The sequence below is a fragment of the Delftia sp. WY8 genome, assembly GCF_018437695.1.
GTDB lineage: Bacteria > Pseudomonadota > Gammaproteobacteria > Burkholderiales > Burkholderiaceae_C > Comamonas > Comamonas tsuruhatensis.
On record NZ_CP049795.1, the window covers coordinates 112,665 to 227,311 of the forward strand.

At 66.2% G+C, this 114,647-nt stretch carries 96 protein-coding genes and 1 pseudogene (1 of these 97 only partly in view); 54 read left to right on the plus strand and 43 right to left on the minus strand.

Annotation, left to right across the window (positions count from 1 at the left end; all coding sequences use genetic code 11):
• The first annotated feature begins 404 nt into the window (after positions 1-404).
• The 3 genes from G4D77_RS00470 (at position 405) to G4D77_RS00480 (ending at position 4,381) form a co-directional block, all read left to right on the plus strand.
• The gene (locus G4D77_RS00470) at positions 405-2,294 is read left to right on the plus strand and encodes a DUF1800 domain-containing protein (protein ID WP_154834359.1); all 1,890 of its coding nucleotides are present in this window, start codon (positions 405-407) and stop codon (positions 2,292-2,294) included.
• A gap of 55 nt (positions 2,295-2,349) precedes the next feature.
• Positions 2,350-3,798, plus strand: a complete 1,449-nt coding sequence (locus G4D77_RS00475) for a DUF1501 domain-containing protein (protein WP_126312249.1) — start codon at positions 2,350-2,352, stop codon at positions 3,796-3,798.
• Positions 3,799-3,934: 136 nt separating this feature from the next.
• Positions 3,935-4,381: an SEL1-like repeat protein gene (locus G4D77_RS00480; RefSeq protein WP_154834360.1), complete on the plus strand. Its 447-nt coding sequence runs from the start codon at positions 3,935-3,937 to the stop codon at positions 4,379-4,381.
• 149 nt (positions 4,382-4,530) lie between these two features.
• On the opposite strand, the gene G4D77_RS00485 is transcribed toward G4D77_RS00480, so the two are convergent.
• The 4 genes from G4D77_RS00485 to G4D77_RS00500 all read right to left on the minus strand — a co-directional run bounded on the left by G4D77_RS00485 (position 4,531) and on the right by G4D77_RS00500 (position 10,137).
• Positions 4,531-6,294, minus strand: a complete 1,764-nt coding sequence (locus G4D77_RS00485) for a DEAD/DEAH box helicase (protein ID WP_154836365.1) — start codon at positions 6,292-6,294, stop codon at positions 4,531-4,533.
• 505 nt (positions 6,295-6,799) lie between these two features.
• Positions 6,800-8,380 carry an esterase-like activity of phytase family protein gene (locus G4D77_RS00490; protein WP_154834361.1) on the minus strand — a complete coding sequence of 527 codons (1,581 nt, stop codon included), beginning with the start codon at positions 8,378-8,380 and terminating at the stop codon, positions 6,800-6,802.
• A gap of 122 nt (positions 8,381-8,502) precedes the next feature.
• Positions 8,503-9,603: a porin gene (locus tag G4D77_RS00495; RefSeq protein ID WP_154836366.1), complete on the minus strand. Its 1,101-nt coding sequence runs from the start codon at positions 9,601-9,603 to the stop codon at positions 8,503-8,505.
• 273 nt (positions 9,604-9,876) lie between these two features.
• The gene (locus G4D77_RS00500) at positions 9,877-10,137 is read right to left on the minus strand and encodes a hypothetical protein (RefSeq protein WP_154834362.1); all 261 of its coding nucleotides are present in this window, start codon (positions 10,135-10,137) and stop codon (positions 9,877-9,879) included.
• Positions 10,138-10,199: 62 nt separating this feature from the next.
• On the opposite strand from G4D77_RS00500, the gene G4D77_RS00505 reads away from it, so the two are divergent.
• A complete protein-coding gene (locus G4D77_RS00505; protein WP_213757840.1) occupies positions 10,200-12,692 on the plus strand; it encodes a hybrid sensor histidine kinase/response regulator in 2,493 nt (830 codons plus the stop codon).
• Positions 12,693-12,746: 54 nt separating this feature from the next.
• Here G4D77_RS00505 and G4D77_RS00510 read toward each other — a convergent pair whose 3' ends face one another.
• From G4D77_RS00510 to G4D77_RS00530, 5 genes are all read right to left on the minus strand, one after another.
• A complete protein-coding gene (locus G4D77_RS00510; RefSeq protein ID WP_213757841.1) occupies positions 12,747-13,703 on the minus strand; it encodes a LysR family transcriptional regulator in 957 nt (318 codons plus the stop codon).
• Between the two features lie 167 nt (positions 13,704-13,870).
• Positions 13,871-15,034, minus strand: a complete 1,164-nt coding sequence (locus G4D77_RS00515; protein ID WP_012205503.1) for an acyl-CoA dehydrogenase family protein — start codon at positions 15,032-15,034, stop codon at positions 13,871-13,873.
• A 57-nt stretch (positions 15,035-15,091) separates the two neighbouring features.
• On the minus strand, positions 15,092-15,487 hold the full coding sequence (locus G4D77_RS00520; protein ID WP_012205502.1) for a cupin domain-containing protein: 396 nt from the start codon (positions 15,485-15,487) through the stop codon (positions 15,092-15,094).
• The gene (locus G4D77_RS00525) at positions 15,472-16,767 is read right to left on the minus strand and encodes a CaiB/BaiF CoA transferase family protein (RefSeq protein ID WP_154834363.1); all 1,296 of its coding nucleotides are present in this window, start codon (positions 16,765-16,767) and stop codon (positions 15,472-15,474) included. Before G4D77_RS00525 ends, G4D77_RS00520 begins: the two co-directional genes overlap by 16 nt.
• A gap of 11 nt (positions 16,768-16,778) precedes the next feature.
• On the minus strand, positions 16,779-17,762 hold the full coding sequence (locus G4D77_RS00530; RefSeq protein ID WP_016454640.1) for a Bug family tripartite tricarboxylate transporter substrate binding protein: 984 nt from the start codon (positions 17,760-17,762) through the stop codon (positions 16,779-16,781).
• A 221-nt stretch (positions 17,763-17,983) separates the two neighbouring features.
• Between G4D77_RS00530 and G4D77_RS00535 the strand changes: the two genes are divergently transcribed.
• Positions 17,984-18,436: an SRPBCC family protein gene (locus G4D77_RS00535; protein WP_012205499.1), complete on the plus strand. Its 453-nt coding sequence runs from the start codon at positions 17,984-17,986 to the stop codon at positions 18,434-18,436.
• Between the two features lie 100 nt (positions 18,437-18,536).
• Positions 18,537-18,872, plus strand: a complete 336-nt coding sequence (locus G4D77_RS00540) for a cupin domain-containing protein (protein WP_016445980.1) — start codon at positions 18,537-18,539, stop codon at positions 18,870-18,872.
• Between the two features lie 11 nt (positions 18,873-18,883).
• On the opposite strand, the gene G4D77_RS00545 is transcribed toward G4D77_RS00540, so the two are convergent.
• On the minus strand, positions 18,884-19,681 hold the full coding sequence (locus tag G4D77_RS00545; RefSeq protein WP_370690607.1) for a hypothetical protein: 798 nt from the start codon (positions 19,679-19,681) through the stop codon (positions 18,884-18,886).
• Between the two features lie 112 nt (positions 19,682-19,793).
• A complete protein-coding gene (locus G4D77_RS00550; protein WP_154834364.1) occupies positions 19,794-21,323 on the minus strand; it encodes an aminotransferase-like domain-containing protein in 1,530 nt (509 codons plus the stop codon).
• A 126-nt stretch (positions 21,324-21,449) separates the two neighbouring features.
• Between G4D77_RS00550 and G4D77_RS00555 the strand changes: the two genes are divergently transcribed.
• Positions 21,450-22,085: a LysE family translocator gene (locus G4D77_RS00555; protein ID WP_047219015.1), complete on the plus strand. Its 636-nt coding sequence runs from the start codon at positions 21,450-21,452 to the stop codon at positions 22,083-22,085.
• Between the two features lie 14 nt (positions 22,086-22,099).
• On the opposite strand, the gene mnmH is transcribed toward G4D77_RS00555, so the two are convergent.
• From mnmH to G4D77_RS00570, 3 genes are all read right to left on the minus strand, one after another.
• Positions 22,100-23,185: a tRNA 2-selenouridine(34) synthase MnmH gene (gene mnmH, locus G4D77_RS00560; RefSeq protein ID WP_193726140.1), complete on the minus strand. Its 1,086-nt coding sequence runs from the start codon at positions 23,183-23,185 to the stop codon at positions 22,100-22,102.
• Positions 23,186-23,411: 226 nt separating this feature from the next.
• A complete protein-coding gene (locus G4D77_RS00565; protein WP_154834366.1) occupies positions 23,412-24,530 on the minus strand; it encodes a serine hydrolase domain-containing protein in 1,119 nt (372 codons plus the stop codon).
• A gap of 47 nt (positions 24,531-24,577) precedes the next feature.
• On the minus strand, positions 24,578-25,285 hold the full coding sequence (locus tag G4D77_RS00570) for a retropepsin-like aspartic protease family protein (RefSeq protein ID WP_016445974.1): 708 nt from the start codon (positions 25,283-25,285) through the stop codon (positions 24,578-24,580).
• 17 nt (positions 25,286-25,302) lie between these two features.
• On the opposite strand from G4D77_RS00570, the gene G4D77_RS00575 reads away from it, so the two are divergent.
• Positions 25,303-26,070, plus strand: a complete 768-nt coding sequence (locus tag G4D77_RS00575) for a DsbA family protein (protein WP_016445973.1) — start codon at positions 25,303-25,305, stop codon at positions 26,068-26,070.
• A 66-nt stretch (positions 26,071-26,136) separates the two neighbouring features.
• On the opposite strand, the gene icd is transcribed toward G4D77_RS00575, so the two are convergent.
• Positions 26,137-27,399, minus strand: coding sequence for an NADP-dependent isocitrate dehydrogenase (icd, locus tag G4D77_RS00580; RefSeq protein WP_012205489.1), 1,263 nt, complete (start codon positions 27,397-27,399; stop codon positions 26,137-26,139).
• A gap of 209 nt (positions 27,400-27,608) precedes the next feature.
• On the opposite strand from icd, the gene G4D77_RS00585 reads away from it, so the two are divergent.
• The 7 genes from G4D77_RS00585 to G4D77_RS00615 all read left to right on the plus strand — a co-directional run bounded on the left by G4D77_RS00585 (position 27,609) and on the right by G4D77_RS00615 (position 34,026).
• A complete protein-coding gene (locus tag G4D77_RS00585; protein WP_016445972.1) occupies positions 27,609-27,830 on the plus strand; it encodes a hypothetical protein in 222 nt (73 codons plus the stop codon).
• Between the two features lie 215 nt (positions 27,831-28,045).
• Entirely contained in the window at positions 28,046-28,495 is a 450-nt protein-coding gene (locus G4D77_RS00590) for a DUF192 domain-containing protein (protein ID WP_126312310.1), read from the plus strand.
• 9 nt (positions 28,496-28,504) lie between these two features.
• Complete coding sequence (locus G4D77_RS00595; protein ID WP_154834368.1) at positions 28,505-28,876, plus strand: DUF2946 family protein; 372 nt, start codon at positions 28,505-28,507, stop codon at positions 28,874-28,876.
• A 98-nt stretch (positions 28,877-28,974) separates the two neighbouring features.
• The gene (locus tag G4D77_RS00600) at positions 28,975-31,182 is read left to right on the plus strand and encodes a TonB-dependent receptor (RefSeq protein ID WP_154836367.1); all 2,208 of its coding nucleotides are present in this window, start codon (positions 28,975-28,977) and stop codon (positions 31,180-31,182) included.
• A 14-nt stretch (positions 31,183-31,196) separates the two neighbouring features.
• The gene (locus G4D77_RS00605) at positions 31,197-32,729 is read left to right on the plus strand and encodes a PepSY domain-containing protein (RefSeq protein ID WP_154834369.1); all 1,533 of its coding nucleotides are present in this window, start codon (positions 31,197-31,199) and stop codon (positions 32,727-32,729) included.
• A 23-nt stretch (positions 32,730-32,752) separates the two neighbouring features.
• On the plus strand, positions 32,753-33,244 hold the full coding sequence (locus tag G4D77_RS00610; protein WP_016445968.1) for a MarR family winged helix-turn-helix transcriptional regulator: 492 nt from the start codon (positions 32,753-32,755) through the stop codon (positions 33,242-33,244).
• Entirely contained in the window at positions 33,241-34,026 is a 786-nt protein-coding gene (locus tag G4D77_RS00615; RefSeq protein WP_213757842.1) for a DNA alkylation repair protein, read from the plus strand. Before G4D77_RS00610 ends, G4D77_RS00615 begins: the two co-directional genes overlap by 4 nt.
• Here the strand turns inward: G4D77_RS00615 and fur are convergent.
• The 6 genes from fur to G4D77_RS00645 form a co-directional block, all read right to left on the minus strand.
• A complete protein-coding gene (fur, locus tag G4D77_RS00620; protein WP_154834371.1) occupies positions 34,013-34,462 on the minus strand; it encodes a ferric iron uptake transcriptional regulator in 450 nt (149 codons plus the stop codon). The genes G4D77_RS00615 and fur overlap by 14 nt on opposite strands.
• Positions 34,463-34,479: 17 nt before the next feature.
• Positions 34,480-35,040 carry a gamma carbonic anhydrase family protein gene (locus G4D77_RS00625; RefSeq protein WP_016445965.1) on the minus strand — a complete coding sequence of 187 codons (561 nt, stop codon included), beginning with the start codon at positions 35,038-35,040 and terminating at the stop codon, positions 34,480-34,482.
• Entirely contained in the window at positions 35,037-35,186 is a 150-nt protein-coding gene (gene ykgO, locus G4D77_RS00630; protein WP_013802515.1) for a type B 50S ribosomal protein L36, read from the minus strand. The genes G4D77_RS00625 and ykgO overlap by 4 nt, the downstream gene beginning before the upstream one ends.
• A 44-nt stretch (positions 35,187-35,230) precedes the next feature.
• On the minus strand, positions 35,231-36,121 hold the full coding sequence (folE2, locus tag G4D77_RS00635) for a GTP cyclohydrolase FolE2 (RefSeq protein WP_016445964.1): 891 nt from the start codon (positions 36,119-36,121) through the stop codon (positions 35,231-35,233).
• Positions 36,122-36,216: 95 nt separating this feature from the next.
• The gene (gene zigA, locus G4D77_RS00640; RefSeq protein WP_016445963.1) at positions 36,217-37,437 is read right to left on the minus strand and encodes a zinc metallochaperone GTPase ZigA; all 1,221 of its coding nucleotides are present in this window, start codon (positions 37,435-37,437) and stop codon (positions 36,217-36,219) included.
• Positions 37,438-37,503: 66 nt separating this feature from the next.
• Positions 37,504-37,947, minus strand: a complete 444-nt coding sequence (locus tag G4D77_RS00645; RefSeq protein ID WP_017405058.1) for a Fur family transcriptional regulator — start codon at positions 37,945-37,947, stop codon at positions 37,504-37,506.
• Between the two features lie 315 nt (positions 37,948-38,262).
• On the opposite strand from G4D77_RS00645, the gene G4D77_RS00650 reads away from it, so the two are divergent.
• Together G4D77_RS00650 and rbp are read left to right on the plus strand one after the other, a co-directional pair.
• Positions 38,263-38,472 (plus strand): hypothetical protein, encoded by a 210-nt coding sequence (locus tag G4D77_RS00650; RefSeq protein WP_016445961.1) that lies wholly within the window; start codon positions 38,263-38,265, stop codon positions 38,470-38,472.
• A gap of 111 nt (positions 38,473-38,583) precedes the next feature.
• On the plus strand, positions 38,584-38,931 hold the full coding sequence (gene rbp, locus G4D77_RS00655) for an RNA-binding regulator (protein ID WP_016445960.1): 348 nt from the start codon (positions 38,584-38,586) through the stop codon (positions 38,929-38,931).
• A 155-nt stretch (positions 38,932-39,086) separates the two neighbouring features.
• Here rbp and G4D77_RS00660 read toward each other — a convergent pair whose 3' ends face one another.
• Positions 39,087-41,321 carry an NADP-dependent isocitrate dehydrogenase gene (locus G4D77_RS00660; RefSeq protein WP_154834372.1) on the minus strand — a complete coding sequence of 745 codons (2,235 nt, stop codon included), beginning with the start codon at positions 41,319-41,321 and terminating at the stop codon, positions 39,087-39,089.
• A 110-nt stretch (positions 41,322-41,431) separates the two neighbouring features.
• Between G4D77_RS00660 and G4D77_RS00665 the strand changes: the two genes are divergently transcribed.
• The 8 genes from G4D77_RS00665 (at position 41,432) to G4D77_RS00700 (ending at position 50,581) form a co-directional block, all read left to right on the plus strand.
• Entirely contained in the window at positions 41,432-41,944 is a 513-nt protein-coding gene (locus G4D77_RS00665) for a hypothetical protein (protein WP_154834373.1), read from the plus strand.
• A gap of 21 nt (positions 41,945-41,965) precedes the next feature.
• Entirely contained in the window at positions 41,966-43,375 is a 1,410-nt protein-coding gene (locus tag G4D77_RS00670) for a GntP family permease (protein ID WP_016454628.1), read from the plus strand.
• Positions 43,376-43,682: 307 nt separating this feature from the next.
• On the plus strand, positions 43,683-44,720 hold the full coding sequence (locus tag G4D77_RS00675; protein ID WP_012205469.1) for an aliphatic amidase: 1,038 nt from the start codon (positions 43,683-43,685) through the stop codon (positions 44,718-44,720).
• A gap of 72 nt (positions 44,721-44,792) precedes the next feature.
• On the plus strand, positions 44,793-45,650 hold the full coding sequence (locus G4D77_RS00680; RefSeq protein WP_133073739.1) for a CbbQ/NirQ/NorQ/GpvN family protein: 858 nt from the start codon (positions 44,793-44,795) through the stop codon (positions 45,648-45,650).
• 12 nt (positions 45,651-45,662) lie between these two features.
• A complete protein-coding gene (locus G4D77_RS00685) occupies positions 45,663-47,399 on the plus strand; it encodes a nitric oxide reductase activation protein NorD (RefSeq protein WP_154834374.1) in 1,737 nt (578 codons plus the stop codon).
• An 80-nt stretch (positions 47,400-47,479) separates the two neighbouring features.
• Entirely contained in the window at positions 47,480-48,628 is a 1,149-nt protein-coding gene (locus G4D77_RS00690; RefSeq protein WP_016445955.1) for a transporter substrate-binding domain-containing protein, read from the plus strand.
• A 2-nt stretch (positions 48,629-48,630) separates the two neighbouring features.
• Positions 48,631-49,320, plus strand: coding sequence for an ANTAR domain-containing response regulator (locus G4D77_RS00695; RefSeq protein ID WP_154834375.1), 690 nt, complete (start codon positions 48,631-48,633; stop codon positions 49,318-49,320).
• 232 nt (positions 49,321-49,552) lie between these two features.
• Positions 49,553-50,581, plus strand: coding sequence for a hypothetical protein (locus G4D77_RS00700; protein ID WP_154834376.1), 1,029 nt, complete (start codon positions 49,553-49,555; stop codon positions 50,579-50,581).
• An 864-nt stretch (positions 50,582-51,445) separates the two neighbouring features.
• On the opposite strand, the gene G4D77_RS30965 is transcribed toward G4D77_RS00700, so the two are convergent.
• The 4 genes from G4D77_RS30965 to G4D77_RS00720 form a co-directional block, all read right to left on the minus strand.
• Positions 51,446-52,483: a collagen-like protein gene (locus G4D77_RS30965; RefSeq protein ID WP_213757843.1), complete on the minus strand. Its 1,038-nt coding sequence runs from the start codon at positions 52,481-52,483 to the stop codon at positions 51,446-51,448.
• A 27-nt stretch (positions 52,484-52,510) separates the two neighbouring features.
• Entirely contained in the window at positions 52,511-53,152 is a 642-nt protein-coding gene (locus G4D77_RS00710; protein WP_227740751.1) for an IPTL-CTERM sorting domain-containing protein, read from the minus strand.
• A gap of 522 nt (positions 53,153-53,674) precedes the next feature.
• Entirely contained in the window at positions 53,675-54,814 is a 1,140-nt protein-coding gene (locus G4D77_RS00715) for an SH2 domain-containing protein (protein WP_227740752.1), read from the minus strand.
• A gap of 199 nt (positions 54,815-55,013) precedes the next feature.
• Entirely contained in the window at positions 55,014-55,358 is a 345-nt protein-coding gene (locus G4D77_RS00720; RefSeq protein WP_154834379.1) for a hypothetical protein, read from the minus strand.
• Positions 55,359-55,546: 188 nt separating this feature from the next.
• On the opposite strand from G4D77_RS00720, the pseudogene G4D77_RS31065 reads away from it, so the two are divergent.
• Positions 55,547-55,957 (plus strand): annotated as a pseudogene (locus tag G4D77_RS31065) (hypothetical protein); the annotation flags it as partial.
• 207 nt (positions 55,958-56,164) lie between these two features.
• A complete protein-coding gene (locus tag G4D77_RS00725; RefSeq protein WP_227741038.1) occupies positions 56,165-57,481 on the plus strand; it encodes an IPTL-CTERM sorting domain-containing protein in 1,317 nt (438 codons plus the stop codon).
• A gap of 60 nt (positions 57,482-57,541) precedes the next feature.
• Here the strand turns inward: G4D77_RS00725 and G4D77_RS00730 are convergent, their stop codons facing one another.
• Positions 57,542-57,820 (minus strand): hypothetical protein, encoded by a 279-nt coding sequence (locus G4D77_RS00730; protein ID WP_016445950.1) that lies wholly within the window; start codon positions 57,818-57,820, stop codon positions 57,542-57,544.
• A 130-nt stretch (positions 57,821-57,950) separates the two neighbouring features.
• Here G4D77_RS00730 and G4D77_RS00735 point away from each other — a divergent pair, with 130 nt between their 5' ends.
• Entirely contained in the window at positions 57,951-58,478 is a 528-nt protein-coding gene (locus G4D77_RS00735; protein WP_154834381.1) for a hypothetical protein, read from the plus strand.
• Positions 58,479-58,520: 42 nt separating this feature from the next.
• On the opposite strand, the gene G4D77_RS00740 is transcribed toward G4D77_RS00735, so the two are convergent.
• The 3 genes from G4D77_RS00740 to G4D77_RS00750 form a co-directional block, all read right to left on the minus strand.
• Positions 58,521-59,936, minus strand: a complete 1,416-nt coding sequence (locus G4D77_RS00740) for an HD domain-containing phosphohydrolase (RefSeq protein ID WP_227740753.1) — start codon at positions 59,934-59,936, stop codon at positions 58,521-58,523.
• A 97-nt stretch (positions 59,937-60,033) separates the two neighbouring features.
• Positions 60,034-60,201: a hypothetical protein gene (locus G4D77_RS00745; protein WP_156493777.1), complete on the minus strand. Its 168-nt coding sequence runs from the start codon at positions 60,199-60,201 to the stop codon at positions 60,034-60,036.
• A 335-nt stretch (positions 60,202-60,536) separates the two neighbouring features.
• A complete protein-coding gene (locus G4D77_RS00750) occupies positions 60,537-60,767 on the minus strand; it encodes a hypothetical protein (protein ID WP_193726253.1) in 231 nt (76 codons plus the stop codon).
• On the opposite strand from G4D77_RS00750, the gene dusA reads away from it, so the two are divergent.
• From dusA to rsxB, 3 genes are all read left to right on the plus strand, one after another.
• The gene (dusA, locus tag G4D77_RS00755) at positions 60,757-61,734 is read left to right on the plus strand and encodes a tRNA dihydrouridine(20/20a) synthase DusA (RefSeq protein ID WP_250134248.1); all 978 of its coding nucleotides are present in this window, start codon (positions 60,757-60,759) and stop codon (positions 61,732-61,734) included. The genes G4D77_RS00750 and dusA overlap by 11 nt on opposite strands.
• Positions 61,735-61,901: 167 nt before the next feature.
• A complete protein-coding gene (locus G4D77_RS00760; RefSeq protein ID WP_016445947.1) occupies positions 61,902-63,275 on the plus strand; it encodes a polyhydroxyalkanoate depolymerase in 1,374 nt (457 codons plus the stop codon).
• Between the two features lie 23 nt (positions 63,276-63,298).
• Positions 63,299-64,015: an electron transport complex subunit RsxB gene (gene rsxB, locus G4D77_RS00765; protein ID WP_154834383.1), complete on the plus strand. Its 717-nt coding sequence runs from the start codon at positions 63,299-63,301 to the stop codon at positions 64,013-64,015.
• A gap of 36 nt (positions 64,016-64,051) precedes the next feature.
• Here rsxB and G4D77_RS00770 read toward each other — a convergent pair whose 3' ends face one another.
• Complete coding sequence (locus tag G4D77_RS00770; protein WP_034363912.1) at positions 64,052-65,590, minus strand: methyl-accepting chemotaxis protein; 1,539 nt, start codon at positions 65,588-65,590, stop codon at positions 64,052-64,054.
• A gap of 188 nt (positions 65,591-65,778) precedes the next feature.
• Between G4D77_RS00770 and dapC the strand changes: the two genes are divergently transcribed.
• The 15 genes from dapC (at position 65,779) to G4D77_RS00845 (ending at position 84,069) form a co-directional block, all read left to right on the plus strand.
• A complete protein-coding gene (gene dapC, locus G4D77_RS00775) occupies positions 65,779-66,984 on the plus strand; it encodes a succinyldiaminopimelate transaminase (protein WP_133073999.1) in 1,206 nt (401 codons plus the stop codon).
• A gap of 51 nt (positions 66,985-67,035) precedes the next feature.
• On the plus strand, positions 67,036-67,860 hold the full coding sequence (gene dapD / locus G4D77_RS00780) for a 2,3,4,5-tetrahydropyridine-2,6-dicarboxylate N-succinyltransferase (protein WP_012205450.1): 825 nt from the start codon (positions 67,036-67,038) through the stop codon (positions 67,858-67,860).
• A 180-nt stretch (positions 67,861-68,040) separates the two neighbouring features.
• Positions 68,041-69,210 carry a PilT/PilU family type 4a pilus ATPase gene (locus tag G4D77_RS00785; protein ID WP_016445943.1) on the plus strand — a complete coding sequence of 390 codons (1,170 nt, stop codon included), beginning with the start codon at positions 68,041-68,043 and terminating at the stop codon, positions 69,208-69,210.
• 85 nt (positions 69,211-69,295) lie between these two features.
• Entirely contained in the window at positions 69,296-70,456 is a 1,161-nt protein-coding gene (dapE, locus tag G4D77_RS00790) for a succinyl-diaminopimelate desuccinylase (RefSeq protein ID WP_016445942.1), read from the plus strand.
• Positions 70,457-70,478: 22 nt separating this feature from the next.
• The gene (gene prmB, locus G4D77_RS00795; protein ID WP_016453486.1) at positions 70,479-71,456 is read left to right on the plus strand and encodes a 50S ribosomal protein L3 N(5)-glutamine methyltransferase; all 978 of its coding nucleotides are present in this window, start codon (positions 70,479-70,481) and stop codon (positions 71,454-71,456) included.
• A gap of 1 nt (position 71,457) precedes the next feature.
• Positions 71,458-72,465: a LysR family transcriptional regulator gene (locus G4D77_RS00800; RefSeq protein WP_154834384.1), complete on the plus strand. Its 1,008-nt coding sequence runs from the start codon at positions 71,458-71,460 to the stop codon at positions 72,463-72,465.
• A gap of 180 nt (positions 72,466-72,645) precedes the next feature.
• Positions 72,646-74,238 (plus strand): class I adenylate-forming enzyme family protein, encoded by a 1,593-nt coding sequence (locus G4D77_RS00805; protein ID WP_016453488.1) that lies wholly within the window; start codon positions 72,646-72,648, stop codon positions 74,236-74,238.
• Position 74,239: 1 nt separating this feature from the next.
• A complete protein-coding gene (locus G4D77_RS00810) occupies positions 74,240-75,463 on the plus strand; it encodes an acyl-CoA dehydrogenase family protein (RefSeq protein WP_016453489.1) in 1,224 nt (407 codons plus the stop codon).
• Positions 75,464-75,528: 65 nt separating this feature from the next.
• Positions 75,529-76,539 (plus strand): tripartite tricarboxylate transporter substrate binding protein, encoded by a 1,011-nt coding sequence (locus G4D77_RS00815; protein ID WP_213757844.1) that lies wholly within the window; start codon positions 75,529-75,531, stop codon positions 76,537-76,539.
• Between the two features lie 94 nt (positions 76,540-76,633).
• Positions 76,634-78,706 (plus strand): ABC-F family ATP-binding cassette domain-containing protein, encoded by a 2,073-nt coding sequence (locus G4D77_RS00820; RefSeq protein ID WP_016445936.1) that lies wholly within the window; start codon positions 76,634-76,636, stop codon positions 78,704-78,706.
• 258 nt (positions 78,707-78,964) lie between these two features.
• Positions 78,965-79,894, plus strand: a complete 930-nt coding sequence (locus G4D77_RS00825; protein WP_227740754.1) for a MurR/RpiR family transcriptional regulator — start codon at positions 78,965-78,967, stop codon at positions 79,892-79,894.
• Entirely contained in the window at positions 79,891-80,928 is a 1,038-nt protein-coding gene (locus tag G4D77_RS00830) for an amino acid ABC transporter substrate-binding protein (RefSeq protein ID WP_154834385.1), read from the plus strand. Before G4D77_RS00825 ends, G4D77_RS00830 begins: the two co-directional genes overlap by 4 nt.
• 56 nt (positions 80,929-80,984) lie before the next feature.
• Entirely contained in the window at positions 80,985-81,998 is a 1,014-nt protein-coding gene (locus tag G4D77_RS00835) for an amino acid ABC transporter permease (RefSeq protein ID WP_227740755.1), read from the plus strand.
• Between the two features lie 17 nt (positions 81,999-82,015).
• Complete coding sequence (locus G4D77_RS00840) at positions 82,016-83,098, plus strand: amino acid ABC transporter permease (RefSeq protein ID WP_046238316.1); 1,083 nt, start codon at positions 82,016-82,018, stop codon at positions 83,096-83,098.
• Positions 83,095-84,069 (plus strand): isoaspartyl peptidase/L-asparaginase family protein, encoded by a 975-nt coding sequence (locus G4D77_RS00845; RefSeq protein WP_154834387.1) that lies wholly within the window; start codon positions 83,095-83,097, stop codon positions 84,067-84,069. The genes G4D77_RS00840 and G4D77_RS00845 overlap by 4 nt, the downstream gene beginning before the upstream one ends.
• A gap of 712 nt (positions 84,070-84,781) precedes the next feature.
• On the opposite strand, the gene phbB is transcribed toward G4D77_RS00845, so the two are convergent.
• From phbB to G4D77_RS00860, 3 genes are all read right to left on the minus strand, one after another.
• Positions 84,782-85,519, minus strand: a complete 738-nt coding sequence (gene phbB, locus G4D77_RS00850; protein ID WP_154834388.1) for an acetoacetyl-CoA reductase — start codon at positions 85,517-85,519, stop codon at positions 84,782-84,784.
• A gap of 212 nt (positions 85,520-85,731) precedes the next feature.
• The gene (locus G4D77_RS00855; protein WP_016445928.1) at positions 85,732-86,913 is read right to left on the minus strand and encodes an acetyl-CoA C-acetyltransferase; all 1,182 of its coding nucleotides are present in this window, start codon (positions 86,911-86,913) and stop codon (positions 85,732-85,734) included.
• 123 nt (positions 86,914-87,036) lie between these two features.
• Positions 87,037-88,926, minus strand: a complete 1,890-nt coding sequence (locus G4D77_RS00860) for a PHA/PHB synthase family protein (protein WP_154834389.1) — start codon at positions 88,924-88,926, stop codon at positions 87,037-87,039.
• 144 nt (positions 88,927-89,070) lie between these two features.
• Here G4D77_RS00860 and G4D77_RS00865 point away from each other — a divergent pair, with 144 nt between their 5' ends.
• Positions 89,071-89,415 carry a hypothetical protein gene (locus tag G4D77_RS00865; protein WP_074922300.1) on the plus strand — a complete coding sequence of 115 codons (345 nt, stop codon included), beginning with the start codon at positions 89,071-89,073 and terminating at the stop codon, positions 89,413-89,415.
• Here the strand turns inward: G4D77_RS00865 and G4D77_RS00870 are convergent.
• Both G4D77_RS00870 and maiA read right to left on the minus strand, forming a co-directional pair.
• Positions 89,335-90,228 carry a purine nucleoside phosphorylase YfiH/LACC1 family protein gene (locus G4D77_RS00870; protein ID WP_154834390.1) on the minus strand — a complete coding sequence of 298 codons (894 nt, stop codon included), beginning with the start codon at positions 90,226-90,228 and terminating at the stop codon, positions 89,335-89,337. The two genes, G4D77_RS00865 and G4D77_RS00870, sit on opposite strands and share 81 nt — an antisense overlap.
• Complete coding sequence (gene maiA / locus G4D77_RS00875) at positions 90,225-90,890, minus strand: maleylacetoacetate isomerase (RefSeq protein WP_016445924.1); 666 nt, start codon at positions 90,888-90,890, stop codon at positions 90,225-90,227. Before maiA ends, G4D77_RS00870 begins: the two co-directional genes overlap by 4 nt.
• An 87-nt stretch (positions 90,891-90,977) precedes the next feature.
• Here maiA and G4D77_RS00880 point away from each other — a divergent pair, with 87 nt between their 5' ends.
• The 3 genes from G4D77_RS00880 to G4D77_RS00890 all read left to right on the plus strand — a co-directional run bounded on the left by G4D77_RS00880 (position 90,978) and on the right by G4D77_RS00890 (position 95,442).
• Complete coding sequence (locus tag G4D77_RS00880) at positions 90,978-91,673, plus strand: fumarylacetoacetate hydrolase family protein (protein ID WP_016445923.1); 696 nt, start codon at positions 90,978-90,980, stop codon at positions 91,671-91,673.
• A gap of 147 nt (positions 91,674-91,820) precedes the next feature.
• Complete coding sequence (locus G4D77_RS00885; protein ID WP_016453500.1) at positions 91,821-92,384, plus strand: NUDIX hydrolase; 564 nt, start codon at positions 91,821-91,823, stop codon at positions 92,382-92,384.
• A 247-nt stretch (positions 92,385-92,631) separates the two neighbouring features.
• Complete coding sequence (locus G4D77_RS00890; RefSeq protein WP_154834391.1) at positions 92,632-95,442, plus strand: chemotaxis protein CheW; 2,811 nt, start codon at positions 92,632-92,634, stop codon at positions 95,440-95,442.
• A gap of 19 nt (positions 95,443-95,461) precedes the next feature.
• On the opposite strand, the gene G4D77_RS00895 is transcribed toward G4D77_RS00890, so the two are convergent.
• The 5 genes from G4D77_RS00895 to G4D77_RS00915 form a co-directional block, all read right to left on the minus strand.
• Positions 95,462-96,469 (minus strand): patatin-like phospholipase family protein, encoded by a 1,008-nt coding sequence (locus G4D77_RS00895; protein ID WP_016445920.1) that lies wholly within the window; start codon positions 96,467-96,469, stop codon positions 95,462-95,464.
• Entirely contained in the window at positions 96,469-98,604 is a 2,136-nt protein-coding gene (gene ligA, locus G4D77_RS00900) for an NAD-dependent DNA ligase LigA (RefSeq protein WP_154834392.1), read from the minus strand. Before ligA ends, G4D77_RS00895 begins: the two co-directional genes overlap by 1 nt.
• 47 nt (positions 98,605-98,651) lie before the next feature.
• A complete protein-coding gene (locus G4D77_RS00905; protein ID WP_016445918.1) occupies positions 98,652-99,992 on the minus strand; it encodes a cell division protein ZipA C-terminal FtsZ-binding domain-containing protein in 1,341 nt (446 codons plus the stop codon).
• A gap of 57 nt (positions 99,993-100,049) precedes the next feature.
• A complete protein-coding gene (gene smc, locus G4D77_RS00910) occupies positions 100,050-103,577 on the minus strand; it encodes a chromosome segregation protein SMC (RefSeq protein WP_074922310.1) in 3,528 nt (1,175 codons plus the stop codon).
• A gap of 133 nt (positions 103,578-103,710) precedes the next feature.
• Complete coding sequence (locus G4D77_RS00915; protein ID WP_227740756.1) at positions 103,711-106,917, minus strand: bifunctional diguanylate cyclase/phosphodiesterase; 3,207 nt, start codon at positions 106,915-106,917, stop codon at positions 103,711-103,713.
• 656 nt (positions 106,918-107,573) lie between these two features.
• On the opposite strand from G4D77_RS00915, the gene prpF reads away from it, so the two are divergent.
• Complete coding sequence (gene prpF, locus G4D77_RS00920; RefSeq protein ID WP_043791372.1) at positions 107,574-108,785, plus strand: 2-methylaconitate cis-trans isomerase PrpF; 1,212 nt, start codon at positions 107,574-107,576, stop codon at positions 108,783-108,785.
• A gap of 34 nt (positions 108,786-108,819) precedes the next feature.
• Here the strand turns inward: prpF and G4D77_RS00925 are convergent, their stop codons facing one another.
• The gene (locus G4D77_RS00925) at positions 108,820-109,752 is read right to left on the minus strand and encodes a pyridoxal-phosphate dependent enzyme (RefSeq protein ID WP_026062287.1); all 933 of its coding nucleotides are present in this window, start codon (positions 109,750-109,752) and stop codon (positions 108,820-108,822) included.
• A 67-nt stretch (positions 109,753-109,819) separates the two neighbouring features.
• Here G4D77_RS00925 and G4D77_RS00930 point away from each other — a divergent pair, with 67 nt between their 5' ends.
• Together G4D77_RS00930 and G4D77_RS00935 are read left to right on the plus strand one after the other, a co-directional pair.
• On the plus strand, positions 109,820-110,752 hold the full coding sequence (locus G4D77_RS00930; RefSeq protein WP_154834394.1) for a LysR family transcriptional regulator: 933 nt from the start codon (positions 109,820-109,822) through the stop codon (positions 110,750-110,752).
• Between the two features lie 166 nt (positions 110,753-110,918).
• Positions 110,919-111,776 (plus strand): hypothetical protein, encoded by an 858-nt coding sequence (locus G4D77_RS00935; RefSeq protein WP_154834395.1) that lies wholly within the window; start codon positions 110,919-110,921, stop codon positions 111,774-111,776.
• A 10-nt stretch (positions 111,777-111,786) separates the two neighbouring features.
• Here the strand turns inward: G4D77_RS00935 and prpR are convergent, their stop codons facing one another.
• A complete protein-coding gene (prpR, locus tag G4D77_RS00940; RefSeq protein ID WP_154834396.1) occupies positions 111,787-113,787 on the minus strand; it encodes a propionate catabolism operon regulatory protein PrpR in 2,001 nt (666 codons plus the stop codon).
• 219 nt (positions 113,788-114,006) lie between these two features.
• Between prpR and G4D77_RS00945 the strand changes: the two genes are divergently transcribed.
• Positions 114,007-114,647 carry the 5' portion of a tripartite tricarboxylate transporter substrate binding protein gene (locus G4D77_RS00945; protein WP_017405022.1) on the plus strand. The gene runs 370 nt beyond the window's last position, so 641 of the gene's 1,011 nt are visible here — the first part of the coding sequence; it begins with the start codon at positions 114,007-114,009; its stop codon lies off the right edge, out of view.

A 114,647-nucleotide genomic window follows, 5' to 3' on the forward strand; every position in this document is an offset into this window, starting at 1 on the left:
CAGGACGCCTTCATGCGAACACCAGGCGACAGATACCGCTCGGCAACGCGGCACTGTGCAGATGCAACGCACTCAGGTGTACGGCCCCAAGACGTCAAGCAGCATTCTTCAGCCTGAAGCAGGAGAAAGCCCTATGACAATCCGCCCGCATGGTTGCACCCGCACAACGCTGCGCATCCCCTCAGAACACCGGCAGGCGAGCGGCCCACATCGGGCTTTGCCCAGGCTCCACAGCGTCAACCCTGCATACAGCCCCCTGCAGCCCCTGCGCCGTATAACGTCTTGACACGCTTTTGGGCTGCAAGGTGGCTGCGCACCTCCGAAATCCTTGGAACACTCTGCGCCACGCGCCGAAGAGCGAGGCAGTTCGTTGCCACGCCCCGGCCTCTGCCTGAAAGCCCACAATGCACCCCACACCACAGGCTGCAGCCTCCACGCTGCAGCCGCCCGACCGCGCGCCCGCGGATTCCTTGCCTGCCTGCGCAGAGCCCGGCCACCTCGGCCACGAACCGAAGAGCTCCCTGATTCCTCCCGCCCTGGCCTCCTCCCTTGCGGCCGCGCTGCTGGTGGCCTGCGGGGGCGGTGGGGGCGATTCAGCCCCCGGCACCGGCACTGGCGGCACGGGCGCCGGCCCTGGTGGCGGAACCGGTACGGGCACCACGGCCACCCCCACCAGCGATGAAGAAGCCGCACGTTTTCTGCTGCAGGCGCAGTTCTCGGCCACCGACGAGGAGATCGCAGCGCTGCGCGCCAAGGGCTACGGCCCCTGGCTGGCCGAGCAGTTCGCGCTGCCCGTGGACACCACGGGCACGGCCTGGCTGATGCAGCGCGGCTACGGCGTGGCAGAGGCCGGCACGCGCTACGACAACGTCTCGTATCCCTCCGACTTCATGCTCTGGAGCCAGCTTTTCACGGAGCGCGACGCCGTGCGCAAGCGTGTGGCATTGGCGCTGTCGGAGATCATGGTGGTCTCCACCACGGGGCTGGAGCAGCCCTGGAGCATCTTCCTGGCCTCCGGCTACTGGGATCTGCTGAACCAGCATGCCTTCGGCAACTTCCGCACGCTGCTGGAGGCCGTCACGCTCAGCCCGGCCATGGGCATCTACCTGAGCACGCGCGGCAACCAGAAGGAAGACGCCCGCAGCGGCCGCCAGCCCGACGAGAACTACGCCCGCGAGGTGATGCAGCTGTTCACCATCGGCCTCTACCGCCTCAACCCCGACGGCACCGAGCAGCGCGACGGCAACGGCAATCGCATCGATACCTATTCGGCAGCCGATGTGAGCAACCTCGCGCGCGTCTTCACCGGCTACGACTACGACACCAGCAAGAACCAGCCCACCAACCTGAGCGGCAGCACGGTGACGGGGCTGCAGCAGGCGCTGCTGCCCATGGCCTTCAACGCCGCGCGCCATTCCACTCTGGCCGCCACTTTCCTGGGCACCACCGTGGCTGCGGGCACGTCGGGGCCAGCGGCGCTGAAGGCAGCGCTGGACACGCTGTTCAACCACCCCAACGTGGGGCCCTTCATCGGGCGCCAGCTGATCCAGCGCCTGGTCACCAGCAACCCCAGCCCCGCCTATGTGGGGCGCGTGGCCGCCGCCTTCGCCGACAACGGCAGCGGCACGCGGGGCGACCTGCGCGCCGTGATTGCCACAGTGCTGCTGGACCCGGAGGCGCGCGGCGCGGCAGGGCTTGCCAGCCCCCAGTACGGCCGCCTGCGCGAGCCCATGGTGCGCTTCGTGCAGTGGGGCCGCACCTTCGGGCTGCGGTCGGCACGCGGCACCTGGAAGATCGACAACCTGAGCGACCCGGCCACCCGCCTGGGCCAGAGCCCGCTGCGCTCGGGCTCGGTGTTCAACTTCTTCCGCCCGGGCTACGTGCCGCCCTCCACGCCCCTGGCCACGACGGGCCAGGTGGCGCCGGAGTTCCAGATCGTCACCGAGACCAGCGTGAGCGGCTACCTGAACTTCATGCAGAACGTGATCCGCTTCGGCTACTACGTGAACGCGCCAGACCTGCCCCAGGGCGGCAGCAGCGCAGCCAACGGCTTCGATATCACCTGCAGCTACGCCAACCTGCTGCCCCTGGTGGCCGACGCCGCCGCGCTGGTGCGCAAGGTGGCGCTGCTGCTGTCGGCAGGGCAGGTATCGGCCGCCACGCAGGCGCGCATCGTGGCAGCGCTCAATGCCACGCCGGTGACGGCCACCAGCAACACCGCCACCCAGCTCAACCGCGTGGCAGCCGCCGTGCTGCTGGTGATGGCCAGCCCCGAATATCTGGTGCAGAAGTGACCGAACAAGCGACCGAACAAGTGACCGAACGTCTGCAAAGCAAAGCGACATCTCCATGAATTTCATCGACCCCGCCCGCCACACGCGCCGCGCATTCCTGCGCCGCAGCACGCAACTGGCCGCCGCCGGTACCGCCCTGCCCTTCGCCCTGAATCTTGCCGCGCTGGGCGAGGCCGCCGCCTTCGAGGCAAGCGACTACAAGGCGCTGGTCTGCGTCTTCCTCTATGGCGGCTGCGACTACGCCAACACCGTCGTGCCCTACGACAGCACCCGCTACGGGCAGTACTCCGCCATCCGCGGCGGCAACAGCGATGGCACGGCCGGTGGCATTGCCCTGGCCCGCGCCGCGCTGGGCAATACGCTGCTGCAGCCCCGCACGGCGCTGGCCGGTGGCATGCAGTACGCGCTGCACCCATCCATGACGGGCCTGGCCGGCCTCTTCAACGCGGGCCGCGCTGCGGTGCAACTGAACGTCGGCCCGCTGCTGGTGCCGCTCACGCGGGCCCAATATGCCACCGGCGACCGGCGCAGCTACCCGCTGCCGCCCAAGCTTTTCTCGCACAACGACCAGCAGTCGGTGTGGCAGTCGCAGGGCGCAGAAGGCTCCACCCTGGGCTGGGGCGGCAACCTGGGCGACCTGGCGCTGTCGTCCAACGCCACGTCGCTCTTCACCTGTATCTCGGCCACGGGCAACGCCGTGTTTCTCTCGGGCGACCAGGCGCTGCAGTACCAGATCAGCCCGGGCGGCGCCGTGCCCATCAACGCCGTCAAGGGCACCAGCGTCTATGGATCGACCGCCGTGCGCGGCCTGTTGAGCGAGCTGGTGCAGACGGCCGGCAGCCACGCGATGGAGGCCGAGTACGCCCGCGTCACGCAGCGCTCCATCAGTGCCGAGGGGCAGATCTCTTCAGCCCTCTCCAGCGCCAGCCTGTCCACCGCCTTCCCTGCCAACAACCCGCTGGCCGACCAGCTCAAGGTGGTGGCCCGGCTCATCGCCGGACGCAACGCGCTGGGCACGCGCCGGCAGGTGTTCTTCGTCTCGCTGGGCGGGTTCGACCTGCACGACAACCTGATCGCCAACCAGCCGCAGCTGCTCGACAAGGTGAGCAGCGCCATGACGGCCTTCTACAACGCCACGGCCGAACTCGGCGTGGCCGACAAGGTCACGGCCTTCACCGCGTCGGACTTCGGCCGCACGCTGACGTCCAACGGCGACGGCTCGGACCATGGCTGGGGCGGCCACCACTTCGTGGTGGGCGGTGCGGTGCGTGGCGCGTCCTTCTATGGCGCGCCGCCGCCCATCAGCGTGGGAAACGGCAGCGGCAGCGAAGACCAGTGGCATGTCGGCCAGGGGCGCCTGTTGCCCAGCACTGCCGTGGACCAGTACGCCGCCACCCTGGCGCGCTGGTTCGGCGTGGCGAATACCGAGCTGGCGGGGGTGCTGCCGCACATCGGCAACTTCGGCGGCTCGGCGTATCCCATCGATCTGGGGTTCATGGGCTGAAGCCGTGCGCGCCGGGCCTGCACGGCCGATTCGAGTCAGCCTCTGGGTGGCCCTGAGGGCGCCTTTGACAATTCCGAATTTTCAGGGACCGGGATTGCGAAGACGATGGGGCCACTCAGTTCAAGTGGAGACAAAAATGCGATTCGAATTCCGCCCAATTGCCACACCAATTGCCACGCTGGCCCGGCATGCACGGCACGGCTTGTTCATCGCAGCGGCCCTGTCCGGCGCGCTGGCGCAGGCGGCACCGCTGCCGTTGGACATGGCCACGACTTCCGAGCAGCGGTTTCAACTGGCCCTGGAGGCGCAGACTGCGGGTGACTACGCCTCCATGCTCGCGTTGCTGCGCCAGGCGGCCCGGGATGGCGAGCCACAAGCCCAGGAAACACTGGCATGGATTCTTCTGGCAGGCCCAACCCTGTATGGCACCGCGGTGAAAGCGGATCGCTGCGAAGCAGTGCACTGGCTGCGGCAAGCCGTGGCAAAAGGGAATCAAACGGCCAAAAGCCAGTTGGATTTCCTGAACCGCCTGCGCAATGCGCCGAGTGGCAAGATGGCGTGCACATTCGAGTGGGAAGGGTGATAGGCACAACATCCTTTTCGGATCGCAGCGCCATCTTCAAGAATGCGCTGCGGGTGCAACGCTACTGGGACCACGCCTGGAGCCCTGACCACCGCACCACGGACTTGTGCCCGTCCTCGCCCTGCCCTCAACCCGCATTCACCCCGCCCTCACCCAGCATTCACCAGCGCCTTCGCAAACGCCCCTTCACCCGCCACAGTCAATACCAGTTTTTGTGTCGCCCGCGTCGCAGCCACATAGAACAGTTTGGCCTCGTCCGCCGCATCTTCGCCTTCGCGCGGCATCTGCCCCACTCCTGCAACGGCCACGACTGGGAACTCCAATCCCTTGCTGGCGTGCATTGTCATCACTTTGATGGTGTCGGCCAGTGGATCGAAGTCACCTGACCGATGACGCACGCGATGCGGAAGTTTTCGGCGGCCAAGTGCCATGGCGCACTGGTTCATGGAGTCGTGATCGCGGCACAGGATGGCCATGTCACCCCAGGCGTGGCCTTCCTGATGCGCCGCAGCCAGCAGCTCGGCGATCTTGGCGGGTTCATCCCGCAAGCTCGGCAGGCGCACGATCAGCGGCTCCTGCCCTTCGCGGCCGCAGCTGATGGGCTGCACCAGCGGCACACCGTCCTCATCCTGGGCATTGGGTTGCAGGAACTCGGCGGCGACGCGGTTGGCGATTTGCAGAATCTGCCTGGTGTTGCGGTAGTTGATCTTGAGAATGGTCGTGCGCCCCGAGGCCTGGATTCCCACGCTCTTGAAGCTGAAGCCACGCGCCTTGCTCTTGCCATAGATGTTCTGGGCGCTGTCGTACAGGATCAACAGGCTGTTGGTCTCGGGGTCCACCATCTGGGTGACGAGCTTGAGCCATTCAGGCTGAAAGTCGTGCCCCTCGTCGACCATCACGGCCTGGTATTGCCCGGACGGAATCTGTTGCCGATCCACGCCGCGAATCACAAACTCCACCATCTGATCAAACATGCCTGGGCCCTGAGCGGGTAGCGTCTGGCCATAGGCCACCAACTGCTGGCGGCACCACTTGTGGAAGTTGCGGGCATGCACCCGGTCGGCCAGGCCCTTGGCCGCAAACCAGGCATTGAGCTTCACGGCCAAGGGCTCGTTGTAGCAGAGCACGAGGATGGGCTTGGTCGAAGCGGTCTTGGCCAGGTGTTCCGCACGATAGCCAAGAATCATGGTCTTGCCTGAGCCGGCAACTCCGTGGATCACGCGATGCCCATCGCCCAGGCTGCGCGCGAGTTGCTCCTGCTGCAAGTCCATGACGCGCATGATGTCCGGCAGCTCGTCCGCGTCTTCCGGCAGAAGGCTGCCTTGCACCGGAACACGCACCTGCGGGAACATGATCCACCGCGTGCGCTCAAGCTGCGGCACCGACATGGCTTTGCCGAAAGCGTGGGGGAACATGTTCCACAGGCGCTGCTGAAAAGCCTCCGCATCAACGGATTCCAGCATCTCATCCTTGCAGATGACCAGATGCGCATCAATCGTCTGGTCCAGTGCAGACTCTTCAAACTGCTTGCGCGTGATGTTGGTGAACACCACGCCGCTGCCCCAGGGAAATGCCAGCTTTCCCTGATGAGGGCCTTCGCCGTGAATGAGTTGCTGATCCCGCTCCAGTGCATTGACCACTTGAATGGCGCAGTGTCGCGCCTGAGCTGCCGGATTGATGACGACCTTGGGCCTTCCATCCACGATGAGCGTCCAGGCCTGTTTGGTCGCCTCTTGAACCGTCTCGAGCCGCCAATCCTTGGTCTCAAGAATCAAAATGCCCCTGCGTGGATGAATGACGACAAAGTCAGGATGCGTCTGCTTGGGGCCGATGGGCACGTCATACCAGAGCATGTAATCGTCTTCGAGCTTTTGCTCCAACCGCTCGGCCAGGCGTCGCTCGCCAGGCGTCATGCGCCCAACGCACGCCCCCATCGCAGGAATCAGTACCGCCACTTTCTTCTCCTCCACAGAGCGGCTGAGGATACCGCACGCACTATCTCTTCAGGAATTCGATGACTGGCCAATCCCAAGCCATCGAAAATCCGGAATTGAATTCTGGACGGCTCTCTGTTGAATTTCCTCGACTCACGCGGAAACCAGCATGGAATTTGAAGGCGCTTCTGAAATGGCCAAGCAGATGGGGATTTGATTGTGGAAGTGATCGGCTCGGACGTATGCCTGCCATCTACGCACTCGACGACTACCGCTTTGGGCAATGCCGTAAGACTGCTGGAGGTCGAAAGGTCCCGCCATTGCGGCAACCCCGCACTTTCGCCGCAACGGCGGCGCTGCTCCGTGCAGATGCCATAGGAGGCGACATCAGCGTTGCGGGCCGTCGCAGCGCCTTCGCGCTGGACGAACCGCCCTGGATCGCAGTGGCCCCGTTGTCTTGCCTATGCCATGCAGTCGCAGTCGTTCAGGGAGCGCCGTATTCGCTCAGTTTCTTGCTGAACTTAAAGGTCCACAGTCGCTGCGTGCGGTCGTTGACGTCATTGGTGGTGAAGCGAAGGCTCGCCGCGCCCTTGGCGCATTGGCCGTCCTTCACGATCTTGCCTTCGGCGTCCACCATGCATTTGGTGACGTTCGAGCCTTCGATTTCCTTGCCCCTGGCGTCCAGCACGGCCAGCGAAACACCGAAGTCGGTGTCGTTGGTCAGCGCCAGCGTGTAGTCATCGACCAGCGCCAGGCCTTCGGCCTTCTCGGCCACCCAGCCGGTGGCGTTCAGGTTGAAGAGCCGGGTCTTCTTGAGCGTCACGACCTTGGAATAGTCCGAGCCATTGACCGGCTTGCCGGTCAGGCTGCTCTTTTCCAGGTCGGAGCCCAGCGCGGTGATATCGGTGGCGTTGGCCGGAAACTCGATCAGAACCAGGTCGTTGAAGACTTTCTTGTCCTTGCCCGTGCCTTGCTCGATGGCGATGAATTTCCCCTTGCCCAGTGAGACCACATCACCCAGCTTGGCATTGCCGGTCTTGCCTTGGTTGTACCAGCGGCTGTCCACGGGCAAGGCAAACAGGCGGGTTTTCTCGGTGGTCGGGTCAAATTCCACCCAGCGCACAAAGCGAGCGTAGTCGCGCACGTTCTCCGACTTGCCTGTGGCGTCGGCAACGGCAGCGGTGGTGTAGTCGGCCTTGCCGTCGTCCAGGGGGCTTTGCAGGAAACCGTGCAGCTTGCCGCTGGCCACATCAATGCTCAGCCCCTCCATGCCACGGTTGGCGCGACGCTTGGCGAGAATGGCCGGCAGATCGGCCGCGCCGGTGCCGGGCCCGTATTTCTTCTGGATGATGCCGGTCGCCGGGTCGATCTTCACGATGAAGGGTCCGTATTCGTCGGACACCCACAGCGCATTGCGTGCGGCATCCACCACCACGGATTCTGTGTCCAGGCCGAATTCGCTGTAGCCCTTGGCCTTGCCGGGATAGGTGAAGGAGTCGTCCAGGACTTGCTCGCCCGTGTTGCCTGTGATGCCCCGTGGCTGCACGCGGCCGTTGGCGTTCTGTGTGGCGCTGAATCTGAGCGGCAGGGTGGAGACGAGCCTGGCTCCGTCCTTTCCGAGGGCGATCACGCCGATGGACGGAGTGAAGTTGGGCGAAGGAAACACCGTGGAACCGGCAAAGCCCGCGGGATTGGAGCCGTCGGTGATCTGCGTGACCGGGCCGGTGGTCGCGTTCGGGCCGCGATCGGTGATGGCGTAGAACTCCAGCGTGCCGTCGGCACGCCTGCCCTTCAAGGCCAGGCCCGAACCGTAGGCTGGCAGAAAGCCCTTGGGAAAATCGGCCTTGGTGGCGGGGTGTTGGCCTTCGTAGGGGAAATAGAACCTGTCGTCGAACTGGACTTCCTGGCGCGTGACGGTGGCGCGGATGCTGCCGACGCCGGTGGTCTGCGCCACCGTCTCGGAGCCAGCGACCTGGAGCGGGCGGGTGTCGGCGCAGGCGCTCAGCAAGGCAGCCGCGGCGGCGATCACTGCCACCAGGCAGGGAGAAGAATTGGGGGGTCGCATAGCGAGTAGGTCTTGAGAAGAAGAGGCAAGCCTGATAGGTAGATAGGCAGATCGGCAGGCCCTGCGTGGCAAGGGCCTGCCCAAGCTTGAAGGCTTCGTTTCTGGAAAAGGCGCTGCGCCGCTCAGAACGAGTGGCTGATGCCCAGATCCACACCGGTCGAGCCGGCGTTGGCCACACCCGCAGGGCCGCCAATCAGGCCGACGCTGGCGCCGTTCTTGTTGTTCACACGCGCCAGACCTGCGTACAGAGAGGTGCGCTTGGAGAAGTCGTAGACATATCCGATCGAATACTTGTCGGCCTTGCCGCCGCTGCGCGTGAGGGCAGAGGCGTTGCCGCTGAACTTGGCGCTGGCGTACTTGACGCGCAAGCTGCCTGGCCCCATGGGGATGGTCGCGCCCAGGTAGAAGCCGTCCACCTTCCCGGAGGTTGCGCCGTTGACGGGCTCCCACTTCAGGCTGTTGTATCCGCCATTGAGCAGGAAACTGCCGAAGTTGTACGAGGCGCCCAGCACCAGGTCTTCCAGATCGCTGGTTGCGGCGATGGCGCTGGGTGAAGCCACGGCTGCGGTGCCGTCGATCCGGCCGTAGCCGATACCCACGTTCAGCGGGCCAGAGCGATAGCCCAGGTTGCCGCCTATGTACCTGCGGGCCTTGCTTGCGCCAGAGCCGGAGGCGTTCTCGTCGCCAAAGGAAACCGAGAACTGGCCATAGATACCGCCCAGGTCGCTCGGCAGGAAGTAGCCCACGGCGTTGCTGATGCGCGTGCGGTCGACCACGCCGCTTTGGCTGGCGGCGTTATAGGCAGTCTGGCGGATCGTCTGGAACAGATTGGCCTGCACACCGGTGGTGGTGTCGGGGCCCGCGAAAGCGGTGAAGATGTTGTAGCTGGGGGTGTAGTCGCGACCCAGCCGGATTTCACCCCAGGAATTGTTGCTCAGCCCGATCGTGGAGCGGCGCTCGAAGCCAAGGGAGCCGCTGCTGCCGCCAGAGCCGACATCGGGGTTGAGGCCGCCTTCAAGCCAGAGCTGAGCTCGGTTGCCGCCGCCGAGGTCCTCCGTGCCGCGCAAGCCAAGCAAGCTGGTCTTGCCTTGGCTGGAGTTCAGTGCATTGAGCCTGTTGCTGCCGGACTTGGCAACGGTGACACCGACGTCCACCACACCAAAAATGGTGACGGAAGATTGTGCCAGGGCCAAGCTGGAAGAAGAGGCGAAGAATGTGCCCATCGCGAGTCCCAGAATACGCGAGCACGTTTTTTGATTTTTCATTGGCGAGATACGAACTGAACTTATTAATGAGAATGACGGTGGCCTCCTGCCACCGCTGCGGGAACTCTAGGCAACACATAAGTATTCTTCGTGACAGCTGTGCCGTGTGACATGAAAGTCACAGCAGCGGCGGTGCCTGCGGCACGTTTCCTGCAGGGAAGCCCTCTCGCCGCCACCCTTCAGCCATGGCCTGCACGACGGGGCAGATCATTCATTGCCGATTTGTTTGATTCATATTCGAGAAATTGGCGGAAATATGCATCCTTTTGCCATTTTCCCAATAAGGTTCTCGACTTCCATATTTTCAATGGCACATTTCGAGCGTTCGTCGACCGATTCATCGGTCATTGGGGACCCAAATTCAGACCATTGCACGGCCAGTTCAACCCCATAGTCCCTGGGAGGGCGAAGTCCCACAAGAATTGCCGCACCGAGGACTGCAGCCTCAACATCGGTCGCACCAGCAGTCACAGCTATGATCCCCAGCAGCATCGCCGTCCCCGCCAGCGGCGAGCTGTCCCCTCTCCTCCACCCAACGCCCCGCCCCATCCCCCATGATCCAAGAGTCCGAAGAGATTGCCCTGCTTCGCGAGGAAAACGCCAGGCTGCGGGCGCAGCTGGCGATTGCCACGGCGGGCCATGCCAGCGCCGTACAGGGCGCGGGCGCCAGCGATCAGGACCCTTTCGATGCGCAGGTCGCGGACCAGAAGACGCTGTTCTCGGATTTCATCGAGCATCTGCCGATAGGCCTGTGCCTGGTGGGCAAGGGTGGCAAGGTGCTGATGTCCAACCCGGCCTACCGCCATTTCCTGCCGGACACCCCCATCCCTTCGCTGCTGTCGGCCGAGGAAGACCGCGGGCGCTGGCGCAGTTGGGACAAGGACGGCAAGCCCGTTCCCCGCGACCAGTTTGTGGCCGCCCGCGCGTTCCGCGGTGAGCTGGTGGTGCCGGGCGTTGACTGTGTCTATGACACGCCCCAGGGGCTCGAGGTATGGACGCGCGTGTTCGGGGTGCCGCTGCGCAATGCGGACAAGGAAGTCGTGGCCACGGCCATCGCCATTTTGGACATCGATGCGGAACGACGCGCGCTGGACATGTTGCGCCAGAGCGAGGAGCGGCTGGATGCACTGGTGCGCTCCTCCTCGGAAGTGCGCTACTCCATCAGTGCGGACTGGAGCGAGCTGCACCAGCTGGCAGGCGGCGGGTTCATCCCCGACACGCAGGCGTCCAACACGAACTGGCTAGAAGACTACATCCCCCCGGAGGACCGCGACCTGGTGCGCGCGGAGATCGCGCGGGCCATCCGCACGAAGACCGACTATGTGATCGAGCACCGGGTGAACCGGGTCGATGGCAGCGTGGGCTGGGCGTTCTCGCGCGCCGTGCCGCTGTTCGATGCCGCAGGCGCCATCACCGGCTGGCTGGGAGCGGCCTCCGACATCACCGAGCGCAAGCAGGCCCAGGCCGCGCTGGAGCGCTTGAATGCCACGCTGGAGGAACAGGTGGCAGAGCGCACGGCCGACCGCAACGCGCTGTGGCAGCTGTCTTCCGACATCATGATGCGCTGCACGTTCGAGGGCATCATCACTGCGGTCAACCCGGCCTGGACCGAGGTATTGGGCTGGCGTGAAGACGAGCTGCTGGGCACCACGCTTTTTCATCTCATCCATCCGGAAGATCTGGCGCGCACCATCCAGGACACGCAGGAGCTGGCCACAGGCATGGCGCATGCCCGGTTTGACAACCGGTATCGCCATCGGGACGGGAGCTACCGCTGGATCTCCTGGTCCACCCGTTCGGCGGCAGGCCGCATCAATGCGGTGGGCCGCGACATCACCTCCGAAATGGCCAAGGCCGAAGCGCTGGCCAAGGTGCAGGAGCAACTGCGCCAGTCGCAGAAGATGGAGGCGGTGGGCCAGTTGACGGGTGGCCTTGCGCACGACTTCAACAACCTGCTGGCGGCCGTCATGGGCAATCTGGAACTGCTGCAGCGGATGCTGGCGCGCGGCCAGGTGGACAACCTCACGCGCTTCATCCATGGAGCGCAGGGGGCGGTGCGGCGCGCCGCCACGCTCACGCAGCGGCTGCTTGCGTTCTCGCGCCGGCAGATCCTGGACTCCAAGCCCACCGATATGGCCGCGCTCCTTGCCGATTGGGAGGACCTGCTGCGCAGGACCGTGGGCGCCAGCGTGGACATCGACATCGTGCCGGCTGCCCATCTGTGGCATGCGCAAATCGATGGAACGCAGCTGGAGAACGCCATCCTGAACCTGTGCATCAACGCCCGCGATGCCATGCCCGAAGGCGGCCGGCTGACCATCAGGACAGCCAATATCGAGCTTGAAGAGGCGGCAGCCCGGGAGTGGGATCTTCCGCCGGGCGGCTATGTGTCGCTATGCGTCACCGATACGGGCACCGGCATGTCGGAGCAGACCATTGCACGCGCCTTCGAGCCGTTCTACACCACCAAGCCGGTGGGCCATGGAACAGGGTTGGGGCTGTCGATGATCTACGGCTTTGCGCGGCAATCGGGAGGAGCGGTCAGGATCTTCTCCCGGCCGGGCCAGGGCACCACGGTCTGCCTGTATCTGCCCAGATGCGACGCCGCGCCCGTTGCAGAACGCGCGGTCGATGCGGCACGGCAGGTGGTGGTTCCTGCCCAAAGGACCTTGCTGGTCGTGGATGACGAAGCCCCGATCCGCCATCTCATCGACGAGGCGCTTGTCGACCTGGGCTACACGGTGCTTGCCGTGGCCGATGCAGCCGCCGCGCTGCAGGTACTGCGTGCCGGAACCCGGGTGGACATGCTGATCACGGACATGAGGCTGCGCGGCGGAATGAACGGCAAGCAGCTAGCCGACGAGGCACGCCTGGCCCGTTCCGACCTGCCGGTGCTCTTCATCACCGGGTTCACCGAGGCATCGCCCCTCAGCCAGGAAAACCTGCACCCCGGGACGCAGCTTCTGACCAAGCCGTTCACATTGGAGGCGCTGGCGCTCAAGGTGGCGGAGATTCTGGGCAGTACCGACGCTGTGCCATTGGACTGAGTTGCGCGGCTGGCGCTGGAGCTGGCGCAATGGGGGCCTGTAGATTCCGGGCGCCTATCCCTGCGCTGAAACCCTGCGGCTTCCCTCTGCCATCACCCTCACCCTCTCAATAAACGCCTGCAGCAACGCCGCAGGCTGGTCCGCCCGCCAGGCCATGACGGCGGGCGTCATGGCCTGCTGCGGCCCGCGCAGCGGCACGAACACCACGCCGTTCATTCCCACGCGCTGCATGCAGCTGGGCACCAGGGCCACGCCCTGCTCTGCCGAGACCAGGGCCATGACGGTGAGCCACTGGCGCGCGGCGTGGCGGGTATGGGGGTGGATGCCGGCCTGCTGCAGGCAGGCGATGACGTTGTCGTAGTTGGCCGGGGCCACTTCGCGGGCGAACATGACGAAGGTGTCGCGGGCCAGTTCGCGCAGGTCGATGTCGGGCTGCTGCGCCAGCGCATGCGTGGCGGGCAGGCAGCAGACAAAGGGTTCCTCGCCGATCGACAGGGTCTGCAGGCCGTCGGGCGGGGTGGCTATGTTGAGAAAGCCGCAGTCGATCTGGCCGCTGGCAATGGCCTGCAGTTGCTCGCGCGTGGACATTTCGTGCAGGCAGACTTCGACCAGGGGGCGTTCTGCGCGGAAGGCGCGGCAGAAGTCGGGCACCTGGCGGTAGACCATGGAGCCGGTGATGCCCACGTCCAGCCGGCCCTGCATGCCTTCGGCCACGCCGCGCACCACGTCGGCCGCATGCTGCAGCTGGGCGAGCACCTTGCGTGCCTCGACCAGGAAGGCCTCGCCCGCAGGGGTGAGGCGCACGTTCTTGGCGTCGCGGTCCATGAGGCTGGCGCCCAGGTCCTGCTCCAGGGTCTTGAGCGCCATGCTCAGCGGCGGCTGGGTGATGCACAGGCGCTGGGCCGCGCGGCCGAAGTGGCGTTCCTCGGCCAGGGCGACGAAATAGCGCAGCAGGTGGGTCTTCATGAGAGGCGGCGGATGGGGAGCAAGCGAGATGGCATCTTGCACCATGGCTACCTCTGAAATACAGATTGATAAATCATGGGACTTCAGATGGTTCGCAGCCACAAAACCCGCGCACCTCAACTTTGAGACACCGAGGAAGGGCCGCCCCGCACCGAGGGTGTCGTCCCCCTCCGCGCAGCGAGAAGGGGGAAGGCGCGAAGCGACTCAGGGGGTCAATACGATTTAGGCAAGCCCAATACCTTTTCGGCGATGAAGCACATGATCAATTGGGGGCTGACGGGCGCCAGGCGGGGGATCCAGGATTCGCGCATGTAGCGCTCCACGTGGTATTCCTTGGCGTAGCCCATGCCGCCGTGCGTGAAGATGGCGGTTTCGCAGGCCTTGGCGCAGGCTTCGGCTGCCAGGTACTTGGCGGCGTTGGCCTCGGCGCCGCAGGGCAGGCCCCTGTCGTAGAGGAAGGCGGCCTTTTGCACCATGAGGTGGGCCGCCTCAAGCCCCATCCAGGCCTGGGCCAGCGGGTGCTGTATGCCCTGGTTCTGGCCGATGGGGCGGTCGAAGACCACGCGCTCCTTGGCGTACTGGGTGGCGCGCGCCAGGGCAGCGCGGCCCAGGCCCACGGCCTCGGCGGCGATGAGGATGCGCTCGGGGTTGAGGCCGTGCAGGATGTACGAAAAGCCCTTGCCCTCTTCGCCGATGCGGTCCTCGGCGGGGATGCGCAGGCCGTCGATGAACAGCTGGTTGGTGTCCACGCATTTGCGGCCCAGCTTGTCGATCTCGCGCACTTCGATGCGTTCGCGGTCCAGGTCGGTGTAGAACAGGCTCAGGCCTTCCGTGCCCTTGCACTCTTCCACGGGCTTGGTGCGTACCAGCAGCAGGATCTTGTTGGCGACCTGGGCGGTGGAGATGAAGACTTTCTGGCCATGGACCACGTAGACGTCGCCATCGCGCACGGCGCGGGTCTGCAGCTTGAGGGTGTTGAGGCCCGCATTGGGCTCGGTGACGCCGAAGCAGGCCTTGTCCGTGCCCGCGATCAGCGGGGGCAGCCAGCGGCGCTTTTGCTCGTCCGTGCCGAAGACGACGACGGGGTGCAGGCCGAAGATGTTCATGTGCACGGCCGAGGCGCCCGACAGGCCCGCGCCCGTGGCCGAGATGGTGTGCATCATGAGCGCTGCCTCGCTGATGCCCAGGCCTGCGCCGCCGAACTCTTCAGGCATGGCAATGCCCAGCCAGCCCGCGTCGGCCAGGGCCTTGTGGAAGTCGTGCGGGAAGCCGCCTTCATGGTCCTTGCGCAGCCAGTAGTCGGCATCGAAGGGTGCGCAGGCGCGCTCGACGGCGTCGCGTATCTGTTCCTGTTCTTCGTTCCACAGAAAGTCCATGGTGTGTTCTCCGTTGCTTGTAGCTGTTCGCTTGTTGTGTCTGTGGGGTGACGGCGCTCAGGCTGCCGGCCGGCGCACGCGCTCCGGGTTCTCGCCGTACGGCGGGCTGTAGAAGACCAGCAGGCGCACGGGCTCGGCGCTGGTCACGCGGAAGATGTGCATGCAGTCCTCGGGGAAGAAGCAGGTGTCGCCGGGCTGCATGGCAAAGCGTTCCTTGCCGTCCGGGGTGTCGATTTCCACTTCGGCCGTTCCGGCCAGCAGGTAGCAGGCCTGCTCCATGCCGGGGTGGGCATGGGGCAGCGCACCGCCGCCCTGCTCCAGCGTGCCCAGCACCAGCTCCATGTGGCGCGCGCCCACGTTGGCGGCACTGACCAGGCGCCGGTTGACGGTGCCGTGGTGGTTGGCGGGGCTGTAGCCGGGCACGTCTTGTTCACGGATCAGGTAGCGGGGCATGGGCGGTTTCCTTCTGTTTGTGTTTGTGCTTGTGTTTGTGGTGGGGCGTCTTGCAGCGCGGCAGCCTGGCTGCAGGCGCGGCTGGCCTGCAGGGCGGCCAGTTCGGCCTCGGTCAGGCCCGCGTCGCGCAGCACCTGCAGGGTGTGTTCGCCCAGGCGCGGCGCGGGGGCGGCGCGTTCTGCGGGCGGCGTGGCGCTCCAGCGCGTGGGGCTGGCCGTGGTGCGCAGCCGGCCTTCGCTGGGGTGGTCTATCTCGTGCACGAATCCGGTGGCCTGGTGCTGGGGGTCGGCGATCAGGTCCTCGGGCGAGGCCATGGGCATGTTGGGCACGTCGGCCGCGTCCAGTAGCGTGCGCCATTCGGCGGTGGTGCGCCCTGCCATCAGCCGCGAGACTTCGGCATAGACGGCATCGATGTGCAGCGCGCGCTGGCTGTGGGTGGCGAAGATGGGCTCGGCCATGCGCTCGGGCTGGCCTATGGCGTTGAAGAAGCTGTGCCAGTGCTTGTCGTTGTAGATGAGAACGCACAGGTGGCCGTCGCTGGTGCGATAGGGCCTGCGGTGGGCCGTGAGCAGGCGCGCATAGCCGGGGCCGCCCAGCTGCGGCTCGAACGACAGGCCCGCCATGTGGTCGCCCAGGATGAACTGGCTCATGGCCTCGAACATGGGCACGACCACGGCCTGGCCCTTGCCGGTCTTCTCGCGCGCATAGAGGGCGGCAGTGACGGCGTAGACCGCGTGCAGACCGGTGACGCGGTCGCCCAGGGTCATGGGGGCATAGGCCGGCTCGCCGCCGCCGTATTGCTGCGCCAGCCAGGGCACGCCGGTGGCGCCCTGGATGAGGTCGTCATAGGCGGGCCGGGCCGCGTAGGGGCCGCGCTGGTCGAAGCCGCAGCAGCTCACGTGGATGATGCGCGGGTTGCGCGCCGCCACGTCCTCGTAGGCCAGGCCCAGGCGCGCTATGGCCTGGGGCCGCACGTTGCTGACCAGCACGTCGCAGCCTTCGGCCAGGCGCAGCAGGGCCTCGCGCGCGGCGCCCTGCTTGAGGTCCAGCACCACGGAGCGCTTGCCCTGGTTGGCCTGCAGGAAGATGTGGCCCATGGCGGGGTTGCGCATGGGGCCGACGTGACGCATGTTGTCGCCCTCGGGCGATTCGACCTTGATCACCTCGGCCCCCAGGCCCGCAAGGATCTGGGTGGCAAAGGGGCCCATGACCACCGAGGTCATGTCCAGCACCTTCACCCCTGCAAGAGGGCCTTGCTGCCCTTGCTGCGCTTGTTCCATGCGGCTCTCCTTCACTGCGCCTCGATGCCCGCCTGCTTGACCAGTTGCCCCCAGCGGGCCATCTGGTCCTTCACATAGGTGGCGAACTCGGCAGGCGTGGCCGTGGGCCAGACCTCGAAGCCGACCTGGGCCAATTGCTCCTGCACGGCCTTGTCCTTGAGGATGGCCTGCAGCTCGGTGTTCAGCCGCTCGGTGATCTCGACCGGCATCCCGGCCGGGCCGAAGATGCCGTTCCACGACGTGATGTCGAAGCCCGGCAGCGTCTTGCCGATGGCCGGCACATTGGGCAGCAGGGTGGAACCCTTGGCCGCCGTCACGGCCAGGGTGCGAACGCGGTCGGTCTTGATCGTGCCCCAGGCCGAGCCCAGGTCGGCCACGTAGACCTGGATCTGGTTGCCCATGAGGTCGGTCAACGCCTGCGGGCTGGACTTGTAGGGCACCGAGGTGATCTGGGCGTGCGTGACGTACTTGAAGGTTTCCGAGGCCACCAGCGAGGTGCTGTTGGGCGTGCCGTAGGACAGGCGGTCGGGATTCGCCTTGGCGTAGTCGATCAGTTCCTGCACGGTCTTGGCAGGAACGGAGGGGTGGACCAGCAGCGCAAACGGCAGCTCGCCCACGCGCGCCACGGGCGTGAAATCCTTGACCGGGTCGTACTTCAGGCCCTTGACCAGCCAGGGGTTGGCCGAGTGCGAGGTGTTGGTGGTCATGAACAGCGTGTAGCCGTCCGGCTTGGCCTTGGCCACATGGTTGGCGGCGATCTGGGCATTGGCGCCGGCCTTGTTGTCCACGATCACGGGCTGCTTGAGCCGCTCGCCCAGCCGGGTAGCCACCACGCGCGCCACGGCATCGGTTCCACTGCCGGCCGCGAACGGCACGACCAGGGTGATGGGGTTGGAGGGATAGCTGCCCTGGGCCTGCGCAGCGGGCGCTGCAACGACGGCCATGGCACTGAGAGCGCCAAGGGCCAGGGCCCTGCGCAACGGGGAATGCTTCATTTGCTTGTCTCCTGTTTCCTATGGAAAGCGGCGCTGTGTATCCAGCGCTCGCCGCCATGGTGCGGGCGTCAATGATTCAAGTCCAATTCTTTAAAACCAAGCAAGGATTCGATTTATGAATCATTGAATCCTGCATCAGGCTCCATGTGCCGCCTCTTGCGCAAGGACTGCATCGGTGCGAGGCTGGCAGCCCTGCACGACACCACGCCAAGGAGTTCCGCATGTCACACACCGTCCACACCATCCGGCTGCACCGCGTCCTCAAGGCGCCGCCGCAGCGCGTGTACCAGGCCTTCACCACGGCCGCTGCCCTTGCAAAATGGCTGCCGCCCCACGGCTACATCTGCGAGGTGCCCGAGTTCGACGCCCGGGTCGGCGGGCGCTACCGCATGGCCTTCGTCAATCTGTCCACGGGCGGGCGCAGCGGCTTCGGCGGGGAGTTCCTGGACCTGGAGCCTGGCCGGCTGGTACGCCATACCGACCGCTTCGACGACCCGCAACTGCCCGGCGAGATGATCACCACCATCACGCTGCGCGAGGTGTTCTGCGGCACTGAAATGGATGTGACCCAGGAAGGCGTGCCCGCCGTCATTCCCGCCGAGGCCTGCCACCTGGGCTGGCAGGAGTCGCTGCAGTTGCTGACCCTGCTGGTGGAGGCCAGCGTGCCGGGCTGAGACCCTGCACAAGCCCCTGCTGTCACACAGCTGCGGTTGATGGATTGCGGTGCTTCGGAGGACAATGGCATTATTGCCCGCCAACGCCTGGAGGTCCGCCATGGCCACCCCCTTTGCACTGACCGCTCAAGCCATCGATGTCCTGCCGTTTGGTGCGCGGCTGGCGGGTGCCCGGACCTGTGCCCTGTTCAAGTCCCAGGACATGGAGGTCATCCGCGTGGTGCTGCGCGCCAGCCAGTCGCTGCCGCCGCACAAGGTGCCTGGCAGCGTCAGCCTGCATTGCCTGGAAGGCGAGCTGGAGGTGATGCTCGGCGAAAGCCGCCAGTCCCTGCAGGCCGGCCAGCTGATGCACCTGCCGGCCAACATGGCACATGCGGTACGCGCCATCGAAGACACCTCCGCTCTGGTCACCATCGTTCTGTGTGACGAGTCCTGACGCCTGCCGCCTCAGCGCACGGGCAGGAACTGCATGAAGGGTCCCGCCACCAGTCCCTGCCCGTAGCCGATGAAGGAGCGCCTGTAGCGCTCGGTGGTGTAGTTGGCGATCAGGTCCAGCCGGCCGATGATCTTGCCCATCTCGCGCTCGAAGCTCAGGTTGCGCGCGTCGTCGCCCAGGTGGTTGGACAGCAGCAGCGGCCCGCCTGCGGCATTGCGCCGTGAGTTGAGTATCCAGTTGGCCACTTCCACGTTGCGCGCAGCGTTGTAGATCAGCTGCGGGTCCAGCCCATGGACCAGGGTGAAGCTGGTGCGCCCGCCGTGGGCCGTGATGATGGTGTCGGCCAGCGCATGGACGAAGGCGGCCACGCGGTCGCCCTTGAAGTCGGGCTGCAGCGCCAGCGAGAGCGCGGCCACGTCCTGGGCGCCGCGCAGGTCGGCCCAGGGCTGGCGCTCGGTGATGGCGATGCGCACGTAGGCGGATGCGGCCTCGCGGCTTTCGGCGGTTTTCTTCCACTCGGCGGGGTTGCGCAGGTACAGCTTGTCCATGATGCGCATCAGGCTGTCCAGGTTCTCCTTCATGGCCAGTGTGGCCATGCGGTTGCTGTCGGACTGCACGATTTCGCTGGGCTCGAACGAGGCGCCCTCCACCTTGCCGCGCGGCGCGGGCGTGTCGGCGCAGCCCGCCGTCAGCAGCAGCGCCAGCACGGGCGCCAGGCGGCGCGCCGCACCGCCTCCCGGTCGGGGCCGGCTGTCATTCACCCCGGCTCTGCGGCCGGCCTCCCCTGGCAAGACAAGCTCAATAGTCATCCCGGAACGATAGCAGCGCCCTACCGGGGCGCCGAGGCCCGATGCCGTGTCTTACATGCCCTGGCGCCGGCAGCGTCAACCTCCCGTCAGGCAGTGTTGCTGCACCGTCCACTCATCCACCACCGCCCCGGTGCTGCGCCAGCAGGTGGCCAAGGATCTTCCAGGTCTGGGGCTGCTCCACCATGGGCACGGGAATGCGCAGCATGCTGCCCGCGGCCTGCCTGGGCGAAAACAGCAGGCCCGGCGCCAGCAGCAGGCCCTGCGGCGCGGCATGGCGGGCCAGCACCTCCGAGTCCACGCCGCAGTCCACCCAGGCGAACATGCCGGCCTGCGGCTCGTGCGGGGCGCGGCAGTGCAGGGCTTCGAGCATGCGCAGGCAGCGGTTGCGCGCGCGGTCCACGCGCTCGCGCAGGCGGTCCACATGCTTGCGGTACTGGCCGTCGGCCAGCACGCGGTGCACCACCTGCTCGCCCGGCAGCGCCGTGGTCAGGCCGCCCAGCAGCTTGAGGTCGGTCAGCCGCCGTATCAGGTCGGTGTGTGCCGCGACATAACCCACGCGCAGGCTGCCGGCCAGGGTCTTGGAGTAGCCGCCCACCAGGAGCACGCGCTGCAGCCGGTCCATGGCGGCCAGGCGCACGGGCACGCCGGGCAGGAAGTCGGAGTAGGTGTCGTCCTCGGCCAGGTAGAAGTCGTGGCGCTCGGCAATGCGCAGCACCTCATGGGCCACGCCGGCCGACAGGGTCTGGCCCGTGGGGTTGTGCACGGCCGTGTTCAGGATGAAAAGCCGGGGCTGGTGCTGGCGGGCCAGCCGCTCCAGCGCCTCCACGTCGGGGCCGCCGGGCAGGCGGGGCACGCCGACCACGTTCACCCCCAGGGCGTTGAGCCGGCCGAAGATGAGAAACCAGCCGGGGTCTTCCACCAGCACGGTATCGCCAGGGCGCACCAGGCTGCGCACGATGAGGTCCAGCCCCTGCGTGACACCGGCCACGGTCATCAGGTGGGCCTCGGGGTGGGCTGGCACGTCCTGGGCCTGCAGCACCGAGGCGATCTGCTGGCGCAGCGGCAGATAGCCCTGGGGCACGCCATAGGTCAGCAGGCTGGTGCCCGTGCTGCGGCCGACGGCGCGCAGGGCCGAGGCCAGCATCTCCTGGTCCAGCCATTCCGGCGGCAGCATGCCGGCGTCGCCCGAATGCTCCGTGCCTTCGCGGAACATGCTGCGCAACAGAAAGGCGGTATCGAAGGCGGCGCCCTGCTCCAGCGTGGGCAGGCCCTGGCTGGCGCGCGGCACGGCCTGGGCCGCGCGCCGGGCGCTGACGAAGACGCCCGAGCCGCGCCGCGAATGCACCAGGCCCTGGGCGGCCAGCCGGTCGTAGGCCTGGACCACGGTATCGCGGCTGACGCCGGCCTGCTGGGCCAGCGCGCGCACCGAGGGCAGCCGCGAGCCCGCGCGCAGGCCATGGTGGCGGATGAGGCTGCCGTAGTGGTCCACGAGCTGCTCGACCAGCGAGAGATCGGAGGAGCGCAGCGGACGCCAGGGCGCAGCGGCCTGGAAAGCCGTAGCGGAGGATGCACTCGATGTCTGCGGTGTCTGCTGTGCCTGCGCTTGCTTCGGCGTGGCTGCGGGATCAAGTGTCAGGGTCATGTGGGCAGGCCAGTTGGCAAATTGTTCTGGCAAAGTGTACTGCTACTGTACCGAACACTGCCATTAGCATGGCCTGACGGCGCCGCGGCCTGCGGCATGCGCAGACAGGGCGCCGGATTCCCTGTCATGCCTGTTGCCACCATGCCCTTCGATACCGCCCACACCTCGTTCCTGCTGCCGCTGGCCATGTTCTCCTTCGTCAGCTCCGTCACGCCCGGCCCCAACAATGTGATGTTGACGGCCTCGGGCGCCACCTTCGGCTACCGCCGCACGGTGCCCCACATGCTGGGCATCACCCTGGGCGTGGTGGTCATGGTGCTGCTGGTGGGCGCGGGCCTGGGCGCGGTGTTCGAGCGCCTGCCGGTGATCTACACCGCGCTCAAGTACCTGGGCGCGGCCTACCTGGTCTGGCTGGCCTGGAAGATCGCGGGCAGCGGCGGCATCGACGGCGGCAACGCGGGTGCCCGGCCCTTCGGGTTCTGGCAGGCGGCGGCCTTCCAGTGGGTCAACCCCAAGGCCTGGATCATGGCCATCGGCGTGATTGCCACCTACACGCCGCGCGAGGATTTCTTCATCAACCTGGTGCTGGCCGCCCTGGTGCTGGGCATCGTGAACTATCCCAGCGTCAGCGTCTGGACGCTGTTCGGCAGCGCCGTGGGGCGCGCGCTGCGCTCGCCGCAGGCACTGCGCCGCTTCAACTGGTGCATGGCGGCCCTGCTGCTGCTGTCGCTGTATCCGGTGCTGGCCGACTCACACGGCTGATTCAAACGCCTGATTCACGCGGCCGATGCCCCATCCAGCGCCAGTATCTGGCGCGCCAGCGCCAGTATCTGGCGCGCCAGCGCGGTGATGCCGGCCTCGCTGAGGTCGTCGGCCTGCACCCTGCGGCGCGTGCGCCACTGCGTGAAATGCCGCTCCTGCGAGCGCTCGTAGTGCGGGTCGTAGTGCTGGGCCATGAGCTCGGAGAACAGCGGCGAGAGGCTGCGCTCATGCGCCCAGGCCTGCCAGCGCGAGATGGTCTCCTTGCCCTGCAGCTCCTTGAGCCAGCCCAGCTTGTCGGCCAGCATCTGCGGATCGTCGCCCAGGTAGGCGTAGTCGCGCAGCAGGTAGGCCAGGCGTGCCTCGGGCGTGGCATCGAGCGCAATCACGGGCGACTGGCGCATGTGCTCGACCAGCACCAGCGGCAGGGACACGCGGCCGATCTTGGCGCTCTCGCCTTCCACGTACACGGTGCGCGACGGATCGAAACTCTCCAGCTGCTGGGCCAGCAGCGTCTCGAAGTATTTCTGGCTGGGCTGCTCCACGCCGGGCAGGTTGCCCAGCAAGGAGCCCTTGTGGCTGGCATAGCCCTCCAGGTCCAGCACCTGCTCGCCGGCCTCGGCCAGGGCATGCAGCACGCGGGTCTTGGCGCTGCCGGTGGCGCCGCACAGCACCTGCAGGCGCAGCTGGGGCACCAGGCGGTCGATCAACTCGATCACATGGCCGCGATAGGACTTGTAGCCGTTGGCCAGTTGCTGCGCATCCCAGCCGACCAGGCGCAGCCAGGTGACCATGGAGCCGCTGCGCAGGCCGCCGCGCCAGCAGTAGACCAGCGGCTTCCAGTTGGCGGGCTTGTCGGCAAACGTTTCCTGCAGATGGCGCGCCAGATTGGCCGAGACCATGGCCGCGCCCAGGCGCTTGGCCTCGAAGGGGCTGACCTGCTTGTAGATGGTGCCGATCCGGGCACGCTCCTCGTTGTCGAGCACGGGGCAATTGATGGCGCCGGGAATGTGGTCCTGCGCGAATTCGGCAGGCGAGCGGGCGTCGATCAGGGTGTCGAACTGGTGGCGGTCGGCGATGCGGATGGGCTGGCGGTGGGACACGGGCAAACGGTGATCTGTCGATCATACGGGAGGCAGAAACAACCGGCGCCATGGCCTCAGGGGCTCATGGGCCGGCACCGGAACCAGGAAAGTGGATCGAGCCTCGACACGCACCGGCCCGCCCCGCTTCGCGCCCTGCTTGCGCGAGCCGGGCATGCGGCCGACCTTGGAAGCGGGGATTCTCGCACGCCCGCCGTGCCCGCGCACGGCTGTCAGGGCAAGGCAGTCACCGCAAGGCAGCGGCGACCAGGCCCTGCACGGCCGCCACGCGCTGCACCTGCTGGGGGCTGTCGTAGTTGCCCATGAAGACGGCATACACCAGCGAATGCTGGGGCACGACCACCAGCCGCTGGCCGCCCAGGCCGATGGCCATGTAGTACGCCAGGCCGGCGCGGGTCTGCCCCACGTACCAGTGGTGGCCGTAGCGCAGGCCGGGCCAGGCGTCCACGCGCGGCTGAATGGATTGCACAATCCAATGCCGGGGCACCAGCGCCCGTCCCTGCCATTCACCCTGCTGCAGCACCAGCTGGCCGATGCGGGCCAGGTCCCGCGCCCGCAGGCGCAGGCCGGAGGCGGCGGCCGCCTCGCCGTTGGTGCCAGGCGTCCACTCGGCCTTGTCGATGCTCAGCGGAGCAAACAGCTTGTGCCGCGCATAGTCCAGCAGCGGCATGCCGCTGCCCTGCGCGATCAGATGGCCCAGCAGTGCCGTCGCCCCGCCGCTGTAGCACCAGCGTTCGCCGGGCGGGGCGACGACGGGCTGCTCCAGCACGTAGCGGTAGCGGTCGCTGCTGCGCTCCATGGCGATTTCGCTGTTGCGCGGGTCGGAATACGGAAGGTCCTCGTCCCATTGCAGGCCCATGGTCATGCCCAGGGCATGGGAGATGAGGATGGCGCGCCGGCGCCCATCGGCCGCCAGATCGCCGTAGGCGGGAAAAGCCTGGACAAGGGGCATGTCCAGCGCGGGCACCTTGCCCTCGGCCAAGGCCATGCCGTACAGCAGGCCGACGATGCTCTTGCTGACCGAGCGCACATCGTGCAGGGAGTCGGCGTTGAAGGCCACCTTGCCCAGCGGCTCCCCCCAGCGTTCGTCCTCACCCTCGAAATAGCGCTCCAGCGCCAGCCGGCCGTGGCGCATCACGACGACGGCGTGCAGGTTCGCCAGTTCTCCGCTCTGCACGCCCTGGTCCAGGCGTTCGCCCAGGTCCTCGGCCAGGCCGGTGCCGGTGCCGGTGGAAAAGGCACCGCCCTGCCCCACGCTGGCACAGGCCGTGCAGCCCAGCGTCGCCAGGGCTGCGCCCGTCTGCAGCCACCTGCGCCTGTCGGTGCGAAAGCCGTTGTTTGTCATGTCCCTCTCCCTTGCTTAGCTAGTTAGTTACTTCGTTGCTTACGTACTTACTGCCTGGGCGAAGACCCGCTGCCGCGCGGATGGATCAGCATGCGGTCGCCGCGTATTTCCACATCGAACTGGCGCAGGAAGTTCTGGCCCAGCAGCGCATCCCTGTCCGTGCTGCCCGTATAGCCCGTGCCCACGCGCAGGCCGCTGACCACCAGGGAGGCCACGCGCACCTGCTCGGCCACCACCATGCGGCCGTCGCGCTCGCCATTGGCGGTGCGAAAGCGAACCGGCTCGCCGCCGTCCAGGCCTGCGCGCTCGGCCAGCGGCTCGGTCACGCCGACCATGCTGGCGCCCGTGTCCACCAGGAACAGCACGGGCTGCCCGTTGACGGCCCCTTCCACGCGGAAATGCCCGTCGCGGTCACGCGCAATGGCCACCGTGCCATCGGCCTGGACCTTGACGCCGGCCGGCTTCAGGTACATCTGCATGGCCCAGTACAGCACGCCCATGACCAGCAGCCAGAACAGCAGAAAACCCAGCATGCCGCGCCGGGCGACGGACTGGACACTGGGCTCGGCGGCCGGTGCAGAGGAAGCGGACGGGTCGGACGGATCGGACGGAGGCGGCGTGGACTTGAGGCGCATGGCAATGCAGACGGGATCGACGATGGCAGCACGGTGGCTGCACGGCGGCAGTCGCCCATTCTGCCTGCGGCCCTGCCCCGTCACGGGCAAGCCAATAGCCGCTACAGTGGGCGCCTTCATCACAGCCCGCTCCTGCCATGACCACGACCGCGCAGCCGCCCTTTGTCCTTCACTACATCTTCGACCCGCTGTGCGGCTGGTGCTATGCCGCCGCGCCCCTGGTCAAGGCCGCGCGCAGCGTGCCCGGCGTCACGCTGCAATGGCATGGCGGCGGCATGCTCACGGGCGCCCACACCCGCACCATCACGGCCGACTGGCGCGGCCATGTGATGCCGCACGACCAGCGCATTGCCGAGATGACGGGCCAGCCGTTCGGCCCTGCCTACTTCGATGGCCTGCTCAACGACCTGGGCGCCGTGCTGGACTCGGAGCCGCCCACCACGGCCCTGCTGGCCGCCGAGGAACTGGCGGGCCGGGGCCTGGACATGCTGGCGCGCCAGCAGCAGGCCCACTACGTGGAAGGCCGCCGCATCAGCGACCCCGCCGTGCTGCAGGAACTGGCCCGTGACCTGGGACTGGACGGCGAGGCCTTTGCCCAGGCCTTCCAGCGCTTGTCCGGCGCTGCCACCCAGGCGCATATCACCCAGGCGCGCGAATGGCTGAACCTGGCACAGGGCCAGGGTTTCCCGACCTTCGCGCTGGAGTTCGACCACCCCGAGGCCGAGCAGCCGGGCCAGCGCGCCATCCAGCGCATCGACATCGGTCCCTGGCTGGGAGATGCACAGGGCTGGGCAACGCAGCTGGGCGAGTGGGTGCAGCAGGTGGCGGCCATCACCGCCGGCGAGCAGACCGCGCCCCAAGGCGAGGACTGCGGGCCCGATGGCTGTGCGCTACCCAAGAGCTGACCCGTCAACGCCCGTCAAAGAAAAACCGCGCCCTGGCGCGGTTTTTTCATGGAGCGCGGGCGCCCGTCAATCCATCTTGGAGATCATCACCTCACCAAAGCCGGAGCATGACACCTGGGTGGCGCCGTCCATCAGGCGGGCGAAGTCGTAGGTCACCTGCTTGCTCTGGATGGCCTTTTCCAGCGCGCTGATGACCAGATCGGCCGCCTCGCGCCAGCCCATGTGGCGCAGCATCATCTCGGCCGAGAGGATTTCGGAGCCCGGGTTCACATAGTCCTTGCCCGCGTACTTGGGGGCCGTGCCGTGCGTGGCCTCGAAGCAGGCCACGGAGTCGGACATGTTGGCGCCGGGCGCAATGCCGATGCCGCCAACCTGGGCCGCCAGCGCGTCCGAGATGTAGTCGCCGTTGAGGTTGAGCGTGGCCACCACCGAGTACTCGGCCGGGCGCAGCAGGATCTGCTGCAGGAAGGCGTCGGCAATCGAGTCCTTGATGACGATGTCGCGGCCCGTGCGCGGGTTCTTGAACTTGAGCCAGGGTCCGCCGTCGATGGGCTGGGCGCCGAACTCGCGCGCGGCCAGCGCGTAGCCCCAGTCGCGGAAGCCCCCTTCGGTGAACTTCATGATGTTGCCCTTGTGGACCAGGGTCACGCTGGGCTTGTCATTGTCGATGGCGTACTGGATGGCCTTGCGCACCAGGCGCTCCGTGCCCTCGATGGACACGGGCTTGACGCCGATGCCCGAGGTCTCGGGGAAGCGGATCTTCTTGACGCCCATTTCCTTGACCAGGAAGTCGATGAGCTTCTTGGCGTTGTCGCTGCGCGCCTCGTACTCGATGCCCGCGTAGATGTCCTCGGAGTTCTCGCGGAAGATGACCATGTTGGTCTTCTCGGGCTCCTTCAGCGGCGAGGGCACGCCCTTGAAGTACTGCACGGGGCGCAGGCAGACGTAGAGGTCCAGCTCCTGGCGCAGCGCCACGTTCAGCGAGCGGATGCCGCCGCCCACGGGCGTGGTCAGCGGGCCCTTGATGGAGACCACGTACTCGCGCAGGGCCTGCATGGTTTCCTCGGGCAGCCAGACATCGGGGCCGTAGATGCGCGTGGATTTCTCGCCCGCGAAGACCTCCATCCACTGGATCTTGCGCTTGCCGCCATAGGCCCTGGCCACGGCGGCATCCACCACCTTGATCATCACGGGCGTGATGTCCACGCCGGTGCCGTCGCCTTCAATGAAAGGAATGATGGGCTGGTCTGGCACGTTCAACGACATGTCGGCGTTGACAGTGATCTTCTGGCCCTCGGCCGGCACCTGGATGTGCTGGAAGCGGTTCATGGGGACGGGTCTCCGTTGGCTGGTGCACGAGGCAAGAGTGAATGCCCGGAATGGGCACAAATTTGGTGCAGAAAATTCTAACGACAATCGGGCTGCCTTCCTGTCAACGGCGATACAGTCAGTGCGTTGAGCATCTGCGGTGCATCAACAATGTCGCACCGCTGTCTGGTTCAACTTGGCTTCTACCGCTTTTCTAGGAAATGGCATATATGAAAAAACTCCTCGCTGTCCTGGTCGCCGGTTCGTTTGCCGCAGGCGCCTTTGCACAGGCCGCCGCAGCACCCGAAACGCCGATGTCGGCTCCCACGGCCGCTTCCGCAGCTGCTCCCGCTCACACAGCCAAGAAGGCCAAGGTTGCCAAGAGCGGCAAGCATTCCGGCAAGAAGCACGCCAAGCGTTCCACCAAGAAGGCACACAAGGCCGTGGCCTGATCCAGGCGCCGGGATGCCCGCTGGCATCCCCTCAAAAAAAGCCCGCAAGTCAGCAATGCACTGCGGGCTTTTTGCCGCCCGCCCGGCCATGATGGCCCGGCCAGGCCGATTTTTGCGTCCGGCCACGCGCCCCCTGCGACAGAATGTGCAAGATGACGAAGCCTTCGACACCCCTCCACACATCCCTTTCCCGCCGCGCGCTGCAGCGGTTGCTCATGGCCGCCTGCCTGGCTGGCGCCGCCGTATCGGCAGGCGCACAGCCCCAGGGCAGCCCCCAGATGAACCTGCGCCGCGTGGAGTTGACGGCCGGAATCCACCGCATCGACGCACAGGTGGCCGCCTCGGACCGCGAGCGCGCCATCGGCCTGATGTTCCGCCAGGAAATGCCCCAGCAGGAGGGCATGATCTTCGTCTTCGAGGTGCCCGCCGTGCAGTGCTTTTGGATGCGCAACACCCTGCTGCCGCTGACCGCCGCCTTCGTGGCCGATGACGGCACCATCGTGAACCTGGCCGACATGAAGCCCATGACCGAGGACTCGCACTGCTCGGCCAAGCCCGTGCGCTATGTGCTGGAGATGAACCAGGGCTGGTTCGCCAAGCGCGGCCTGAAGGCCGGCGTCAAGCTGGGCGGCAGCCTGTTCACGCCCGCGCCCGCCAAGCCATAATCACGGCCCATGCAAGCGCTTCGCTCCTCGTTCTGGCTCACCCGGCTGATATTGGCCTGGTTTGCCGTGACGCTGGGCGTTGCCGTGGCTTCGCCCCTGGTCCATCCCCAGGGATTCGAGCTGGTCTGCACGGCCAGCGGCGACGTCAAGCTGGTGGCGCTGGGCGACAGCGCAGCCCCGGGCATGGGCCACCACCAGCTTGACTGCCCCATGTGCCTGCCCGCTGGCGCACCGCCGCCGGCCCTGCCGCAGGTGGCCGTGCCCCACCAGCAGCCGCTGGCCCACGCGCTGCTGCCGCTGGTGGCGGCGCACATTGCCTCCGTCACACGCGCGCCGCTGCCGGCGCGCGGCCCTCCTCCGCTGACTGCCGTGTTCTCTTGAATCGCCGCCGGGCCTGCTGATGCGCGCCCGGCCCGCCTGCGCCGCATGCGCGGCGCAAGACCCGGAGTCAGTTCGTGAATTCCTTCCCCTTCCCCGCGATGGCAGCGCCTCTGCGCCTGCCTGCACCCCTCTTTCGCCCCCATCCCCTGGCCGTAGCGCTGTGCTGCGCGCTGGGCACGGCCTGGAAGCCTGCCGCGCACGCGCAGGCCCTGGCCGAGGCGGCACTGCCCGCCGTCGAAGTCTCCGACCAGGCCACGGCCGACGCCAACGGCCTGCTGCTGCTGAACAAGACCGTGGGCACGGCCAGCCGCCTGGGCCTGACGGCGCGCGAGACGCCGGCCTCGGTGCACATCGTGGACCGCACAGCCATCGAGGCGCGTGGCGCCCAGGACACGCAGGAGATCCTGCGCTCCATTCCGGGCGTCACGGCCTACAGCCCGCCCGGCAACATCGGCATCAGCTACCGGGGCTTCGGCACGGGGTCGGTCAGCCAGCTGTTCAACGGCATCAACCTGCAGTACTCCATTGCGGCCCGGCCCGTGGACAGCTGGATCTACGACCGGGTGGAGGCCGTGGGCGGCGCCTCCGGCTTTCTCTATGGCGCAGGCGGCGTGGGCGGCACGCTGAACTACATCACCAAGCTGGCCCAGCGCGACAGCTTCACCGAAGGCCAGCTGCGCCTGGGCAGCTACGGGCTGAAGGAAGCCTCCGTCGGGCTGAACCGCCGCCTGGGCGATGCCACTGACAGCCAGGGCACGACCCATTACCTGCGCCTGGACCTCAACCACCGCGACGCCGGCAGCTGGGTGGGCGGCACGCAGTCGCGCTCCACGCAGCTGGCGGCCTCGCTGCTGTCCGACCTGGGTGGCGGCCTGACGCACACCCTGGCCTACGAGGCCCAGCATGAGCGCGTGGACCGCCCCTACTGGGGCACGCCGCTGCTCAACCCGCTGCGCGGCCAGGCGCGCATTGACGAGGCCACCCTCGGCAAGAACTACAACAGCGCCGACGGCCTGTACGCCCAGCGCGTGCAGTGGCTGCGCTCCATCACCGAATGGCGGGCCAGCGACCGGCTCAAGCTGAGCAACACCTTCTACGCCTATGACGCGCTGCGCGACTACCGCAACGTGGAGACCTATCGCTTCACGCCCGACAACAGCGCGGTGGTGCGCTCGGCCGCGCTGCTGCAGCGCCATGACCAGCGCATGGTGGGCGACCGCATCGAAGGCAGCTACCTGGGCGAGCTGGCCGGCCGGCGCAGCGAATGGGCCTTTGGCCTGGATGTGAGCGTGAACCGGCAGACGCGCTTTCCGAACAGCCTGTCGGGCACGGTGAGCACGGTCAACCCGTACGACTTCACCACCGAGAACTTCTACGACATCCCAGGCATGGCGCCCGGCTTCAGGCCTGACCGCGACAACAAGGTCACCACCACCGCCCTGTACCTGGAAAACCGCACGGCCCTCACTCCTGCCCTGCACTTGCTGACGGCGCTGCGCCATGAACGCATCGAGGTGGACCTGACCAACCGGCGCGATGTGACGCCCGCGCTGCCCGCCAGCTACAGCCGCAGCTATAGCCCGACGACCGGGCGCGTGGGCCTGGTCTGGGATGCCACGCCCGAGGCCAATCTCTACGCCCAGTTCTCCACGGCGGCCGATCCGCCGTCGGGCATGCTGATGGGCGCCTCGTTTGCCGATGCCATCAACAACACCGGGCTGACCACGGGCCGCCAGGTGGAGGCGGGCAGCAAGCTGTCGTTCTGGCAGGGCAAGGGAACGGCGGCGCTGGCGGTCTATCGCATCACGCGCCGCAACATCTCCACCCAGGACCCGCAGGACAGCACGCGCACGGTGCTGGTGGGCCAGCAGTCCTCGCGCGGGGTGGAGCTGTCCATGGGCCTGGCGCCCATGCCGCGATGGTCCATCCAGGGCAACTGGAGCCATGTGGACGCGCGCTATGACAACTACCAGCAAGGCGGCGTGTCCCTGGTGGGCAAGCGACCCACGAACACGCCCGCCAGCGTGCTCAACCTCTGGACCAGCTACCGCATCACGCCGGCGCTGGAGGTCAACGCCGGGCTGCGCCGCGTGGGAGGCATCTATGCCGATGCGGCCAACACGCTGTCCTGGCCCGCCTACACCCTGCTGGACCTGGGCCTGAGCTACCGCATCGACCCGCGCATGACCGTGGTTGCACGGCTGCGCAATGCCACGGACCGCGTCTACGCCGCCAGCCTGACCAGCACCATGGCCTACCTGGGCGCGCCGCGCACGGCAGACATTTCGCTGCGCGTGGCCTTCTGAGCAGGAGACGCACCATGCGCCTTCACCTCAAACGCTGGCTGTTCCTGCTGCACCGCTGGCTGGGCATTGCCCTGTGCCTGTTCTTTGCGCTGTGGTTTGTCTCGGGCATGGTGATGATGTACGTGGGCTACCCCAAGCTCACGCAGGCCGAGCGGCTGCGCCACCTGCCGGCGCTCGATGGCAACGCCGCCCTGCTCGCGCCCGCCGAGGCGCTGCGCGCGGCCGGCATCGACGGCCCGCTCAAGGACCTGCGCCTGCATGCCGGCAGCGCCGGCCGTGCCAGCTATCTGGTCACGCCCGAGGGGCGGCGCCAGCCCGTGGCCATCGATGCGGCCAGCGGCCAGGTGTTGGGCGCCACCAGCCATGCGCAGGCCCTGGCCAGCGCGCGCGCCTTCGCGGGGGACGGCACAGGCCTGCACTACCTGGGCACGGTGGATGAGGATGCCTTCAGCCACTCGCGCGCGCTGGACATCCACCGCCCCCTGCACCGCGTGCAGATGGACGATGCAGATGGCACGCTGCTGTACATCTCCGGCACGACGGCCGAGGTGGTGCGCGATGCCACGCGCACCGAGCGCGGCTGGAACTACCTGGGCGCCTGGCTGCACTGGCTGTACATGTTCCGGGGCAATGCCTTTGATGGCGCCTGGGCCGACATCGTCAACGTGCTGTCGCTGGTCGGCATTGCCGTGGCCATCACCGGCACCGTGGTCGGGGTGATGCGCTGGCGGTTCAGGCAGCCCTACCGCAGCGGCCTGCGCACGCCGTACCCGGGCCGCGCCATGCGCTGGCACCATGTGGCGGGCCTGCTGTTCGCGCTGACCACGCTGGCCTGGATCTTCAGCGGCCTGATGTCCATGAACCCCTGGCGCCTGTTCGACACGGGCACGCCGCCACTGCACATGGCCCGGTGGCAGCAGGGCCCGCTGCGCCTGACCGGGGACGACGCCACGCCGCAGTCGCTGATCGCCGCGGCGGGCGGTCCCGTGCGCGAACTGCGCTGGCTGCGCACCGCAGGCCTCACCGAGGTGCTGGCCCAGCCCGCAGCCGGCACGCCCCTGGTGCTGGACAGCGCCAGCGCAGCGCCCGCAGCCCACTCACGCGAGGCCCTACTGGACCGCGCGGCCGTGCTGATCGACGCACCCGTGCTGCGCAGCGAATGGCTGACCGCGCACGACCTGTACTGGTACGAGCGCGCCGAGCACACCATGATGGGCGGCCATGACAAGCCCCTGCCCGTTCTGCGCGTGGTCTTTGGCGATGCTGCGGCCAGCTGGGTGCACATCGACCCGCACACGGGCCAGGTGCTGGGCCGGCTGGACGGCATCCAGCGCCTCAAGCGCTGGCTGTTCGCCATGCTGCACAGCTGGGACTGGCTGCCGCTGCTGCAGCGCCGGCCGCTGTGGGATGGGCTGCTGCTGGCCTTCAGCCTGGGCGGCCTGCTGATGAGCGCCACGGGCGTGGTCATAGGCGTGCGCAGGCTGGGCCGCAAGCGCAGCCATCGCGCACAGGCCACTGCTTGCCTGGAGGCGCAGCCACATGGTTAGCCGCCATACTGTATGCTTGCCACATGCAACTCGAACAGAAATACCAGGCCCTGCTGGCCGAGGCCGAGCGCCGCAAGCTGGACGACGTGGACAGCATGCGGCTGTGCTTCCAGACCCTGTCCCTGGCTGCGCGCATCGACCGTGACTGCGCCGCGCTGCTGGCGCCGCACGGCCTGTCCGAAGGGCGCTTCGTGCTGCTGTTCCTGCTGGAATCCGCCAGCGAAGGGCTGGCCCCCAACCACCTGGCCGAGCAAGCCGGCATCACCCGCGCCACCGTGACCGGCCTGCTGGACGGCCTGGAACGCGAGGCCCTGGCCGAGCGCCTGCCCGACCCGGCCGACCGCCGCGCGCTGCGCGTGCAGCTCACCGCCAAGGGCCGCCAGCTGGCGCGCAAGCTGTTTGCCCGGCACAGCCAATGGATCGCCGGCCTGTTTTCCAACCTGTCGCCCGCCGAACGCGGCCAGTTGGGAAAGCTGCTGGCCAAGGCCGCCGCAGGCTTGGAGGCCAGCGCATGAAGGCGCCCGCCCCCCGGCGCAAGGGCGCCAACCGCAAAGTCGATATCACTCCCGAACTGCTGCAGGCCCTGTCCCTGGGCGAGATCGAGACCGCCACGCTGACCGAAAGCCTGGCCGTGGACCAGGCCCGGCTGCTGCAGGCCGTCTTTCCCGACGCGTGGCCGCAACTGGAGGACACGGCGCAGGCGCTGGGCCAGTTGGGCATTCTCAAACGCATGGAGTGCATTGGCGGCCTGCTGTGGCAGGCGCTGGGCCAGGCCGGCTGGCAGCGCTGCCTCACGCACCGCTCTGACACGGTGCGCGGCTGGGCCTGCTTCATGGCCGGTGCGCAGCCGGGCCTGACCCTGAGCCAACGCCTGGAGCTGGTGCAGCCGCTGGCCGATGACTCGCATTTCGGCGTGCGCGAATGGTCGTGGATGGGCGTGCGCCCGCATCTGGCCAGCGATCTGCCGCAGGCCGTGGCCGAGTTGTCCCGGTGGACAAGGCGGCCCTCCGACCGCCTGCGCCGTTTCGCCAGCGAGGCCCTGCGGCCGCGCGGCGTCTGGTGCAGCCATATCGCGGCGCTCAAGCAGCAGCCGGAGATCGCCCTGCCCCTTTTGCAGCGGCTGCGCGCCGATGCCTCGCCCTATGTGCAGGACTCGGTGGCCAACTGGCTCAACGACGCGGCCAAGAGCCGGCCCGACTGGGTGCGCGCCCTGTGTGCGCGTTGGCTCCAGGAATCGCCCGTGCCAGCCACGCGCCGCATCTGCGAGCGTGCGCAGCGCAGCCTCAAGGAGAGGTAGGCGCCTGCCGGCCCGCCAGCCGCTCGCAGTCGGGCTTGATGCAGCGCCCGTAGAGGATGTGGGAGTGCTCCACGATGGCAAAGCCATGCGAGCGCGCCAGCAGCTTCTGGCGCTGCTCGATCACGGCATCGTGGAACTCCTGCACCAGGCCGCAGCGTGTGCAGATCAGGTGGTCATGGTGCTCGCCGTCGTCGAGTTCATAGACCGCCTTGCCCGCCGCAAAGCGCTGGTGCCGCAGCAGCCCGGCCTGCTCCAGCTGCGCCAGCACGCGGTAGACCGTGGCCAGGCTGGTGCCCCGGCCCTGGTCATGCAGCTGGCGATAGACCTCCTCCGCCGCCAGATGCCGGTCGGCCCCGTGGCGAAAGATGTCCAGCACCCACAGTCGCGCCAGCGTGGCCTTCAGCCCCAGGTTCTTGAGGTCAGCGGAATCGGACATGCAGCCCTCCCGGCCGGTCAGAACTCATTGTGGATGGCCTTGTAGCCGCGCACCAGTTCGTTGTTGGTGCGGACCACGTCCTCGGAGAAATCGCTGGCATCGGCGGGCACCTGGGCCAGCGTGGACAGGTCGGTCTCCGGGCCTATGCGCGCGGTGGATGGCACATAAAAGCCTGGCGGCAGGTGGCATCCATCGACCACGGCGTTGTAGCGCACCACGCAGCCGTCATCGACCACGCAGTTGAACAGCACGCTGTTGAAGCCGATGAACACGCCATTGCCCACGGTGCAGGGCCCGTGGACGATGGCGCGATGGGCGATCGAGGTGTGCTGCCCCACGCTGACGCGCGCGCCCGACTTGGAGTGGATCACCACCCCGTCCTGGATGTTGGAGTGGGCACCGATCACGATGGGGTCGATGTGGCCGTCCGCATCCATCTCGTCGGCACGGATCACCGCATAGGGGCCGATGAAGACGTTCTCCTCCACGATCACCAGTCCGCACAGGATGGCCGTGGGGTCCACGAATGCGCTGGCATGGATGCGCGGCAGGTCGCCGCGCGGGTTCTTGCGGATCATCCCTTGCGCCTGTTTTTTGCGCCGCCCTGGCGGGCCTTGAAGCGCGGGTTGCTCTTGCAGATGACGTAGATGCGGCCGCGGCGGCGCACCACCTGGCAGTCTCGATGGCGCAGCTTGGCTTCCTTGAGGGACGAGAGCACTTGCATGGAAAACTCCTTGGGTTGTAGACAAACGGGGGCCGGCTCGCGGGTCATGCCCAGGACACGGCGTCGTGCGGATGCAGGCTCTCCATGTGGCGCACATGCACGCGCGGCTGGGCGTAGCTGCCTTCCAGCGCGGCCTGTATGCGGCGCGCCGCATCCTCGACAAACATCAGGTTGCGGCCGTTGAGCGCGGCAAAGGCCTGCTCGTCGGCGCGCTTGACGGCGGTCTGCACGGGCGTGCCCAGCGCCTGCTCCACGCGGGCGATCAGGGGCAGGATGCCCAGGTCGGGCGCATCACAGGCCAGGTCCACGCTGACCTGGGCCTCGCTGCGCTGGCTGTGTGCCGTGGCCAGCGTGCCGTGCCGGCGCAGCCAGGAAGCCACCTGGTCCGGCTCCACCAGCGGCTCGCCCGCAAAGGCCTGCAAAAATCCCTGCTCCAGCAACTGGCGCGACAGTGCCGCCGAGCAGGGGCAGGTCGAGGAATAGCCCACGCCCACCTGCAGCCGCAGCTGGAACACGCCCTGCGCCAGCGTGGCGTCCAGGCGCACGGGATAGGACTTCCAGCCCGACAGATCGTGGGTGACCAGGGCGGGCCGCTGGGTCAGCAGGTCCAGCGACAGGCGCAGCCGGGCGCTGCGGCTTTGGCAGTCCAGGTGGCTGTCGATCATGGCCTGCAGCGCATGGCGCAGCGCCAGGGCAGACAGCGCGGATTCCTCGGCCAGGCTGTCCAGTTGCCGGTACAGCCGGGACATGTGTATGCCCTTGACATGGGCCGCAGGAAGATCGACCTGCACATCGGCGCGCGCATGCAGCTCGCGCCAGTAGCCGGGCTCGGCCACGGTCACGGGCAGGTCTATGCCCTGCATGCCCACCCATTGCAGCGGGCTGAGGCTGGGTGCGGGATCGGTCAGGGAAACATCGGGAAGAGGTGCAAGCATTCGGGGCTCCAGGGGCCGCGCCCGCGAGGGCGGCGCAGCAAGCGTTCAATGTCGGCTCAGGGCCGACTCAGGGCCGGCTCGGTACCGGCCGGGCATCAGTTCCATCCGGGAAAGGGGTTGTCCCACTGCGTCCAGGCCTGCGGGCCCATGGCCATTTCCGCATCGGTCAGCAGGCATTCGTCCAGGCGTGCGCGCAGCGCCTGCTCGTCCATGCCCATGCCGATCAGCACCAGTTCCTGGCGCGCGTCGCCCACGCCATCGACCCATTTGTCCAGGATGCGCTGCACGCTTTCGGGGTCGCGCGGCCAGCGCTCGGCCTCCACGGCGGCCCACCAGTGCCCGGCCGGGCCATGGCGGGCCACGGCGCCGGCCTGCGACCAGGAGCCGGCCAGCGCCGGATGGCTGGCCAGCCAGAAAAACCCCTTGGAGCGCACCACGCCCGGCCATTCGCTTTGCACCAGGCCGAAGAAGCGCCGGGGATGAAAGGGGCGGCGGGCGCGGTAGACAAAGCTGGCAACGCCATAGGCCTCGGTCTCGGGCTGGTGCGTGCCACGCAACTGCTGCAGCCAGCCCGGCGCCCTGGAGGCCTCCTCGAAATCGAACAGCCCCGTATCGAGCACGCGATCCAGCGGCAGCTGGCCGAAGGAGGCGATCTCCAGCCTGGCACGCGGGTTGAGCCCGCGCAGGATGGCCATGAGCCGGCTGCAGTCCTCATCGGTGACCAGGTCGATCTTGTTGAGCACGATCACATCGCAGAACTCCACCTGCTCGATCAGCAGATCGACCACGGTGCGGCGGTCCTCCTCGCCCAGCGATTCGCCGCGCGAGCGCAGGCTGTCACGCGAGCCATAGTCGTGCAGAAAGTTGAAGGCATCGACCACGGTCACCATGGTGTCCAGCCGCGCCACATCGCCCAAGCTGCGTCCGTCCTCGCCCGCGAAGGTGAAGGTCTCGGCCACCGGCAGCGGCTCGGAGATGCCCGTGGACTCGATGACCAGCTGGTCGAAGCGGCCCTCGCCCGCCAGCCGTGCCACCTCCACCAGCAGGTCCTCGCGCAGCGTGCAGCAGATGCAGCCGTTGCTCATCTCCACCAGTTTTTCGTCGGTGCGCGACAGGTCGGCCCCGCCATCACGCACCAGGGCCGCGTCGATGTTGACTTCGGACATGTCGTTGACGATGACGGCCACGCGCCGCCCTTCGCGGTTGTGCAGGATGTGGTTGAGCAAGGTGGTCTTGCCCGCGCCCAGAAAGCCCGACAGTACGGTCACCGGCAATCGGGCATGCGGCGGCTGAACCGGCGCTACGGTATGCATCATGGAATCTCTCAAGCAGGGAAAGGGAGCACGCTGCTGGCACTGCAGCCGCGTGCGGCAGGCAGGGCCTCAGGCGTGCAGCGCAGTGCAGGCAGAGCACTTGCCATGCAGTTCGATGTTCGAATGGGCCAGCGCGAACGCATGGCCGTGCGCCCAGCTGCCCAGGCAGCGGTTGAGCGCGTCGTCGACAAACTCGTCCACCTGCCCGCAGCTGTCGCAGATCGCAAAGGCCGAGAAGTCATGGCTGCCCTCATCCGGGTGCGAGCAGCACACATAGGCGTTCAACGACTCCAGGCGGTGGACCACGCCCTGCTCGGCCAGCTTGTCCAGCGCGCGGTAGACCTGCGTGGGGGCGCTCAGCCCGTGGTCACGCAGCTGGTCGAGCAGTGCATAGGCCGTGCGCGGTGCACCGGCCTGGCGCAGGGCGTCGAGCACCCGTTGCTGGTTGGCGGTCAAAGGGGTGGGCATGGTGATTTCCTGTTCCAGAAAACGGTTGGCGATGTTGCGCCACATCAGAATTGTGACGTTATAACATAACAAAACAACGGCTGTCAGGCAGGTTTTTACAATTAAAAAGAATATTAAGTTGCGTTTAAATATTCAACAGGATATAGTCAGCACCGTTGTCGAGACCCGTACCCAGTACCTGAGTCGGCAACCACATCTCCCGCGCAACGGCTTGCCAGCCGCTTCCTGCAGGATGTGTTTCGCGACCTTTGTCGCCCAGTTGGTCTGTAGAGCTGCAGCCAACCGAGTTCCTAGATGCTCACGCAGGCCTTTTCAAGGCTGCGAACCTGACTGAACCACATTTCAAACACCGGCATTCCCATGGGCAAGTACGTCGTCTCGCCCTCGACACACCCGACCGACTGCGGCCGCTTCCGTGCCTCCTTCTCGGTCCATCGCTCCCAGGGCAACGGCAGCTACTGCCGCGTATTCCGTTTCGACAAGGCATTCGCCTCCAGCGAAGCGGCACGGCTGTTTGCCGTCACCCAAGGCTGGCTTCAGACCTGCATGCAGCACCCGCCTGCGTGCTGATGGCCCGCTTGCTGCGAACCCCTATCCATTTCCTGCGGCGGATTGCACAGTCCTCCGCCTGCATTCCAACGGTGCGCCCGTTTGCGCACATCTAAGCAAAGAGGTTTTCCTATGACCACCAAAATCTACGTGGGCAATCTGCCCTACTCCGTGACCGACTCCAGCCTGGAAAGCAACTTCGCCGAATTCGGCAGCGTGGCTTCCGCCAAGGTCATGATGGACCGCGAAACCGGCCGCTCCAAGGGCTTCGGTTTTGTGGAGATGGCTTCTGCCGAAGTCGCCCAGGCCGCCATCACCGGCCTGCACGGCATGTCCGTGGACGGACGCTCGATTGTCGTGAACCTGGCGCGTCCTCGCGAAGAAGGCCGCAGCTCGGGTGGCTACAGCCCGCAAGGCTATGCAGGCAAGCGTGCCGACGTCGGCTATGGCAATGGCGGCCACGGCGGCGGTCGCTACTGATAGCGTCCAATTCCAAGAAAACCGGCTCTCTGGGCCGGTTTTTTTTCGCCTGCGGTTTTCTGCCGATGTCGGCATGAAAAAACCGGCCGCCCTTGCGGGCCGGCCGGTCATGCTTCAAGCCTGCCGGGGTCTGGCCCCGGCAAAGGCGAAGTGGCTTACCGCAGCGCGTCGATGGCGGCGTTGAAGGTGGCGCTGGGGCGCATCACGGCATCCATCTTGGCCACGTCGGGCATGTAGTAGCCACCGATGTCCACGGCCTTGCCCTGCACGGTGCGCAGCTCTTCGATGATCTTGGACTCGTTGTCGGCCAGTTGCTTGGCCAGCGAAGCGAACTTGGAGGCCAGTTCGGCATCTTCCGTCTGCGCCGCCAGGGCCTGTGCCCAATACAGGGCGATGTAGAACTGGCTGCCACGGTTGTCCAGCTCGCCGGTGCGGCGCGAAGGCGACTTGTCTTCGTCCAGCAGCTTGCCCGTAGCTTCATCCAGGGTCTTGGCCAGCAGCTTGGCGCGGGCGTTGTCGTTCTTGATGCCCAGGTCTTCCAGCGACACGGCCAGTGCCAGGAACTCGCCCAGCGAATCCCAGCGCAGGTGGTTTTCCTCCACCAGCTGCTGCACGTGCTTGGGAGCCGAGCCGCCGGCGCCCGTTTCGTACATGCCGCCGCCGGCCATCAGGGGCACGATGGACAGCATCTTGGCCGAGGTGCCCAGTTCCATGATGGGGAACAGGTCGGTCAGGTAGTCGCGCAGGATGTTGCCGGTCACCGAGATGGTGTCCAGGCCGCGGGCCACGCGCTCCAGCGTGTAGCGCATGGCTCGGACCTGGGACAGGATGTGAATTTCCAGGCCCGTGGTGTCGTAGTCCTTCAGGTAGGTGTTGACCTTCTTGATCAGCTCGGCCTCGTGCGGACGATAGGGGTCCAGCCAGAACACGGCAGGCATGCCGGAGTTGCGGGCACGCGTGACGGCCAGCTTGACCCAGTCGCGGATGGGAGCGTCCTTGACCTGGCACATGCGCCAGATGTCGCCCTGCTCCACGTTCTGGCTCATCAGCACTTCGCCGGTGGCCAGATCGACGATGTTGGCAACGCCGTCTTCCTCGATCTCGAAGGTCTTGTCGTGCGAGCCGTACTCTTCGGCCTTTTGCGCCATCAGGCCCACGTTGGGCACGGTGCCCATGGTCTTGGGGTCGAAGTTGCCGTGCCACTTGCAGAAGTTGATCATCTCCTGGTAGATGCGGGCAAAGGTGGACTCGGGCATCACGGCCTTGCAGTCGTAGGGCTTGCCGTCGGCGCCCCACATCTTGCCGCCCTGGCGGATCATGGCGGGCATGGACGCGTCAACGATCACGTCGTTGGGCGAGTGGAAGTTGGTGATGCCCTTGGCCGAGTCCACCATGGCCAGCGCCGGACGGTGTTCCTGGCAGGCGTGCAGGTCACGGATGATCTCTTCGCGCAGCGAGGCGGGCAGCGTCTCGATCTTCTCGTACAGCGTGGACATGCCGTTGTTGACGTTCACGCCCAGCTCGTCGAACAGCTTGCCGTGCTTCTCGAAGGCTTCCTTGTAGTAGATCCTCACGCAGTGGCCGAACACGATGGGGTGCGAGACCTTCATCATCGTGGCCTTGACGTGCAGCGAGAACAGGATGCCGGCGTCGCGGCAGTCGTCCAGTTCCTTTTCGTAGAAGTCGCACAGCGCCTTCTTGCTCATGAACATGGAGTCGATGATCTCGCCGGCCTGCAGCGCGACCTTGGGCTTGAGCACCACGGTCTTGCCGCTCTTGGTGGTCAGCTCCATCTTGACGTCGCGGGCCTTGTCCAGGGTCATGGACTTTTCGCCGTGGTAGAAGTCGCCGTGCTCCATGTGCGAGACATGGGTTTGCGACCACTGCTTCCACTCGCCCATGGAGTGCGGGTGCTTCTTGGCGTAGTTCTTGACGGCGGCGGGAGCGCGGCGGTCGGAGTTGCCTTCACGCAGCACGGGGTTCACGGCCGAGCCCAGGCACTTGCCGTAGCGTGCCTTGATGTCCTTTTCCTGGTCGTTGGTCGGGTTCTCGGGGTAGTCGGGCAGTGCGTAGCCCTTGCCCTGCAGCTCCTTGATGGCAGCCGTCAGCTGGGCCACGGAGGCGCTGATGTTGGGCAGCTTGATGATGTTGACATCGGGCTCCAGCGTCTTCTTGCCGAGCTCGGACAGGGTGTGGGCCACGCGCTGGTCTTCGGCCAGGAATTCGGAGAACTCACCCAGGATGCGGTGGGCCACGGAGATGTCGGCGGTCTCGACATTCACGCCGGCGGGTGCTGCAAAGGCGCGCACCACAGGCAGGAAGGCACTGGTGGCCAGGCGCGGGGCCTCATCGGTCAGGGTGTAGATGATGGTGGGTTGCTGCGTGCTCATCTCTTGTCTCAGGTAGTGAAAAAGGTAGGGGTCGCGCCGCAGGCCGTCGAACCGGGCATCCGCTAGGGGAAACGGGCCGGTGCAGCCTGACGCTGTAGGACCGTCACGCAATGCCCCGTCGCGCCAGCATGCTGCCCCGGCGTTTTCTGCAATGCGATCCCACAATACAAAATTCTAAGCGGAACCTGCCGGATTTTTTAAGTCTTGTAGAAGACTTAGGGTTTTACAGCGGCATTCAGGCCCTGTTTTCACAGGGAAACGGCTTGGAGCCCCTGCGTTTTCTGCCATGCAAAAAATGCTGTGGCGTGACGGACACGCAAGCATGGCAGAGCACCGGGCCACACCCAGAGCCGATACATCCACAACGATTCATCGTGCGCGAAGCGGCGGGCAAACTCCCCCGGCGAAAACCCCGTGATCAGGCGCTGATCAAGCGCTGTTCACGGCACACACAGGCCGGGTCGGAAACGCCCCCGGCCAGCACCGGCGTCTGGGGCAGCAATCGCACGCCAATGCCTGGGAACACGGGTAAACGTGGCGACATATTGCGCCAAGTCATCTACAAAGCACGCCAATTACGCCAAATTGTCATCCATCCACCTTTATTCTGTCTTTTTGACTAGAACTACTGGACTGGAGACGATTTGAGTACCCTGGCAATCGTGATTTCACTGGCGGGACTGATGTTCCTGGCCTATCGAGGCATCTCCGTGCTGCTGCTGGCACCCCTGATGGCTGCCGTGGCCGTGCTGCTGTCCGGCGACCTGGGCCACATGCTGCCGCTGTACACCAGCACCTTCATGGGCGCCCTGGGCAACTACATGCTGCAGTTCTTCCCCGTGTTCCTGCTGGGCGCGCTGTTCGGCCAGTTGATGGCCGACTCGGGCGCGGCCACCGCGATATCGCACTGGATCATGCGCGTGCTGGGCGAGAAGCACGCCATCCTCACCGTGGTGCTGGCCTGCGCCGTGCTCACCTATGGCGGCGTGTCGCTGTTCGTGGTGGCCTTTGCCATCTATCCGATTGCCAAGTCGCTGTTCCGCGCGGCCCATGTGCCCAAGCGGCTGATACCGCCCACCATCGCGCTGGGCTCGTTCACCTTCACCATGACGGCGCTGCCGGGCACGCCGTCCATCCAGAACGCCATTCCCATTCCCTACTACGGCACGAACGTGTTCGCGGCGCCGGGCCTGGGCATCATCGGCGGCATGACCATGCTGGCCCTGGGCCTGTGGTGGCTGCAGTCGCGCGCGGCCAAGGCACGCGTGGCGGGCGAAGGCTACGGCGATCATGACGACGCTGTCGAGCAGGGCCTGCATGACGAAAGCGACCCCGCCCTGCACAGCCGCCGGGACCTGCCGCTGCTGCTGGCCCTGCTGCCGCTGGTGCTGGTGATCGCGGTCAACGCGCTGCTGACCTACGGCGTGTTCCCGCAAATGGATTTCGGCTTCCTCAAGGACCGTTTTCCTGCCGTGAACCCGGCCAAGCAGACGGGCCTGTGGGCGCTGATCCTGTCCCTGGCCGTGGCCTGCGCCGCACTGGTGCTGCTGGGCCTGGGCCGCTGGCGCAATCTCAAGGAGTCGGTGAACAAGGGCGTGCTGGGCTCCATGCTGCCCATCTTCAACACCGCCTCGGAAGTGGGCTACGGCGCCGTCATCGCGAGCCTGGCCGGCTTTGCCATCATCCGCGAGGCCGTGCTCAACGTGGCGCCCCACAACCCGCTGATCTCCGAGGCCGTGGCCATGAACGTGCTGGCGGGCATCACGGGGTCGTCGTCCGGCGGCCTGTCGATTGCGCTGTCCACGCTGGGCAAGGACTACCTGGCCATGGCCGCCCAGCTGGGCATCAGCCCCGAGCTGCTGCACCGCGTGGCCGTGATGGCGGCCGGCTGCTTCGACACCCTGCCGCACAGCGGCGCCATCATCACGCTGCTGTCCATCTGCGGCCTCACGCACCGCCAGTCGTACGGCAACATCGCCATCATGACCATAGGCGCGCCCCTGCTGGCCCTGGTGCTGGTGATCACGCTCGGCACCATGTTCGGGTCCTTCTGAGGGACCAGGGCGCAGAGCGCGCGCGGGAAATACCACGGCATCGCGCCCGCCACAACCGGCATATGACGTATATGCGCGGGGCGGGTGCATGGCAACAATGCATGCACGGCGATAAGGCATCGCCCCGGTTCATTCCCGCATCACCGACAAGACGACATCCGCTGCCAAAGCTGCCAGCGCCGATGTCGGGCAACAAGGCCCGAACCGCTCCCTGACCTGGAGCGGTTCGGGCCTTTTTTTGTTGGCCGGGAATCGAAGGGGCAGCGATGCCGCACGCCGCCCCCTCAACCCCTTCAGGAGCAGCAGCATGAGACACGGAGATATTTCCAGCAGCAACGATTGCGTCGGCGTGGCAGTGGTCAACTACAAGATGCCGCGCCTGCACACCAAGGCCGAGGTGCTGGACAACTGCCGCAAGATCGCGGACATGCTGGTAGGCATGAAGCGCGGCCTGCCGGGCATGGACCTGGTGATCTTTCCCGAGTACTCCACGCACGGCATCATGTACGACGCCAAGGAGATGTACGACACGGCCAGCGCCATCCCGGGCGAAGAGACAGAAATCTTCGCCGACGCCTGCCGCAGGGCCAATGTCTGGGGCGTGTTCTCGCTGACCGGCGAGCGCCATGAGGAGCACCCTAACAAGGCGCCCTACAACACCCTGATCCTCATGAACAACCAGGGCGAGATCGTGCAGAAGTACCGCAAGATCATGCCCTGGGTGCCCATCGAGGGCTGGTACCCGGGCGACTGCACCTATGTGAGCGAGGGCCCCAAGGGCCTGAAGATCAGCCTCATCATCTGCGACGACGGCAACTACCCCGAGATCTGGCGCGACTGCGCCATGCGCGGCGCCGAGCTCGTCGTGCGCTGCCAGGGCTACATGTACCCGGCCAAGGAGCAGCAGATCATGGTCTCCAAGGCCATGGCCTTCATGAACAACTGCTACGTGGCCGTGGCCAATGCGGCGGGCTTCGACGGCGTGTACTCGTACTTCGGGCACTCGGCCATCATCGGCTTCGACGGCCGCACCCTGGGCGAGACCGGCGAGGAGGAGATGGGCATCCAGTACGCCGAACTGTCCAAGCACCTGATCCGCGATGCGCGCAAGAACGGCCAGTCTCAGAACCATCTGTTCAAGCTCGTGCACCGCGGCTACACCGGCACCATCAACTCCGGCGACGGCGACAAGGGCGTGGCCGCCTGCCCCTACAACTTCTACAGCCAGTGGGTCAACGATCCCGAGGGCACGCGCGAGATGGTGGAGTCCTTCACGCGCACCACCGTAGGCACGCCCGAATGCCCCATCGAAGGCATTCCGCACGAGGCGCCCAAACACCGCTGACAGCGTCCTGCCTCCGAGCCTGCAGGCCCGGGGGCAGGCCCGCCCATGAACACGGAAAGGTGAAGAGTGAAGATGAGCACGACAACAACCACAGGCCCGCTGCACGCTCCTGCCAGCCAGGCCGCCGACCCGCTGGCGGCCTACCGCATCGAGGAAGAGCCCTTCTACCGCCCTTCGGGCCGCGAAGTGCAGCTGTACCGGCAGGCCTACCAGCACCGCATGCCGCTCATCCTCAAGGGCCCCACGGGCTGCGGCAAGACGCGCTTTGTGGAGTACATGGCGTGGGCGCTCAAGCGCCCCCTGGTCACGCTGGCCTGCAACGAGGACATGACGGCCTCCGACCTGGTGGGCCGCTACCTGCTGGATGCCGACGGCACGGCCTGGCACGACGGCCCGCTGACCCTGGCCGTGCGCCACGGCGGCATCTGCTACCTGGACGAAGTGGTGGAGGCCCGCCAGGACACCACGGTCGTCATTCACCCGCTGACCGATGCGCGCCGCGCCCTGCCGCTGGACAAGAAGGGCGAGGTGGTGCATGCCCATCCCGACTTCCAGCTGGTGGTCTCCTACAACCCCGGCTACCAGAGCAGCGCCAAGGACATGAAGCCATCGACGCGCCAGCGCTTCGCGGCCCTGGACTTCGACTACCCGGCGCCCGAGATCGAGGCGGACATCGTGGCCCACGAGACCGGCATTGCCCCGGCCACCGCTCGCAGCCTGGTCAGCCTGGCACGCAGCACGCGCGAACTGCGCCACCGGGGCCTGGATGAAGGCGCCTCCACCCGCATGCTGATCTACGCGGGCCTGCTGATGCGCGACGGCGTCTCGGTGCATGACAGCTGCGACATGACCATCACCAGCGCCCTGACCGACGACCCCGACACCGCCGCCGCGCTGCGCCAGCTGGTCGAAGCCGAGTTCGGCGCCTGAGGGCCGCGCGCCATGGCCATCGTCTCCGCTGCCTTGCCCGAAGAGTCCCGTCTGCTGCACACGCTGGGCCTGCTGGCCAGCGGCCTCGCGCGCCAGCCTGTCGCCGTGCAGGCGCTGGCCAGGACGCCGGCCAGTGCCCCGGCGCCGGGCCAGGCCCACGCCCTGCCGCCGCGCGCCGTGCTGATCAGCCAGCCTGCCCGGCTGCTGATTCCCGCCAACTTGCCCATTCAGGCACACCTGCACGCAGCGACGATGGCCCATGCCGCAGCCCACCTGCGCTTTTCGCCCGCCCGCCAGTACAGCAGCGCCCTCAAGCCCATGGGCCAGGCCGTGGTGGGCGCACTGGAAGATGCGCGCGTGGAGCGGCTGCTGTGCCTGCAGCACCCTGGCGTGCGCCGCTGGTTCGAGGCCTGCATCGCGCCCGAGCCCGACCCATCCGACCTGGGCTTTGCCGCCTTCATGGCCCGGCTGGACCGCATGCTGCTGTGGCCAGGCCGTATGGACGGCAACCACTGGATCCACAAGGCCCGTGACCTGTTCGAGGACACCGCCACGCGCCATGGCCTGGAGGACTACGCCGCATTCCGGGCCATTGCCTCCATCCTGGCCAACGACCTGGGCCAGATGCGCGTGCGCATGGACCCGCAGCACCATGCCGTGCCCAGCACCTACCGTGATGACAACAGCTATCTCTGGCAGCATCCGGAGTCGCCCCAGGGCGAGGAAGACACACTCGCGCTGCAGCAGAACGCTGCGCGCGGGGCTCCGCCTCCATCGGCCGGCGCAGGACAGCAGTCCGATGCCCAGGAAGGCCAGTCGCTGGACCTGGACCCAGGCCTGGAACTGTCGCGCCACAGCTATCCCGAATGGGACCGCAGGTCGGAGCGCCTGAAGACGGACTGGTGCACCGTCATCGACACCCTGCCCGCATGGCAGTCCGAAGCAAGGCCGGGCAATGGCGCCACCTCCCGACTGCAGGCACTGCCGCCCCTGCCGCTGCCGCCCGCACGCCAGCTGGACCGGCGCCAGCGCCTGCGCCGCCAGTGGGAAGGCGACGACCTGGACTTCAATGCCGCCATCGAGGTCCAGGTGGACCGCCGCCTGAACCTGCGACCGGAACCTCGCCTTTTCATGCGGGCCGGCAAAGGCCCGCGCCCCACCAGCGTGCTCGTGCTGATGGACGCTTCCGAATCGGTCAACACGCCCGGCCCCCACGGCGCCAGCCTGCTGGAGCTGGAGAAACAGGCGGCCCTCATGCTGGCCGAATCGCGTGCAGGCCGCAGGACCGGCGTGGACCGCCTGGCCATCCACGCCTTCTCGTCCAACACGCGCGCCGAGGTCCGCTACCTGCGCCTGCTGGACTTCGGCCAACCCTTTGCCGCAGCAGCGGCCACCCGGTTGCAGGCACTGCAGGGGCGCCATTCCACACGCCTGGGCGCCGCCCTGCGCCACGCCAGCAGCCTGCTGGCGGCCGAGCCTGCCGGCCAGCGCCATCTGCTGGTGATCACCGATGGAGCACCCGCCGACATCGACGTGCATGACGACCGCTACCTGATCGAAGACGCGCGCCACGCCGTGCAGCAGGCCCGCGCCGCAGGCATACGCATCAGTTGCCTGGCCGTGGACAGCCAGGCCGACGGCTATGTGCGCCACATCTTTGGCGGGCGCAACTACGGCATTGCCGACGACGCGCGGCATCTGCCAAGGCGGCTGTCCCAGATGGGCGCAAGGCTCGCAGCCGGCCGCTGACCACGGCAAGCGCCACGGAAATCTCGATTAACCTGAAGCCTGCAAAGAACGCACGCCAGCACCTGGCATACAAGGAACCCATGAACGACCCCGTCAGAGTCGGCATTCTTTACTCGGCCACCGGCACCACATCGACCATCGGCCAGTCCCAGCTGCAGGGCGCGCAGCTGGCCATCGACGAAATCAACGAGTCGGGCGGCCTGCTGGGGCGTGAACTGGTCGCCGTGCGCTACGACCCGGCCTCCACGCCGGCCCGCTATGCGGCCCTGGCCGAGCAGCTCATCGTGCGCGACGGCATCAACGTCATCTTCGGCTGCTACATGTCCAGCAGCCGCAAGGCCGTCATCCCCATCGTCGAGAAGTGGAACCGGCTGCTGTTCTATCCGACGCTCTACGAAGGCTTCGAGTTCTCGGGCAATGTCATCTACACCGGCGCCGCGCCCAACCAGAACAGCGTGCAGCTGGCCGACTACATGACCAGCAGCTTCGGCGCGCGGGTCTACCTCATCGGCTCGGACTACATCTATCCCTACGAGTCCAACCGCATCATGGGCGAGCTGGTCATGCAGCACCCGGGCAGCGACAAGCTGGGCGAACACTACCTGCCGCTGGACGCCACCGAGCGCGACTACGCGGCCATCATGCAGGACATCCGCGCAAGGCAGCCGGACTTCATCTTCTCCACCGTGGTCGGCGACTCCACGGCCAGCCTCTACCGCGCCTATGCCGATGCGGGTTTCAACCCGCAGACCATGCCGATTGCCAGCCTCACCACCTCCGAGGCCGAGATCGCCCAGATGGGTGCCGACGTGGCGGCCGGCCACTTCACGGCCGCGCCCTACTTCCAGTCCATCGATTCACCGGCCAATGCGCGCTGCCTGGCCCGGCTGCGCCAGCGCCTGGGCGACGACTGCAGGCCCAACCTGTGCTGGGAAGCCGCCTACTTTCAGATGCACCTGTTCGCCAACGCCTTCCGCCAGGCCGGCAGCGACCGCATCGGCGATCTGCTGCCCCATCTGCTGGGCAGCGAGTTCGACGCGCCCCAGGGCCGCATCCGGCTCGATCCCGGCAACCACCACACCTGGCTGTACCCGCGCGTGGGCCGCGCCAATGCCCAAGGCGGCTTCACCATCGTGCGCCAAGCCACCCGGGCCGTCTCGCCCGACCCCTATTTGGTGACCCATTCACTGGGCGACTGGACTGCCAGCCTCGGTGCCCTGGAGAACTGAGCGTGGATGCCGCACCGAACAAGGAAACCGGCAGCGCTGCCACAGGCCGGCCGCTGCTGGAAAGAAAGCCGCTGCTGCGCGCCACCTCGCCCCAGCTCAAGGAACTGCGCCAGCTGCGCATTGCCGTCGTCCACCCCGACGACGCGGACGGCCGACTGCTGGCCCAGCAACTGCAGCGCATAGGCTGCCAGGTCCAGGCCATCTGGCCGCCCCAGCCCAGCCTGCCCGAAGGCACGGACGTGGTCTTCCTGGCCGTTCGCCCCGACCACCTGCAGTTGAACTACACCTGGACCCAGGGCGAGGGAGAGAGCCCGCCCACCGCCATCGCCGTGGTCAACTACGAGAACCCCACCATCGTCTCCGCCGTGCTGGAACTGCAAGTGCAGGCCATCCTGCCCACGCCCATCCGCTCCTTCGGCCTGCTGTCCACCCTGGTGCTGGCGCGCAGAAACCACAAGGAATCACGCCAGCAGCAGCAGCGCATCGCCAAGCTCCAGGCCAAGCTGCTGGGCCAGCGCCGCGTGGCCGAAGCCAAGGCCATCCTCATGCAGACCCACCAGATCAACGAAGACCAGGCCTACGACATGATCCGCGCCCAGGCCATGAGCCGGCGCAGCTCGGTGGAAGACATCGCCCAGGCCATCGTCCATGCGAGCGAAATACTGTCGCTGGGCAAGGGCGTGGGCCGGTGAAGGGGCCGGGCAGAAACAACGCGGACGAGTGAGGTGCTATTGGCACATCGTCATTGCGTCGGCTGCCAAGTTCAGAAACACCGAGTATTGATGCCGTCAAGGGCGCCGCAGGCCCGTTGACTGCGCCAAGGACAAGGATGACCGGCAAGTGCTTCATTGCCTTGCAGAGGCATAGGCCCAAGCGGCCGGGATGACACAATAGCCTGATCACATCTGAGACCGTGAGAGAGCAATGACAGATCCGAAAAAGTTGCAAGAAGACAGAGAATCGGAAAGCAACATGCCCAAAAATCATCTTGGGCAGAGCCCCACTCCTCCTGCTGATCTCAGCTTACAGGCCGCAGGCCCGAGTGGATCCATCGCAGGACGTGATCACAAAGCCCTGGACAGGATGAGAGCGGCCTTGAATGCAAGCATCTCTGCCTTGTCGCCTGAAGAAATTCTCGGGAATGAAACTGCCCAATCGCCACAGAGCCTTCCGGAACCTGACCTCCAATCGGCAACATCAAGCTCAAAAGGCTCATCGCAATCACCATCACCGCCGAAAGATATCAATCTATTCCAGCAGCAGGCTTCAGGTGGCTTTGAATATGCTTCGTTTCTCCATTCCTACCCGCATGGAGTAAAAACTCCTGACCAAATATCAAACCATTCCTATATCGCATCAAAAAATTCAAAGCCCTCCAGCCATGCAAACAATAAGACCCGGGAAACCCATGTTTCACCAGGGATCCCCCTCATAGAGTTCAACGCGAAAATCAGCAAATCTACACCAACCACATCAAACCCTAAAATCAATATCAAGGTTTCAGAAAATCCCATCTCCAAAAATACACCAGATAACGAGATAAAAACTCAAAAAACACCAGACAGCCCCACCAAAAAAAGTACTCCAATTCAACCCATACTGCTCAAAGTACGACCCAGCGGGGTAGATACCCCACCCCGCCAACAAATAACAGGATCGACGCCGTTCAGCCACATGCTGGAGGGGCGGCGAAGGGAACAGGAAGAGCGCGAAGACAAAAGAACCGAGTACGCCAGGCGCAGCGCGATAGCTTCGGAAGCTGCACTGCGGGCAGAACGAAATCGCGCGATGGAAGCGCAAAAAGAAGCCGCCTTCTACCGTAATGAGGCCGCCCGTGCAAAGGACGAGGCAATGCTCGCCCGCAAAGGCATGTGGCTGGGACTGATGGTTGCCTTGGCTTGTGTGTGCACTGCCATCCTTGCTTACCTGATAACCGCGCCGCACCTCTGTTGAGCGGCTTTGCACCATGACCCAGTCCAGCCAGCCCCGGACAGGCCACGTCTTTACCCTCCCTAACACAATTTAGGATTGCCTGCGCCCTGCTCCTTGACCGAACCGGCGGCCACCGTCCTCTACGGCGCCGCTGCCGCCGCACGGCGACCATCCTGCCCAGGCTGGCGACAGATGGATTGGCCGCCTTCTTAGGGATCGGAACCGCGCGATGCATGGCTGCAGTTCACCTGTCACCTGCAAGCAAAGACAGGCGTGCGATGGTGCAAAGCACAAAAGCGCATGCGCAGCAGAAACTTCAATCGAAGCAATGACACACCGCGAATCCCAAGCACCCGCCAACATGTGGCGCATGTCCGTTGCGCCCAGGATGGACTGAATTGACCTTTGAAGAGAATCATTATCTGACAGTAACTTAGAGGAATACCCCCGACCATCTGTAGCAACTATGCAGCATCGCTCGCTCAGTTGCGCTTCTAATTGTGCTTAGATCCGGCTGTCTGAATGTGCCGACCGATGAGGGGCAGACCTAGCAAGCTCAGAAGCCTTTCAGCAGAAAGACGCATCGACAAGTCGAGGCAAAAGGACCGTATAGCTCGTTAGCTGCTTGCTCCGGGCTTGGCCCACGCAGATATCCCAGTAGTGACGATTCGCTGATGCCTCCAGCGCAGCATTCCTCTACTGCAGTACCTAGCCACTTGTCCGGAATATCGTCGACCTGTGTGCGGCTCCGACACGTTCCCGTTGTCTTCTCTCATCAAAACCACACCCCGGCAATATTATCGAAATCTTTTTAGGAAATTTTCAATAAAAACTCTCAGACACTTTTCAGCATCTGAGAGCACAGTGAATACTAAAACAAGGCTTTTATTGCATTACAAGCGATGCCCCCCCTACGACATTCACAGTATTTACCAAAGTAAGACCAAAAGCATTTGCTGAAATTACAAAAACCCCTCTTGTACCAGACGTAACAGGAATACTCAACCCAGTAACAATGCAGCTCGAAATAGTACCTATAGTAAGAATCCCCGTATAACTAGGAGCCATTGTGCATACCGCTCCTGGCACTGGCGAAAATACATTACCCACGGATGTATAAAGTTGCGCCTGCAATGAGATAGTAGTTCCAACCAAACTCAATGCACTGGTGTTCTGGATTTGCGCAGTCAATCCAGTTATCACACCATCAGCTGGAAATGATTGAGGTACTCCATCTGCTGCTTGCTGTGCTGTAAGGTCTAGGTTTCCACCAATAAGACTTTGCATTGCAGCAGCAGGAACGTAGCCATTCATCGGCAAGACCGCAACGTTGCCGGGCAAGCCGCCCGCAATCGTTGTCAACGCCATGCCTTTCGCGCTGCTGCTCATGATGGCTTTACCACCCGATGCGCCTGCAGGGCCTGCGGGACCTGTGGGACCAGGCAAGCCAATATCACCCTGCGCCCCCGTCGGACCTTGAAGGCCCGTGGCACCAATGGGGCCTTGAGCGCCTGTCTGGCCCGCTGGGCCTTGAATGCCAATCGGACCTGTGGGGCCCGCCGGTCCTGCCTGGCCGGTGGCTCCGGTCGCGCCCGCCGGTCCTGTGGCACCGGTCGCTCCGGTTGCTCCCGTTGGACCCGGGTTCCCCACAATCGCGCCTGCTGCGCACTTGCCCAGCCGCCCCGTCGCGTCGTCATAGCAGGCCACGCTGCCAGCCTCCGTTGTATTGGACAGGTTGGGCAGATATACATCGCCTGTTTCCATCACCCGGAGCCGCTCTGCATTGCCTGCATTGTTCTTGATGACGAATCCACCATTGGCCGGTGGTGTGATGGTGATGTCGGCGCCGCCAGGAGCCGCCACTGCAGCGCCGCTCAAGACGATGGCCGCGGCGAAAGAGACAGAGCGCAGCGTGAATTTCATGGTTTTCATGGTCTGAATGTGTAGTGGCTAACGTTGTGCAGTGCGGCGCTGACGCCAAAGCGCCAGTCCCATGAGCACAGAGAGAAGGACCAACCCATACTCGCTCAGTGTGGGAATGGCCGCAGCCGATGGGCCGGGACCTGCACCGATCTGCACAGTGGGCGGAACCGTCGCATTGGTGCGTACCACCGTCGCACCGGGCCCCAGGTTGATGACCGCAGTGCCGCTGGCAGCCTGCAGCACCACAGGCTGACCAGGCACTCCCTCGACGGTCAGCGTCCCGAGCACGGTGATATTTGCCCCGACAGGCAGCACAAAGGTGCGGCCCGTGCTGCTCCTGATGGTCAGGTTCTGCACGACCAGGGTGCCGCTGAGCTGGCTGGTGTTGCCCGGATCGCAGCCGTCGCGCAGCTCGATCGTGTTGTTGCCGGCATTCAGTGATCCGTTGATCTGCAGGTCACCACCCACCGACAGCGTTCCGCCACTGTTGGTGATGGCGGCGGTACTTGCGAACGTAGCCGAAGAATCGACGGTCAGCGCGCCTCCCAGGTCCAGGGTTCCTTGCATGTCCAGCGCAGAGCAGGACAGGTCCACGGCCCCGCCCGGCGGGACAACCAGAGAGCTGCCCGGTGGATAGGACCACTGGGCCGCTGCGTTGGAGGACAGCATGAGGGCCAAGCCTGCTCCACCCAGACATCGCCAAAGGGAAAACTTCATCAGACAAGTTCCGTTGAACCTGAGCGCAAGGTGCGCACAAGTGAAATGATTGAAAGTGTCAATCATTGTCAACAGAAACAAAAAATTAATGATTGAGTTTTTCAACCAAGAAAACATTCGCGTTTGGCGCAAGAATCCGCAGCATTAATTCCAGCGGACGGGCTCTGCCGTTCCCGATTCCGGAGGCGCATCGCTAATCCATCTTCTGATTCACGGTCTCACTTGATCGCGTTTAGCAGGGCCATCGCCGCCGCCCATCATGAGGTACATTGATGGAGATAACGCCAAGCTCGAACAGGTCAATGCCGCCATCGGCGGCGCTTTAGGGGGTCTGCGGTATGCACTACCTCGCGGACGGAACTCCCTCGAGGCTGTCAGTCTTGGCAAGACAGTGCTGGCGCATGCGAGCCAAGGCTTCGCAAGGCTGGTTGATAGCAAAGTGCTTTCACCGACAAAAGCAGCCTCTCCGCCATCCTACTTTATTGCGGCCAGTTGGCTGATTCTCTGCATTGCGTTGTAGATTTCGCCAGCCATATACGAAGAAATCTCTTCACTGCTCACACCAGGAACGAGGGCAGCGCTTCCCTTGTCAGCGGAGGCAATCCAATGCAGTTTAAACAAAAGCTCCTTCAGATCGGCAGTTTCCATTACATCGGACATCCACCCGTGAAACTCCAGAATGACCTCCGTACGTTTATCGCCATCCTTCGCCAGCTTGCAAAGCTGCTGAAACCAAGACGCATCACGCAGGCATTCTAAGAATTCAAGCACTTCCGGTTGATATACACCCTCCTGTCCATCAACCAAGAACTCTTTCGTCGGCGCAAATGTATCACGGTAGCGGAGGAGCGCCTGCAATTCACCAGCATTGATGTCAAAATCCAACGCTGCTAACTTCTTACGCGGCCCTTTTAACCAGCGCAGTTTCACCTCATGCAAGTCGCTTGCAATGAGCCGCGGAATCTGACTCACATCCTTCTCATACATCTGAATATCCTGAACGAGCAAAGGACGCGTCCCCAGTAAAGTGGTTCTGGCGGCCTCACCAGCGCGGATGATCCAATAAGCTTGTTCCTTATCTTTGGCGCTGAAGCTATTGGAACTCTGAGCAATGAACTGAATGTACTCAGCCATTTTCCAGGCCATCACCGCCCAATAGCGGTGATCTGTCAGCTTCTCTCGGGAAGGCGATTCGTCATGAATATACTCATTCCATGGACCGCTGGGCACAGTTCCGATGGCGGCAACCACTGCGGTCTTTTCATGGGTTCCCAACCATCCATAGCCATGAGCCTTGCCCCCTTCGAAAACACATAGAGCGTAGTCTTTACTGCTCTCCTCTGATTCAAAGCGGACGAAGCTTCCATCTCGCACAAAAGAAGCCAGAGCCTCGAACTGTTCGGATACCTGTTTGGTTATTTTATCAACATCAATCTCATCAATTATCAGCAGAGTTTTTTGATATTTTCCATGCCAGCCAATAGCTGCCATTGCGGCATCCAACGGCATATCCTCTGCAATCCATCCCTTGTCCTGCAGAAGCTTGGAAATCTCCTTGCCTTGCTTCTTGGCAATCTTGATGTTGATTTCAGTCTGACGAAAAGCGATACCCATTGCCAATTTCCTCTGAATATTTATCGCAAGCCTTGACACAGCTTCAGGCGCACGCATGAAACGCCCTCCCAGGCGCATGCGTTCAAGTTACGAACGCAGCTTCCCGCAGACGGAATATAGCCTCAGAGCACCCTCCGGAAGTTGACGCTTTGTCCAGTCATCACCACCTGCGGATCTATTCTCAAGCGAAGCCTGCCATTCAGAAACGATCATTCCTCGGGCGCCGAAGAGTTCGAATAATGGCTCTCAGTCCTGCCGTATTTCTTGGCCGTCGCGGTGAGCGCACAAGGGCCGTGGGCCGCTCGGACGCCCTGCGTTCCGCGCAGACCTCGCTGCGTACTGCCTCCTTGCGTACCGACTGCTCGGCCTTGTCCTGGATGCGCTCCGACAGCACCCAGCTCCAGTCATCACGCTCAGCGCCTTGCGGATCGCCCCCCTGGCTGATGTTCTGCTCTGCTGCGATCTGCCTCAGGCCCTTGATGCCGGCCCTGTAGTCCAGCTTGATGCGTTCCCACTGCGGAAACTGCCTGTATTCCGTGCTCATCCCTCGAAGCTGGCAGGCTTGGGACGACCACCGCAGGGCCAGGCCGCCTAGCCGGAGTAACTACCAAGTTTCAGTGATAGACACAATATACACAAATTCATACAATTTGCAGCGCGTTTGGTCATCAAACAAAAGTTCAGCAAACAGAGCTAGAGAGATTGCGCCGATCTCCAAAGTAAGGGAACAACATGTCTTCTGGGGTTTTCCGCACATGGGTGCTAGGCGGCATCTTTGCTCTTGTCACCTACACCGGCTCTGCAAGCGCACAGCTGACCTTGTCCGCGTCCCACACCGATGCCTCTTGTAACGGGGCAAACAACGGCACGGCCACTGCCCAAATCACCCAGAACGGTGTTGCGCCCTTCACCTACTCATGGAGTCCCTCTGGAGGCACAAACGCTACCGCAACAGGGCTCATAGCAGGCACCTATACAGTTACGGTTACTGACAATAACGGCCTGCAAGGAACAGCGTCTACGACCGTTGGACAGCCCGAAACATTGTCAGGCACACAGTCGCATATCAATCCCGTTGGAGGCAACAACGGTAGCGCAACAGTTGTCGCGACAGGGGGGACTCCTGGCTACACTTACTCATGGACCCCCTCCGGTGGCGCAGCGGCAACCGCGACAGGACTGGCTCCCGGTCAATATTCGGTGACCATCACAGACTCCAAAGCCTGCCAAACCACGCTGAGCTACACGCTTGTAGCTCCTGCCGCCTCAGTGCAATCAGTAAGCGTCCCCCCCGACGGAACCTATAGTGCTGGACAGAGCCTGCAGTTCACTGTGACCTACAGCGCTCCCGTGACCGTCACAGCTGGCGGCACGCCCTCAATTCCTTTGACGATTGGTTCAACTCTGCGGCAAGCGAACTTCGTCGGTGGCAGCAACAGCTCCGCCCTGACCTTCATATATACCGTGCAGCCAGGTGATGTTGACGCAAATGGAGTGTCGTTAGGAACCGCTATCGATCTCAACGGGAGCACGATGACGAGCGGTGGCGCCAACGTTGTGCTGAATTTGGCGAACGTAGGCGCCACGACCGGCGTACTGGTGAATGGACAGCAAAACCAGAACATCACGTTCCCAAACCCCGGCGACCAAACTTTCGGCACAACGCCAACACTGACCGCGACGGCCAGCTCCAGCCTGCCGGTGGCCTTCAGCGCAAACACAACTGCGGTGTGCACGGTCACCACGGGCGGCACGCTGACTTTTGTGAACACAGGCTCTTGCACCGTTGATGCGAACCAAAGTGGTAACGCAAGCTACCTGCCTGCATCACAGGTGTCTCAAACCTTCATGGTGAATGCAGCGGCACCCGGAGCCCCCACCATCGGCAACATCGCTGCAGACGACGGGCAGGCTACGGTAACCTTCACTGCACCTGCTTCCAATGGCGGCGCGCCCATCACAGGCTATACCGTGATCGCGACCCCCGTGGCCGTGCCCGGTGCGCCTGGCGTGATCACTCAGCAAGGAACGACATCCCCCATCGTCGTGGCTGGCCTGAGCAATGGCTTCACCTATAACTTCACGGTCGCAGCCTCCAACGGGACAACCGGTGCAGCCTCTGCAAGCACACAAGCCACGCCACGCAAACTGCAACTGGTGAGCGCGCCCGGCAGCGTGCCTGGCATGACCGGCATACCGTCTGCCACGATGTCCGGCGGCGGCACCACTTGCACGCTGCAACCTGGCGGCGGCTTCGGACCTGTGACCTCCACCCCACCGAACCTGCAAGCGCCCAGCGGACAATTCGCTTTCAGCGCCGAAAACTGCACCGGATCTGTGACGATGACTCTCACCTATCCCAGCGCTCTCCCCGAAGGCGTGCAGTTCCGCAAGCCCGATGGTGTCGGCGGCTGGTTTGACCCTGCGACCGCGCTGAACGTGATCGTGGACAGCGCGCGCACCACGGTGACCTACACCATCACGGACAACGGCGCTGGTGACACCAACCCTGCGGCGGGCGTGATCGCCGATCCGCTCGTGCCCGTGCTGGCAGCAGCCCCAACAGGCGGCGCAGCAGCCGTTCCCACGCTCAGCGAATGGGGCGCCATCCTGATGTCTGCCCTGCTGGCAATATTCGGCATGCGCCGCATGCGCCGCCAGCGCTGATGCAGGCCTGACCTGAAAAAGCAAGGCCCGCAACTGCGGGCCTTTCCTTTGTCCGGGCGTCTACAGGCGGCGCGCGGCGATCAGCAGGCGCTCGGCCAGGGTGGGCTTTGCAGCCAATCGTCCTGCCGTTCCCAATACACCGTCGCGGCCCGTGGCCGCGCGCGCTATCAATGCCGTGCCCAGCGCACCACTCACAAGGCGGCCCATGCCACTTTCCGCACGCCGGGCATGGCGCAGCGCCAAGAGGCCGGCACCGAGCACCAGCCAATGCTCTCCCGTGAATCCCTTGCGAGAGTCGTCCCACTTGCGCAGGTCCTGGATCTTTTCTGAAATCGCCATTCATTGCTCCTGTTGCTTCAGAGCTGTCATGGTGTGCCAGCAACAGGCTGCAGGCTGTCGGTCCCTGGGCAAGATTCCGGTGGCGAGAGTCCTACGGACGCGCAGCGAGGACCGGCTCCAGCAATCCCACTTGATGCGCTCCCACTGCGGCGCCTGCATGTGTTCCTTGCTCATCCTGCCGAAGGTGGCAGCCTTGGTAGGCACGACGTCGAGATTTACGCCAAGTGACCATCCGTGTTTCCACGTATATCCAGATATTACTCTTGCCAGGCGCGATTTTGATAATAAATTATCAAAATCAATTACTTTGTCAAATTTTGCATCAATTGAAATATCGGGCGGCTTTCATAATAACATTTCATGCTCAAGAATTGGCATGGTGGCGCCAATAATAAATCACAGCACAGCGAGGCATAAAATGATCGAAGGCGGATGGTGGAAAGCCTATACAAAAAATGGCCGGTATATAGGAATAATCAAAGGAGATGAATTCATAGTCGGAAAAACGAGGATTTTATATAGAATAAGCAAAAACAAGCTGTATTCAACAGAAGTACCGCCTTCACTTATAGCTGACATATCAGAAAAACAAGCAATTACAACCAATGGAGAAATTCTACTCAAATTCTCAAAAACAACCAGAGAGCGAAGGCTATAAAAAACTGGATCAAGTCCAGACCAAAATAATTATTCAATCCAATCAAACAGCCGTCGCTACAGCACGAATTGGAAACTTTCGACCAAGATCAACACGCAATTGCATTCTGCGCATCAACTCTGGCGTCAAAACTCGACCTGCTGTAAGCAAGACCAAGCCTTCCCTCGATACGAAGTCTTGAGCTAAAGTCATCCCTGGCCTCAGTTCCGAACAGGGGACATTAATTGGAGCCGGGTCGGGAGCAGGGGTCGCCTGAATCACAATTTGCAAGAAAGCATCCACAACCTCTGGATCAAATTGTGCTCCTCTACTATGCGAAATGAGCGTTCTTGCCTCTGCGCAAGTTAGCGGCTTACTGCTCAAATGCCCCACCATCAGGTCATCGTAAAAATCAGCAACCGCTATTATGCGAGCACCTATTGGAATATCCTTCCCCTTTAGGCCATCAGGGTAACCTGCTCCATCGAATCGCTCATGGTGAGACCTGACGAGAGTAGCGACAAGATGCGCATCATCTATCGACAGAAGCAGTTGCTCTCCCAAACTGCTATGGTTTCTATACTTATCCAGTTCCTCATGACTTAAACTTGGGACGGGCTTGCTTAACATCCCATCGGGAAGAGTAATATGAGCGATATCATGAATGAGCGCAGCGACAAAAGCATTCTGCTGCTCTGCTTCACTTAGCTGCATAATACTTGCGGTTCGGCGGGTTAGATCCGCAACGCGTCTTGAATGTCCGGCAAGTATCCCCCCTCGCCACTCAAGCAGATTTGAAAACATTCGGATCGATGCGACGAAGCTTTTTTTAAGTTTCCTATGCGCCTCCAACAATTCGTCGTCATGCTCATGGGCAGTCAGCTCAACAGCTGCATTTAGTTCTGCCAACTCCTTCGTCAGCGCTCTATTTTTTTGCTCTAGCCGAATATTCTCATAGCGTGTAATTTTTTGATCATTCAGTTGCTCAATGACAGCCAAAAATTGCTCACTATTCCAAGGTTTGACTATATGGCGGTGCAAGCCCAGCAACCGACCAAGGCCTTTCGTAATTGCCACGGGACTGCATTCCGAAAGAAAAATCACGAACAGATCAGGGGACTGCCCAACGAGATTTTCCAGCCACTGCCCACCATCCTTGTCAATTACACGCGTATTGCATATCAACAAGTCAATTCGTCCACCAGCAAACTCAGCCAACGCTTCCGGCGCACTTGCCGCCATTCGCATATCATATCCAGCCTGACCGAGCAACAGGCCCAACCCTGAAAAATCTTCCACCTCGCAATCAACCATCAATGCTTGCAACCGCGATTGCGGAGCGAGTGATTCTTGCCTCTCTCTAACATTCATTTGGCGTGCCTCCATTTGTCTTATTCGATGCATGGCCTCGCCAATATGCCATCGAAAGGCAATGTGCAGATAGAAATTATTTACCAACACCAAATGAATGAAGATCAAATTTATCCGCTTCTCGCCACTCACTTACATCTAGCTAACATTACCCCAGTTTCGCGCAATGGATGAAATTTGCTCCAGGCAGAGCTCTCATTTGGATTCAAGGCAGTCTTGTCGGCCACGCTTGAAGCCCTGCCGCGTAGGCGGGCACCCGAGTGCGCAGCAGCTTGAGCCTGGCGCGGTCCAGCACCTGCAGCGGCGCATCAATGCCGCGCGCGGCCGAAGCATGCAGGAAGACCTGGCGCAGCCACACCATGTCATTGAGCACGGCGGCGGGCTGGCGTCGTCTTCCGTGCGCCGCTGCTTGGTGTGGCCCATCAGATCCTGCACCGTGAGCTTGGCGGCCTGGAGGTCGGCCCGACCAGAGGCCTGCAGTCGCGCGATGCCGGCCTTTTTGCAACGGCCCCACTCAGTCACGTTTTTGACCGCACTGACATAATCCCGCAGTAGCTCCCCCACTGAAATTTTCTTGTGCACGGCCTGGCGCCTGGCCAAAAGCGTGCTCCTGGTCCATCTCGTGCTCGCGCCTGCGCAGCCACTCATTGGCCAGCACTTTCCGACGGTAGGCCTGGCTTTCGCGGTGGACAAACGTGCCGTTCTCCATCAGCCGGATCTGTGCGGTGCAGGCAAGCGAGCAAGCAAGCCGTGTGCGCGCTTGCGTGAAGTGATGGTTCCATCTGTTTTGCGACAGATGAAGGATGTGGCAAAGCCAGCGAGAAAGTCAGCAAAAACGGGGTTGGATGGCGAAGAACCAGGCAACGACGCCAGAGCAAAAAACCCAATCAGATCAATGACAAACGTAGAAAACCAAGCACCTGCCAGCATGTGGCGCATGTCCGTTGCACCCATGATGGACTGGACTGACAAGCACTGCCGCTACCTGCACCGACTGCTGAGCCGCCATACCCTGCTGTATACCGAGATGGTGACCACGGGCGCACTGCTGCACGGTGATGTGCCACGGCATCTGCGGTTCGAGGCCGAGGAGCATCCGGTGGCGTTGCAGCTCGGCGGCAGCGAGCCGTCGGATCTGGCGCAGGCTGCGCGGTTGGGAGCGCAGTGGGGATATGACGAGATCAATCTGAACTGCGGCTGCCCCAGCGAGCGGGTGCAGCGCGGTGCATTTGGCGCCTGCCTGATGAACGAGGCGCCGCTGGTGGCCGATTGCGTGAAGGCCATGGTGGATGTGGTGGACGTGCCTGTCACGGTGAAGCACCGCATCGGCATCGACAAGGACGGGAGCTACGAATTCGTGCGTGACTTCGTGGGCACGGTGGCCGATGCGGGATGCCGCGTGTTCATCGTTCACGCACGCAATGCCTGGCTCAAAGGCTTGTCTCCCAAGGAAAACCGCGAGATCCCGCCGCTGCGCTACGAGATCGTGGCCCGGCTCAAGCAGGATTTTCCGCAGCTGACCATTGCCATCAATGGCGGCATCAAGGCCGACGCCACCGTGCAGGAGCTGCTGCAGCAGGTCGATGGCGTGATGGTGGGGCGTGAGGCCTATCACAACCCCTGGTGGCTGGCCTCGTGGGATGCGCTGTACTACGGCGATGCTGGCGTGGAGCACACGCGCGAGTCCATCGAGGAGCAGATGGTGGCCTACATGGAGCGAGAGGCGCGCACGCACGGCACGCACTGGTATTCGATAGCCCGCCATATGTTGGGGTTGCGCAACGGGCTGGCAGGTGCGCGGCGCTGGCGCCAGGTGTGGAGCAACCACCAGTTCAAGCAGTTGCCGCCTTCAGAGGTGATGCGGCTTGCGCGCACCAAACCGGCCGAAGCGGCGCTTGCCGCCTAGCGCGCCGCACTGCATTGCAGGAATGCCGGGGGCTGGGCGGCCGCCAGCTTACAACCATCAGTCAAGCTATCACTTAAGCGACAGTATTAGAGGGGTTTTACTACCAATTTTCTTAGCGTGCTGCTGATATATTGCACTGCAACAAATCCAAACAACCCCTTGTATCCATGCTCTATCAGCTCTACGAAATCCAGCGCGCCATGGTCGAGCCCTTTGCCGATTTCGCGCAGGCTGCAGCCAAGCTCTACAGCAACCCCCACTCGCTGCTGAGCCAAGGTCCGATGTCCCAGCGCATGGCCGCCGGGTTCGACCTGTTCTACCGCCTGGGCAAGGATTACGAAAAGCCCGAGTTCAACCTGCGCAGCGTCGATGTCGGCGGCGTGGACGTGACGATCCGCGAGCGGGTCGAAGTGGACAAGCCGTTTTGCGAGCTGCGCCGCTTCAAGCGCTTCTCCGACGACACCGAGACACTGCAGACCATGCTGAGCCAGCCAGTGGTGCTGATCGTGGCGCCGCTGTCGGGCCACTACGCCACGCTGCTGCGCGATACGGTGCAAAGCATGCTGGGCGACCACAAGGTCTACATCACCGACTGGAAGAACGCCCGCCTGGTGCCGCTGGCCGATGGCGAGTTCCACCTCGACGACTACGTGAACTATGTGCAGGAGTTCATCCGCTACCTGCAGGGCAAGTACGGCCAGTGCCATGTGGTCAGCGTCTGCCAGCCCACGGTGCCGGTGCTGGCGGCCGTGTCGCTGATGGCCAGCCGTGGCGAGACGCCTCCGCTGTCCATGACCATGATGGGCGGCCCCATCGATGCGCGCCGCTCGCCGACCTCGGTGAACAACCTGGCGCAGAACCGCAGCTTCGAGTGGTTCGAGAACAATGTGATCTACCGCGTGCCCGAAGGCTATCCGGGCGTGGGTCGCCGCGTCTACCCCGGCTTCCTGCAGTACTCGGGCTTCGTGGCCATGAACCCGGATCGCCACGCCAAGAGCCACTACGACTACTTCAAGGACCTGATCAAGGGTGACGACGCCAGCGCCGAGCACCACCGCAAGTTCTATGACGAGTACAACGCCGTGCTCGACATGGATGCCGACTACTACCTCGAGACCATCGCCACGGTGTTCCAGGACTACAAGCTGGTCCATGGCACCTGGGAAGTGCGTTCGCCCGAGGACAAGGTTGAACTGGTGCGCCCGCAGGACATCAAGGGCAGCGCCCTGCTGACCATCGAGGGCGAGCTGGACGACATCTCCGGCTCCGGCCAGACGCGGGCTGCGCACGATCTGTGCACGGGCATTGCCGCGGATCAGCGCAGGCACCTTGAAGTGCCGGGCGCGGGACACTACGGGATTTTCAGCGGCCGCCGCTGGCGAGAGATCGTCTATCCGCAGGTGCGCGAATTCATCAGCACCCACCAGCCCGAGAGCGCCACCGCCGCCAGCGCTGCAGGCCATGCCAGCAGCCTGAGCGATGACGCGCCAACGGCCGCCGAGCAGCCACGCAAGCGTGGCGCCAAGGTGCAGGCAGGCTGATTCCCGAGCAAGCCCGCCACGCCATGTCCTCCACCGCCATGCTCGCCCGCGACGATCTGGCAGCGCGCATAGACGCCGCGCTGCCGCAGACGCAGTGCACGCGTTGCGGCTACCCTGACTGCGCCAGCTACGCCCAGGCCGTGGCCTCGGGCGAGGCTGGCATCAACCAGTGCCCACCGGGCGGCGCTGCGGGCGTGGAACGGCTGGCCGCATTGACGGGTCGGCCTATTGTTGCGCTGAGCGCCGAGCACGGCATGGAAGCCCCGCGCACCGTGGCCGTGATCGACGAGGCCTGGTGCATCGGTTGCACCCTGTGCATCAAGGCCTGCCCCACGGATGCCATCCTGGGGGCCAACAAGTTCATGCACACGGTGATCGCAGCCCACTGCACGGGATGCGAACTGTGCATTCCCGTGTGTCCGGTCGATTGCATCGAACTGCACAACGCCAGCGGCCCGGCCACAGGCTGGTCTGCCTGGAGCCCCCAGCAGGCCGAGCATGCGCGCCAGCGCTATGTGCTGCACCGCGAGCGTGAAGTGGAGCGCGAGCGTTTGAGTGCAAGCCGGGCAGCGACGCCTCTTGCGCAGGCAGAGCAGGCAGCAGCCGACGACGCCAGCCCTCAAGCACCCTGCCCCGCACCTCCCGTGGCCGAGAGCAAGCAGGCCACCATCGCCGCCATCCTGGCCCGCGCACGTGCCCAGCGCGCGGGCGGCGGTTCATCGCCGAACGCGTGCCAGTGAAGCCCGCCAGGCGGCAGTCTGCCTTCCAGGCCAAGGCTAGGCCGCCAGCGCCAGACTCTTGTAGACGCCGCATCCCCAGTACAGCCCGCCATGCTTGCAGACGAAGGACATCTTGGTCTGTACCTGTTGCGTGGCAGGGTTTCTGAAGTCGTACTCCACCCAGCCTGGGCCGCGCTCGGCCTGGGCAATGATGTCGGCCAGCAGCTGCTCACCCCGCACGCCTGGCAGCTCCTGCACGCGCACGCCCACACGCGCAGGGTTGCCGCCAAAGGCGCGGTAGCTGCCGTCGGCGGCCAGGGCGAAAACGTACATATCGCGGTCATGGAAGGGCTGGCCGGGGTCGTTCACGGCGGCCAGCAGTGCCTCGGTGGCCACTCCGCGCCGCGCCAGGCCCAGGGCCGACTCGACCAGGGCCACGGCCTCCTCCGCCGTGCCCTGCTGCAGCCGAAAGCGCGACACCGCCCCTGACAGCATCTGCGCGCGCTGCTGCAGCGCGCGTGCCTGGTCCAGCGCGTGGCCCACCATCTGCGCGTTGTGCTGGGTGATCTCGTCGATCTGGTGCACGGCGCGGCTGATCTCGGCCAGGCCCGTGCTCTGGCTGCCGGTCGATTGCGAGAGCTCGCCCATGTGCTCGGCCACCTGGCGGATGCCTTCGGTCACGCGCTCCATGCCACGTCCGGCCGTGCGGATCAACTCGGTGCTGTGCTCCACCTGGGCCAGCGCATCGCCGATCAGGTGGCGGATCTCGCGGGCCGCCTCAGCCGAGCGGCCGGCCAGGGAGCGCACCTCGCTGGCCACCACGGCAAAGCCGCGGCCCTGCTCGCCCGCACGCGCCGCCTCCACGGCAGCGTTCAGCGCCAGGATGTTGGTCTGAAACGCAATGCCGTCGATCACACCGATGATCTCGCGCATGCGGCCGGCGCTGCTTTCAATGGTCTCCACCGACTCCACGGCGCGGCCCATGGCCACCACGCCTTCATCGGCCGCGCCGCGCACCGCGCTGGCCTGGTGGTGGACCACGCCCACCACGTCGGCGTTGTGCTGCACGGCGCTGCTGAGCTGCTCCACGCTGACCACGGTCTGGGCCAGGTTGGTGGCCTGCAGTTCGGTGCGATCGGACAGTGCCTGGTGCTCGTTCACCAGTTGTTGCCCGGCCTGCGCCACCAGGGCCGCATTGCTGCGCACATCGGCCACCATGCCAGACAGCGAGGTCACCATGCCGCCCAGCAAGGCCTTGGGCGTCTGGACGTCGCCTGCGCCCTCCTGGGAGGCCGCAGCCTCCACGGCCACGCGCTGGCTCAGGTCTCCCTGGGCGATGCCCTGCATGGCCTGCTGCAGCAATTCGCGCTCGCCGATCACCCGCGACCAGAGCCTGTGCATGCCGCCCAGCAGCAACCCGGCCCACAGCAGCAAGGCTGCCCAAACCCAGGGCCCCAGGCCCATCGAATCGGCCACCAACGCCAGCGCCGGTCCCGCCAATGCCCACACCGTGCATACGAGGAAGCCGGCACCTGGGCCGGATGTATGCTTACGATGCCTGCTTCCATCTTTTTCCATGCCAGCGCCTGCCTGCATAGCTGTCTGCCTCTCTTGTCATTGGTATCTGGAATTCACCGTTTGCGAGGCCCCGCCACACGAGTTGGCATGGCCCCAGTCGAGACCATGCCAGAATAGGTAACAGAATGCAAAAAAGCCAGCGTGCAGACCCGCAGTCCCCTGTGACAACGGCATGCCGAAAGCGCATCAATCCATAATGCGAGCCCATGAATCCCCTGCTCTCCCGACTCCAGCCCTACCCGTTTGAGCGTCTTCGCAAACTGTTCGCCGGGGTCCAGCCACCGGCGGGCGTGCGCCCCATCAGCCTTGGCATCGGAGAGCCCCGCCATGCCACGCCGCCCTTCATCGAACAGGCGCTGAGCGCCGACCTGGGCGGCCTGGCCAAGTACCCGGCCACAGCCGGCGAGCCCGCGCTGCGCGAAGCCTGCGCCCAGTGGGCGCGCCAGCGCTACGGCATTGCGCTGGACGCCGCCGCCCAGGTGCTGCCGGTCAACGGCTCGCGCGAGGCCCTGTTCTCCTTCACCCAGGTCGTGGTGGACGCCAGCCAGGACGGCGCGCGCGTGATCTGCCCCAACCCGTTCTATCAAATCTACGAAGGCGCCACCCTGCTGGCCGGCGCCCAGCCGTACTACGCCCCCAGCGATGCCGCGCGCAATTTCGCGGTGGACTGGGACAGCGTTCCCGCCGACGTGTGGGAAAAGACCCAGCTGATCTTCGTGTGCTCTCCCGGCAACCCCACGGGCGCGGTGATGCCGCTGGCCGAATGGGAAAAGCTGTTTGCGCTGTCCGACCGCCATGGCTTCGTGATTGCCAGCGACGAGTGCTATAGCGAGATCTACTTCGACGGCACGCCTCCCCTGGGCGGACTGGAAGCCGCGCAGCGCCTGGGCCGCACGGACTACAAGAACCTGCTGATGTTCACCAGCCTGTCCAAGCGCAGCAACGTGCCTGGCCTGCGCAGCGGTTTCGTGGCGGGCGATGCGGCCCTGATCAAGGCCTTTTTGCTGTACCGCACCTACCACGGCGGCGCCATGAGCCCCGTGGTGCAGACGGCCAGCATCGCGGCCTGGGGCGACGAAGCCCATGTCGAGGAAAACCGCCGCCTGTACCGCGAAAAATTCAACCAGGTCACCCCCGTGCTGGCGCGCGTGATGGATGTGCGCCTGCCCGACGCAAGCTTCTACCTGTGGGCCGGCATTCCCGAATCGCTGGGCCTGGACGACGCCGACTTTGCACGCGAGCTGTATGCCGCCACCGGCGTGACCGTGCTGCCCGGCAGCTACCTGGCGCGCGAGGCCAATGGCCGCAACCCCGGCGCCGGGCGCGTGCGCATGGCCCTGGTGGCCGAGACCGCCGAATGCCTGGAGGCGGCCCAGCGCATTGCACAATTCATAGAATCACGCCAGCGCTGAGCCACGCCTGGCCACCCCTTTCCTCACAAACCCTTTGATCACCAAAGCCATATGACGCAACAGCTGCAATCCATCATCGACACCGCCTGGGACAACCGTGCCAGCCTCTCCCCCGCTGCCGCGCCCAAGGAAGTGACCGAGGCCGTGGACCACGTGATCGAAGCCCTGAACAACGGCCAGCTGCGCGTGGCCACGCGCGAAGGCGTGGGCCAGTGGACCGTGCACCAGTGGATCAAGAAGGCCGTGCTGCTGTCCTTCCGCCTCAAGGACAACGTGCTGATGCAGTCCGGCGACCTGAACTTCTTCGACAAGGTGCCCACCAAGTTCGCCGGCATGACCGAGGCCGAGATCGCCGCCACCGGCGTGCGCGTCGTGCCTCCGGCCGTGGCCCGCCGTGGCAGCTTCGTGGCCAAGGGCGCCATCCTGATGCCCTCCTACGTGAACATCGGCGCCTACGTGGACGAAGGCACCATGGTCGACACCTGGGCCACCGTGGGCTCCTGCGCCCAGGTCGGCAAGAACGTGCACCTGTCCGGCGGCGTGGGCCTGGGCGGCGTGCTGGAGCCGCTGCAGGCCAACCCGACCATCATCGAGGACAACTGCTTCATCGGCGCGCGTTCCGAAATCGTCGAAGGCGTGATCGTGGAAGAGAACTCGGTGATCTCCATGGGCGTGTACATCGGCCAGTCCACTCCCATCTATGACCGTGCGACCGGCGAGACCAGCTACGGCCGCGTGCCCGCCGGCTCGGTGGTGGTGTCGGGGAACCTGCCCAAGGACAACGGCCGCTACAGCATGTACGCCGCCATCATCGTCAAGAAGGTCGATGCCAAGACACGCTCCACCACGAGCCTGAACGACCTGCTGCGCGATTGACCTGCATCCGGACCGCGCCAAAGGCGTGGTTGCGGCGCCAAAACATCCCCTGTTCAGGGGATGGACCAAGGCATACTCTCGAGGGCGTCCCCGGCCACCAGGCAGCGGACGCCCGTTTCACGTCAAAAGCGCGTGACAACGATCCAAGAACAGCTACAGCACACGAATTTGGGGGAACACATGGGCACGATGGAGAGGATTTTGCGCCTGATGGGCGAGAAGCAGGCGTCCGACGTCTACCTGGCGGTCAACGCGCCGGCGCTGATCAAGATCAACGGCGAATGCGTCCCCATCAACAACCAGCTGCTGCCGCCCGATGCGCCGCGCAGCCTGCTGGCCGAGATCGTGCCGGCCGAGCGCCTGCAGGAGCTGGACGAGACGGGCGAGCTCAACATGGGCGTGCCGCTGCGCGGCGTGGGGCGTTTCCGCGTCAGCGCCATGCACCAGCGCGGCAGCTGCGCCGTGGTGATCCGCTTCATCGCCCAGCACATCCCGCCCATGGACACGCTGAACCTGCCGCCCGTGCTGGGCGAGCTGATCATGCAAAAGCGCGGCCTGCTGCTGGTCGTGGGCTCCACGGGCTCGGGCAAGAGCACGACGCTGGCCTCGATGATCGACGCGCGCAATGAAAAGCTCACGGGCCACATCCTCACCATCGAGGACCCCATCGAATACCAGTTCCGCAACAAGCGCTCCATCGTCAACCAGCGCGAAGTGGGATCCGACACGGCATCGCTGCAGGTTGCGCTCAAGAATGCGCTGCGCCAGGCGCCCGACGTGATCCTGATCGGCGAGATCCGCGACCGCGAGACCATGTCCTCGGCCATGGGCTTTGCGCAGTCGGGCCATTTGTGCCTTGCCACGCTACACGCCAACAACAGCTACCACGCGCTCAACCGCATCCTGTCCTTCTTCCCCGAGGAAATCCGGCCGACCATGCTGGGCGAGCTGTCGGCAGCGCTCAAGGGCGTGATCTCCCAGCGCCTGGTGCGCACCGTGGATGGCGGCCGCATGCCGGCCGTCGAGGTGATGCTCAACACCAAGCTGATCGCCGACCTCATCGAGCGTGGCAACTTCTCGGGCGTCAAGGAGGCCATGGAGAAATCCATGGCCGAAGGCTCGCAGACCTTTGAAGAGGCGCTGGCCCAGCTGATCCGCTCGGGCCGCATCGACCGCGCCGAGGGACTGGCCTTTGCCGACTCGCCCACCAACCTGATGTGGCGCCTGGAAAACGACGTGGTCAAGGCCGGCCATGCCGCGCCGTCCAGCCAGTTCGCCGAACTGGCCACGCCCGGAGAGGACGACATGCCCTCGTTCACCGAAATCATGCTGGAAGTCAAGCCGAACTGAACGGCCGGGCCTGCAGCGTTCACAATGTCGGAGCACGCTGGCGCCAGCCGGCCCTCCGACTTTTTTGTTTTTTGACCTTCCCACCATGTCCCGCACCTTGCAACTGACCGAGCAGCTGATCAGCCTGCCATCCGTGACCCCGGAAGACGCCGGCTGCCTTGAACTCCTGGCCGATGCCCTGCTGCCCATGGGCTTTGCCTGCGAGCGCATCGACAGCGGCCCCGACAGCTTTCGCGTGCGCAATCTCTGGGCCAGGCGCTCCGGCGCAGGCACCGACCGGCCCGTGCTGGTCTTTGCCGGTCATACCGACGTGGTGCCCACCGGCCCCCTGGAGCAGTGGAGCAGCCCGCCCTTCGTGCCCACGCACCGCGACGGCAAGCTGTACGGCCGCGGCGCCAGCGACATGAAGACCTCCATCGCCGCCTTTGTCGTGGCACTGGAGGAGTTCCTGGCCGAGACGCCAACTCCCTCCTTCGACATTGCCCTGCTGCTGACCAGCGACGAGGAAGGCCCTTCGGTGGACGGCACCAAGGTCGTGGTCGAGCTGCTGCGCGAGCGCGGCGAGCGCCTGGACTGGTGCATCGTGGGCGAGCCCACCTCCGTGGACCGCACGGGCGACATGATCAAGAACGGCCGCCGGGGCACCATGAGCGGACGCCTCACCGTCAAGGGCATCCAGGGCCACATCGCCTACCCGCAGCTGGCGCGCAACCCCATCCACCAGGCCCTGCCGGCCCTGGCCGAACTGGCCGCCACGCGCTGGGACGAGGGCAACGCCTTCTTCCCGCCCACCAGCTGGCAGATCAGCAACATGCATGGCGGCACGGGCGCATCCAACGTCATCCCCGGCCATGTGACCATCGACTTCAACTTCCGTTTCTGCACCGAGTCCACGGCCGAATCGCTGCAGCAGCGCGTGCACGCCGTGCTGGACCGCCATGGACTGGAGTACGAGCTGGCCTGGACCATCGGCGGCCAGCCCTTCCTGACCACGCCGGGCACGCTGGTGAACGCCGTGCAGGCGGCCATCCGCGCCGAGACCGGCCTGGAGACCGAGCTGTCCACCACGGGCGGCACCAGCGACGGCCGCTTCATCGCCCAGATCTGCAGCCAGGTCGTGGAAGTGGGCCCGCCCAACGCCAGCATCCACAAGATCGACGAGCACATCGTGGTGGCCGACATCGAGCCCCTCAAGAACATTTACCGCCGCACGCTCCAGGAGCTGCAGCGCCAGCAGGCCGCCTGAACGCGCGCCCAAGGAGCCGACGATGACATCCGCCCCCACCCCTGCCAATATTCCCGCCATCTCGGGCAGCACCATCGCCGACCTCGTGGCCTCGGGCGCCGCGGCGCTCACTGCGGCCGGCGTGGCCTTTGGCCACGGCACGGCCACGGCCGAAGACGAATCGGCCTGGCTCACGCTCTGGAAGCTGGGCCTGCCACTGGACAGCGAACTGGCGCCGGGCGCGCCCGAGTCCCTGGCCAGCCAGCCGGTGAGCGCCGAGCAGCAGGCCGAAGTGGCCGAGCTGTTCGCAGAGCGTATCCGCACACGCAAGCCCGCCGCCTACCTCACGCGCGAGGCCTGGCTGCAGGGCGTGCCCTTCTACGTGGACGAGCGCGCCATCGTGCCGCGCAGCTTCATTGCCGAACTGCTGGCCGACGGCAGCATCGACGGCTGGCTGTCCGACCGCACGCGCCGCGTGCTGGACCTGTGCACCGGCAACGGCAGCCTGGCCTGCCTGGCGGCCATGGCCTGGCCCGAGGTCGAGGTCACGGGCGCCGACATCTCGGCCGACGCGCTGGCCGTGGCCCGCATCAACGTGGACCGCCATGAGCTCGCCGAGCGCGTGCAACTGCTGGAGAGCGACGGCCTGGCCGCCCTGCCCGGCCCCTGGGACCTGGTGCTGTGCAACCCGCCCTATGTGAATGCCGACAGCATGTCGCGCCTGCCTGCCGAATACCAGGCCGAGCCCGAGCTGGCGCTGGCCGGTGGTGCCGACGGCATGGACTTCATCCGCCGCCTGCTGCAGGACCTGCCCTCGCGCCTGGCCAAGGAAGGCGTGGTCGTGCTGGAAATCGGCAATGAAAAGGACTTCTTCGAAGCCGCCTTCCCCGACCTGCCCGTGTTCTGGCTGGACACCAGCTCGGGCGACGAGCAGGTGCTGCTGATCACCCAGGAGGCACTGCGCGCCTGGACCGAAGGCGATATCGAGGCCCTGCGCCCCACCTACCGCCCCCTGGGCTGAGATGGACCTGCGGGCGCTGCGCTACTTCATCGCCGTGCTGGAGGCTGGCAGCCTCTCGCGCGCCGCGCACTCGCTGTACGTGGCCCAGCCCGCGCTCACGGCGCAGATCAAGAAGCTGGAAGGCGAGCTGGGTGCGCAACTGCTGGAGCGCAGCCACGCCGGCGTGACCCCCACCCCGGCCGGCGCGCAGCTGTACGAGGATGCCCGCCGCCTGCTGTCCGACGCCGATGCCATGCGCGAGCGCATACAGCGCCTGCCCCAAGGCCCCGAAGGCTCGGTCACCATCGCCCTGCCCTTTTTGCTGACCAGCCTGCTGGCAGGCCCCCTGATTGCCAGCCTGCGCCACAGCCACCCGCGCATACGCATCTTCGTGCTCGACGACCTGAGCCTGATGGTGCAAAAGGCCATGCTGGACCGGCGCGCCGACTTGGCCATTCTTGTGGACACGGCCAGCCTGCATGACCTGCAGGTGCAGCCCATGGCCGAGGAATCCATCTACGTCTGCGGCCAGGATGGCGATGGCAGCGTGGCCCCGCTGCTGCGCCCGGCGCCGGACGGCGGCCTGCCGCACATGGACTTTGCCCATGCCTGCCAGCTGCCGCTGGTGCTGCAGTCGCGCCGCTTTTCCATCCGCCAGACCGTGGAGGCCGCCGCCGATGCGCGGGAGCTGCGGTTGAACATCGTCCACGAACACGATTCCGCCCGCGTCATCCGCTCGCTCTACCACTGCGGCGCGGGCTTCACCTTCACGCCCGCCTGCTCGCTGAGCGATGCGCCCGCCTGGCTGCGCGAGGGCGCCAAGGCGGCGCCCACGGGCCTCCAGCCCGGCTGGATCGTGGCCCAGGTCGCGGCGCCCTCGCTGCTGCGCCGCTACTTCCTGGCCGTGCAGGCCAACCGCGGCGGTGACCCGGCACTGCAGGTGGTCCGGCAGGCACTGCTGGACCAGGCCCGGCAACTGATCACGGCGGGCCTCTGGCAGGCGCGCTGGCAGCATCCGCAGCAGATGTGATGCAGCAGCCCAGCGTAGTGCGGCAGTCCGATGGTCATCAGCAAAAACGGCAAGGGTTGGTCTGGACATCAATTTTTCTGATGCAACTGAATCACTAATCGGTATTTCCCCGGCCCGGTCCTCTTCTGCAACAGTGCATGGCACGCCGCGCAAAACGCGCGGCTTCAGCCAAGGAATGCCATGCACGAGACATCCCGGCCCACCGCAGGCCACCCCCATTCCCTCCCCATACCCAATGTCGGCGAACTCGTCGCACGCAGCTGCAGGGCCCATGCCGAGCAACCTGCGGTGACCAGCGCCACGCGCAGCATCAGCTACGCAGAGCTTGAGCAGCGCTCCAACCGCGTGGCGAACGCCCTGCTTGCCCAGGGGCTGGCCCGCGGCGACCGCGTGGGCATCTACCTGCCCAATTGCGTGGAAATCGTGGAGATCGAGATCGCCTGCTACAAGGCCGGGCTCATCAAGGCGCCCTTCAACGCACGCCTGTCTCCACGCGAAGTAGGCGATATCGCGGCCAACAGCGATGCTTCCATCATCGTGACCACGGCCGCGCGCGCCGAGGCCTTCAAGCCGCACCTGCAGTCTGCCGACGTGCGCCTGCTGCTGCTGGACGGCCCTGCCGACAGCAACTACGAAGCGCTGCTCGCCCGCGCCAGCGACCGCTTCCAGCCCGTGGACGTGCACGAGCACGAGGTGGCCGTGCTGCACTACACCTCGGGCTCGTCGGGCGTGCTCAAGGCCGCCATGCAGACCTTCGGCAACCGCCTGGCCCAGCTGCGCAAGTTCCTGATGCGCGGCGAGGGCATGCAGGCCGGCCATGTGCTGGGACTGGTGGGGCCGGTCACCCACGCCTCGGGCATGCAGATGGTGCCGGCGCTGTGCACGGGCGCCACCATCCACCTGTTCTCGGGCTTCGAGCCGGGCGCCTTCATGGCCGAGATGCAGGCGCGGCGCGTCACCCATACCTTCATGGTGCCCACCATGATCAACATGCTGCTGGCCGAGATCGGCGGCCGCTACCGCCCGCTGCCCGACCTGCAACGCCTGGGCTACGGCGCAGCGCCCATGGCGCCCGCGCGCATCCTGCAGGCCATGGACGTGTTCGGCCCCATCCTGTCCCAGGGCTACGGCGCGGGCGAGACCACCTCCGGCGTCTGCGGCCTGACGGTGCAGGACCACCTGCAGGCGCGCGCGTCGCGGCCCGAGCGGCTGGCATCCTGCGGCCGGCCCTTCCTGGAATCCCTGGTGGAGGTGGTGGACGACGAAGGCCGCCGCGTGCCCGAGGGCGAGATCGGCGAGATCGTGGTCAGCGGCACCGATGTCTTCGCAGGCTACTGGCGCGCGCCCGAGCTGACGGCCGAGGTGCTCAAAAACGGCCGCTACCACACGGGCGACCTGGCCCGCATGGACGAGCAGGGCTTTGTCTACATCGTGGACCGCAAGAAGGACATGGTCATCAGCGGCGGCTTCAACGTCTATCCGTCCGAGGTGGAGTCCGTGCTCTACGAACACGCCTCGGTGGCCGATGCCTGCGTGTTCGCCATCCCCGACGACAAATGGGGCGAGGCCGTGGCCGCCCACATCGTGCTCAAGCCCGGCCTGGCCGGCGACAGTGCCGCGCTGGACCGCTTCTGCGCCGAGCGCCTGGGCGGCTTCAAGCGCCCGCGCCACATCGAATTCGTGCAGCAACTGCCCAAGAACCCCAACGGCAAGGTCATGCGCCGCGCCGTGCAGGCGCCCTACTGGGCCAACCACGCCCGCAAGGTGAACTGAGATGAACGCCAAAGACACACTCCCCACCGCCAACGCTGCCCTGCTGGAAATGCCCTTTGAAGGCTCCGAGCGCGCAGCCGGCCTGATCGACGCGCTCAACGCCTTCATCCACGGCGAACTGGCCGACCTCGCCCGCGCGCATGGTGTGGACCATGAAAACAGCGCCTCCACCGATTTGCTGCGCCAGGTCTGGAAGCTGTCGCATGCGCGCGGCTTCTACGGCATGACCCTGCCCGAGGCCATGGGCGGCGCCGGCCTGTCCGTGCTCGACCAGGTGCTGGTCAAGGAGGCCATCTACGCCACGGGATCGCCCTTCGCGCCCCATGTGCTGGGCGAACTCAGCGGCCCGCCGCGCATAGGCGCGCTGATCCGCAAGGCCACGCCCTTGCAGATGGAGCAGTTCATCCTGCCCGTGGCACGCGCCGAAAAGTCCATCTGCTTTGCGCTGACCGAGGCGGCGGCCGGCTCGGACGCGGGCGCGCTGGAGACGCGCGCCGTGCTGGAAGGCGACCATTACGTGCTCCACGGCCGCAAGCGCTTCATCTCGGGCTCGCCGTTTGCCGACTTCGCCGTGCTCATGGCCTCGACCGCGCCCGAGGGCAGCCCGCAACGCGAGATCAGCGCCTTCTTCGTGGACCTGCATGCACCGGGTGTGCAGGTGGTCAGCGGCTACAAGACCATGGCCGGTCAATCGAGCACGGGCGACATCGTGCTCGACGGCTGCCGCGTGCCCGCTGCCCAGTTGATCGGCGAGCCGGGCCGGGGCCTGGCCCTGGCGCTGGGCCGCATCACCGTCAACCGCCTGCTGCACTGCCCGGCCATGCTGGGGCTGGCGCAGGTGGCGCTGCGCGATGCGCGCGACTATGCGCTGGGGCGCCAGCAATTCGGCCGCAGCATTGCCCAGTTCCAGTCCATACAGCACATGCTGGCCGACATGGCCACCGAATGGATGGCCGCGCGCGCACTGATGGTGCAGACGGCCCGCGCCATCGACGCCGGCATCGATGCGCGCGCCCAGGCCTCGATGAGCAAGCTGTTCTGCTCGGAGACGGCGTTCCGCATTGCCGACCGCGCCGTGCAGATCCATGGCGGCGAAGGCATCGTCCAGGGCCGGCGCGTGGAATTCCTGTTCCGCATGCTGCGCATGTACCGCGTGCTCACGGGCACCAGCGAGATACAGCGCAACACCATCGCCAAGGAGCTGCTGGAGCGGGCCGGCGCCTGAGGCTGGCCGGCAGCCCCAGCACTCCCCCAGCAAACAGAAAAGACAAAAGACCAGGAGACAAAGCCATGCCACACATCACCAGCAGCGGCCAGGACCGCCGCCAATTCCTGCGGGCTGCAGGCGCCGCATCGCTTGCGGCAGGCCTGCCCTGGGCCGCCACAGCTTCCGCGCACGACAGCGTCTGGCCCACGCGCCCCATCAAATGGGTGGTGCCCTACCTGGCCGGCACCAGCCCCGACACGGCCGCGCGCATCGTGGCCGAGGCGCTGTCGGCCCAGCTGGGCCAGCCCGTGGTGATAGACAACCGCGCCGGCGCGGGCGGCAACATCGGCGCCCGCCAGGTGGCCAAGGCGCCGGCGGACGGCTACACCCTGCTGTACTCGGGCTCGCCCATGGCCGCCGCCATGCGCATGTACAAAAGCCCGGGCTACGACGTGTTCAAGGACTTCCGCCATGTGCTGGGCATGTCGCGCTCGGACATCCTGGTCGTCGTGCATGCCGACTCGGGGATGCGCACGCTGGATGACCTGGCCGCCCGCGCCAAGGCCAGGCCGGGCGCGCTGGACTATGCATCGGGCGGCGTGGGCACGCCATCGCACCCGGGCGTGGAAATGCTGGCCTCCAGCATGGGCCTGCAGGTCAACCATGTGCCCTACAAGGGCGCGTCCGAGCTGGTCAATGCCGTGCTGGGCCAGCAGGTGGCCTTCGGCGCCCCGCTGTTTTCCGTGGCCTATTCCCAGGTGCTGGCGGGCAGGCTGGTGCCGCTGGCCATTGCCGGCCCCCAGCGCAACGCCAAGCTGCCCCAGGTGCAGACCCTGGCCGAGCTGGGCGTGCCCGACGTCAACCTCACGTCCTGGGGCGGTGTGTCCGTGCCGGCCGCCACGCCCGAGGCCATCGTCCAGCGGCTGCGCACGGCGCTGGAGGAGGTGCTCAGGCAGCCCAAGGTCATCGCCTTGCTGGAGCAGGAAGGCGGCAAGGTCGCCATCACCAGCGCCGAAGCCTATGCCAAGGGCTTCGAGCGCGAGATCCAGTTCACCCAGTCCATGATGCAGCGCGTGGGCATACAGCCGATCTAGGGACTGGTACCAGGGCTTTGCACCGTGGCCGGGCACGGGCATGGCGGGCGGCAATCCTGCCCTGGCGCAATCGCTGGGATAATCCTGCCCATTCATGATCAGCCTTCGCAACATTACCCTGCGCCGCGGCACCCGCGTGCTGCTGGACAGCACCTCCGTCTCCATCAACCCCGGTGAAAAAGTCGGCCTTGTCGGACGCAATGGCGCCGGCAAGTCCAGCCTGTTCGCCCTGCTCAACGGCAGCCTGGCCGAGGACGGCGGAGAGTTCTCCATCCCCTCGCAATGGCGCCTGGGCCAGGTCGCGCAGAACATGCCCGAGACCTCGGAGACGGCCACCCAGTTCGTGCTGGACGGCGACACCCGCCTGAGCGAGCTCAATGCCCAGCTCGCGGCCGCCGAGGCCAGCGAGGACGGCATGGCCATCGCCCACGCCCACGTGGACCTGGCCGATGCCGGCGCGCACGACGCCGTGCCGCGCGCACAGGCCCTGATCCTGGGCCTGGGCTTCAAGGTCTCCGAGCTGGAGCACCCCGTCAACAGCTTCTCGGGCGGCTGGCGCATGCGCCTGCAGCTGGCGCGCGCGCTGATGTGCCCCTCCGACCTGCTGCTGCTGGACGAGCCCACCAACCACTTGGACCTGGACGCCCTGGTCTGGCTGGAAGCCTGGCTCAAGCGCTACCCCGGCACCCTGGTCGTGATCAGCCATGACCGCGAATTCCTGGACGCCATCACCAACACCACGCTGCACATCGAAAACGCGCAGGTCACGCGCTATGGCGGCAACTACAGCAAGTTCGAGGAACTGCGCGCCCAGCAGATGCTGCTGCAGCAGGCTTCGTTCGAGCGCCAGCAGGAAAAGATCGCCCACCTGCAAAAATTCATCGACCGCTTCAAGGCCAAGGCCTCCAAGGCCAAGCAGGCGCAAAGCCGCGTCAAGCAGATCGAGCGCATGGAAAAGGTCGCGCCCATGCTGGCCAGCGCCGATTTCACCTTCGAGTTCAAGCCGCCGGCCAACCTGCCCAACCCCATGCTGGCCATCACGGACGCCGCATTCGGCTACCTGGACGACGAAGGCCAGGCGACCACCATCCTGCGCGGCGTCAACCGCTCGGTGCTGGCGGGCCAGCGCATCGGCATCCTGGGCGCCAACGGCCAGGGCAAGTCCACCCTGGTCAAGACCATCGCGCGCGAGATGAAGGCCCTGGCCGGCACCGTGACCGAAGGCAAGGGCCTGAACATCGGCTACTTCGCCCAGCAGGAACTGGACGTGCTGCGCCCCGGCGAAAACCCGATGGAGCACATGATCCGCCTGGCACGGGACACCGGCGCCACCGGCCCGCAGGCGCGCGAGCAGGACCTGCGCAGCTACCTGGGTACGTTCAACTTCAGCGGCGACATGGTCAAGCAGGCCGTGGGCAGCATGAGCGGCGGCGAGAAGGCGCGCCTGGTGCTGGCCATGATCGTCTGGCAGCGCCCCAACCTGCTGCTGCTGGACGAGCCCACCAACCACCTGGACCTGGCCACGCGCGAGGCCCTGGCCATGGCCATCAACGACTTCGACGGCACCGTCATGCTGGTCAGCCACGACCGCGCCCTGCTGCGCTCGGTCTGCGAGGACTTCTGGCTGGTCGGCCGTGGCGTGGTCGGCCCCTTCGACGGCGACCTGGACGACTACCAGCGCTACCTGCTGGAAGAATCCCGCCGCCTGCGCGAGGAAGCCCGCAAGGCCGAACAGGCGGCTGCGGCCACCAGCAAGGCGGCAGCGCAGGTGGAGCCCGCAGCAGGTGCAGCAGCTGCAGCACCTGCAGTGCAGGCCCCCGTGGCTGCTGCGCTGGCCCCGGCCCCCGCTGCCCCATCCATGCCGCCGGCCGCCAGTGCCGGAGACCAGCGCGAGCAACGGCGCCTGGCCGCCCTGGCCCGCCAGCAAATGGCCGAGAAGACCCGGCCGTTCAAGAAGGAACTGGAACAGCTGGACAAGCGCCTGCCCCAGCTGCAGGCCGAACGCACGCGGCTGGAGGGCCTGCTGAGCCAGCCCATCTCGCCCGCCGAGATGGCCGAAGCAGGCCGCAGCCTCAAGGCCTGCAACGACGAGATCGACAGCCTGGAGGAACGCTGGCTGGAACTGAGCGAGCAGATCGAGCAGCTGTCGGCCGCGATGTCCGACTGATTCCAGTCGTTCTCGAAAACCAGGCGGTCCCATTGGACCGCCTGCCACAAGCGTCGTCCTGCGTGAAGACGGCGCTCCACTTCGGCCCAGCCCAAGTGCGCCCCTGAGGCCCCGCCCTCCCCCCCACTCCCCTCACGCCCTCGCACTCCCACGTAGCCAGCGGAACGCATGGATCGTTCGGTTCAGGGTTTCCCCTGAATGAAATATTTCATTCCTAAAAAATAATGAATGAAAGAGACCATTCACTTTCATTCATTCATGGAACTCCATCCCCATCCTGCCGTACAGGAACTGCTGCGCGCCAGCGTCGATGGCTCGCCCGCCGTCGCCCGGGTCGGCCGCTGGATGGCCGCGCATCCGGTCCTGGCCGTCACGCTGAGCGCCGAGGAAGTGGCCAATGCCTGCGGAGGCTCCCTGGCTGCCGTCAACCGCTTCGCCAAGCACGCCGGCTACGAAGGCTTTGCCGATCTGCGCCTGCACCTGGGCCGCCAGCTGCAACAGGCCCTGGAGCCCGTGAACAAGCTGCGCGCGGCGCACGAGCCTGCCGCAAGCGCCGTGGGAGCGCAGGCCTTCGAGCACACGCAGCGCAATCTGCAGGCGGCCGCACAGGCCTGCGACCCCGGCCTGCTCGACCAACTGGCCCAGCGCATCTGCCGCGCGCGGCGCGTCCTGTTCATGGGCTTTGGCAGCTCCCACCATGTGGCAGCCTTTGGCGCCGACGCGCTGCAGCCCTATCTGCCGCAGGTGGTGGAAGTGACCTCCGCAGGCGGATCGGAACAGGCGGTACGCCGCATGACAGGGCTGACGGAGCAGGACGTGCTGATCGCGATCTCGCTGCCGCGCTACTCACGCGAAGCGGTGGAGCTGACGGCGCATGCGCGCCAGCGGGGCGCCCTGACCATCGCCATCACCGACGAGGCCACCAGCCCGCTGACCGGCCAGGCCGACTACGTGCTGCTGGCCCCTGCCGCCCACCCTCTGCTGCCATCGTCGGTGCTGGCGGCCATGGCCATGGTCGAAGCGCTGGCCACCCAGGTCATCCGCGCCACGCCCCAGGCCGTGCGCAGCCTGGTCGAACTGTCCGAGTCGGTGCTTCCCTACCTGACACCGGACAGCAGCCCCGCTTCACCTGCGGCGAGCAAGCCGCAACCCCAGGCCCCCCATCCCGCCGCAAAGGACTCCGCATGAATGCCCCTGCCCGTTTCCGCTTTCTTTTCGCCTCGATGGCCGCCGCGGCCACGCTCGCTGCCGCGCCGGCCCACGCAGGCAAGACACTGGATGGCATCAAGCAGCGCGGCGCCGTGGCCTGCGGTGTGCACACGGGGCGCGCAGGCTTTGCGCTGGCCGACGGCAGCGGCAACTGGTCCGGGCTGGACGTGGATTTCTGCCGCGCCGTGGCGGCTGCCACCCTGGGCGACGCCACCAAGGTGAAATTCATCCCCACCAGCGGCCAGACACGCATCACGGCGCTGCAATCCGGCGAGATCGATCTGCTGGCACGCAACACCACCTGGACCTTCACGCGCGACAACGGCCTGGGCCTGATGTGGGCGGGCATCAATTTCCACGACGGCCAGGGCTTCATGGCCAGGAAGAAACCCGGCCTGAACAGCGTCAAGCAGCTCTCTGGCGCCACCATCTGCGTGATCAGCGGATCCACCACGGAAAAGACTCTGTCGGAGTACTTTCGCGCCCACAAGCTCAACTACAAGGCGGTGGTGTTCGACAACCCCGAAGCGGCCCTGCAGGCCTTCAGCAGCGGGCGCTGCCAGGCCTATACCGGCGACCTCGGCGCCCTGGCCGTGCTGCGCGGCAAGGAGCTGGCCAACCCCGATGACTACGTGATCCTGCCCGAAGTCATCTCCAAGGAGCCGGCCGGCCCGGCCGTGCGCCGCGGTGACGACGAATGGTTCGCCGTCGTGCGCTGGACACTCAACGCCATGATCGAGGCCGAGGAACTGGGCATCACCCAGGCCAATGCCGACGAGCTCAAGACCCGCTCCGACAGCATTCAGGTCAAGCGTTTCCTGGGCCAGAGCGACGACCTGGGCAAGCAGCTGGGGCTGGACAAGGAATGGGCGCTGCGCATCGTCAAGGCCGTGGGCAACTATGGCGAGAGCTATGAGCGCAACCTGGGCGCCAGGTCGGGCCTGAACGTGCCGCGCGGCAAGAACGCGCTGTTCACCAAGGGCGGCCTGATGATGTCGCCGCCGATGAACTGACGCGCCGAGGGCACCCTGCCATGAACGCCGCGAACGCTGTAGATGCTGTGAAAGCCGTGAATGCCATCGACACCGGGGCACGGCAGCCACCGGCCCCCACCCGGCCACGCTGGGGCCGGCTGGCCTTGCAGCTCGCCATCGGCTGGCTGCTGATATTGCTGCTGGGCTGGCTGGCGCACAACGCCAGCCGCAACATGGCCGCGCGCGGCATTGCCGGGGGCTTCGGCTTTCTGGAGCAGACAGCCGGCTTTTCCATCTCCGAAGGGCTGCTGCCCTACGAGCCCGGCGACAGCTACCTGCGTGCGGTCGCAGCCGGCGTGGCCAACACGGTTCGCGCCGCCGTGCCCGCGCTCGCGCTGGCCACCGTGCTGGGCCTGCTGCTGGGCGTGGCCGCCGTGGCAAGGCATCCGCTGCTGCGCGGCGCCGTGCGCCTCTATGTCGATGTGGCGCGCAACATCCCGCTGCTGGTGCAGGTGCTGCTGTGGTATTTCGCGCTGACTTCGCTGCTGCCCGATGTGGACCACCCTCTGGCCATCGGCCCCCTGGGCTTTCTGAGCAAGGCGGGGCTGGCCCTGCCCGGCCCGGTGTACGACAGCGCGGCTGGCTGGCACTGGAGTTCTCCGCAACCGGGCATGTTCGGCATCGACGGAGGACTGGCGCTGACGCCTGAATTCCTGGCCCTGGTGGGAGCCCTCGGCCTGTATGCCGCCGCCTATTGCGCGGAGATCGTGCGCGCCGGTCTGCAGGCCGTGCCGCGCGGGCAATGGAACGCTGCCTCGGCCCTGGGCATGCGCCGCGGCCAGCAGCTGCGCCTGGTCGTGCTGCCGCAGGCCCTGCGGGTGATCATTCCCCCCTATACCAACCTGGCGCTCAGCACCATCAAGAACTCCTCGCTGGCCGTGGCCATCGGCTACCCCGACGTGGTGATGGTCGCCAACACCGCCATGAGCCAGACCGGCCAGGCCATCGAATGCGTGACCATCATCGCGGTGGTCTACCTGGCCATCAACCTGCTGACCTCGCTGGCACTGAATGCCTTCAACCAGCGCAGTGCCTTTATCACACGCTAGCCGGGAAAGACCTGCCCATGAGTGCCGTACTCCGCGCACCGGCCCTGCCGGTGGCCCCGCCCCGGGTTCCGCTGGCGCAGCGCCTGCGCGCCAGCCTGTTTCCGGATGCGCTCTCCGGGCTCATCACCGCCACGCTGCTGCTGGCCGCGCTGTGGGCGGGCTGGAAACTGCTGGCCTGGGGCCTGCTCGACGCCGAAACCGCAGCCAACCCCGACACATGCCGCGCTGCGGCCGGCGCCTGCTGGGGCGTGGTGCGCGAGAAATACCGCCTGGTATTCCTGGGCCGCTATCCCGTGGCCGAACAGTGGCGCCCCGTCGCCGCCAGCCTTTGGCTGCTGGGCAGCGTGGGCGTGGCGGCGCTACCGCGCTTCTTCGGCCGCGCCGGCATGGCAATGCTGCTGGCCGGGTTGACCGGCTTTGGCGTGCTGATGGCCGGCGGTGTGGCCGGCCTGGCACCCGTGCCCAGCGATCTGTGGGGCGGCCTGCCGCTGACCCTGTTCCTTGCCGTGATCGCCTGCCTGGCCGGCGTTCCGCTGGGCATCCTGCTGGCGCTGGGCCGGCGCTCCAGCCTGCCCTTGATCCGCATCCTGTGCACGGGCTTCATCGAGGCCGTGCGCGGCGTGCCCCTGATCACACTGCTGTTCTTCGGGGCCTTCGTGCTGCCCATGCTGGTGCCCGCGCAATGGCGGGTGGACCCCATGGTCCGCATCGCCGTCTGCCTGGCGGCCTTCAGCGCAGCCTATCTTGCCGAGGTGTTTCGCGGCGGGCTGCAGGCCGTGCCCCAGGGCCAGGTCATGGCGGCCCAGGCCATGGGCTTCACCAGGGTGCAGGTGTTGCGCCACGTGGTCCTGCCGCAGGCGCTGCGCGTGACCATCGCGCCCACGGTGAGCAACTTCATCGGCGCGGTGAAGGACACCTCCCTGGTGGCGATCGTGAACATCTACGACATCACTGGCTCCCTGAAGATGGCCATGAGCGACCCCCACTGGATTGCGTACTTCGTGGAGATGTACATGGTGGTCTGTGCCGTCTACCTGCTCATCGGCCTGGGCATCGCCCGCTATGGCCGCTTCCTGGAATCGCGCTACGCACTCCAATGAACATGTCCCAGAACTCCCGAAAATTTTCCATTGCCGTACACGGCGGCGCAGGCACCGTCATCCAGGGCCAGGCCGACGAGGCCCCCTACCACGCCGCGCTGGCCCAGGCGCTGGAGGCGGGCGCCGCCCTGCTGCGGCGCGGCGCCAGCGCGCTGGACGCCGTCCAGGCCGCGTGCCAGTCCCTGGAAGACTGCCCGCTGTTCAATGCCGGGCGCGGCTCCGTCTACACGCGCGACGCGCGCCACGAGATGGACGCCGGCCTGATGGACGGCAGCAACCTGCGGGCCGGCGCAGTCGCCTCCGTCAGCCAGGTGCGCAATCCGATTGCGCTGGCGCGGCATGTTCTTGACGATGGCCAGTGCGTGCTCCTGGTCGGCGAAGGGGCGCAGCGGTTTGCCGATGAGCGCGGGCTGGCGCGGATGGATGCAGGCTACTTCGACTCTGCCGAGCGCCTGGCACAGCTGCGCCGGGTGCAGGCGCAATCCGGCCAGACCGCGCTGCTGGACCACGACGCCAGCGGACTGGCGGCGCACCCTGCTCCGCTGAACGAGAACGGCAAGATGGGCACGGTCGGCGCCGTGGCGCGCGATGTGCATGGCAACCTGGCCGCCGCGGCATCCACCGGCGGGCTGACCAACAAGCGCCCCGGGCGCGTGGGCGACACGCCCGTGGTGGGCGCAGGTTTCTACGCCGACAGCACCACCTGCGCCGTGGCGGCCACCGGAACCGGAGAGCATTTCCTGCGCGCAGCCCTCGCGCACGACATCCATGCGCGCATGCGCTACCTGGGGCAAAGCCTGGAACTCGCAGCCGACGCCGCAGTGCGGGGCACGCTGACACACATCGGTGGCCAGGGCGGCGTGGTGGCCGTGGACAGCGACGGACGCGTGCACTGCCCCTTCAACAGCGCCGGCATGTACCGCGGCTACATCGTGGACGACGCGCCTGCCGTGACCCTGATTTTTGCCTGATGGACGTTTTCACCCCGGGTTGACCTGTGCCCACGCATTGCGGGCAACGAGGCGTAACAGCATCGACATTGGCCCGCCACGCCCGTAAGCCTCTGTCAGGAAACGGATTTTTTCTCACCGCGCCAGAAATCTGTCTTCAAACTGACAGATCACCACCTCCGGGCTTGCAATTGCTTGCGTCCTCGGGCAATCCCTGAGTCAACCTGCCGCCACTGCCCCGCGTTGAACACGCAAAGGAGTGACTGCAATGACCGACATCTTTTCCCACACCGCCCTGCAGACCCGCTTTGCAGCCGCTGCGCTGGCCCAAGCTGTCTGGCCATGGGATGACCGTGACCGCAAGCGCGGCCCCCGCAGCGCTTGAAAACCGGGTCACGAAAAAGTTTCGACTTCCTTCGAAAATTTTTTAAAAACCTGTCAACCAGCTGAATCCAGCCCGCGTTAAGAGAGCAATACAGGAGAAGTTTCCATGCAAACGAACGCCATCATGTCCATCTGGCCCGAAGACGAACGCGATCGCAAGCGCTAAGGCGCTGGCTGGCGCACTCGGTGCCCCAGTCTCTGACACCACTGGTCTGACGGCCTTCCGTGCAGACCCCCTCTTCCACAGAACCCGCTTCAGCGGGTTTTGTCATTTCTGGGCCATTTGCCGCGGGGCTGCCCTACAAAAAAGGAGCCCGGAGGCTCCTTTGCAGTGCGAACCCTTGCAGGTTCAATGCATGTGCAGGCCACCGTTGACCGAAAAATCGGCGCCGGTGGAATAGCCGCCTTCCTCCGAAGCCAGCCAGGCGATGATCGATGCGATCTCGCTGGGCTCGCCCAGGCGCTTGACGGGGATGGTGCCCACGATCTTCTCCAGCACGTCGGGACGGATGGCCTTGACCATGTCGGTGCCGATGTAGCCGGGGCTCACGGTGTTCACGGTCACGCCCTTGGTGGCCATCTCCTGCGCCAGCGCCATGGTGAAGCCGTGCATGCCCGCCTTGGCGGCCGAGTAGTTGGTCTGGCCGGCCTGGCCCTTGGCGCCGTTGACCGAGCTGATGTTGATGATGCGGCCCCAGCCCTTTTCCACCATGTCGCCCACGACCTGCTTGGTCACGTTGAACATGGAGTTGAGGTTGGTCTCGATCACGGCCTGCCAGTCTTCGGGCGTCATCTTGATGAACATGCGGTCACGCGTGATGCCGGCGTTGTTGACCAGCACATCGATGTTGCCGTGCTCGGCCTTGGTCTTGCTGAAGGCTTCGACGGTGGAAGCCCAGTCGCCCACATTGCCCACCGATGCATGGAAGGTGAAACCCAGCGCCTTTTGCTCGTCAAGCCACTTCTGGAAGTCGCGCGACGGACCACAACCTGCGATGACCTTGAAGCCTTCCTTGTGCAGACGCTGGCAGATGGCCGTTCCGATGCCTCCCATTCCCCCTGTGACATACGCTACTTTTTGAGCCATTCTTCTCTCCTGTCAATCAATGGTTGCTTCAGATCAATCTATCCATGACAACCGGAACATTGACGCCGGTTATCGCCAAGGGTGCCTGAGCCTCTGGGCCCGGCCCCCTCGCATGGCTAGTATGCAGCGCGTGCGCTGCGCCCCTCTTCGGGCAGGCCCTAGTCAAGCCTAGGATCTACCCTGAAAGCTTGCTAACGTTTTCCCGGAGCCTTTCAGACGCGCTCCACGGTCATGGCCACGCCCATGCCGCCGCCGATGCACAGGCCGGCCAGACCCTTCCTGGCGCCGCTGCGCTGCATCTCGTGCAGCAGGGTCACCAGGATGCGGGCGCCCGATGCGCCGATGGGGTGGCCGATGGCAATGGCGCCGCCGTTGACGTTGACCTTGGCCGGGTCGATGCCCAGCTCCTGGTTCACCGCACAGGCCTGTGCCGCGAAGGCTTCGTTCAGCTCGAACAGGTCCACGTCCTGCGCAGACCAGCCCGCGCGCTGCAGCGCCTTGCGCGAGGCGAACACCGGGCCCAGGCCCATGGTGGCGGGGTCCAGGCCGCTGGTGGCATAGGAGACAATGCGCGCCAGCGGCGTCAGGCCCAGGGCCTTGGCCTTGGAGGCGCTCATCACCACCACGGCGGCGGCGCCGTCGTTCAGGCCCGAAGCATTGCCGGCCGTCACCGAGCCGGCCTTGTCGAAGGCCGGACGCAGGCCTGCCAGCGCCTCGGCGTTGGTCTTGCGGTTGATGTACTCGTCGGCCGCAAAGACCACGGGATCGCCCTTGCGCTGGGGAATGCTGACGGGAACGATCTCATCCACGAACTTGCCGGCGTCCTGCGCGGCCGTGGCCTTTTGCTGGCTGGCCAGGGCCAGGGCGTCCTGCTGCTCGCGGCTGACGCTCTTTTCCTTGGCCACGTTCTCGGCCGTGATGCCCATGTGGTACTGGTTGTAGACGTCCCACAGGCCGTCCACGATCATGGTGTCGGCCATCTTCCACTCGCCCATGCGCTGGCCGTCGCGCGAGCCCGGCAGCACGTGGGGGGACAGGCTCATGTTTTCCTGGCCGCCGGCCACGACGATCTCGCTGTCGCCCGTGGCCACGGCCTGGGCCGCCAGCATCACGGCCTTCAGGCCCGAGCCGCAGACCGCGTTGATGGTCAGGGCCGGGGTTTCCTTGGCGATGCCGGCCTTCATCATGGCCTGGCGTGCAGGGTTCTGGCCTGCGCCAGCGGCCAGCACCTGGCCCATGATGACTTCACCGACCTGGTCGGTGCCGACCTTGGCGCGGCTCAGTGCCTCGCGGATCACGATGGAGCCCAGTTCGGTGGCGGGGATCTTGGCAAGGGTGCCGCCGAACTTGCCAACGGCAGTGCGGACAGCGGAAACGATGACGATGTCTTCCATGATGACGGACCTTTCTTTGGACTCTTGAAGGGATGCCCGGGCGCGCACTGCCGAAGCTGCGGCAGCGGCACCCTGCATTCAAGCCGCAGCGTTATTGCGCTGCAGCATCGAAACGATTGTGCCTCAGGCCTTGGCCAGCACGTAGCGGCCCGGGGCCGGCTCGATGGCCGTGTATTCCCTGCCCTTGCCGTACTGCTTTGGCGCCGCGACCAGCTTGCCGCCGTGCTCGGCCAGCCAGGGGCTCCAGTCGGCCCACCAGCTGCCCGGGTACTCGTCGGCGCCGGCCTGCCACTCCTTGAGCGTGGGCGGCAGCTGGCCGTCCTCGCGCAGCCAGTAGCTGCGCTTTTTCTTGGCCGGCGGATTGATCACGCCCGCGATGTGGCCGGATGCGCCCATGACGAAACGCTTTTCGCCACCCAGCACCTGGGTCGATGCATAGGAGCCGCCCACGGGCACGATGTGGTCCTCGCGCGAGCCGTAGATATAGGCCGGCAGGCGCAGCTGGTGCATGTCGATGCGCTCGCCGCAGACGGTCAGCGCACCGGGCTGGACCAGCTTGTTTTCCAGGTAAAGGTTGCGCAGGTACCAGGCGTAGTACGGGCCGGGCAGGTTGGTGCAGTCGCTGTTCCAGTACAGCAGGTCGAACGGCGGCGGTGTTTCGCCCTTGAGGTAGTTGCCCACCACGTAGTTCCAGACCAGATCGTTGGGACGCAGAAAGCTGAAGGTCGATGCCAGGTCCTGGCCCTTCATGAGGCCGCCCTCGCCCATCTGCATTTCGCGGAAGCGCACCACGGACTCATCGATGAAGACATCGAGGATGCCGGTGTCGCTGAAGTCGATGAAAGTGGTCAGCAGCGTGACGCTGGCCACGGGAAACGGCACGCCGGCCGGCGCCGTGGCGCGGGCTGTGGATGTGCGGGCGGCGCTGCGGCTGCCAGCCGCGCGCTTGGCTGGAGCCGCCTTGGCCGCCGGAGCAGCAGCTGCGCCATGCTCGCGGTCGTGGCGTGCCTGCAGCACGGCCAGCGCGGTGGACAGCATGGTGCCGCCCACGCAAAAGCCCAGCACGTTGATCTGCTCGGCTCCTGCGATCTCGCGTGCCACGCGGATGCCGGTGAGCACGCCGTCTTCGATGTAGTTGTCCCAGGTCTTGTGCGCAAGGCTGTCGTCGGGATTGCGCCAGCTCATCACGAAGGTGCGGTGGCCCTGGCTGACGGCATAGCGGATCAGCGAGTTGTCGGGCTGCAGGTCCAGGATGTAGAACTTGTTGATGCACGGCGGCACCATGAGGAAGGGACGCTCGTGCACCTTGTCCGTCAGCGGCTTGTACTCGATGAGCTGGAACAGCTCGTTCTCGAACACCACGGCGCCTTCGGTGGTGGCAACGTTCTTGCCCACGGTAAACAGGCTCTCGTCGGTCATGGAGACATGGCCCTGGCGCATGTCGGCCAGCAGGTTGGCCACGCCCAGGGCCAGGCTCTCGCCCTGGGTTTCGATGGCCTTCTTCTGCGCCTCTGCATTGAGTGCCAGGAAGTTGCTGGGCGACATGGCCGCCAGCCACTGTTCCACAGCGAAGCGCACGCGGTTGCGGGTCTTCTCGTCGGCCTGCACGGCCTCGGCCAGGCCCATGAGCATGCGGCTGTTGAGCAGATAGGTGGCTGCGGTGGCCGCCGTCAGCGGGTTGTCGGCCCAGGATTGGGTGTTGAAGCGCTTGTCCTTGGCCAGCAGCGCCTGGGCGCCGCCCTGCTCGCACATGGCCTTGGCGCCGTCCAGGTACTGGCGCTGCAGATCCAGCAGCTTTTCGGGGTCCAGCGACAGCGCGTTTTCGGGCAAGGCGCCGGGTTCGGGGACTGCAGCCTTCCAGGCCTGGGCCATGTCCGGCATGCCCGCGCCCTGTGCCCCCGGCATTCCCGGTGATCCCATCTGCTGCAGTATCTGCAGCGTCCGGCTCCATTGCTCGTTCCAGAATTGCTGGATGGGTTGGCCTGGCAGGCCTGCGAGTGGGTCAAAATTCATGCTGCATCCTTGTTCGCGGATGCCGTTCGCAATAGCCTGGGGCTTGCGGGGCATCCGTTTTGATTGTGACCCAGGCGAGCCCCCCGTTGCCCGGCACAGCCCTCCACAAAAACCCGTGCCCGGTGCGCCTTTTTCGAATCGACCATGTATCTCGTTGTTATCGCCTGGTTGTATGTCACGCTGATGATGGCCGTGGCCGAAGCCGCCAGCCCCACGGGCAGCATACTCGGCGCCCTGGTCACTTTCGCACTGTATGGACTGCTGCCGCTGTCCATCGTGATCTACATCATGGGTACGCCCGCGCGCAACCGAAAGCGCCATGCGCGCGAACTGGCCGAGCGCCAGGCCTGGCTGGCGCAGCAGCAGGTCTCGCAGGGCACGGCGGACGCACCGGACGCGCCCGCGCCCTCAGTCCTTCCAGATGCAGGCGGCGAATCGGCCGCTGCTGCCCAGGCGGGCAGCGTCGCGCCGGTGCGAAAAGAACCGTGAGTCGTTGAGCACCGTGCACCATGCGTCGCTGCCGTCATTGCCATGGATGGCAGTGATGCCCAGCGCCGCCAGGCGCTGGCGCGCAAGCCCGGCCAGGCTGGCCAAGTACTTGGGGGTGCCCTCGCCCGCCTGAGGTATGGCGGTCAAATGCGCGGCGGCGGCGGCGTCATGCGCGATGAAGGCAGCGCGCACCTCGGCACCGACCTCAAAGGAACGCGGACCGATGCAAGGGCCCAGCCATGCCAGGGTCTGCGGCGCCACCTGCTCGGGCGCGGTCCGGAGCTGATCGGCAAAGCGCTTGAACAGAGACTCCAGCACACCGCCTGCCAACGGCTGACCCGCATGGCCAGGCGGCATTCCGGCCAGACCGCGCCAGCCCGCATGGGCCGCGCCCACCACGGCGCCGCTGCGATGGGCCAGCAGCACGGGCAGGCAGTCGGCCACCATGATGGTGCAGACCACGCCCGAGGCGCTGGTCACGCAGGCATCGAAGGCCTGGCCCTGCGCGCTGCCTGCATCCAGTGCGATGACATCCACGCCATGCACCTGCTGCAGGAACACCGCGCAGGCATCCGGCGTATCCGCACGCACGATCTCCTGCAGGCGCTGGCGGTTGGCGCGCACGGCCTGCGGGTCGTCGCCCACATGGTCGCCCAGGTTCAGGCTGCCCCAGGGCGCCGTGCTGACACCGCCTTCGCGCGAGGTGCACAGCGCGTGCACGCCGGGCGGCGCGGGCCAGTCGGGCACCAGCCAGGATGCGGGGATGGTGCCGGGGAGGTTGCCGGGGATGGAGTCAGGCCGGGCCGCGCTCATTCCGCGTCGGGGCAGGCCGAGGGATGGGCCTTCTGGAAGGCCGGCAGCGCCTCGCAGCGATCGACGATGGCCGCCAGGCGCGGCAGGCCGTCCAGGCTCACGTTGAAGCGGCGGCCGTTGAAGATCTGCGGCACCAGGCAGCAATCGGCCAGCGTGGGCGTGTCGCCCCAGCAAAACAGCGAAGGCGGCAGGCCGGCGGCCTCGCGCTCGGCGGCCAGCAGGTCCAGCTGGCGCTCGAAGGCCTCCAGGCCCGATCGCACCCAATGCACGTACCAGCCGCTCTTGGCCTCGTCGGAGACACCCAGGTTGCGCACCAGGTACTTGAGCACGCGCAGGTTGTTGAGCGGATGGATCTCGCAGGCCACCATCTGGGCCAGTGCGCGCACATGGGCACGGCCCAGGGCGTCACGCGGCAGCAGCGGTATTTCGGCATGGGTCTCATCGAGATATTCGATGATGGCCATGGACTGGGTCAGCCAGTGGCCGTCCTCGGTCTCCAGCGCCGGCACCAGCGCATCGCCGACATGCTGGGCATAGGCCGGCGCCTTGTGGTCGCCGCGCAGCAGGTGCACGGGTACGGATTCATAGTCCAGGCCCTTGATCTGCAGCGCAATGCGCACGCGGTAGGAGGCCGACGAGCGGAAGTAGGTGTGGAGCTTCATAGACTGCAAAGCATACCGTGCAGCCGCGCCGATGCATGGCACACTTGCGGCGGCGCCCAAGAGACAAGGCGCCAGAGGAACACCGACATGAGCTACGTTTTCAACCCGCCCGCCGTGGCCAGCGTACCCGTCCTGGGCCGCCCCGAGCGCTTCCCCGTGCACCGCATCTACTGCGTGGGCCGCAACTACGAAGAACACGCCAAGGAGATGGGCTTCACCGGCCGCGAGCCGCCCTTCTTCTTCCTCAAGCCTGCCGACGCCATCGTGCCCGTCGAGGCCGGCACCACGGGCACCATGCCCTACCCCACGCTGACCTCCAACCTGCACCACGAGATCGAACTCGTCGTGGCCATCGGCAAGGCGGGCAAGAACATCCTGGCAGCCGATGCGCTGGACTACATCTGGGGCTACGCCGTGGGCCTGGACATGACGCGCCGCGACCTGCAAAACGACATGAAGAAGCAGGGCCGACCCTGGTGCATCGGCAAGGCCTTCGAGCATGCCGCACCCATCGGCCCCATCACCCCGGCAGCCGAGGCCGGCGACATCGCCAAGGCCGCGATCTCGCTGCAGGTCAATGGCGCCGACCGCCAGCGCAGCGACATCGGCAAGCTGATCTGGAACATTGCCGAGACCATCGAGCACCTGTCGGCGGCCTGGGAACTGCAGCCCGGCGACCTGATCATGACGGGCACGCCCGAAGGCGTGGCCGCCGTGGTGCGCGGTGACCTGCTGGAAGGCCGCATCGACGGGCTGAGCCCCTTGAGCGTCAAGATCGCCTGAGTTTTCTCTGAGCCTGGCGACAGGCCGGCAAGGCAGCAGGGAGCACGCTCCCCGGCCTGCCGGCCTTTGTGTTTGAACCCACGGTCCGCCGCACGGAATGCCTTACTGCCTTCCGTCTGGCGGCGCTTTCACTTTCATGGTGTCGGCATGATTTTTCGCAGCCCCATCAAGTTCTGCCGAGCCTGCGGCACGGCGGTGGTCTACCGCCTTCCTGACGATGGCGACACGCGCGAGCGCGCCGTGTGCCCGCACTGCCACACCATCCACTACGAGAACCCGCTGAACGTGGTGGGCACCATCCCCGTGACCGACGACGGCCGCGTGCTGCTGTGCAAGCGCAACATCGAGCCGCGCCGGGGCCTGTGGACCCTGCCCGCAGGCTTCATGGAACTGGCCGAGACCACGGCACGCGGCGCCCAGCGCGAGACCGACGAGGAAGCCGGCGCCGACATCGAGATGGGGCCGCTGTTTTCCATCGTGGACGTGCCCAAGGTCAGCCAGGTCCATCTGTTCTACCGCGCCCGTCTGCGCAGCGAGCAGTTCTATCCCGGCCCCGAGACCATGGAGGCCCGCCTGTTTGCGCAGGCCGATGTTCCCTGGGAAGAACTGGCCTTCCGCACCGTGCGCGTGACGCTGGAGCGCTACTTCGCCGACCGGGCTGCCGGCCTGCTGGACGCGCACCGGGTGCACTCCATCGACCTGAGCCTGTAGGCCTGCACGGCCGCCAGGCACCACCGTGCTGCACGGCGCCGGCGTACGCACTGCGGTGATGCCGGGCCATGCCCCGGTGTGGCACCGGACGGGCTGCGGACGGGGAGCAGGCGGCGGTCCGTCATCCCTATGTCACCTTGCAGACACATTTAGTCACAAACTGGCCTCCTTCTTGCTCTTTGCATAGGGCTTTTCCCTGAGCGGAAAAGTTGGTTTACCGAACCTGAACCTGACTGCGGAGCGCCCCATGGCCACATCCCTGCCCACCGACCTGATTCTTCCCCACCTGCGGGAACTCAACCGCAACGCCGCCGACCTGCGCGAGATCCGGCTCATGTGGCGTCTCATCGAGGCTTCGGCCCGCATGCAGGCCTCGCAGCAGGGACAGGCCCTGGTGTCCATGCTGACCGACACGCGCCAGGGGTTGGAGCAGCTGGAGCAAGGCCTGCTGCAGTCGCAGCTGGCCCAGTCCGCGCAGGAAGCCATGGCCCAGCTGGGCATGCAGTCCAGCCATGCCATCGACCTGCTGGTGCGCAGCCTCTACGAGCGCACGGCCGATGTCGGCTTCCTGGCCGCCGATTCCGTGCTGTGCGAGGCCATGGCCCAGCTCGGCGATGGCGACATCCTGCTGGACATGGCCGCGGGCGGCCTGCACGCCTGGCAGGCTCCGCTGCAGCTGCACCTGCAGGCCTACCGTGCCAAGTACACGGTCTACGACGACATCCTGCTGCTGGACACCCAGGGCCAGGTCTGCGCACGCGCCCAGGCAGGCGACAAGCCGCTGCCGCCCTGCGCCGAGGGCTGGTTCCAGCAGTGCCTGCAGCAGGCCGGCCATGTCAGCCATTTCGGCGCCAGCTGCGTGCTGCCCGGCGCAGACCGCCTGATCTACGCGCAGCGCCTGCTGCATCCACGCACCATGGCGGTGCTCGGCGTGCTGTGCCTGAGCTTCGACTTCGCGGCCGAGATGCAGGCCATCTTTGCCTCGGGCGGGCCGCGCGCCCAGGTGGGACTGCTGCTGGATGCGGCTGGAGTGGTCATTGCCAGCAGCGATGACCACTGGATCGCCCCCGGCAGCCGCGTGCCCATGCACCACGGCGATGCCGTGCAGCCGCTGATCCACGCCGGCCGCACCTATCTGGTGCGTACGGCCCGCGCCCTGCCCTACCAGGGCTATGCGGGCCCCGAGGGCTGGCAGACCCAGGTCATGGCGCCGCTGGACCTGGCCTTCGCTACCCAGCAAAGGCCGCAGGTCCTGCAGGCACTGGAGCCTGCCATCGCCGAAGGACTGATGGCCCAGTCCCGGGGCTTTTGCCCGCCCCTGCACGCCATGGCACGCGCGGCCGACGACATACGCCGCGTGGTCTGGAACGGCCAGGTGCTGGCTGCCAGCCAGGCGCCGGAGTCCCCCGTGCAGGGCACGGCCCACCCGGACCCGCTGCAGGCCGTGCTGGAGCAGATGAGCGAGACCGGCGACCTGACCCATGCCGTGTTCACGCGCGCCATCCACGGCCTGCACGAGACGGCGCTGTCCACGCGGCTGCAGGAGCACACCACGCTGAACCGGCTGCTGATGGACCTGCTGGAGCGCAATCTCTACGAACGCGCCAACGATTGCCGCTGGTGGGCCCTGACGCCAGGCCTGCAGAAAGTGCTGCAAGACAACAGCGGCTGCCTGGCCCTGTCGGTACAGGCACACGACGCCGCGCAGCGTCTGCTGGAGCAGCTCAATACGCTGTACACCGTCTATGCGCGCATTGCGCTGTATGACGCCCAGGGCCTGGTGCTGGCCTGCAGCCATGAGGACGAACCCGGTCTGCCGCTGTCACCCGGCGTGCGCGTGCAGGCCTCGGCACTGCAGGCCACCATGGCGCTGCGCGATGCCCAGGCCTATCACGTGCAGGAGCTGGACGATGGGGGCCTGCCCGTCCACGTCTACCACGCCGCATTGCGCGCCCCCTCAACCACCAATGGACATGGGCATGGGCAGGGCGCAGATCAGGGCCCCGCCATCGGCGGCATTGCCCTGCTGTTCCACACGCGCCGAGAACTGCAGGCCATGCTGCAGGCCGCTGCACCGGAGCAGTCCGGAGACGCCGGCCCCGAAGACCACGGCCTGCCCCGTTTGCCGATGGAGGCTTTCTACGTGGCACGCGACGGCCGCATCATCGCCGCCAGCCACGGCGGTCGGCCGCTGGGCAGTTGCATAGAAGGCGTGGCCGGGCTGGCAACGCTGGCCGATGGAGAGGTACGCAGCAGCATCGAGGAAATCGAAGGCCACTACTGCATCGTCGGCATGGCCGCCGGGCGAGGCTACCGCGAGTTCCGGCTGGACCAGGGCGCGGCACGCGATGCAAAGGAAAGCGCAACGGAGGACACACTGGCCGGCCTCGTCAGCCTGAGCCTGCAGCGGCTGGGGCCTGTGCATGCCGATGCGCGCAACCGCGCCCTGCGCCTGGCGCCGGCCACGCGGCTGGATGGCTCGCGTCCTGTCGCGCGTGCGCTCGCCGCGCACGGCGGTGGCGATGCGCCGGTGGAACTGGCCAGCTTCTACGTGGGCGCCAGCCTGCTGGCCCTGCGGGCGGCCGATGTCTGCGAGGCCCTGCCCGCCAGCGCCATCTCGCCCGTGGCGGCAGGGCGGCTGCCGTTTTGCGTGGGTGCGCTGGCGCGGCGCAGCCAGGGCAGCGTCAGCGGCTATGTCTGGGTGTTCGACCTGGCCGCGCTGCTGCAGGGCCGGCCCGGCGTGGTCACCGAGCAGTCGCAGGTCATCGTGGTCCAGCACGGCGGCCTGCGCGTGGGGCTGCTGGTCAGCGCGCTGCAAGGCGTGCACCGGCTGCCGGCCAGCGCGCTGGTGGAATCGCCCATGCTCAGCGTGGCCTCCACGACGCCGGCCCTGGTGCGGGAGCTGGTGCATGCCGGCGCGGGCCTGCCGCTGATCCAGTGCCTGGATCCGGCTGCATTGATGCAACGGCTGCAGCCTTCGCGCGGCGCGGCGGCCAACGCAGACCGCAGCGCGGCAGCAGTGGAGCGCGAGGCGGCCTGGGATGCCCAGGCGGCATAGGGCGCGTTCCCCCGGGGCCTCACAGACCCCAGTGGCGCAGGCCCGGAAGCGCGGCCTGCGCCGCCTCGTAGCCTTCGTCGATGGCCTCGCGGGCGCGGTGGAAGTCCAGCAGGCCCAGGTGGGACAGGCGCGGGGCGATCACCAGCTCGGGCGGGTCGCCCGCCATGCGGCTGCGCGTGATGCGCATCTGCATGATGTTGACGCTGGTCATCACCACGTCCAGCAGCGAGGGCGGCCGGGGCGGGGGCTCGGTCTCGCGGCCTGCCTCATCGCGGTGGTGGCCGGGCATCCACCCCATCACGCCACGCTGCAGCCGGCGCATCCAGGCCGAGCCGGCCACGGCGCTGGCCTGGCCCGACAGGTCCTCGGGCGCCACGCCCTGCTCCACGGCGGGCGGGGCCTCCTCCAGCGGCGGCGCAGCGGCCATGGCGGCAGCGGGCGCCAGCGGCCGCATGTGGCGCCGCATGATGTCGGCATTGAGATCGACCGCGATCACGATGTCCGCGCCCATGGCGCGCGCCAGCGAGGCGGGCACGGGGTTGACGATGCCGCCATCGACCAGCAGCCGCCCTTCGCGCTGCACGGGCGTGAACAGGCCGGGCAGCGCGATGGAGGCGCGCACGGCATCGGCGATGGAGCCCTTGCGCAGCCAGACCTCGGCACCCGAATGCAGGTCGGTGGCCACGGCGCCGAAGGGAATCTTCAGATCCTCGATGGCCGAGTCCACGAAATGCTCGCGCCAGAACGAGATCAGCTTCTCGCCCTTGAGCATGCCGCCCGCGATGTTGAAGTCCATGAAGCCGAAGACCTTGCGCATGCCCAGGCCCAGCACCCATTCCTCGAAGCGCTGCATTTCACCGGCCGCATAGGAGGCGCCCACCAGGGCGCCGATGGACGAGCCGCAGATGATGTCGGGCCGCAGGCCCGCATCCTCGAGCGCGCGCAGCACGCCGAAATGCGCCCAGCCGCGCGCCGACCCGCTGCCCAGCGCCAGGCCAACCACGGGTTTGCGCGGACTCAGCGCCATCAGCCCTGCTCCGCTGCGGCTGCAGCAGGGGGGTCACCCGCCAGCAGGGCCAGCATGCCGGCCTCGTCCAGCACGGGCACACCCAGTTCCTCGGCCTTGGCCAGCTTGCTGCCGGCCTCGGCGCCCGCGACCACGTAGCTGGTCTTTTTGCTGACCGATCCGGAGACCTTGGCGCCAGCGGCCTCCAGCATCTCCTTGGCCTGGTCGCGGCCCAGCGTGGGCAGCGCGCCGGTGAGCACCACGGTCATGCCGGCCAGGGGCTGGGCGGTCTGCTCGCGCGCCGCGCCCTCTTCCCAGTGCACGCCGCAGGCACGCAACTGCTCGACCACCTCGCGGTTGTGGGGCTGGGCGAAGAAGGTGTGGATGCTCTCGGCCACGATGGGCCCGACGTCGCGCACCTGCAGCAGTTGCTCGACGCTGGCGTCCATGATGGCGTCCAGCTGGCCGAAATGGCGGGCCAGGTCCTTGGCCGTGGACTCGCCGACCTGGCGGATGCCCAGGCCGAAGAGGAATCGCGCCAGCGTGGTCTTCTTGGATTTCTCCAGCGCATCCAGCACGTTCTGGGCCGACTTCTCGGCCATGCGGTCCAGCGATGCCAGGGCCACCAGGCCCAGGCGGTAGAGGTCGGGCAGCGTGCGCACCACATGGCCGTCCACCAACTGGTCCACCAGCTTGTCGCCCAGGCCCTCGATGTCCATGGCGCGCCGCGCGGCGAAGTGCAGGATGGCCTCCTTGCGCTGCGCCGGGCAGAACAGGCCGCCCGTGCAGCGGTGGTTGGCCTCGCCCTTGGGGCGCGACACCGCGCTGCCGCAGATGGGGCATGCAGCGGGCATGCGGAAGTTGGGCACATAGGCCGGCCGGTCGCCGGGCACGCGGCCCACGACTTCGGGAATCACATCGCCGGCGCGGCGCACGACCACGGTGTCGCCGGTGCGCACGCGCTTCTTGCGGATCTCGAACAGGTTGTGCAGCGTGGCATTGGTGACGATGACGCCGCCCACGGCCACGGGCGCCAGGCGCGCCACGGGGGTGAGCTTGCCCGTGCGGCCGACCTGTATGTCGATGCCTTCCATGCGCGTGGGCATTTCCTCGGCCGGGTACTTGTGGGCCACGGCCCAGCGCGGCTCGCGCGAGACAAAGCCCAGCTGGCGCTGCTGGGCCAGGCTGTTGACCTTGTAGACCACGCCGTCGATCTCGTAGGGCAGCGTGGCGCGCTCGGCGCCCATGCGCTGGTGGAAGGCCACCAGCTCGGCCGCGCCCTTGGCAATGCAGACCTGGGGCGCCACCGGGAAGCCCCAGTCGCGCAGCGTCTGCAGCATGGCGTAGTGGGTGCCGAAGTCGGGGCCGCCCTGCGCGGCCGGCGTGATCTCTCCCAGGCCATAGGCGAAGAAGGACAGCGGGCGCTGGGCCGCAATGCCCGAGTCCAGCTGGCGCACCGAGCCCGCCGCCGCATTGCGCGGATTGGCAAAGCTCTTGCCGCCGGCGGCCTGCTGGCGTTCATTGAGCCGGACGAAGTCGGCGCGGCCCATGTAGACCTCGCCGCGCACCTCGACCACGGGAGGCACGCCCTTGCCTTCGGGCAGGGACAGCGGAATCTTGCGGATGGTGCGGATGTTGTGGGTGACGTCCTCGCCCACCTCGCCGTCGCCGCGCGTGGTGGCCTGCACCAGGCGGCCGTTCTCGTAGCGCAGGTTCATGGCCAGGCCGTCGAACTTGGGCTCGGCAACGTACTCCACGGGCGGCGCGCCTTCGGCCAGTTCCAGCTCCTTGCGGATGCGTGCGTCGAAGGCCTCGGCTCCCGTGGCCTCGTTGTCGGTCTCGGTGCGGATGCTGAGCATGGGCACGGCATGGCGCACGGGCATCAGGCCGTCGAGCACGGCGCCGATCACGCGCTGCGTGGGCGAGTCCGGGGTGACCAGTTCGGGGTAGGCACCTTCCAGCGCCTGCAATTGCTGGAAGACGCGGTCGTACTCGCCGTCGGGCACGGTGGGCGTGTCCAGCACGTAGTACTCATGTGCCCATTGGTTGAGCTGGGCGCGCAGCGCCTGCACCTTGGCCAGCACCTTGTCGGGGGCGGCCCCGGACTCCGGCGCCGCGGGGGCTGCGCCGGAGAAGAGATCCAGATTGTCGTTCATGGGGTTGAGGCCAGGAGCCTGTTGTGCACCAGGGGCACCGCGCCGCGTCAGCTGAACAGTCGCCGCGCCAGCATGGAGCCCGCCGACAGCTCGCGGCTGTCGAGCTTGTCATAGAGTTGTTCCAGGTCGTGCTGGATGGGGTCCAGCGCCATGGCCGGCAGCAGGTAGCCGTTCTGGTCGCAGAGCACTCCATCCATGGTCTGGCACAGGCGCTCGGCCACCTGGCGCAGCTGCACGAAGGCCTGCTCGCCGCGCGGCACCTGGGGCACGTCCAGGCTCAGCAGGAACTCGCGCACCACCGAGGTGTCCAGGTCGTCGGCCATGGCCGCCTGCGGGTCGTAGTTGAGCACCAGCACCGGCGGCATGCCGGGCGTGGGCGAAGGCAGGGCCATGCGCCCGGGCATGGAGCCCGGCAGAAAGCCCTGGCGCGATGCGTTCTGCTGCACATAGCCCGCGCTCCAGGAGGCCTGGCGTGCGCGCAGCATGAAGGTGAGCTGGGCATCGTGCTCGCTGGCGAACTGGTCGAGCTCGCGCGCACGCGCCACTTCCTGCAGCATGTCGGGCACGTCGGGCGTGGCGCCCAGCGCGTCGGCAAAGCGCTGCACCTTGGCAACGAACTCGGAGAACTCGATCTCGTTGAGCGCACCCGTGCGGTTGGCCAGCTGCACGCCGGCCTGGAAACCCAGGTAGCGCTGGCCGGGCTGCAGCGGCTCCCACTGGTGGGTGGACTGGTTCATGCCTTCGATGGCAAACGGCTTGTTGCCCGCGCGCCGCGTGGCCGGCTGGGCCTGCAGCGCCAGTTCGCCAGGCACGGCCTGGCCGACCTGCACGGGGGCAATGGCATCGATCAGCGCATCCAGGCCCGGCCGGCTGGCCGCAGCGCTGGTCAGGGCCGCGTCGTTGAGGGAAGGCTCGATGGACTGCGGTGCCAACGGGGATGGCGCAGGCACTGACGCAGATGCGGGTGCCGATGCGCTGGCGTCTTCAGCCGCCTGCAGGGCATGGGCAGCCTGCGCGGTCTGCACCGCCTGGGCTGCCTTGGCCGCCAAAGCGGCCTGGGCCTCGGCCTGGCGCTGCTGCTCTTCGAGCTGGACCAGATGGGCCAGTTCGGCATCGGTTTCGGCAAAGCGGTCCACGGCGGCAGGGCTCTGGCCCGGGGCTGCGGTGCCGAAGTCGCCCAGCACGGGCTCGCGCAGGCTGTGCGTCAGGTCCGGGCCGTGGCCCACGGTGTCCATGCCGGGTTCATGGCGCGAGGGATCGCGCTGCGCCTCTTCGACGGGGTCGGCGCGCTTGGGTGCGTTGCGGCGTGCGGACCAGCTGTTGTAGGCAATGATCAGGGCCAGCACCACAAAGCCCAGGACGGCCAGACTGATTTGCAGGTTACTCATGGAATGAAGGAATGAAACGTCGTTCCAGCAAATAGGTTCGGAAGGTTGCGGACATGCTCAGGATAGCTCAGCCATGGACAGCGCGGACTCCATGTCCACGGCCACGATGCGGGACACGCCCTGCTCCTGCATGGTCACGCCGATGAGCTGCTGCGCCATTTCCATGGCGATCTTGTTGTGGCTGATGAACAGGAACTGCGTGCCCTTGCTCATGCTGGCCACCAGCTTGGCATAGCGCTCGGTGTTGGCGTCGTCCAGCGGCGCGTCCACCTCGTCCAGCAGACAGAACGGCGCCGGGTTGAGCTGGAAGATGGCGAAGACCAGGGCAATCGCCGTCAGCGCCTTTTCGCCACCGGACAGCAGGTGGATGGTCTGGTTCTTCTTGCCGGGCGGCTGCGCGATCACCTGCACGCCCGAGTCGAGGATTTCATCGCCGGTGATCACCAGCTTGGCCTGGCCACCGCCGAACAGCTCGGGGAACATGCGCCCGAAATGCCCGTTCACGGTCTCGAAGGTGCCCGACAGCAGCTCGCGCGTCTCGGCGTCGATCTTGCGGATGGCATCTTCCAGCGTGTTCATGGCCTGGGTCAGGTCCTCGGTCTGCGCGTCAAGGAAGGTCTTGCGCTCGCGCGCCAGCTTCAGCTCGTCCAGCGCCGCCAGGTTGACGGCGCCCAGGGCGGCGATCTCGCGGTGCAGCCGGTCGATTTCGCCCTGCAGGCCGTGCATGCGCACATTGGCCTCGGCAATGGACTGGGAGACGGCGGCCAGGTCGGCGCCCGCCTCTTCCAGCAAAGTGGAGTACTGCTCCAGGCCCAGGCGCGCGGCCTGCTCCTTGAGCTGGAATTCGGTGATGCGCTGGCGCAGCGGGTCCAGCGCCTTCTCCAGCTGCTGGCGGCGTTCGTCGCTGGCGCGCAGCTTGTTGGTCAGGTCGTCATATTCGCTGCGGCGCGCGGCCACGGCCTGCTCGCGCTGCATCTTCAGATCCAGCGCGTCCTGCAGGCCGCCCTGGGCGGCGGCATCGGTCAGGCGCGTGAGTTCGTCCTGCGCGCGCTGCTGCTCGTCGGCCAGCGAGCGGGCCTGCTGGCTGGCCGTCTCTATGGTGCGGCTGAGTTCGCCCCGGCGCGCCTCCAGGCTGCGCCGCGAGAAGGTGGCCTCCTGGGCCTGGCGCTCCAGCGTGCGCAGCTGCTCGCGCGATTCGTTCAGGCGCCGCTCGGACTCCAGCACCTTGTCGCCCAGCTGGGCATGGCGCTCCTGGCTGTCGGCCAGCTGCATGTCCAGTTCCTCGAAGCGGGCTTCGGCCGCCACGCGGCGCTCCTCGATGTCGGACAGTTGGGCCTCGACCTCGGCCAGGTCGGCGCTGATCTGGGCATTGCGCGCGCGGGCCTGCTCGGCCAGCTGCGACAGGCGCAGGGTCTCGACCTGCAGCTCATGGGCGCGGCCTTGCGATTCGCTGGCCTCGCGCCGGGCGCTGACCAGGCGCTGCGAGGCCTCGGCATAGGCGCTTTCGGCACGCACCAGGGCCGTGCGCGATTCGTCGGAGATCAGCGCCTGGGCGCGCACTTCCTTTTCGAGGTGCTCGATTTCCTGGGCGCGTGCCAGCAGGCCGGATTGCTCCGAGTCCTGCGCATAGAAGCTCACGCTGTGGCTGCTGACGGCATGGCCCGTGGGCACATAGACCGTCTCGCCGGGCCGCAGCTCGCCGCGGCGCGACAGCGCCTCTTCCAGCGTGGGCGCCGTGTAGCAGTCCTGCAGCCAGTCGCCGAGCACGGCGCGCAGGCCGGCATCGTTCACGCGCAGCAGATCGGACAGGTGCTGCCAGCGCCCCGGCGCGGGCGCGGGGGCGCCCTGCGGCGGGCTGAAGAAGGCCAGGCGCGCGGGGGGCGCATCGTGCCCGCCTGCGCCCAGGAAGCCGCGCACCATGTCGAGCCGGCCCACTTCCAGCGCGCCCAGGCGTTCGCGCAGCGCGGCCTCCAGCGCGTTTTCCCAGCCGGGCTCGATGGCAATGCGGCTCCACAGGCCCTGCATGCCGTCCAGGCCGTGCTTGGCCAGCCAGGGCTGGAGCTTGCCGTCGGTCTTCACCTTTTCCTGCAGGGCCTTGAGGGCTTCCAGCCGCGCCGACAGGTCGGCATGGCGCGCGGCCTCGGCATTGACGGCCTGCTGGCGCGTGCGACGGTCCTCATCGAGCTGGGGCACGGAGTCCTGCAGCTCGTTGAGCACGGCATCGGCCATTTCAGCCAGTTCGCGGGCCTCGTCCAGCTGGGACTGCAGATTGTGGAGGCGGGCCTCGTCGGGTGTCTCCAGCGCATTGCGGTCGGCGCGCAGTCGCTCGAAGCGGGTCTCGAACTGGCGGCGCTGCTCGTCCAGGCTGCGCTGCTCGGCGGCCAGCACCTGGATCTGCTGCTGCACCTGCACCACGCTGGCGCGCTGGTCGGCATCGGCCTTCTGGGCATTGCGCAGCGCCTCTTCCAGGTCGGGCAGGCGCATGCTCTGCTCCTCGACCTGGGCGGCCAGCATCTCGGCCTGTTCCTCGGCGTCCATGCCGGCGCCGTCGAGATTTTCGATTTCGGCTTCGGCCTCCTCGCGGCGGCTGTTCCACAGCAGCACCTGCTCGGACAGCTGCTGCAGCCGCTGCTGCACGCGCTGGCGGCCTTCGAGCACGTAGCGGATCTCGGCCTCCAGCTTGCCGACCTCGGCCGTGGATTCGTAGAGCTTGGCCTGGGCCTGGTTGACCTGGTCGCTGGCGTCGTAGTGGGCCTGGCGCAGGGTTTCGAGTCCGCTTTCGTTGTTGCGGATGTCGGCCATGCGCTCTTCCAGCTCGTTGACGGCCTTCAGGCCCTCCACGCGCACGCGGTCCTGCTCGGCCTCGGCCTCGGCGCGCTTGAGAAACCACAGCTGCTGCTGCTTGAGCGTGACCTGGGACTGCAGCGCGTTGTACTGCGCCGCCACCTCGGCCTGCTTCTCCAGCCGGTCGAGGTTGTTGTTGAGCTCGCGCAGGATGTCCTCCACGCGCGTGAGGTTCTCGGTGGTGGCCGAGAGTCGGTTCTCGGTCTCGCGCCGGCGCTCCTTGTACTTGGACACGCCTGCGGCCTCTTCCAGGAACAGGCGCAGCTCTTCGGGGCGCGACTCGATGATGCGGCTGATCGTGCCCTGGCCGATGATGGCGTAGGCGCGCGGGCCCAGGCCCGTGCCCAGGAACACGTCCTGCACGTCACGGCGGCGCACGGCCTGGTTGTTGATGAAGTAGCTGCTGTTGCCCTCGCGCGTGAGCACGCGCTTGACGGCGATCTCACCGAACTGGCCCCACTGGCCGCCCGCACGGTGGTCGCTGTTGTCGAAAACCAGTTCCACGCTGGAGCGGCTGGCCGGCTTGCGGTGCGTGGTGCCGTTGAAGATCACGTCCTGCATGGACTCGCCGCGCAGCTCGCTGGCCTTGCTCTCGCCCAGCACCCAGCGCACCGCATCCATGATGTTGGACTTGCCGCAGCCGTTGGGGCCCACCACGCCCACCAGTTGACCCGGCAGCATGAAGTTGGTGGGCTCGGCGAAGGACTTGAAGCCGGACAGCTTGATGGAATTCAGGCGCACGATGCAGGCACAAAGCGGTCCGCGGCGAACGGACAAACAAGGAGGTGGGGAAAGAACAAGGCAGCTCGGGATGATACCGCGCGCCACCCCCTCTCAAGAATGGAAAGCGGCCCGGGCGGGGCCGCTGCGAATGTCAAGAATGGTTTGAAGGGACCTCTGGCCCCGTGCTGGCGTCCGTGCATTCCGCCACTTCGGGCCGGTGTTGCGCCGGCGGGGTCAGGCATGCGGGGCTCAAGGCCGGGGGGCGCTGCAAGGGGGCGGCCTCGCGCACCAGGGCCTCGAAGCTGCGCACGGGCACGGGCGGGCTGAGCAGGTAGCCCTGCCAGACGTGGCAGCTCTGGTCTTCGAGGAATTGGCGCTGCGCCTCGGTTTCCACGCCTTCGGCAATGACCTGCAGTCCCAGGCTGGTGCCCAGGGCGACGATGGTGCGCGCAATGGCCGCGTCGTTGGGGTCGCTGAGCACGTCGCGCACGAAGCTGCGGTCGATCTTGAGCTGGTCCAGCGGCAGGCGCTTGAGATAGGCCAGCGAGGAATAGCCTGTGCCGAAGTCATCCAGCGAGAAGCCCACACCGTGGGCCTTGAGCGTGGCCATCTTGGCGGCCGTGTCGTCCACGTCGGCCAGCAGCAGGCTTTCGGTCAGCTCCAGCTTGAGCAGGCGCGGGTTGGCGCCGTGCTCCTTGAGCGCCTGCAGCACCTGCTCCACGAAGCGCGCCTGGTGGAACTGGCGCGGGCTGACGTTGACGGCCAGCACCATGCAGGCCATTTCGGGGTCCGCCGCCCATTGCGCCAGCTGCCTGCAGGCCTCGCCCAGCACCCATTCGCCCAGTTGCTGGATCAGGCCGGTCTCCTCGGCCAGCGAGACGAAGAGCGAGGGCGGCACCAGCCCTTCGCGCGGGTGGTTCCAGCGCAGCAGGCCTTCGGCACCCACGATGCGTCCGTGCGCCATCTGCGGCTGGTAGTACAGGACGAACTGGCTGCGCACCAGGCCCTCGCGCATTTCCTGCTCCATGGCCGTGCGCGAGCGCAGCACGGCCTGCAACTGCGGATCGAAGAATTGCAGCGTGTTGCGCCCCATGCCCTTGGCCTGGTACATGGCCATTTCGGCGCGGCGCAGCACCTCGTCGGCGCTCAGTTCCTGCTCGCCGAACAGGCTGGCGCCAATGCTCATCGTGATGTGGCAGGACTGGCCTGCCAACTGCAGCGGCTGCTGCAGCAGCGAACGCATGCGCTGGACCTCGCCTTCCAGCTGCGAGGCCGCATGCATGGAGTCCTTGCCCAGGTCCTCCAGCAGCACGACGAAGTCATCGCCGCTGTGGCGGGCCAGCGTGGCCTCGGGCCCCAGGGACTGCGCCAGGCGCTCGGCAATCATGCGCAGCAGCACATCGCCAAGCTCCAGCCCCAGGCTGTCGTTGAAGGCCTTGAAGTTGTCCACGTCCAGCAGCATGACGGCGCCGCAGCGCCCGCGCCGGCGGCTGGAGGCCAGCGCCTGCTGCAACCGGTCCACCAGCAGGCGGCGGTTGGGCAGGCCGGTGAGCGCGTCGTGGAAGGCCAGGCGGCGGATTTCCTCTTCGGCGGTCTTGCGCTGGCTCTGGTCCTGCAGGATCAGCAGGCAGCCTTCGTCCAGCAGCATGCCGCCTATCGATACGGAACGCGTGCGGCCATCGCTGCCCATGAGCTGGTATTCCTCGCAGTTGAGGGTGCCGCAGCTGTCGGACTCGCCGCTGTGCAGGCTCTGTGCCACGCGCGCCCTCGCCTGCGCGGCCTCGAAGCGGCGCTGCATGCGCAGGCGGCGGGCTTCATCGGGACACATGTTGCACCACCAGCCATCACCATCCATGCCGGCCGTGGCACCGTGGCCCGCCAGGCGCATGAATTCTTCGTTCCAGTAGGCGAAGCGGCCGTCGTCCTGAAGCATGGCCAGGCCCAGAGGCAGGCGCTGGATGACCATGCGCAGATGGCGCGATCCATCGCGCTGCATCTGCTGCAGGTGGCGCCGCGCGCTGATGTCCTGCACCAGCGCCATCAGCCGCCGGGACGGGCCATGGCCCAGCGCGGAGATATGCAGCTCCACCCAGACCAGGGTGCCGTCGCGGCGCCGCAGCTGCCGCTCGATCTGCAGCGCCCCGCGCTGGCCCGCCGTCAGCTCCTGCAGCAGCACCCGGTCGCCCTCCAGGGTTTCGGCCGCCAACAGGGCCAGCAGGGGCCGCTGGCACAGCTGCTGCGCCTCATGGCCCGTAATGTCGCAGTACCTGCGGTTCACATGCAGGACGTTGCCGCTGGCCGCATCGACCTGCACCACGCCCACGGCAGCCTGCTCGAACAGGGCCTGAAAGCGGGCATCGCTCTCGCGCATGCTGCGGGAGGAGGCGCGCAGCTGGGCCCAGCTGGAAGGATAGCGCCGCCACCAAGCTGCCGCCAGCGACGCCAGCAGGGCCGACACGAGCATGCCCAGCGCGAAAAGAACCAGGGGCTGGACACGCTCGGTCCAGGACAGGGCCGTCCCCATGGGAATGAAGTTCAACCGCCACAGCCGGTCCTGGGCCTGCAGCGTCTGCTCCAGCACCACCTGGCCGGTGTCGCCCATGCCGGCCGCCTCCTGCCCGCGCTCCGGCCAGGCCGCGCCCAGGTACAGCGGCAGCGGCGATATGCCGGCCGGCGGCAGGGGCGAGGTCGGGCCTGCGTCATGCATGGCCAGCGCAAGCCGGCGCAGAAAGCCGCGTTCATGCAGATCCTGCACCAGGTCGTGCACGCGCACGCTGACGTCGGCAGTCCCCAGAAACAGCGGCTGCGCGGCCTCCCCGTCCGGGGACTGGTGGTCCACAAGCGCAAAGACAGGCGCGCGCACCAGCACGGCGGTGGCATGCTCGCCGGGCTGCTTCAGCGCAAACGGTGCCGAGACCACGGCGGCCGCGCTGTCGCGGCTGCGCACCATGCTGGCCATGAGGCTGGGGCGGTCGTGCATGTCCAGGCCGGCAATGGACTCGTTGCCCTCCAGCGGCCAGAGATAGTCGATGAAGAAATAGTGCGGCCCGGGCCGAGCGGTGAAGGCCTGATCCTGGCCGGGCAGACCGCGCTGCGTTGCGGCCCGTGTAAAGGACAGCGCCTGCATGCCCGGCTGCGCCTGTATGCGCAGCGCCTGCGCCATGCGCGCGAAGGCCGATTGCCCCATCTCGGGAGAGGCGGCCAGCTGGTTGGCCACATGCTGGACCATGACCGCGTAGGCATCCAGGCGCATCTCCAGCGCCTGGCGGGCCGACTGGGCCTGCTGGGTATGGCGCTGCAGGTCGATACGCTCCAGCGCCCGCTGCTGCTGCAAGGCAAGCACAGCGCTCAGGCACATGCCCACCGCCATGACGGTTGCGGCTGGCCAGGCGGCCCGGATGGCTACAAGCGTGCGCTGGGCAAAAACTGACATGGAGCGGCTAAGGCGGAATAGGCGGTCACGGGAAATCGGTCCAGGAGCACGGAACCGCTCGTTGCCAGCCCCATGGCAGGTTCACCGGAAAGGGCAGTACAGGCCATATGGAGCAGAGCGCGAGGATAAATGGATTTCGGCACGCGGCAGGCGAACCATGGATAAGACAAATCCTACAAACACCCTTCCTCTATCGTCTGCAAGCACACTTGCTGAAGGCTGGCCCGGGCAAACCCTAGAGAGCTCCGCAGGCCGGCGTGGGACTGGGGGACCGAACCGTTGCACGCTCCCTCATCCATGAAATCAAAAGCAGCAATTTTGAAACGGCAGTGAAACGAATGTTGCGGCGGCAGCCAGCACCGCAGTGCACACGCCCTGTGCTGGCGCGCTGCAAGGCTTGCACGGGTTTTCCCTTGATGCGGATGGCATGGCGCTTGCAACAAACCTGGCCTACTGCCATCGCCTGACACCGCAGGGGACACCGTCCATGTGCATCAACCGCCGCCAGAGGCTGCGCGCTCCGGCGATCGGCAGACCGCAAGAACAGACACAGATACGAACAACAGCACAGGAGGCCTGAGATGGGCGCGATCCCCGAAACCTTTCTTCCCCAGTTGCGCATCCCTGCCACCTACCTGCGCGGCGGCACCAGCAAGGGCGTGTTCTTTCGCCTGCAGGATCTGCCCGAGGCGGCCCGGCACCCCGGACCCGTGCGCGACGCCATCCTGTTGCGCGCCCTGGGCAGCCCCGACCCGTACGGCAAGCAGATCGACGGCATGGGCAATGCATCGTCCAGCACCAGCAAGGCCGTGATCCTGGCTCCCAGTACGCGGGAAGGCCATGACGTGGACTATCTGTTTGGCCAGGTCGCCATCGACCAGCCGTTTGTGGACTGGAGCGGCAACTGCGGCAACCTCTCGGCCGCCGTGGGGCCCTGCGCCATCCACATGGGACTGATAGATCCCGCGCGCATTCCTCGCAACGGCACGGTCACCATCCGCATCTGGCAGGCCAACATCGCCAAGACCATCGTGGCCCATGTGCCCATCACGCAAGGCCAGGTCCAGGAGACCGGCTCCTTCGAGCTCGATGGCGTGACCTTCCCGGCCGCCGAAGTGGCGCTGGAGTTCCTGGATCCCGCCGATGAAGGAGACGATGGCGGAGCCATGTTCCCGACAGGCCACCTCGTGGACCGGCTGGACGTGCCCGGCGTGGGCAGTCTGGCGGCCACGCTGATCAATGCGGGCATTCCGACCATCTTCCTGAACGCCCAGGACCTGGGCTACACGGGCTGCGAGCTGCAGGACGCCATCAACACGGACGACGAGGCCCTGGCCCGCTTCGAGGCCATACGCGCCCACGGCGCGCTGCAGATGGGGCTGATCAAGGACCTGGCCGAGGCCGCCAGACGGCAGCACACGCCAAAGATCGCCTTTGTGGCGCCACCGGCCGCCTACACGGCATCCAGCGGCAAGCGCATTGAATCGGGTGACGTGGACCTGCTGGTGCGCGCCCTGTCCATGGGCAAGCTGCACCACGCCATGATGGGCACGGCTGCCGTGGCCATCGGCACCGCAGCGGCCGTGCCGGGCACGCTGGTGAATCTGGCGGCAGGCGGCGGCGAGCGCAGCGCCGTGCGCTTTGGCCACCCCTCCGGAACGCTGCGCGTGGGCGCCGAGGCCCGTTTGGTGAACGGCCAGTGGCAGGTGACCAAGGCCCTGATGAGCCGCAGCGCACGCATCCTGATGGAAGGCTGGATCAGGGTCCCCGGCGAGGTGTTGAACGCCGCATGAATGCGCGGGCCGGGTCTTCAGGCCGCAGCCGTGCTCACGCCTCGGCTGCCAGCGCCGCCCCACGCCACGCCTGGAGCTGCTCCAGCGTGTTCGTCGTGCCGCCACAGGCCACCACCAGCACGCGCTGGAAGCCTTGCAACGCAGGAGCGCGCCCGTAGGCCAGGGCCAGCGCGGCGCCACAGGCCGGCTCCACATGCAGGCGATGGTCGTCAATGAAGCGCAGGCAGGCCTGCAGCGCCTGCGCATCCGTCACCACGGCGCTTCGCACGGGGTGCACCTGCGCCAGATCGAAGGCTCTCTGGCAGACCTGGCGCGCGCCCAGCGAAGTAGCCACGCTGGTGATGCGGTCCAGCAGTACGCGGCGGCCCTGGGCCAGGGACTGCGCCAGAGAATCGGCGCCGGCCGTCTCCGCCGCGATCACGGGCACATCGGTCCAGCCATGGCGCTCCAGACCCTGCACCACGCCGGCCAGCAGGCCGCCGCCGCCCACAGCCAGCACCACGGCGTCGGGCTTGAAGCCGGCTGCGGCCAGTTCGTCGACGAGGGTGGAATGCCCGGCCCACAGCAGCGGATCGTCAAACGGGTGGACAAAGGCATCGTCGGCACCCAGCAGGGACTGGGCCAGCGCATTGGCCTCGTCCCAGACGGAGCCATGCACGATCAGCTCGGCGCCCTGGGCGCGGATCAATGCCCGTGCATGCTCGGTCGTGGTCTGGGGAACGACCACGGTGACGGGCATCGACAGCTGCCGTCCCGCATAGGCCACGGCAATGCCGGCATTGCCGCCCGACGAGGCCACAAAGCGCTTCTTGCCCTGGCCCGCCAGGGTCTCGCAGGCATGGCCTATGCCGCGCAGCTTGAATGATCCGCAAGGCTGCAGCGCGTCCAGCTTGAGCCAGATGTTCTGGCCGCTGGCCTGGCCCAGGGCATGGGATTCGATGAGGGGAGTGGAGGTGTGCAAAGGCATGGAGCGGCAGTGTAGAACTGGGCTGCCATCGCGATAATCCCCCGGTATTCCAAATATTCTTTGCGCCATGAGCACAAATCAAGCCCTACCCCTGTTCGGAGAAATGGCCATCTTCGTCAAGGTGGTGGACACGGGCAGCTTCTCCGAGGCCGCGCGCCAGCTGGGCAGCACGCCATCGGCCACCAGCCGGGGCGTGGCGCGGCTGGAAAGGGCTCTGGGCCTGCGCCTGCTGGAACGCACCACGCGCAAGCTGCGCCTGAGCGAGGCCGGCCGCGAGGTGCATGCGCGCTGCCTGGACATGGTGGGCGCCGCGCAGGCCGTCATGGCTGCATCCCTGCTTCAGGACGCGCAGCCGCGCGGCCTGGTGCGCATCAGCGTGTCCAAGGCCGTGGGCCATACCGTGGTCCATCCCCACATGCCCGACTTCCTGGCCCTGTATCCCGAGGTCGACGTGCAAATGCGGCTGGAAGACCGCTACATGGACCTGATCGATGACCCCGTGGACCTGGCCATACGCATCACCAACCACCCGCCGCCAGGCCTCATGGGCCGCCACCTGATGGACATCGACCATCTGCTGTGCGCCTCGCCCCAGTACCTGGCCCGGCACGGCACGCCCGCGCATCCGCTGGACCTCAAGGCCCACAGCTGCATCTACCTGGGCGAGGAGCCCGGCGACGCGCACTGGAAGCTGCGCGGCCGCGGCAAGACCGTCACCGTGGCCGTGCGCGGGCGCTATGCGGCCAACCACACCGGTGTGCGGCTGGACGCCGTGCTGCAGCACATCGGCATCGCCAGCCTGCCCCGCTTCACGGCACGGCAGGCCCTGGCGGACGGGCGCATCGTGCAGGTGCTGCCGGACTGGAGCTTCCTGCCCAACTACAGCGGCCAGCTGTGGATTCTTCACCCGCCCACCAGACATCTGCCACTGAAGCTGCGCGTGCTGATGGATTTCCTGGCCGAGCGGCTGGGGGGCACTGGTGGGATGCGTGTTTCGTGATTCTTCCATGTGATTTTCAATAGCCAACGGCAATCACGACGGCCATTTGATTCGGACATAAACCCAAATGACTCCGTCATCCCGGGCGATTCAGCATTCCGAGGTGGATCGCGGTTAAAGTCCGGCATCCATTCGATTCAATATTTTCAAAACCAACGGAGCAAGCATGTCAAAGCGACTGAGTGGCCTCATGGCCGCGGCCCTTGCCGCCTTCATTTCCACGCCCGCGCTGGCCATTCTTCCGGATTCGGGAATGTGGAGCATTGGAGAGGAGCTCAATGGCAAGCCCGGGCGCGGCATTCAGATCGACAGGCAAGGCGGCTCCACGCTGATCCTGACCTATTTCGGTTATCGCGCGGACGGGTCGTCACTGTTCCTGCAGGCCGCAGGCACGCTCAAGGACGGCAAGCAGTTTGACGGCGTGCTCACGGAGTACCGCAATGGCCGCGCGCTGGGTGGCCAGGCCCGCGATGGAGAGCTTGCGCAGGAGGCTGGCCCGGTCAGGATCGTCTTCGATTCCTCCACCACGGCGACGATCACCCTGCCCGGCGAGGCGCCGCAGCGCCTTCAGCGCTTCCAGTTCGAGGATCTGAGGAACCGGCTCAATTTCACGTTCTCGCACTCGAGCGCACAGGGCTACGCGCGCCTTTCATCCCCTGGCGAAATCACTTTCAAGGTGGATGAAAACACGCTGATTGCCGTTGAGAAGTCAAGCACGGGAAACACTGCCTGTGAGTACCAAGGAAATTTGAAGCATTCGGGCAATGCCTTCCGCTCAGAAGGAACTGCGCAGTGCTTTTGGGGTGCCACCCCGAGAACCTATCTCTACAACATGGAAGACCTGAAGGTCGATGAATTCGGAGCGCTCAGCGCTCGCTTTTATTTCAGAGACAGTATTTCTCCAGAGCTCGCCCCTTTCCTGCGATCGGTCGTCGGGATATGCAAGGGCAGTATCGCCAACGTCGATGTGTTCCGGTGCCAGCCATCCGATCTAAAGCTGGACCCAGGTCTTTGGAAAGAATGATGACGGCGCGTCAGCCCCCCTGACTGCGCAGCCGCCGCCACAACGTGGCCCGGCTGATGCCCAGGATCTCGCAAGCGCGGCGCTGGTCGCCCTGTACCTGCTCCAGCACTTCGCGCATGCGCTGGCGCTCGGCATCGCGCCGGGCCTCGCGCAGTTGCAGTTGCCGCTGCTGCGCTGGCAGGGCCTGAACGGTACCCTGCCCAGCCCCGTCGCATTCAGGAAACAGCTCCCGCAAGCGGCCCATGTCCACGCGGCCCGCGCTGTCGCGCAGGTCGTGGCGGCAGGCCAGCAGGCGTTCCACCCAGTTGTCCAGCTCTCGCGCATTGCCGGGCCAGCGGTGGCCGGATGCCAGCTCCAGCAAGGCCGCCAGCAAGGGCTCCAGGGATGGCCCTTCCACCTGCAGCGACTGCGTGCGCAGGCGCCGCGCCAGCATGGCGCGGGCCAGGGCCTGGACATCGGCCGGGCCGCGTTCGTGCAGTCCGGGCATGGACAGGCGCAGCACGGCCAGGCGGTAGAACAGGTCACGCCGGAATTCACCGCGCTCGACCAGGGCCGCCAGATCGGCGTGCGTGGCGGCGATGACGCGCAGGTCCACCGGCACGGGCGTGGTGGAGCCCACGCGCAGCACTTCGCGCTCCTGCAGCACGCGCAGCAGGCGGGACTGCAGGGCCAGCGGCATGTCGCCGATCTCGTCCAGGAACAAGGTGCCCGTATGGGCCGCCTCGATCAGCCCGGTCTTGCCGCCGCGCCGCGCGCCGGTGAAAGCGCCTTCGTCGTAGCCGAAGAGTTCGCTCTCCAGCAGGCTTTCCCCCAGGGCCGCGCAGTTCACCGCCAGGAAGGGCTGGGCCGCGCGCCGGCTGGCGCGGTGCATGCCCTGGGCCAGCAACTCCTTGCCCGTGCCGCTGTCGCCCTGGATGAGCACGGTGGCATCGCTGGCCGCGAACTGGCGCGCCAGGCGGCGCACGCGCTGGGCGGGCCCGCTGTCGCCCGCGTAGTCTTCGATGCGCCAGCGCACGCCCGCGCCGCGCAGGCTGCGGTTGGCGCGCAGGTGGCGGTCGGCACGCTGGATGGTGGCCGGGTCGCGGCACACCAGCAAGGCGCCCGTGAGCTGGCCGTTTTCCACGATGGGCGCGCGCCGTACCACCAGGGTGCGCATGGCCAGCTGGACCACGTCTTCACTGCCTTCGGGCTCCAGGGACTGCGACTGCAGCGCCTGTGCCAGTGCCAGCGCGGGTGCCACCTCGTCCAGCAGCCGACCATGCAGCGCATTGGCGGGCGCGCCCAGCAGCGCGGCCATGGTGGGGTTCAGGGCCTGGATGCGGCCTTGCGTGTCCACGGCGACCACGCCGTCCTGCAACTGGCCGAGCACGGTTTCCAGCCGCTGGTGGCGGGCGCGCTCGGCATGGCGGTGGCGGGCCAGCAGCACGGCATCACGCAGGGCCTGCAGCACGGCGCCATCGGAGTACAGCAGCACGCTGGGAATGCCGGCCTGCTCGGCCAGGTCGGCCACCAGGCCGGGCGCGACGACGGCGCCCACGCCGGCGGCCTGCAGCGCACGCACGCAGGCCTGGGCATCTTCGGGTCCGTGGTAGCTGAACTGCGCAATGCCGGCGCCGAACAGCGCGTCGAACTGGGCCAGATGCGGCGAGGGATGGTCGAACGACACCAGCCCGATGCGCGGCGTGCCGCCGGACTGGGCCAGTGCACGTGCGCTGGCCAGCGCCTGCAGCAGATCGAACCCCCGCACCTCGATCATGACGACGGGGATATCGACCCGCTCGCGCACCCAGGCGCCGCTGGCCCCTGCGGCCACCAGGGCGTCTATGGGCTCGACCGCCTGCAGCGCACGCACGGCCTGCACGGCATCGTCAAAGGCCGCGCTGACATGCTCCACGCGCACCTGGTCGCCCACGGCCAGCGACATGCGCTCCAGCACGCGGCCGATGCGGTGGCGGCCCACGGTGACGACGCGCGGCCAGGCTGCGCGGGGGCCGGCAGGGGTTGCATGCATGGAAGGCACAACTGATTCATTCATGCAACCGATTATTTCATTCATGCAACACCGCACCGGGCGAATCGGTGAATGCCTGCAGAGCAGGCTTTTCAAGAATCACAAAACCCATTCACATCAACAACTTGCGATATCAAGGGTTTACCCTTTGATCCGGTGGCATGCCACTTGCAAACAGGCCAGGCGTTTCAATCATTTCAAGCATTTCCAGGAGACCCCATGAACCAGCCATCCCGCCTGCCCCGCCGCACCGCCCTGGCCACCCTGCTTGCCGCCGCGCTGCCGCTGGCCGGCGTGACCTGCTCCGTCGCTGCACGGGCTGCCGGCGCCGCCGATGCCTGGCCCACCCGCCCCATTCGCCTGGTGGTGCCGTTCTCGGCAGGCGGCGCCAATGACCTGATGGCACGATCGGCTGCCGAAGGCGCGTCCAGGATCCTGGGCCAGCCCGTGGTGGTCGACAACCGCGCGGGTGCGGGAGGCACGGTGGGCGCCGACATCGTGGCCAAGGCCCAGCCCGACGGCTACACCCTGCTGGTGAGCGCGGCTGGCGTGATCTCCAACAGCATGATCAAGAAGACCATGCCGTTCAAGGACGATGCGCTGGTTCCGGTGGCCATGATCGGCCTGGCGCCGTCCGTGATCGTGGTTCCCAAGAACGCGCCCTACCAGAACCTGCGCGATTTCGTCGAGGCATCGAAGAAGGGCCAGGGCTTCAATTTCGCCACGGCCGGCACGGGCAGCACGCCGCATTTCGTGGCCGAGATGCTGAACGTGAAGTACGGCGCCCAGCTGCAGCCCGTGCCCTACAAGAGCGGGTCGGAGAGCACGACGGCCGTGCTGGGCGGGCAGGTGGAGGGCAC

What these genes read in the sequence shown, in the direction of transcription:
- G4D77_RS00830 (WP_154834385.1), top strand. Translation starts at nt 79,891, where the DNA reads ATGAATGCCCCTGCCCGTTTCCGCTTTCTTTTCGCCTCGATGGCCGCC.
- G4D77_RS00870 (WP_154834390.1), bottom strand. Translation starts at nt 90,228, where the DNA reads ATGAGCGCGGCCCGGCCTGACTCCATCCCCGGCAACCTCCCCGGCACC.
- icd (WP_012205489.1), bottom strand. Translation starts at nt 27,399, where the DNA reads ATGAACCGCTTCCAGCACATCCAGGTGCCGGCCGAGGGCCAGAAGATC.
- G4D77_RS00720 (WP_154834379.1), bottom strand. Translation starts at nt 55,358, where the DNA reads ATGAGCACGGAATACAGGCAGTTTCCGCAGTGGGAACGCATCAAGCTG.
- G4D77_RS00665 (WP_154834373.1), top strand. Translation starts at nt 41,432, where the DNA reads ATGCCCCGTCGCGCCAGCATGCTGCCCCGGCGTTTTCTGCAATGCGAT.
- G4D77_RS00490 (WP_154834361.1), bottom strand. Translation starts at nt 8,380, where the DNA reads ATGCGACCCCCCAATTCTTCTCCCTGCCTGGTGGCAGTGATCGCCGCC.
- dapC (WP_133073999.1), top strand. Translation starts at nt 65,779, where the DNA reads ATGAATCCCCTGCTCTCCCGACTCCAGCCCTACCCGTTTGAGCGTCTT.
- G4D77_RS00855 (WP_016445928.1), bottom strand. Translation starts at nt 86,913, where the DNA reads ATGGAAGACATCGTCATCGTTTCCGCTGTCCGCACTGCCGTTGGCAAG.
- G4D77_RS00905 (WP_016445918.1), bottom strand. Translation starts at nt 99,992, where the DNA reads ATGAGTAACCTGCAAATCAGTCTGGCCGTCCTGGGCTTTGTGGTGCTG.
- G4D77_RS00770 (WP_034363912.1), bottom strand. Translation starts at nt 65,590, where the DNA reads ATGCAGGCAGGCGCTGGCATGGAAAAAGATGGAAGCAGGCATCGTAAG.
- ykgO (WP_013802515.1), bottom strand. Translation starts at nt 35,186, where the DNA reads ATGCAAGTGCTCTCGTCCCTCAAGGAAGCCAAGCTGCGCCATCGAGAC.
- G4D77_RS00625 (WP_016445965.1), bottom strand. Translation starts at nt 35,040, where the DNA reads ATGATCCGCAAGAACCCGCGCGGCGACCTGCCGCGCATCCATGCCAGC.
- G4D77_RS00645 (WP_017405058.1), bottom strand. Translation starts at nt 37,947, where the DNA reads ATGTGGCGCAACATCGCCAACCGTTTTCTGGAACAGGAAATCACCATG.
- G4D77_RS00530 (WP_016454640.1), bottom strand. Translation starts at nt 17,762, where the DNA reads ATGAAGCATTCCCCGTTGCGCAGGGCCCTGGCCCTTGGCGCTCTCAGT.
- G4D77_RS00500 (WP_154834362.1), bottom strand. Translation starts at nt 10,137, where the DNA reads ATGCTGCTGGGGATCATAGCTGTGACTGCTGGTGCGACCGATGTTGAG.
- phbB (WP_154834388.1), bottom strand. Translation starts at nt 85,519, where the DNA reads ATGGCTCAAAAAGTAGCGTATGTCACAGGGGGAATGGGAGGCATCGGA.
- G4D77_RS00475 (WP_126312249.1), top strand. Translation starts at nt 2,350, where the DNA reads ATGAATTTCATCGACCCCGCCCGCCACACGCGCCGCGCATTCCTGCGC.
- G4D77_RS00535 (WP_012205499.1), top strand. Translation starts at nt 17,984, where the DNA reads ATGTCACACACCGTCCACACCATCCGGCTGCACCGCGTCCTCAAGGCG.
- maiA (WP_016445924.1), bottom strand. Translation starts at nt 90,890, where the DNA reads ATGAAGCTCCACACCTACTTCCGCTCGTCGGCCTCCTACCGCGTGCGC.
- folE2 (WP_016445964.1), bottom strand. Translation starts at nt 36,121, where the DNA reads ATGCTTGCACCTCTTCCCGATGTTTCCCTGACCGATCCCGCACCCAGC.
- G4D77_RS00825 (WP_227740754.1), top strand. Translation starts at nt 78,965, where the DNA reads ATGGAACTCCATCCCCATCCTGCCGTACAGGAACTGCTGCGCGCCAGC.
- G4D77_RS00515 (WP_012205503.1), bottom strand. Translation starts at nt 15,034, where the DNA reads ATGGACTTTCTGTGGAACGAAGAACAGGAACAGATACGCGACGCCGTC.
- G4D77_RS00495 (WP_154836366.1), bottom strand. Translation starts at nt 9,603, where the DNA reads ATGGGCACATTCTTCGCCTCTTCTTCCAGCTTGGCCCTGGCACAATCT.
- G4D77_RS00880 (WP_016445923.1), top strand. Translation starts at nt 90,978, where the DNA reads ATGAGCTACGTTTTCAACCCGCCCGCCGTGGCCAGCGTACCCGTCCTG.
- G4D77_RS00690 (WP_016445955.1), top strand. Translation starts at nt 47,480, where the DNA reads ATGAACGACCCCGTCAGAGTCGGCATTCTTTACTCGGCCACCGGCACC.
- dapE (WP_016445942.1), top strand. Translation starts at nt 69,296, where the DNA reads ATGTCCCGCACCTTGCAACTGACCGAGCAGCTGATCAGCCTGCCATCC.
- G4D77_RS00750 (WP_193726253.1), bottom strand. Translation starts at nt 60,767, where the DNA reads ATGCGCCACATGCTGGCAGGTGCTTGGTTTTCTACGTTTGTCATTGAT.
- G4D77_RS00485 (WP_154836365.1), bottom strand. Translation starts at nt 6,294, where the DNA reads ATGACGCCTGGCGAGCGACGCCTGGCCGAGCGGTTGGAGCAAAAGCTC.
- G4D77_RS00565 (WP_154834366.1), bottom strand. Translation starts at nt 24,530, where the DNA reads ATGACAAACAACGGCTTTCGCACCGACAGGCGCAGGTGGCTGCAGACG.
- G4D77_RS00715 (WP_227740752.1), bottom strand. Translation starts at nt 54,814, where the DNA reads ATGGGTATCGCTTTTCGTCAGACTGAAATCAACATCAAGATTGCCAAG.
- G4D77_RS00930 (WP_154834394.1), top strand. Translation starts at nt 109,820, where the DNA reads ATGAGCACAAATCAAGCCCTACCCCTGTTCGGAGAAATGGCCATCTTC.
- G4D77_RS00550 (WP_154834364.1), bottom strand. Translation starts at nt 21,323, where the DNA reads ATGACCCTGACACTTGATCCCGCAGCCACGCCGAAGCAAGCGCAGGCA.
- G4D77_RS00510 (WP_213757841.1), bottom strand. Translation starts at nt 13,703, where the DNA reads ATGGTGCAAGATGCCATCTCGCTTGCTCCCCATCCGCCGCCTCTCATG.
- G4D77_RS00935 (WP_154834395.1), top strand. Translation starts at nt 110,919, where the DNA reads ATGTCAAAGCGACTGAGTGGCCTCATGGCCGCGGCCCTTGCCGCCTTC.
- G4D77_RS00610 (WP_016445968.1), top strand. Translation starts at nt 32,753, where the DNA reads ATGCAACTCGAACAGAAATACCAGGCCCTGCTGGCCGAGGCCGAGCGC.
- ligA (WP_154834392.1), bottom strand. Translation starts at nt 98,604, where the DNA reads ATGAACGACAATCTGGATCTCTTCTCCGGCGCAGCCCCCGCGGCGCCG.
- G4D77_RS00845 (WP_154834387.1), top strand. Translation starts at nt 83,095, where the DNA reads ATGAACATGTCCCAGAACTCCCGAAAATTTTCCATTGCCGTACACGGC.
- G4D77_RS00730 (WP_016445950.1), bottom strand. Translation starts at nt 57,820, where the DNA reads ATGGCGATTTCAGAAAAGATCCAGGACCTGCGCAAGTGGGACGACTCT.
- G4D77_RS00585 (WP_016445972.1), top strand. Translation starts at nt 27,609, where the DNA reads ATGAAAAAACTCCTCGCTGTCCTGGTCGCCGGTTCGTTTGCCGCAGGC.
- fur (WP_154834371.1), bottom strand. Translation starts at nt 34,462, where the DNA reads ATGTCCGATTCCGCTGACCTCAAGAACCTGGGGCTGAAGGCCACGCTG.
- G4D77_RS00815 (WP_213757844.1), top strand. Translation starts at nt 75,529, where the DNA reads ATGCCACACATCACCAGCAGCGGCCAGGACCGCCGCCAATTCCTGCGG.
- G4D77_RS00480 (WP_154834360.1), top strand. Translation starts at nt 3,935, where the DNA reads ATGCGATTCGAATTCCGCCCAATTGCCACACCAATTGCCACGCTGGCC.
- rsxB (WP_154834383.1), top strand. Translation starts at nt 63,299, where the DNA reads ATGTCCTCCACCGCCATGCTCGCCCGCGACGATCTGGCAGCGCGCATA.
- zigA (WP_016445963.1), bottom strand. Translation starts at nt 37,437, where the DNA reads ATGATGCATACCGTAGCGCCGGTTCAGCCGCCGCATGCCCGATTGCCG.
- G4D77_RS00555 (WP_047219015.1), top strand. Translation starts at nt 21,450, where the DNA reads ATGCCTGTTGCCACCATGCCCTTCGATACCGCCCACACCTCGTTCCTG.
- G4D77_RS00890 (WP_154834391.1), top strand. Translation starts at nt 92,632, where the DNA reads ATGGCCACATCCCTGCCCACCGACCTGATTCTTCCCCACCTGCGGGAA.
- G4D77_RS00650 (WP_016445961.1), top strand. Translation starts at nt 38,263, where the DNA reads ATGGGCAAGTACGTCGTCTCGCCCTCGACACACCCGACCGACTGCGGC.
- G4D77_RS00520 (WP_012205502.1), bottom strand. Translation starts at nt 15,487, where the DNA reads ATGCCCCGCTACCTGATCCGTGAACAAGACGTGCCCGGCTACAGCCCC.
- prpF (WP_043791372.1), top strand. Translation starts at nt 107,574, where the DNA reads ATGGGCGCGATCCCCGAAACCTTTCTTCCCCAGTTGCGCATCCCTGCC.
- G4D77_RS00575 (WP_016445973.1), top strand. Translation starts at nt 25,303, where the DNA reads ATGACCACGACCGCGCAGCCGCCCTTTGTCCTTCACTACATCTTCGAC.
- G4D77_RS30965 (WP_213757843.1), bottom strand. Translation starts at nt 52,483, where the DNA reads ATGAAATTCACGCTGCGCTCTGTCTCTTTCGCCGCGGCCATCGTCTTG.
- G4D77_RS00605 (WP_154834369.1), top strand. Translation starts at nt 31,197, where the DNA reads ATGCGCCTTCACCTCAAACGCTGGCTGTTCCTGCTGCACCGCTGGCTG.
- G4D77_RS00820 (WP_016445936.1), top strand. Translation starts at nt 76,634, where the DNA reads ATGATCAGCCTTCGCAACATTACCCTGCGCCGCGGCACCCGCGTGCTG.
- G4D77_RS00925 (WP_026062287.1), bottom strand. Translation starts at nt 109,752, where the DNA reads ATGCCTTTGCACACCTCCACTCCCCTCATCGAATCCCATGCCCTGGGC.
- dusA (WP_250134248.1), top strand. Translation starts at nt 60,757, where the DNA reads ATGTGGCGCATGTCCGTTGCACCCATGATGGACTGGACTGACAAGCAC.
- G4D77_RS00680 (WP_133073739.1), top strand. Translation starts at nt 44,793, where the DNA reads ATGAGCACGACAACAACCACAGGCCCGCTGCACGCTCCTGCCAGCCAG.
- G4D77_RS00860 (WP_154834389.1), bottom strand. Translation starts at nt 88,926, where the DNA reads ATGAATTTTGACCCACTCGCAGGCCTGCCAGGCCAACCCATCCAGCAA.
- G4D77_RS00885 (WP_016453500.1), top strand. Translation starts at nt 91,821, where the DNA reads ATGATTTTTCGCAGCCCCATCAAGTTCTGCCGAGCCTGCGGCACGGCG.
- rbp (WP_016445960.1), top strand. Translation starts at nt 38,584, where the DNA reads ATGACCACCAAAATCTACGTGGGCAATCTGCCCTACTCCGTGACCGAC.
- G4D77_RS00590 (WP_126312310.1), top strand. Translation starts at nt 28,046, where the DNA reads ATGGCCGCCTGCCTGGCTGGCGCCGCCGTATCGGCAGGCGCACAGCCC.
- G4D77_RS00840 (WP_046238316.1), top strand. Translation starts at nt 82,016, where the DNA reads ATGAGTGCCGTACTCCGCGCACCGGCCCTGCCGGTGGCCCCGCCCCGG.
- G4D77_RS00595 (WP_154834368.1), top strand. Translation starts at nt 28,505, where the DNA reads ATGCAAGCGCTTCGCTCCTCGTTCTGGCTCACCCGGCTGATATTGGCC.
- G4D77_RS00525 (WP_154834363.1), bottom strand. Translation starts at nt 16,767, where the DNA reads ATGGAACAAGCGCAGCAAGGGCAGCAAGGCCCTCTTGCAGGGGTGAAG.
- G4D77_RS00805 (WP_016453488.1), top strand. Translation starts at nt 72,646, where the DNA reads ATGCACGAGACATCCCGGCCCACCGCAGGCCACCCCCATTCCCTCCCC.
- G4D77_RS00660 (WP_154834372.1), bottom strand. Translation starts at nt 41,321, where the DNA reads ATGAGCACGCAGCAACCCACCATCATCTACACCCTGACCGATGAGGCC.
- prpR (WP_154834396.1), bottom strand. Translation starts at nt 113,787, where the DNA reads ATGCATGCAACCCCTGCCGGCCCCCGCGCAGCCTGGCCGCGCGTCGTC.
- G4D77_RS00710 (WP_227740751.1), bottom strand. Translation starts at nt 53,152, where the DNA reads ATGCTGTCCTCCAACGCAGCGGCCCAGTGGTCCTATCCACCGGGCAGC.
- G4D77_RS00675 (WP_012205469.1), top strand. Translation starts at nt 43,683, where the DNA reads ATGAGACACGGAGATATTTCCAGCAGCAACGATTGCGTCGGCGTGGCA.
- G4D77_RS00865 (WP_074922300.1), top strand. Translation starts at nt 89,071, where the DNA reads ATGTATCTCGTTGTTATCGCCTGGTTGTATGTCACGCTGATGATGGCC.
- G4D77_RS00810 (WP_016453489.1), top strand. Translation starts at nt 74,240, where the DNA reads ATGAACGCCAAAGACACACTCCCCACCGCCAACGCTGCCCTGCTGGAA.
- G4D77_RS00540 (WP_016445980.1), top strand. Translation starts at nt 18,537, where the DNA reads ATGGCCACCCCCTTTGCACTGACCGCTCAAGCCATCGATGTCCTGCCG.
- G4D77_RS00615 (WP_213757842.1), top strand. Translation starts at nt 33,241, where the DNA reads ATGAAGGCGCCCGCCCCCCGGCGCAAGGGCGCCAACCGCAAAGTCGAT.
- G4D77_RS00600 (WP_154836367.1), top strand. Translation starts at nt 28,975, where the DNA reads ATGGCAGCGCCTCTGCGCCTGCCTGCACCCCTCTTTCGCCCCCATCCC.
- dapD (WP_012205450.1), top strand. Translation starts at nt 67,036, where the DNA reads ATGACGCAACAGCTGCAATCCATCATCGACACCGCCTGGGACAACCGT.
- G4D77_RS00915 (WP_227740756.1), bottom strand. Translation starts at nt 106,917, where the DNA reads ATGTGCCTGAGCGCTGTGCTTGCCTTGCAGCAGCAGCGGGCGCTGGAG.
- G4D77_RS00505 (WP_213757840.1), top strand. Translation starts at nt 10,200, where the DNA reads ATGATCCAAGAGTCCGAAGAGATTGCCCTGCTTCGCGAGGAAAACGCC.
- G4D77_RS00545 (WP_370690607.1), bottom strand. Translation starts at nt 19,681, where the DNA reads ATGACTATTGAGCTTGTCTTGCCAGGGGAGGCCGGCCGCAGAGCCGGG.
- prmB (WP_016453486.1), top strand. Translation starts at nt 70,479, where the DNA reads ATGACATCCGCCCCCACCCCTGCCAATATTCCCGCCATCTCGGGCAGC.
- G4D77_RS00800 (WP_154834384.1), top strand. Translation starts at nt 71,458, where the DNA reads ATGGACCTGCGGGCGCTGCGCTACTTCATCGCCGTGCTGGAGGCTGGC.
- G4D77_RS00470 (WP_154834359.1), top strand. Translation starts at nt 405, where the DNA reads ATGCACCCCACACCACAGGCTGCAGCCTCCACGCTGCAGCCGCCCGAC.
- G4D77_RS00760 (WP_016445947.1), top strand. Translation starts at nt 61,902, where the DNA reads ATGCTCTATCAGCTCTACGAAATCCAGCGCGCCATGGTCGAGCCCTTT.
- G4D77_RS00685 (WP_154834374.1), top strand. Translation starts at nt 45,663, where the DNA reads ATGGCCATCGTCTCCGCTGCCTTGCCCGAAGAGTCCCGTCTGCTGCAC.
- G4D77_RS00895 (WP_016445920.1), bottom strand. Translation starts at nt 96,469, where the DNA reads ATGGCGCTGAGTCCGCGCAAACCCGTGGTTGGCCTGGCGCTGGGCAGC.
- G4D77_RS00570 (WP_016445974.1), bottom strand. Translation starts at nt 25,285, where the DNA reads ATGAAGGCGCCCACTGTAGCGGCTATTGGCTTGCCCGTGACGGGGCAG.
- G4D77_RS00700 (WP_154834376.1), top strand. Translation starts at nt 49,553, where the DNA reads ATGACAGATCCGAAAAAGTTGCAAGAAGACAGAGAATCGGAAAGCAAC.
- G4D77_RS00785 (WP_016445943.1), top strand. Translation starts at nt 68,041, where the DNA reads ATGGGCACGATGGAGAGGATTTTGCGCCTGATGGGCGAGAAGCAGGCG.